Source organism: Paenibacillus sp. Soil787 (assembly GCF_001429545.1).
GTDB lineage: Bacteria > Bacillota > Bacilli > Paenibacillales > NBRC-103111 > Paenibacillus_E.
The window spans coordinates 1-105,627 of record NZ_LMSP01000010.1; the positions used below are offsets into that span (position 1 = coordinate 1).

Annotated in this window: 111 protein-coding genes, 3 pseudogenes, 2 riboswitches and 1 other annotated feature; of the genes and pseudogenes, 78 read left to right on the plus strand and 36 right to left on the minus strand. The window is 44.3% G+C overall.

The window, feature by feature from the left end; translation table 11 throughout:
* The first annotated feature begins 657 nt into the window (after positions 1–657).
* The 3 genes from ASG93_RS11355 to ASG93_RS11365 all read left to right on the plus strand — a co-directional run bounded on the left by ASG93_RS11355 (position 658) and on the right by ASG93_RS11365 (position 2,514).
* Complete coding sequence (locus ASG93_RS11355; RefSeq protein ID WP_056831943.1) at positions 658–1,503, plus strand: DUF2167 domain-containing protein; 846 nt, start codon at positions 658–660, stop codon at positions 1,501–1,503.
* Between the two features lie 154 nt (positions 1,504–1,657).
* The gene (locus ASG93_RS11360; protein WP_056831945.1) at positions 1,658–1,951 is read left to right on the plus strand and encodes a Dabb family protein; all 294 of its coding nucleotides are present in this window, start codon (positions 1,658–1,660) and stop codon (positions 1,949–1,951) included.
* A gap of 146 nt (positions 1,952–2,097) precedes the next feature.
* A complete protein-coding gene (locus tag ASG93_RS11365) occupies positions 2,098–2,514 on the plus strand; it encodes a hypothetical protein (RefSeq protein ID WP_056831947.1) in 417 nt (138 codons plus the stop codon).
* 52 nt (positions 2,515–2,566) lie between these two features.
* Here ASG93_RS11365 and ASG93_RS11370 read toward each other — a convergent pair whose 3' ends face one another.
* Positions 2,567–3,421: an AraC family transcriptional regulator gene (locus ASG93_RS11370; RefSeq protein ID WP_056831949.1), complete on the minus strand. Its 855-nt coding sequence runs from the start codon at positions 3,419–3,421 to the stop codon at positions 2,567–2,569.
* A gap of 147 nt (positions 3,422–3,568) precedes the next feature.
* Here ASG93_RS11370 and ASG93_RS11375 point away from each other — a divergent pair, with 147 nt between their 5' ends.
* Entirely contained in the window at positions 3,569–4,867 is a 1,299-nt protein-coding gene (locus tag ASG93_RS11375) for an alpha-glucosidase/alpha-galactosidase (RefSeq protein ID WP_056831951.1), read from the plus strand.
* 60 nt (positions 4,868–4,927) lie between these two features.
* On the opposite strand, the gene ASG93_RS11380 is transcribed toward ASG93_RS11375, so the two are convergent.
* From ASG93_RS11380 to ASG93_RS11400, 5 genes are all read right to left on the minus strand, one after another.
* Entirely contained in the window at positions 4,928–5,245 is a 318-nt protein-coding gene (locus ASG93_RS11380) for a hypothetical protein (protein WP_056831953.1), read from the minus strand.
* 132 nt (positions 5,246–5,377) lie between these two features.
* Positions 5,378–6,757, minus strand: coding sequence for a sensor histidine kinase (locus ASG93_RS11385; RefSeq protein ID WP_056831955.1), 1,380 nt, complete (start codon positions 6,755–6,757; stop codon positions 5,378–5,380).
* Positions 6,754–7,434, minus strand: coding sequence for a response regulator transcription factor (locus tag ASG93_RS11390; RefSeq protein ID WP_056831957.1), 681 nt, complete (start codon positions 7,432–7,434; stop codon positions 6,754–6,756). The genes ASG93_RS11385 and ASG93_RS11390 overlap by 4 nt, the downstream gene beginning before the upstream one ends.
* Before the next feature lie 143 nt (positions 7,435–7,577).
* Positions 7,578–8,024 (minus strand): cupredoxin domain-containing protein, encoded by a 447-nt coding sequence (locus ASG93_RS11395; RefSeq protein WP_056832133.1) that lies wholly within the window; start codon positions 8,022–8,024, stop codon positions 7,578–7,580.
* 81 nt (positions 8,025–8,105) lie between these two features.
* Complete coding sequence (locus tag ASG93_RS11400; RefSeq protein ID WP_056831959.1) at positions 8,106–8,582, minus strand: HPP family protein; 477 nt, start codon at positions 8,580–8,582, stop codon at positions 8,106–8,108.
* Between the two features lie 119 nt (positions 8,583–8,701).
* Between ASG93_RS11400 and ASG93_RS11405 the strand changes: the two genes are divergently transcribed.
* From ASG93_RS11405 to ASG93_RS11435, 7 genes are all read left to right on the plus strand, one after another.
* Positions 8,702–9,613, plus strand: a complete 912-nt coding sequence (locus ASG93_RS11405; protein WP_056831960.1) for a LysR family transcriptional regulator — start codon at positions 8,702–8,704, stop codon at positions 9,611–9,613.
* A gap of 70 nt (positions 9,614–9,683) precedes the next feature.
* A complete protein-coding gene (locus ASG93_RS11410; protein ID WP_056831963.1) occupies positions 9,684–10,283 on the plus strand; it encodes a DedA family protein in 600 nt (199 codons plus the stop codon).
* A 77-nt stretch (positions 10,284–10,360) separates the two neighbouring features.
* On the plus strand, positions 10,361–10,927 hold the full coding sequence (locus tag ASG93_RS11415) for a thioredoxin family protein (RefSeq protein ID WP_056831964.1): 567 nt from the start codon (positions 10,361–10,363) through the stop codon (positions 10,925–10,927).
* Positions 10,928–10,938: 11 nt separating this feature from the next.
* Positions 10,939–11,562, plus strand: a complete 624-nt coding sequence (locus ASG93_RS11420) for an MBL fold metallo-hydrolase (RefSeq protein ID WP_056831966.1) — start codon at positions 10,939–10,941, stop codon at positions 11,560–11,562.
* 385 nt (positions 11,563–11,947) lie between these two features.
* On the plus strand, positions 11,948–12,241 hold the full coding sequence (locus ASG93_RS11425; protein ID WP_056831968.1) for a hypothetical protein: 294 nt from the start codon (positions 11,948–11,950) through the stop codon (positions 12,239–12,241).
* A 604-nt stretch (positions 12,242–12,845) separates the two neighbouring features.
* A complete protein-coding gene (locus tag ASG93_RS11430; RefSeq protein ID WP_056831970.1) occupies positions 12,846–13,274 on the plus strand; it encodes a hypothetical protein in 429 nt (142 codons plus the stop codon).
* A gap of 5 nt (positions 13,275–13,279) precedes the next feature.
* On the plus strand, positions 13,280–13,558 hold the full coding sequence (locus tag ASG93_RS11435; RefSeq protein ID WP_056831973.1) for a DUF2653 family protein: 279 nt from the start codon (positions 13,280–13,282) through the stop codon (positions 13,556–13,558).
* Between the two features lie 111 nt (positions 13,559–13,669).
* Here the strand turns inward: ASG93_RS11435 and sigZ are convergent, their stop codons facing one another.
* From sigZ to ASG93_RS11480, 9 genes are all read right to left on the minus strand, one after another.
* Positions 13,670–14,239 carry an RNA polymerase sigma factor SigZ gene (gene sigZ, locus ASG93_RS11440; RefSeq protein WP_056831975.1) on the minus strand — a complete coding sequence of 190 codons (570 nt, stop codon included), beginning with the start codon at positions 14,237–14,239 and terminating at the stop codon, positions 13,670–13,672.
* 83 nt (positions 14,240–14,322) lie between these two features.
* Entirely contained in the window at positions 14,323–14,655 is a 333-nt protein-coding gene (locus ASG93_RS11445; protein WP_082614859.1) for a dual specificity protein phosphatase family protein, read from the minus strand.
* A 10-nt stretch (positions 14,656–14,665) separates the two neighbouring features.
* Positions 14,666–15,142 carry an ArsI/CadI family heavy metal resistance metalloenzyme gene (locus ASG93_RS11450; protein ID WP_056831977.1) on the minus strand — a complete coding sequence of 159 codons (477 nt, stop codon included), beginning with the start codon at positions 15,140–15,142 and terminating at the stop codon, positions 14,666–14,668.
* 1 nt (position 15,143) lies between these two features.
* Positions 15,144–15,566 (minus strand): arsenate reductase (thioredoxin), encoded by a 423-nt coding sequence (arsC, locus tag ASG93_RS11455; RefSeq protein ID WP_056831979.1) that lies wholly within the window; start codon positions 15,564–15,566, stop codon positions 15,144–15,146.
* Positions 15,567–15,580: 14 nt separating this feature from the next.
* Positions 15,581–16,222: an MIP/aquaporin family protein gene (locus ASG93_RS11460; protein ID WP_056831982.1), complete on the minus strand. Its 642-nt coding sequence runs from the start codon at positions 16,220–16,222 to the stop codon at positions 15,581–15,583.
* A gap of 12 nt (positions 16,223–16,234) precedes the next feature.
* On the minus strand, positions 16,235–16,558 hold the full coding sequence (locus tag ASG93_RS11465; protein ID WP_056831983.1) for an ArsR/SmtB family transcription factor: 324 nt from the start codon (positions 16,556–16,558) through the stop codon (positions 16,235–16,237).
* A gap of 155 nt (positions 16,559–16,713) precedes the next feature.
* Positions 16,714–17,082: a (2Fe-2S) ferredoxin domain-containing protein gene (locus tag ASG93_RS11470; protein WP_056831985.1), complete on the minus strand. Its 369-nt coding sequence runs from the start codon at positions 17,080–17,082 to the stop codon at positions 16,714–16,716.
* 17 nt (positions 17,083–17,099) lie between these two features.
* Positions 17,100–18,224, minus strand: a complete 1,125-nt coding sequence (locus ASG93_RS11475) for a hypothetical protein (RefSeq protein WP_056831988.1) — start codon at positions 18,222–18,224, stop codon at positions 17,100–17,102.
* A 67-nt stretch (positions 18,225–18,291) separates the two neighbouring features.
* Positions 18,292–18,489, minus strand: coding sequence for a CbtB-domain containing protein (locus ASG93_RS11480; protein ID WP_056831990.1), 198 nt, complete (start codon positions 18,487–18,489; stop codon positions 18,292–18,294).
* Between the two features lie 177 nt (positions 18,490–18,666).
* A riboswitch (cobalamin riboswitch) is annotated at positions 18,667–18,857 on the minus strand.
* A gap of 129 nt (positions 18,858–18,986) precedes the next feature.
* Between ASG93_RS11480 and ASG93_RS11485 the strand changes: the two genes are divergently transcribed.
* The 16 genes from ASG93_RS11485 (at position 18,987) to ASG93_RS11555 (ending at position 34,245) form a co-directional block, all read left to right on the plus strand.
* Positions 18,987–19,805, plus strand: coding sequence for a DUF4362 domain-containing protein (locus tag ASG93_RS11485; protein ID WP_056831992.1), 819 nt, complete (start codon positions 18,987–18,989; stop codon positions 19,803–19,805).
* A gap of 612 nt (positions 19,806–20,417) precedes the next feature.
* The gene (locus tag ASG93_RS11490) at positions 20,418–20,759 is read left to right on the plus strand and encodes an ArsR/SmtB family transcription factor (RefSeq protein ID WP_056831994.1); all 342 of its coding nucleotides are present in this window, start codon (positions 20,418–20,420) and stop codon (positions 20,757–20,759) included.
* A 185-nt stretch (positions 20,760–20,944) separates the two neighbouring features.
* Positions 20,945–22,333 (plus strand): NAD(P)-binding domain-containing protein, encoded by a 1,389-nt coding sequence (locus ASG93_RS11495; protein ID WP_063891856.1) that lies wholly within the window; start codon positions 20,945–20,947, stop codon positions 22,331–22,333.
* A gap of 392 nt (positions 22,334–22,725) precedes the next feature.
* Positions 22,726–23,889: a YhgE/Pip domain-containing protein gene (locus ASG93_RS11505; protein WP_056831999.1), complete on the plus strand. Its 1,164-nt coding sequence runs from the start codon at positions 22,726–22,728 to the stop codon at positions 23,887–23,889.
* 27 nt (positions 23,890–23,916) lie between these two features.
* Positions 23,917–24,513 (plus strand): TetR/AcrR family transcriptional regulator, encoded by a 597-nt coding sequence (locus tag ASG93_RS11510; RefSeq protein WP_056832002.1) that lies wholly within the window; start codon positions 23,917–23,919, stop codon positions 24,511–24,513.
* Between the two features lie 7 nt (positions 24,514–24,520).
* Positions 24,521–25,480, plus strand: coding sequence for a PfkB family carbohydrate kinase (locus ASG93_RS11515; RefSeq protein WP_056832004.1), 960 nt, complete (start codon positions 24,521–24,523; stop codon positions 25,478–25,480).
* Positions 25,481–26,167: 687 nt separating this feature from the next.
* Complete coding sequence (locus ASG93_RS11520) at positions 26,168–26,875, plus strand: flagellar biosynthesis protein FlgA (RefSeq protein WP_056832006.1); 708 nt, start codon at positions 26,168–26,170, stop codon at positions 26,873–26,875.
* Positions 26,876–27,068: 193 nt separating this feature from the next.
* Positions 27,069–28,304, plus strand: coding sequence for an AAA family ATPase (locus ASG93_RS11525; RefSeq protein ID WP_056832008.1), 1,236 nt, complete (start codon positions 27,069–27,071; stop codon positions 28,302–28,304).
* A 25-nt stretch (positions 28,305–28,329) separates the two neighbouring features.
* Positions 28,330–29,898: an ATPase, T2SS/T4P/T4SS family gene (locus tag ASG93_RS11530; protein WP_063891857.1), complete on the plus strand. Its 1,569-nt coding sequence runs from the start codon at positions 28,330–28,332 to the stop codon at positions 29,896–29,898.
* A 2-nt stretch (positions 29,899–29,900) separates the two neighbouring features.
* Positions 29,901–30,833 carry a hypothetical protein gene (locus tag ASG93_RS11535; protein ID WP_056832010.1) on the plus strand — a complete coding sequence of 311 codons (933 nt, stop codon included), beginning with the start codon at positions 29,901–29,903 and terminating at the stop codon, positions 30,831–30,833.
* 13 nt (positions 30,834–30,846) lie between these two features.
* Positions 30,847–31,746: a hypothetical protein gene (locus ASG93_RS11540; protein ID WP_056832012.1), complete on the plus strand. Its 900-nt coding sequence runs from the start codon at positions 30,847–30,849 to the stop codon at positions 31,744–31,746.
* A 15-nt stretch (positions 31,747–31,761) separates the two neighbouring features.
* On the plus strand, positions 31,762–31,911 hold the full coding sequence (locus tag ASG93_RS35890) for a hypothetical protein (protein WP_164484210.1): 150 nt from the start codon (positions 31,762–31,764) through the stop codon (positions 31,909–31,911).
* 16 nt (positions 31,912–31,927) lie between these two features.
* The gene (locus tag ASG93_RS35895; protein WP_164484208.1) at positions 31,928–32,074 is read left to right on the plus strand and encodes a hypothetical protein; all 147 of its coding nucleotides are present in this window, start codon (positions 31,928–31,930) and stop codon (positions 32,072–32,074) included.
* Positions 32,071–32,496, plus strand: coding sequence for a hypothetical protein (locus tag ASG93_RS11545; RefSeq protein WP_056832014.1), 426 nt, complete (start codon positions 32,071–32,073; stop codon positions 32,494–32,496). The genes ASG93_RS35895 and ASG93_RS11545 overlap by 4 nt, the downstream gene beginning before the upstream one ends.
* 16 nt (positions 32,497–32,512) lie before the next feature.
* Positions 32,513–32,995 (plus strand): hypothetical protein, encoded by a 483-nt coding sequence (locus ASG93_RS11550; protein WP_056832017.1) that lies wholly within the window; start codon positions 32,513–32,515, stop codon positions 32,993–32,995.
* 62 nt (positions 32,996–33,057) lie between these two features.
* Complete coding sequence (locus ASG93_RS11555; protein WP_056832019.1) at positions 33,058–34,245, plus strand: M24 family metallopeptidase; 1,188 nt, start codon at positions 33,058–33,060, stop codon at positions 34,243–34,245.
* Between the two features lie 389 nt (positions 34,246–34,634).
* Here ASG93_RS11555 and clpP read toward each other — a convergent pair whose 3' ends face one another.
* Genes clpP through ASG93_RS11570 form a run of 3 tightly spaced genes read right to left on the minus strand, consistent with a single transcriptional unit; the run spans position 34,635 to position 36,140 of the window.
* Entirely contained in the window at positions 34,635–35,216 is a 582-nt protein-coding gene (clpP, locus tag ASG93_RS11560; protein ID WP_029198080.1) for an ATP-dependent Clp endopeptidase proteolytic subunit ClpP, read from the minus strand.
* A gap of 32 nt (positions 35,217–35,248) precedes the next feature.
* Positions 35,249–35,542: a hypothetical protein gene (locus ASG93_RS11565; RefSeq protein ID WP_056832021.1), complete on the minus strand. Its 294-nt coding sequence runs from the start codon at positions 35,540–35,542 to the stop codon at positions 35,249–35,251.
* 13 nt (positions 35,543–35,555) lie between these two features.
* Positions 35,556–36,140, minus strand: coding sequence for an ArsR/SmtB family transcription factor (locus ASG93_RS11570; protein WP_056832022.1), 585 nt, complete (start codon positions 36,138–36,140; stop codon positions 35,556–35,558).
* Between the two features lie 382 nt (positions 36,141–36,522).
* Here ASG93_RS11570 and ASG93_RS11575 point away from each other — a divergent pair.
* From ASG93_RS11575 to ASG93_RS34105, 11 genes and pseudogenes are all read left to right on the plus strand, one after another.
* Positions 36,523–36,801: pseudogene (locus tag ASG93_RS11575) on the plus strand (DDE-type integrase/transposase/recombinase); the annotation flags it as partial.
* 104 nt (positions 36,802–36,905) lie between these two features.
* Positions 36,906–37,940: a LacI family DNA-binding transcriptional regulator gene (locus ASG93_RS11580; protein WP_056832026.1), complete on the plus strand. Its 1,035-nt coding sequence runs from the start codon at positions 36,906–36,908 to the stop codon at positions 37,938–37,940.
* Positions 37,941–38,111: 171 nt separating this feature from the next.
* Positions 38,112–39,419 (plus strand): ABC transporter substrate-binding protein, encoded by a 1,308-nt coding sequence (locus tag ASG93_RS11585; protein ID WP_082614861.1) that lies wholly within the window; start codon positions 38,112–38,114, stop codon positions 39,417–39,419.
* Positions 39,420–39,503: 84 nt separating this feature from the next.
* The gene (locus ASG93_RS11590) at positions 39,504–40,415 is read left to right on the plus strand and encodes a carbohydrate ABC transporter permease (protein ID WP_056832030.1); all 912 of its coding nucleotides are present in this window, start codon (positions 39,504–39,506) and stop codon (positions 40,413–40,415) included.
* A gap of 20 nt (positions 40,416–40,435) precedes the next feature.
* Positions 40,436–41,260, plus strand: a complete 825-nt coding sequence (locus ASG93_RS11595; RefSeq protein ID WP_056832033.1) for a carbohydrate ABC transporter permease — start codon at positions 40,436–40,438, stop codon at positions 41,258–41,260.
* A gap of 41 nt (positions 41,261–41,301) precedes the next feature.
* Positions 41,302–42,807 carry an alpha-N-arabinofuranosidase gene (locus ASG93_RS11600; RefSeq protein WP_056832036.1) on the plus strand — a complete coding sequence of 502 codons (1,506 nt, stop codon included), beginning with the start codon at positions 41,302–41,304 and terminating at the stop codon, positions 42,805–42,807.
* Positions 42,807–43,751, plus strand: coding sequence for a family 43 glycosylhydrolase (locus ASG93_RS11605; RefSeq protein WP_056832038.1), 945 nt, complete (start codon positions 42,807–42,809; stop codon positions 43,749–43,751). Before ASG93_RS11600 ends, ASG93_RS11605 begins: the two co-directional genes overlap by 1 nt.
* Before the next feature lie 56 nt (positions 43,752–43,807).
* Positions 43,808–43,909, plus strand: coding sequence for an RICIN domain-containing protein (locus ASG93_RS36300; protein ID WP_235550820.1), 102 nt, complete (start codon positions 43,808–43,810; stop codon positions 43,907–43,909).
* 1,000 nt (positions 43,910–44,909) lie between these two features.
* Positions 44,910–45,170 carry a glycoside hydrolase family 97 catalytic domain-containing protein gene (locus tag ASG93_RS11610; RefSeq protein WP_200984476.1) on the plus strand — a complete coding sequence of 87 codons (261 nt, stop codon included), beginning with the start codon at positions 44,910–44,912 and terminating at the stop codon, positions 45,168–45,170.
* A 330-nt stretch (positions 45,171–45,500) separates the two neighbouring features.
* A complete protein-coding gene (locus ASG93_RS11615) occupies positions 45,501–46,940 on the plus strand; it encodes a glycosyl hydrolase family 28 protein (RefSeq protein WP_056832042.1) in 1,440 nt (479 codons plus the stop codon).
* Between the two features lie 40 nt (positions 46,941–46,980).
* On the plus strand, positions 46,981–47,154 hold the full coding sequence (locus ASG93_RS34105) for a beta-galactosidase (protein WP_235550821.1): 174 nt from the start codon (positions 46,981–46,983) through the stop codon (positions 47,152–47,154).
* 395 nt (positions 47,155–47,549) lie between these two features.
* On the opposite strand, the gene ASG93_RS11620 is transcribed toward ASG93_RS34105, so the two are convergent.
* Positions 47,550–48,422: a LysR family transcriptional regulator gene (locus ASG93_RS11620; protein WP_056832044.1), complete on the minus strand. Its 873-nt coding sequence runs from the start codon at positions 48,420–48,422 to the stop codon at positions 47,550–47,552.
* Positions 48,423–48,535: 113 nt separating this feature from the next.
* On the opposite strand from ASG93_RS11620, the gene ASG93_RS36305 reads away from it, so the two are divergent.
* The 3 genes from ASG93_RS36305 (at position 48,536) to ASG93_RS11635 (ending at position 50,145) form a co-directional block, all read left to right on the plus strand.
* Positions 48,536–48,742: a hypothetical protein gene (locus ASG93_RS36305; protein WP_056832045.1), complete on the plus strand. Its 207-nt coding sequence runs from the start codon at positions 48,536–48,538 to the stop codon at positions 48,740–48,742.
* Positions 48,743–49,011: 269 nt separating this feature from the next.
* Positions 49,012–49,545 (plus strand): DUF1572 family protein, encoded by a 534-nt coding sequence (locus ASG93_RS11630; RefSeq protein WP_056832047.1) that lies wholly within the window; start codon positions 49,012–49,014, stop codon positions 49,543–49,545.
* A gap of 63 nt (positions 49,546–49,608) precedes the next feature.
* Positions 49,609–50,145, plus strand: a complete 537-nt coding sequence (locus tag ASG93_RS11635) for a GNAT family N-acetyltransferase (RefSeq protein ID WP_056832049.1) — start codon at positions 49,609–49,611, stop codon at positions 50,143–50,145.
* Between the two features lie 224 nt (positions 50,146–50,369).
* On the opposite strand, the pseudogene ASG93_RS36310 reads toward ASG93_RS11635, so the two are convergent.
* Positions 50,370–50,507: pseudogene (locus tag ASG93_RS36310) on the minus strand (hypothetical protein); the annotation flags it as partial.
* Between the two features lie 275 nt (positions 50,508–50,782).
* On the opposite strand from ASG93_RS36310, the gene ASG93_RS11640 reads away from it, so the two are divergent.
* The 9 genes from ASG93_RS11640 (at position 50,783) to ASG93_RS11675 (ending at position 58,743) form a co-directional block, all read left to right on the plus strand.
* On the plus strand, positions 50,783–52,471 hold the full coding sequence (locus ASG93_RS11640; protein ID WP_063891858.1) for a GMC oxidoreductase: 1,689 nt from the start codon (positions 50,783–50,785) through the stop codon (positions 52,469–52,471).
* A 359-nt stretch (positions 52,472–52,830) separates the two neighbouring features.
* Positions 52,831–54,018, plus strand: coding sequence for an ABC transporter substrate-binding protein (locus tag ASG93_RS11645; RefSeq protein WP_056832050.1), 1,188 nt, complete (start codon positions 52,831–52,833; stop codon positions 54,016–54,018).
* A gap of 67 nt (positions 54,019–54,085) precedes the next feature.
* Positions 54,086–54,961 carry a branched-chain amino acid ABC transporter permease gene (locus ASG93_RS11650; protein WP_056832052.1) on the plus strand — a complete coding sequence of 292 codons (876 nt, stop codon included), beginning with the start codon at positions 54,086–54,088 and terminating at the stop codon, positions 54,959–54,961.
* A 13-nt stretch (positions 54,962–54,974) separates the two neighbouring features.
* On the plus strand, positions 54,975–55,925 hold the full coding sequence (locus ASG93_RS11655) for a branched-chain amino acid ABC transporter permease (RefSeq protein WP_056832054.1): 951 nt from the start codon (positions 54,975–54,977) through the stop codon (positions 55,923–55,925).
* Entirely contained in the window at positions 55,915–56,703 is a 789-nt protein-coding gene (locus tag ASG93_RS11660; protein ID WP_056832056.1) for an ABC transporter ATP-binding protein, read from the plus strand. Before ASG93_RS11655 ends, ASG93_RS11660 begins: the two co-directional genes overlap by 11 nt.
* Positions 56,696–57,403, plus strand: a complete 708-nt coding sequence (locus ASG93_RS11665; RefSeq protein WP_056832059.1) for an ABC transporter ATP-binding protein — start codon at positions 56,696–56,698, stop codon at positions 57,401–57,403. Before ASG93_RS11660 ends, ASG93_RS11665 begins: the two co-directional genes overlap by 8 nt.
* Before the next feature lie 102 nt (positions 57,404–57,505).
* The gene (locus tag ASG93_RS11670) at positions 57,506–57,955 is read left to right on the plus strand and encodes a DUF1569 domain-containing protein (protein ID WP_056832061.1); all 450 of its coding nucleotides are present in this window, start codon (positions 57,506–57,508) and stop codon (positions 57,953–57,955) included.
* Positions 57,956–58,052: 97 nt separating this feature from the next.
* The gene (locus ASG93_RS34115) at positions 58,053–58,142 is read left to right on the plus strand and encodes a YjcZ family sporulation protein (protein ID WP_082614862.1); all 90 of its coding nucleotides are present in this window, start codon (positions 58,053–58,055) and stop codon (positions 58,140–58,142) included.
* A 94-nt stretch (positions 58,143–58,236) separates the two neighbouring features.
* Positions 58,237–58,743, plus strand: coding sequence for a hypothetical protein (locus tag ASG93_RS11675; RefSeq protein WP_056832063.1), 507 nt, complete (start codon positions 58,237–58,239; stop codon positions 58,741–58,743).
* A gap of 137 nt (positions 58,744–58,880) precedes the next feature.
* Here the strand turns inward: ASG93_RS11675 and ASG93_RS11680 are convergent, their stop codons facing one another.
* Positions 58,881–60,284: an MFS transporter gene (locus ASG93_RS11680; protein WP_056832065.1), complete on the minus strand. Its 1,404-nt coding sequence runs from the start codon at positions 60,282–60,284 to the stop codon at positions 58,881–58,883.
* 114 nt (positions 60,285–60,398) lie between these two features.
* Here ASG93_RS11680 and ASG93_RS11685 point away from each other — a divergent pair, with 114 nt between their 5' ends.
* A complete protein-coding gene (locus ASG93_RS11685; protein WP_056832068.1) occupies positions 60,399–61,268 on the plus strand; it encodes a LysR family transcriptional regulator in 870 nt (289 codons plus the stop codon).
* A gap of 85 nt (positions 61,269–61,353) precedes the next feature.
* Here ASG93_RS11685 and ASG93_RS11690 read toward each other — a convergent pair whose 3' ends face one another.
* From ASG93_RS11690 to ASG93_RS11700, 3 genes are read right to left on the minus strand one after another with little or no spacing between them, the layout of a single operon-like run.
* A complete protein-coding gene (locus tag ASG93_RS11690; RefSeq protein ID WP_056832070.1) occupies positions 61,354–61,683 on the minus strand; it encodes an ArsR/SmtB family transcription factor in 330 nt (109 codons plus the stop codon).
* A 57-nt stretch (positions 61,684–61,740) separates the two neighbouring features.
* Positions 61,741–62,139, minus strand: coding sequence for a DoxX family protein (locus ASG93_RS11695; protein ID WP_056832072.1), 399 nt, complete (start codon positions 62,137–62,139; stop codon positions 61,741–61,743).
* A 40-nt stretch (positions 62,140–62,179) separates the two neighbouring features.
* Complete coding sequence (locus ASG93_RS11700; RefSeq protein WP_056832074.1) at positions 62,180–62,665, minus strand: SRPBCC family protein; 486 nt, start codon at positions 62,663–62,665, stop codon at positions 62,180–62,182.
* A gap of 268 nt (positions 62,666–62,933) precedes the next feature.
* On the opposite strand from ASG93_RS11700, the gene ASG93_RS11705 reads away from it, so the two are divergent.
* Entirely contained in the window at positions 62,934–63,647 is a 714-nt protein-coding gene (locus ASG93_RS11705; protein ID WP_056832076.1) for a 2OG-Fe(II) oxygenase, read from the plus strand.
* Positions 63,648–63,808: 161 nt separating this feature from the next.
* On the opposite strand, the gene ASG93_RS11710 is transcribed toward ASG93_RS11705, so the two are convergent.
* From ASG93_RS11710 to ASG93_RS11730, 5 genes are all read right to left on the minus strand, one after another.
* Positions 63,809–65,362: a phospholipase D-like domain-containing protein gene (locus ASG93_RS11710; RefSeq protein WP_056832078.1), complete on the minus strand. Its 1,554-nt coding sequence runs from the start codon at positions 65,360–65,362 to the stop codon at positions 63,809–63,811.
* Between the two features lie 827 nt (positions 65,363–66,189).
* A complete protein-coding gene (locus ASG93_RS11715; RefSeq protein WP_056832079.1) occupies positions 66,190–66,795 on the minus strand; it encodes a peroxiredoxin family protein in 606 nt (201 codons plus the stop codon).
* Positions 66,796–66,853: 58 nt separating this feature from the next.
* A complete protein-coding gene (locus ASG93_RS11720) occupies positions 66,854–67,558 on the minus strand; it encodes a Crp/Fnr family transcriptional regulator (protein WP_056832081.1) in 705 nt (234 codons plus the stop codon).
* Positions 67,559–67,627: 69 nt separating this feature from the next.
* The gene (gene hflX / locus ASG93_RS11725) at positions 67,628–68,887 is read right to left on the minus strand and encodes a GTPase HflX (protein WP_056832082.1); all 1,260 of its coding nucleotides are present in this window, start codon (positions 68,885–68,887) and stop codon (positions 67,628–67,630) included.
* A 634-nt stretch (positions 68,888–69,521) separates the two neighbouring features.
* The gene (locus tag ASG93_RS11730) at positions 69,522–70,082 is read right to left on the minus strand and encodes a DJ-1/PfpI family protein (protein ID WP_056832084.1); all 561 of its coding nucleotides are present in this window, start codon (positions 70,080–70,082) and stop codon (positions 69,522–69,524) included.
* Positions 70,083–70,279: 197 nt separating this feature from the next.
* Here ASG93_RS11730 and ASG93_RS11735 point away from each other — a divergent pair, with 197 nt between their 5' ends.
* The 7 genes from ASG93_RS11735 (at position 70,280) to ASG93_RS11765 (ending at position 78,918) form a co-directional block, all read left to right on the plus strand.
* Positions 70,280–70,507 carry a YolD-like family protein gene (locus ASG93_RS11735; RefSeq protein ID WP_056832086.1) on the plus strand — a complete coding sequence of 76 codons (228 nt, stop codon included), beginning with the start codon at positions 70,280–70,282 and terminating at the stop codon, positions 70,505–70,507.
* 911 nt (positions 70,508–71,418) lie between these two features.
* On the plus strand, positions 71,419–72,276 hold the full coding sequence (locus ASG93_RS11740) for an alpha/beta fold hydrolase (RefSeq protein WP_056832088.1): 858 nt from the start codon (positions 71,419–71,421) through the stop codon (positions 72,274–72,276).
* 206 nt (positions 72,277–72,482) lie between these two features.
* Positions 72,483–73,433 (plus strand): ABC transporter ATP-binding protein, encoded by a 951-nt coding sequence (locus ASG93_RS11745; protein WP_235550822.1) that lies wholly within the window; start codon positions 72,483–72,485, stop codon positions 73,431–73,433.
* Positions 73,430–74,530 carry an ABC transporter permease gene (locus ASG93_RS11750; RefSeq protein WP_056832090.1) on the plus strand — a complete coding sequence of 367 codons (1,101 nt, stop codon included), beginning with the start codon at positions 73,430–73,432 and terminating at the stop codon, positions 74,528–74,530. The genes ASG93_RS11745 and ASG93_RS11750 overlap by 4 nt, the downstream gene beginning before the upstream one ends.
* A gap of 40 nt (positions 74,531–74,570) precedes the next feature.
* Positions 74,571–75,179, plus strand: coding sequence for a transglutaminase-like domain-containing protein (locus tag ASG93_RS11755; protein WP_056832092.1), 609 nt, complete (start codon positions 74,571–74,573; stop codon positions 75,177–75,179).
* 496 nt (positions 75,180–75,675) lie between these two features.
* Positions 75,676–75,942 (plus strand) — a binding site (T-box leader).
* Positions 75,943–76,090: 148 nt separating this feature from the next.
* Entirely contained in the window at positions 76,091–77,176 is a 1,086-nt protein-coding gene (gene asd, locus ASG93_RS11760) for an aspartate-semialdehyde dehydrogenase (protein ID WP_082614866.1), read from the plus strand.
* A gap of 239 nt (positions 77,177–77,415) precedes the next feature.
* Complete coding sequence (locus ASG93_RS11765) at positions 77,416–78,918, plus strand: MDR family MFS transporter (protein WP_056832095.1); 1,503 nt, start codon at positions 77,416–77,418, stop codon at positions 78,916–78,918.
* Positions 78,919–78,984: 66 nt separating this feature from the next.
* Here ASG93_RS11765 and ASG93_RS35900 read toward each other — a convergent pair whose 3' ends face one another.
* A complete protein-coding gene (locus ASG93_RS35900) occupies positions 78,985–79,146 on the minus strand; it encodes a hypothetical protein (protein ID WP_198146514.1) in 162 nt (53 codons plus the stop codon).
* Positions 79,147–79,329: 183 nt separating this feature from the next.
* On the opposite strand from ASG93_RS35900, the gene ASG93_RS11770 reads away from it, so the two are divergent.
* Both ASG93_RS11770 and ASG93_RS35010 read left to right on the plus strand, forming a co-directional pair.
* Positions 79,330–79,812, plus strand: a complete 483-nt coding sequence (locus ASG93_RS11770) for a CcdC protein domain-containing protein (RefSeq protein ID WP_056832097.1) — start codon at positions 79,330–79,332, stop codon at positions 79,810–79,812.
* Positions 79,785–79,973, plus strand: a riboswitch (Lysine riboswitch). It overlaps the preceding gene by 28 nt.
* A gap of 199 nt (positions 79,974–80,172) precedes the next feature.
* Positions 80,173–80,307 carry a DUF3231 family protein gene (locus ASG93_RS35010; protein WP_268796007.1) on the plus strand — a complete coding sequence of 45 codons (135 nt, stop codon included), beginning with the start codon at positions 80,173–80,175 and terminating at the stop codon, positions 80,305–80,307.
* A gap of 207 nt (positions 80,308–80,514) precedes the next feature.
* Here ASG93_RS35010 and ASG93_RS11775 read toward each other — a convergent pair whose 3' ends face one another.
* Both ASG93_RS11775 and ASG93_RS35015 read right to left on the minus strand, forming a co-directional pair.
* Complete coding sequence (locus tag ASG93_RS11775) at positions 80,515–80,919, minus strand: CBS domain-containing protein (protein ID WP_056832099.1); 405 nt, start codon at positions 80,917–80,919, stop codon at positions 80,515–80,517.
* 124 nt (positions 80,920–81,043) lie between these two features.
* A complete protein-coding gene (locus ASG93_RS35015) occupies positions 81,044–81,211 on the minus strand; it encodes a hypothetical protein (RefSeq protein ID WP_156410876.1) in 168 nt (55 codons plus the stop codon).
* A gap of 149 nt (positions 81,212–81,360) precedes the next feature.
* Between ASG93_RS35015 and ASG93_RS36315 the strand changes: the two genes are divergently transcribed.
* A complete protein-coding gene (locus tag ASG93_RS36315) occupies positions 81,361–81,498 on the plus strand; it encodes a hypothetical protein (protein WP_235550823.1) in 138 nt (45 codons plus the stop codon).
* Positions 81,449–81,703 carry an isocitrate lyase/phosphoenolpyruvate mutase family protein gene (locus ASG93_RS11780; RefSeq protein ID WP_235550824.1) on the plus strand — a complete coding sequence of 85 codons (255 nt, stop codon included), beginning with the start codon at positions 81,449–81,451 and terminating at the stop codon, positions 81,701–81,703. Before ASG93_RS36315 ends, ASG93_RS11780 begins: the two co-directional genes overlap by 50 nt.
* A 29-nt stretch (positions 81,704–81,732) precedes the next feature.
* Here ASG93_RS11780 and ASG93_RS11785 read toward each other — a convergent pair whose 3' ends face one another.
* Entirely contained in the window at positions 81,733–82,416 is a 684-nt protein-coding gene (locus ASG93_RS11785; protein WP_056832103.1) for a hypothetical protein, read from the minus strand.
* Positions 82,417–82,687: 271 nt separating this feature from the next.
* On the opposite strand from ASG93_RS11785, the gene ASG93_RS11790 reads away from it, so the two are divergent.
* From ASG93_RS11790 to ASG93_RS34120, 4 genes and pseudogenes are all read left to right on the plus strand, one after another.
* Positions 82,688–83,134 carry a hypothetical protein gene (locus tag ASG93_RS11790; RefSeq protein WP_056832105.1) on the plus strand — a complete coding sequence of 149 codons (447 nt, stop codon included), beginning with the start codon at positions 82,688–82,690 and terminating at the stop codon, positions 83,132–83,134.
* Between the two features lie 58 nt (positions 83,135–83,192).
* Positions 83,193–83,351, plus strand: coding sequence for a helix-turn-helix transcriptional regulator (locus ASG93_RS11795; RefSeq protein WP_414858857.1), 159 nt, complete (start codon positions 83,193–83,195; stop codon positions 83,349–83,351).
* A 12-nt stretch (positions 83,352–83,363) separates the two neighbouring features.
* Complete coding sequence (locus tag ASG93_RS11800; protein ID WP_056832109.1) at positions 83,364–84,083, plus strand: DUF4386 domain-containing protein; 720 nt, start codon at positions 83,364–83,366, stop codon at positions 84,081–84,083.
* Between the two features lie 460 nt (positions 84,084–84,543).
* Positions 84,544–84,663: pseudogene (locus tag ASG93_RS34120) on the plus strand (hypothetical protein); the annotation flags it as partial.
* A gap of 237 nt (positions 84,664–84,900) precedes the next feature.
* Here the strand turns inward: ASG93_RS34120 and ASG93_RS11805 are convergent.
* Positions 84,901–85,332 carry an EVE domain-containing protein gene (locus tag ASG93_RS11805; RefSeq protein WP_056832111.1) on the minus strand — a complete coding sequence of 144 codons (432 nt, stop codon included), beginning with the start codon at positions 85,330–85,332 and terminating at the stop codon, positions 84,901–84,903.
* A 160-nt stretch (positions 85,333–85,492) separates the two neighbouring features.
* On the opposite strand from ASG93_RS11805, the gene ASG93_RS11810 reads away from it, so the two are divergent.
* The 3 genes from ASG93_RS11810 to ASG93_RS11820 all read left to right on the plus strand — a co-directional run bounded on the left by ASG93_RS11810 (position 85,493) and on the right by ASG93_RS11820 (position 88,504).
* Positions 85,493–86,491: a helix-turn-helix transcriptional regulator gene (locus ASG93_RS11810; protein ID WP_056832113.1), complete on the plus strand. Its 999-nt coding sequence runs from the start codon at positions 85,493–85,495 to the stop codon at positions 86,489–86,491.
* A 64-nt stretch (positions 86,492–86,555) separates the two neighbouring features.
* Positions 86,556–87,269, plus strand: coding sequence for an ABC transporter ATP-binding protein (locus ASG93_RS11815; protein ID WP_056832115.1), 714 nt, complete (start codon positions 86,556–86,558; stop codon positions 87,267–87,269).
* 14 nt (positions 87,270–87,283) lie between these two features.
* Positions 87,284–88,504 carry an ABC transporter permease gene (locus ASG93_RS11820; RefSeq protein WP_056832117.1) on the plus strand — a complete coding sequence of 407 codons (1,221 nt, stop codon included), beginning with the start codon at positions 87,284–87,286 and terminating at the stop codon, positions 88,502–88,504.
* A 1,380-nt stretch (positions 88,505–89,884) separates the two neighbouring features.
* On the opposite strand, the gene ASG93_RS11825 is transcribed toward ASG93_RS11820, so the two are convergent.
* Complete coding sequence (locus ASG93_RS11825; RefSeq protein ID WP_056832119.1) at positions 89,885–91,363, minus strand: S8 family serine peptidase; 1,479 nt, start codon at positions 91,361–91,363, stop codon at positions 89,885–89,887.
* Between the two features lie 271 nt (positions 91,364–91,634).
* Between ASG93_RS11825 and ASG93_RS11830 the strand changes: the two genes are divergently transcribed.
* The 3 genes from ASG93_RS11830 (at position 91,635) to ASG93_RS11840 (ending at position 93,527) form a co-directional block, all read left to right on the plus strand.
* The gene (locus ASG93_RS11830) at positions 91,635–92,129 is read left to right on the plus strand and encodes a hypothetical protein (RefSeq protein ID WP_056832120.1); all 495 of its coding nucleotides are present in this window, start codon (positions 91,635–91,637) and stop codon (positions 92,127–92,129) included.
* A gap of 127 nt (positions 92,130–92,256) precedes the next feature.
* Positions 92,257–92,700 carry a MarR family winged helix-turn-helix transcriptional regulator gene (locus ASG93_RS11835; RefSeq protein ID WP_056832122.1) on the plus strand — a complete coding sequence of 148 codons (444 nt, stop codon included), beginning with the start codon at positions 92,257–92,259 and terminating at the stop codon, positions 92,698–92,700.
* A gap of 50 nt (positions 92,701–92,750) precedes the next feature.
* Positions 92,751–93,527: a pirin family protein gene (locus ASG93_RS11840; RefSeq protein ID WP_056832124.1), complete on the plus strand. Its 777-nt coding sequence runs from the start codon at positions 92,751–92,753 to the stop codon at positions 93,525–93,527.
* Positions 93,528–93,779: 252 nt separating this feature from the next.
* On the opposite strand, the gene ASG93_RS11845 is transcribed toward ASG93_RS11840, so the two are convergent.
* Positions 93,780–94,388, minus strand: coding sequence for a TetR/AcrR family transcriptional regulator (locus ASG93_RS11845; protein WP_082614868.1), 609 nt, complete (start codon positions 94,386–94,388; stop codon positions 93,780–93,782).
* Between the two features lie 164 nt (positions 94,389–94,552).
* On the opposite strand from ASG93_RS11845, the gene ASG93_RS11850 reads away from it, so the two are divergent.
* The 5 genes from ASG93_RS11850 to ASG93_RS11870 all read left to right on the plus strand — a co-directional run.
* Entirely contained in the window at positions 94,553–95,128 is a 576-nt protein-coding gene (locus ASG93_RS11850; RefSeq protein ID WP_056832126.1) for a cysteine hydrolase family protein, read from the plus strand.
* A 744-nt stretch (positions 95,129–95,872) separates the two neighbouring features.
* Positions 95,873–96,289, plus strand: a complete 417-nt coding sequence (locus tag ASG93_RS11855) for a hypothetical protein (protein WP_056832127.1) — start codon at positions 95,873–95,875, stop codon at positions 96,287–96,289.
* A gap of 84 nt (positions 96,290–96,373) precedes the next feature.
* Entirely contained in the window at positions 96,374–97,237 is an 864-nt protein-coding gene (locus tag ASG93_RS11860; RefSeq protein WP_056832129.1) for an MBL fold metallo-hydrolase, read from the plus strand.
* A 301-nt stretch (positions 97,238–97,538) separates the two neighbouring features.
* Positions 97,539–104,078: an S-layer homology domain-containing protein gene (locus ASG93_RS11865; protein WP_056832131.1), complete on the plus strand. Its 6,540-nt coding sequence runs from the start codon at positions 97,539–97,541 to the stop codon at positions 104,076–104,078.
* 326 nt (positions 104,079–104,404) lie between these two features.
* Positions 104,405–105,627 (plus strand): discoidin domain-containing protein (locus ASG93_RS11870; RefSeq protein WP_235550825.1); only part of this gene is annotated, 1,223 nt, incomplete at its 3' end.

A 105,627-nucleotide genomic window follows, 5' to 3' on the forward strand; every position in this document is an offset into this window, starting at 1 on the left:
AAGAAATTTTCGGGGGGTGGGTCTTTTTGTGCCAAAAACGTGCAAACCCATCATTAAACCACATTTTCGTATAAAAATTGTGCGCAAGGTCGTCGGATTGATCGCCACCGGGCGCTAGCGCACAAAAATTGTGCGCAAGGTCGTCGGATYGATCGCTACCGGGCGCTAGCGCACAAAAATTGTGCGCAAGGTCGTCGGATCGATCGCTACCGGGCGCTAGCGCACAAAAATTGTGCGCAAGGTCGTCGGATCGATCCCCACCGGGCGCTAGCGCACAAAAATTGTGCGCAAGGTGAAAGAGGGCGAGTTAGCGGGTTTTGCGTCCTGAGAAGGTATAAAGGGTCGTCTCGGGGGCCCGAATGGAGCGAAAGTTTCCTGAGACGTCTGAAAAGGACCCCTCAGCTGCGGTTTGCTTATATGCTGCTACATCCGTTTAAGAGTGATTCTAAGAAAATAAAGGAGAAGCATGAAGAATTATCCTCTAGCCCAGCGCAGAAAATAATATGAAAAAAACCTCCTCACGCTTGAGGAGGCTATTTTTTTGTCGAATTTAGTAAAATAATGGTTAAAAAATCAATCTGTTCATGCTATACTCTAAAAATGGTAGATTATTGTAATATAAGAACAACATTTGAGCGGGTATGGGAGGATTATCAGATGATAAAACGATTATGTTGGATGACACTGATTTTATGTTTGGTGGTGGGCAGCAGCGCAACAGCTGCGGAGAATAAATATGCGTGGATTGAAGGCGGCAAAACCGTTGATTTGGGGCAAATAGCTACAATTGATCTTGATTCGGATTTTGTTTTTCTTGACGCGGAGAATACGAAGAAAATGAGCAAAGATAACCATGACAATGTCACGGGGGATGAGATTGGCAGCATTTTTCCGAAGAGTCCGGATCAGACATGGACAGTCATTTTGGAATATAAGAAATCCGGTCATATCAAAGATGATGAAAAAACAAAAATAGATGCTAAAGAACTGCTTAACAGCTATAAAAAAGGAACAGAAGCGGCAAATAAAAAGCGTCAGGATGGAGAAAAGATTTATGTGAAGGGTTGGGATATTGAACCTTTTTATGATGAAAAGACACATGGACTCACTTGGTCCTTGTTGGCTGAGGATGACAAGAAAGAGACGTTTCTTAATTACAATACGCGCATCTTGACGCGAGAGGGCAATATATCTGTTATTTTAGTCTCTGATCCAACTCATAGAGAAGCTGATAAAAAGGTGATTACTGAGAAATTGTTGCCCAAGCTGAACATGAAAACGGGAGAAAAATACGAAGACTTCAACCCAGCTAAGGATAAGATGTCAGAGTATGGACTAAGCGCGCTCATTCTAGGCGGGGCAGGGTTAGCAGTCGTTAAGAAAGTAGGGATTTTGGCCGTCATCGCCCTTTTTCTTAAAAAGTTTGCGGTACTTATCGTTATTGCTTTGGGTGCGGTCTGGACTTTTATCAAAAAACGATTTCAGAGGAATATAAACGGTTAAGAAAATGCAATATTAGGACTTCAACGAATACAACTCCTCATCGACGTTGGCTCGCCTTCCTGATATGATTAAAGACGTTAATCTCGGTTTCCGAGCTTATTCGAGCGTTATCATAAACACACTAAGACATGTTGGGGAAAGTAGGTTTTATATCATGATCGATCATATTGTACTTGTAAAATTCGGTGAAACAACGACGCAGGAGCAGCTCCAAGAAGTTGTTGATAGATTCAAAGCGTTAAAAAAACATTTGACTGGTATCGTCGATATTCAGGCGGGCATTAACTTTTCAGAGAAGAACAAAGGTTATCAGGTTGTTTTATCTGTACGTTTTGAGGATAGAGCAGCTCTTGAAGCTTATGGTCCAAATCCGGAGCACCAAGCGGTTGCTGCATATATTAGAGAAGTAGGCAGAGAAGATAGTTTGATTGTTGATATTGAAATTTAATATACGAAAAACTGCTGATAAGGATCCGTCCTTTGTCAGCAGTTTTTTTATGCGGATAATTTCAATAAATGATTATTTTGTCCAATCTATTAATCTATCATCTTCATACAATATAGTATCTTACAAGAAAAGGAGATGAAAACATTATGGCAAATCAAATCGAAAGTTACTTTGGTCTTACGGTTACTCCTGTTACTGATGGTGTTCAAATCCCTGTCCCATTAACGCCGGCAGGAGTAGGACTTGCGGAAGTCAGAGTGGATGTTCCAGCCACATTTCCACAAGTAGTAGAATTGAAAGCAACCATTGGATTAAGAGGAGATGTAGGTCTAGGAAGTGTATTGTTCCGTATTTTCCGCGATGGTCAAGTCATTTACTATGCACGACTAGGTGTAGAATCTAGCTTTGAGAAATACTATGTTCCGACAATTCAAGCAATCGACGTAAACCCGCCAGCCGGATCTCATGGCTATACTTTATCTATCGAGTCTTTGACAGCAGGTTTAACAGCTGTTGTTATTGGTCCTATTACTTTGAGCGCTTTAGTTATTAACGCCCTTTAATAAAGAAGCCTCCAGCCCTAGAACATAAAGGGTTGGAGGCTTTTTTTTCCTATTAGGCTTTCTTTTCTTTGCGATAAACCGAAGGTGCGGATCCACTCCATTTGTGAAATTGTTTGGAGAAATAGAGGGCATCGTTAAATCCGACAGAAGACGCTACTTGGTCGATAGTCATGGATGTCTCCAACAGCTGCACGGCCCGTTCCATGCGAACTTTTAACAGATACTGCATAGGGGCTAAGCCTGTAGATTGTTTGAACATTTTACATAAATACGTACGGTGATAGCCTAGTGTGTGTGCGAGATCCTCGATAGATACCTGCTGTGTGTATTGCAGTTCTAAGTATCGGATGGCTTGTCCGACCTGACGCTCGATATCAGTTTCGATTGTTGGTTTAACGGCAATCTGGTGGCTGTTCCTGCGCCCGAGTTCCCGGATTAAGAGGCGAAGCCAACCAGCGGATTCCATATCCTCAAGCACAGGAGTGTTAGAATGCTGAAAGCTGGAGCGAATGTGTCGGTAATAATGACGTATAGAGCGGGGGTTGCTCCCCGAAATGACGGCCTGTTGGGGGGAAACGCCAATTTGCGAAAGCAAGGTTCCTGCAGCGCGGCCTGAAAAGGCAACCCATGTATAGTGCCAGGGATGATCGCTGTCTGCGATATAACTGAACAACTCTCCGGGATAAATAACGAAGGTGTCTCCGGCGGAGCAACGGTAAGTGCGGTCATGCATCTCGAACGTGCCTTCTCCCGCATGCACGGTATGGATAAGGTAATAATCATGCACGCCAGGTCCCATTTTATGCAGAGGAATAGGTTTGCCTTCTCCACTGAAAAGTACGGATAATTCATTGGTGCTATGGAGCGGATTGATATGAAGGGTGAAATAGGAATGATCCTGATTCATAGAAGCCTCTTTTTAGTTTTTGTTTCTAGGGTACATCAATAAACTACAAATGTCCATATAGGAGTTCATTCAATCCATGTCTTTGGGAGTCGTCCTGCGCTATAGTGAGGATAAGAAAAAAGAACTCTCTATGGAGGAGATTCATACATGTCCAAAATTACTTTTCTAGGTGCTGGAAGTACGGTTTTTGCAAAAAATGTGCTTGGTGATTGTTTGCACACACCTGCGCTGCAAGGCTTTGAAATCGCTCTCTTTGATATCGATCACGAACGTCTGCAGGATTCAGCCAACATGCTGAATAACATCAAAAAAACTAGCGGAAGTACATCGGTTATAAAAGTATATACAGACCGTAAGGAAGCTCTGAGCGGAGCTAAATATGTGGTGAATGCTATCCAAGTAGGTGGCTATGATCCATGTACAATAACCGATTTTGAAATCCCTAAAAAGTACGGCTTGCGTCAAACGATTGCCGACACGGTCGGTATCGGCGGTATTTTCCGAAATCTGCGTACGATCCCTGTGATGCTGGATTTCGCAGCGGATATTCGCGAGGTATGTCCAGATGCCCTGTTCCTCAACTATACGAATCCGATGGCGGTATTAACTAATGTCATGAACACGTATGGCGGTGTTCGTACAGTTGGCTTATGTCACAGCGTACAAGCGTGTATTCCGGAGCTTTTCAAAAGTCTAGGCTTGGAAAAGGAAGGCGTTAAAGCCAAAATCGCCGGTATCAACCATATGGCGTGGCTGCTGGAAGTAACCAAGGATGGCGTTGACCTTTATCCAGAGATTAAGAAGCGGGCTGCGGAAAAGCAAAAAGAGAAGCATTGGGACATGGTTCGTTATGAAATGATGCTGAAATTCGGTCATTATATTACTGAGTCTTCCGAGCATAATGCTGAGTACCATCCGTATTTCATCAAACGCAATTATCCAGAGCTGGTTGACCGCTTTAATATTCCGCTCGACGAGTATCCACGCCGCTGTATCGAGCAGATCAGCAGGTGGAAACAAATGCGCGAGGATCTCGTGAATGATACGAATTTGACGCATGTGCGTTCACACGAATATGCTTCGTACATTTTCGAAGCGATCGAGACCGATGTTCCGTTCAAAATCGGCGGTAACGTGATGAATACCGGTTTAATTACGAACTTGCCACGCGAGGCTTGCGTTGAAGTTCCTTGTTTAGTAGATCGTAACGGCGTTACGCCTACCTACGTTGGCGATCTGCCTCCGCAGCTAGCGGCGCTCAACCGCACGAATATCAATACACAGCTGCTGACGATTGAAGCTGCAATCACACGTAAGCGCGAGCATATTTATCACGCCGCTATGTTGGATCCACATACATCAGCAGAGCTGTCGATGGACGATATCGTTGCGATGTGTGATGAGTTAATTGAAGCACACGGCAAATGGCTGCCTGAGTATCACTAAGCGCTCATATGAAAAAGAAGGTCGTGGCGTATGTCGAACATACCCATGGCCTTCTTTGCTTTAACCACCGAATGCGTCACGAAACGCATGGTTGAGTACTTCAAGCTCCACATTCCAAAGCGGGGCAATTTCTGGCCCTACGTTTTCGTCAAACCAGTCGGAAAGCGCTTTGCGGTTGCTACCGTTCTCCATGATGAATGGAAGATTCAGCATCACCTTTTTCACATAGAGCTCCTCAGCAGCCCTAATCTGATCGGGAGAAATCCATAGTTTCAAGCGCTTAACTGTTCGGTATAATTCCTTGCTGCAAGCTCTCCGAATTCCGCGAGCACTGGGGAACTGCTGCTTATGTTTTTCACTCGGCTTGTTATTGATCATGACTGTATCCACACTCCCTCTATGCTATTTGTATGCATGGAGAAGGCGCAGAGCCACTGGGGACAGGAACCTAAGCCGCCCATTTGGGTAGAGGATTATCGTTTAAATGATGAACAGACGTTGAATGTTCGATTACAATCTCGGCAGGCGCACTGTGAATGTAGTGCCTTTATCGACTTTGCTCTGAACATCAATGCGTCCATGATGAAGTCGGGTAATTTTCTGTGCAATCGATAATCCCAAGCCGCTGCCGGAACGAGCGCGGTTTCTCGCCTTATCTGCTTTATAGAAGCGATCAAAGATATGCGGGAGCTCAGCTTCCGGTATCCCAATCCCCGTATCGCTGAACTGAATGAGGATTTCTGTCTCCAACTTCTGAATCTCGATCCGTAACGTATCTCCTGGCCTCGAAAACTTGATGCTGTTCGTGATGAAGTTCAGCCATACTTGATGGAGCAGTTGGGCGTCAGCTAAGATGTCTGTTTCCGGCAGTTCAAGCTCGATTTCTATTTCTTTCTCGTTCCATTGCCACTCAGTGACAATCAGGATCTGGCGAATTTGCTCGTCTAGTCGATAGACGCTGCGCTTAATGACATGGCTTTCTTTGTCTAAAGAGGCTAGCGTTAGCAGCTGCTTACTAAGCGAGGACAATCGTTTACTTTCTTCTAAAATAACATGAAGATACCGTTCTTTCTCTTCCTCGGAGGTTTCCTTGTCCAAAATCGACTGAGCGAAGCCCTGTATGGATGTTAAGGGAGACTGAATTTCATGGGAAACGTTGCCCACGAACTCCTGACGCATGTTATCCAGCTGTTGGAGGGATTGGGTCATGTAGGTGAAGTCTCTTGCCAGCTCTCCAATTTCATCTTGCCTAGAAACGTCCATGGTAATCTCAAAGTTACCTCCGACGATCCGTTTCGTAGCTTCGGTTAGCTTTTTGATAGGCTTAACAATATATTGTGAGAAAATAATGATTAAGATAATACTAAAAAGAAACGTAAGCCCTAACAGAAAGGCCATGAGGATACGTACGCCGCCAATTTGCTGCTCCAAATTAGGCCTCACAAATAGCGCATAAGGTTTACCCTTTACTTGAATAGGAACCCCGATGCTATTTCGAAGGCTATCTTCAAAAAAACCGGTTACCATAAGAAAATGATGCTCTTGCAATACGCCCCGATACGTTTCTCCGGATAAGACAAGCCGAATCTGCTCAGGATCGATCTGGGTATGTTTAAACGGAGTCCCGTAATAGGTTCCTTCCATCCGATCGTTAACGGCATAAAGTTGAAAACCCAAGTTGGCGATATGTGTAAAGTAGGTAGCTGGCTCGAGATCAGGCACTTGCTCATACAACGTACGAATCTCATTCGTGATCTTCCAAATTTGTTCTTCATTTTTGTCTCTTAATTTGGCTAAGTAATAGCTATTGGAGAGGAGCAGGGCGAGTATACTGCTGACCATCGCAATGACAATGAAGGTAACAACGATACGTGTATATAGTGTCTTCACCGTTCGGTCACCTCGAGCTTATACCCAAGTCCACGTACAGTTGTAATGACGAAATCATCGGTCATCTCAATAAATCGCTCACGCAAACGTTTAATATGTACATCAATTGTTCGGCTGTCGCCTTCATAATCCGTTCCCCAGAGCATTTGAATCAGCTGCTCCCGCGTAAATATGCGTCCTGGATGACTGGCTAATTGGGCCAACAGTTGAAATTCTTTGAGGGGAAGCAGAAGTGTTTGGCCCCTGGCGGTTACTTCATAGCTTTTCCGATTGATGATCGTTTGGTTCAAGGTAATCACCTCGGAGGAGACAAGCTGGTAACGGCGCAATAAAGCTCTCGCTCGGAACAACAATTCCTTGGGCTCAAAGGGTTTAACCATATAGTCATCGGTCCCAGATAGAAAGCCCTTCTCTTTATCTTCGATTTCTCCTTTGGCTGTTAAAAGAAGGACAGGAATATCATAATGCTCGCGGATTTCCGAACATAGCTCAAGGCCATCGCGCAGCGGCATCATGACATCAACAACCGCCAAATGAATTTGCTCGGTTTCCATCACCTTGGACGCTTGTTCTCCGTCACTTGCTTCAAACACCGCATAGCCTTCCTTTGAAAATAAGAAACGGAGCAATTCCCGAATGTGAGCATCGTCATCGACCACTAGAATATGAGTTTTCAAGACTGGGGCACCTTCTTCATTAAAATCATTGAACTTTGCAACAGTTTAAACGAAAAAGAACCTTATTGCCACTCCCGATATCAAAACGCCGCGAGAGGAGTTAAGAGACCAGAGAGCAGATAAGGTTATCGCCAGAAACGGGGCTAATCCACTACGATATAGCCGATCATCGGACCGCTATGGGCAATATCTGTGTGCGTCAAGCAAATAATGCGGTAAGTCCCTTCCTGATTGGCTGTAAAATGTACAACGGTTTCTTTCCCTTTTTTGACTTCACCGCTAATATTTAGCCCTTCGATGAGAAAAGGGTGGCTCTGACCGTTAACGCCATAGATGCTAAGCTTGATTCTCTCACCCTTTTGGACAACGAGGGTGCCAGGATCCCAGCGGTAGGCTTCGATTGTTTTACCGTCTGCCGTCGTTGATTTGAACTCTCCGGTAACCATGTGAATGGTTCGTTCTGCAGTCGGCTCGGCAGCCGTTGGAACGATGCTCCCACGGTTCATATACAGCAAGCTGGAGAGGATCAGCAGCAGAGCAGCGGCTGTTAAATAGAAATGCTTACGCTTAATAATCCATACTCGGGACATCATTGGGTCCGCCTCCTGTACAAGATACTTGTACATCTTATGCGGAAGCTTGTCAGTGCATGATTATGACTTAGTGAACCATTACCACCATGCTGTGGGGTAATGGGTTCGAGTTGCCCGGTGATAAACAAGGGCAACCAGCACGAGCACCGCGGCGCCGAGCAGCACCGGCGTGAGCAGGAAGCCCCAGCCCGCGCCCGTGAGCATCACGAGCAGCGGGTCGGCGCCGGCCGGCGGATGCAGCGTGCGCGTCAGCTGCATGAGCATGATGGCGGCACCAACGCCAAGGGCGAGGCTCCACGCGTGGACGCCGAAGGCGGAGAGCGTGCAGAGCCCGACGAGCGTGCTCAGCACGTGGCCGCCGACGAGGCAGCGGGGCTGCGCGAGCGGGCTCTGCGGGAGCGCGAAGGCGATGACGCAGGAAGCGCCGAAGGGTGCCATTAGCAGCGCTGCTCGTGTGAAATCGCCGAGTAAGCTGCATATCAGAATGGCGAGAAACCCGCCGATTCCGGGGATGAGCAGAGCGAATGCTTTTGGGAATGATGCAGGGCTATTCATTGCTTGTGGGCACCTCTTTCTCTTTATTTATTCACATGGTATCATGAGTGGAGTCATTTGAATAACGAATGATCACGATAGTATATATTTGATAATTCGATAGGTAGGGGTGGCGTACAATGCTGGAACATATGGACGGGCGCAGTATGAAAACCTTCATCACGGTGATGGAGGAAAAAAGCTTCAGCAAGGCAGCCCTCAAGCTCGGATATGTGCAATCAACGGTTACGATGCATATTCATCAGCTTGAGCAAACCTTGGGTCAAGCACTGTTTAAGCGTTTGCCCCGCGGTGTAGAATTAACGGACGCGGGCAGAGAAGTTGCCCCCTATGCGTATCGTTACCTACAGCTTGGCGAATCCCTTCAAGATAAATTAACCGGCCTGCATGAACCCAAAGGCGTGGTGCGGCTCCGAGCTCTTGAATCATTCTGCGTACCGCATCTCCCGCAGCTGCTGCCTACTATATTTGAACAATATCCTCAGATTCAATTACAGCTGGAAACCGGCTTTCAGCGTGATATTATCCAAGAAGTGTCTGCGTACCGCGTTGATCTTGGTATTGTTCCTCGCGACCCGAAGGTTAACAATCTTACTTTTATTCCTCTTATCCAAGATGAATTGGTATGGGCAGGCGCTCCTGCATTGGTAAGTCGTATGGAGAACGATGGCTGGGAAGCGATAGCGGATACCAAAGTAATCGGATTTGGAAGCCGCTGCATTTACCAAACGATGGCCTCCCAGGTCTTAGCAGACAAAGGGCTATCTACTTTTACAGCAATGGAGTTCGACAGCACGGAAATGATTAAACAGACTATGATGTTTGGAATGGGTCTGTCCTTAATGCCATTAACATCCGTCCAGGAAGAGCTTCAATCGGGCAAACTGTTGAGACTGCAACAGGAGAAAACAATTCTGCTAGAGCATGGGCTCATTCATCGCTCAGGCAAAGATTTAAGTGCACCCGTACAAGCTTGCAAGGAGCATATTATATCCTACTTTTTAGCGCAAAAAGAGCGTGGAACTGGTTGATAGGAGCTCGTCTGTGATAGAATGTTCATAGACTAGAAACGGATATTCTAAGTGGAGAGAGGTTTCATAGATGAGTGAGTTGATTCACAATGTATTACTTTATTTGGAAGGGCTTGGCTACTGGGGGATTTTCCTCGGATTAATGCTGGAAGTTATCCCTAACGAACTGCTTTTGGCTTACGCAGGCTATCTGGTGTCTAAAGGTGAAATTAATTTTGTTGGTGCTATTATTTGCGCAGTCATCGGCGGTACCTTAGCACAAGTGGTGCTCTATTGGATCGGACGCTATGGAGGCAGACCCTTCCTTGAGAAGTACGGTAAATTTTTGCTTATCAGCAAGCATCATATTGATGTAGCTGAGTCTTGGTTTAACCGCTATGGGACAGGTATGATCTTCACAGCCAGATTCATTCCCATTGTTCGTCATGCGATATCGCTTCCCGGTGGTATGGCCAAAATGCCGATAGGCAAGTTCACACTCTACACAGGTCTAGCCTTAATTCCATATTCCATTCTTTATGTCTACTTGGGCATGAAGCTCAAAGATAACTGGCAAACGATTGACGAAATTGCAGGACCTTATATTAAACCATTAATTATCGCGGCTGTTATCTTAACTCTTTTATATGTGGGTTATCAATTATATTTGAAAAGAAAAGCGAAGATATAGACTGCAAAGATTTGGAGCTTTCGCTTGCATTTGCTACAATAAAAGAAATGAATGACAATAAGAGAGGATGATCAGCGATGAGTACGAATCTTGCAAACAAGCTGCGCACTGGCTTAAAGCCACAGCAGTTCATTGACAGCATGGAGAAAAATCAAGAGCAATTTGTAGCTTATTACAATGGATTTGAATGGGATAATGAAGAGGATAAGGAATATTTTGATTCTCTAAACAACCGGGATGATCTGCGCTGTTTGATCGTTGCTGCGGATTGGTGCGGTGACGTTGTTCGCAACGTACCTGTTGTATTCAAAGCGCTAGAGAACAGCGGTATTCCTACGGAAGTACTTATTATTGAACAAAATTACGACGTTATTGACCAGTTCCTGACGGGTGGCGGTCGTGCGATTCCAATTGTTATTTTTACAGATACAGGCGGTTTTGTTTTGGGACAATGGGGTCCGCGTCCGAAACACGTGCAAGCTGTCATGAATCAATTCAAAAAAGAAAATCTTGATCGTGAAGCGGCCGATTATAACGAGAAAATTCAAGTAGCCAGAGCCGAAATGGGCCGTCAATATGGTGAAGGTAACGGATATCATGCTGTTATTGTGAAGGAACTTCGTGAATTAATCGAGTCGTTCTAAGGTGAATACATATGATTAAAATAGAATCATTTGTGCTAGGCCCGGTAAGTACGAACGCGTATTTGTTATCTGATCCAGAAACGAAAAAGGGCATTATTATAGATCCTGGCATGAATCCTAAATCCCTTATCAAAAAGATTGCCGATTTGGATATTGAAGCGATTCTCCTCACGCATGCTCATTTTGACCATATCGGTGGTGTCGATGAGATCCGTAAGCTCAAACGCTGCCCCGTGTATATTCACGATCTTGAAGCTGATTGGCTGACGAATCCGAAGAAAAACGGCTCAGCGCGCTGGCCTGATCTAGGAGCTGCGATTGAAACAGAACCAGCTGAATATGCGCTAGACGAAGGTCAAACGCTTGAATTTCTTGGTATTAAGCTCAAGGTATTCCATACCCCAGGTCATTCTCCTGGCAGTGTGAGCTTCTTATACGACAATCATCTGTTTAGTGGAGATGTCCTATTCAAGCTATCGGTAGGTCGAACGGACCTTCTAGGTGGGGATAACAATGTGCTGCTGGATTCCATTCAAGATAAGCTGTTTCTACTCGATGATGACGTCATTGTGTATCCCGGACATGGTGCCAAAACAACAATTGGCTTTGAAAGAGACAATAATCCCTATGTGTAAATATGAGAGGACTGCTCCCGCCCGAGGAGCAGTCCTTTTTTATTGAAAAATGAGCGAAGAGGAACTACGATGCGCTATTCATCGGAATACCTATCTTTTTGAGAGTTGGGGGAAAATGGGTGCGCTATTTAGACATAATAACGAATCGTTGTTCCCTTTCGCGTGGTTTTGGATCGTTTGTCCCCCTTGCCCGTATGCTCGTTCGCCCATGACACCTAACCATTTTATTCGGATCTGGGTGTTTACCGTGTTCAAGGTAGGTGCTCCCCCATAGACTGATGTTGTAAGCTATTCACCCAACCTAAACGAAAACAAAGCAGTTTAAGACCATTTAATTTTATGATGAAAGTTTTCCTTAAGGAAAACTTTGAGGAGGTGCTCTTTCATGGAATATGTAAAAGCTCCAACGTACCCGATGGCCCCAATGCCGATGCCAACGCCAATGCCAGCTCCAATGCCAATGCCGTTACCGGTACAGCAAGCTCCAATGATGCAAAGCCCGGTCCACAATGATATCCATTTACACGCATCCTATCAACAAGCATCGTATGTTTTCCCAAAACCGGTTGCTGTGCAGCCTGTTGCCAAAGTTTGCTCTTATAACTATAACTCTGTAGGAAGTATTCTTGTTCTGTTCATTTTACTTGTCATTATTACACGTGGGATTTGTAAATATTAATTTGTTGATCGTCATCAAAAAAGTAATCCGCCTCGGGGATTTTCGACCGGAGTGGATTACTTTTTTTTTTCGAACTATGTCAGGCTGTTTTGATCGTCGGTATACTTATAGAATTGCTTTCAGCTAAAAGTTCCCTCTGGGCTCTTCACGCATATAGTAAAATGATTGATCAATCTAGGGGGCATCAGATAAAGATGGAGATCACATCATATCATGGGGCGAATCGATTTCGTTGGGTTTTGCTTTGTCAGTCAACTGTGTATGGCGAGCGGTTTGGCTGCTGGCGCCAGTGGGGTTTCTCCGTTGTTTTCGGCCTTTTCGGTCGGAATACTTTCATTTTAAACAGTAGACATAGGCGTTCGGTTGAGCAGTAAAATTTCGAAATCGTGGTTGGGGAAATATTCAGAACTGTTGGGATGTCTTCTTTTGATTGTCATCGGATGTTATGAAGTTATCGTTTAACGCTTATGTCAAAGAGTTAGTTTATGAGAATGACTCCTGGTAGTGTCACTTTTGAAACAAAATCTCAAGTGAAACGTATAGAATGGGACGAAAGTGATAAAACTTTCATATTAACTATACACACCTGGAGGGTCATGACACGATGTTCAAGAAATTAGTAATGCTGATTATGGTAAGTATGTTGGTTTTCTCCTTTACCGTGCCAACGTTGGTAGAAGCGAAATCTTCTTATAAAGCGCCGCGCAAAAGCTACACACCGACAGATCAACAAAAAGCGCCTTCAAGTAACGTTTCTAAAAACGAGCCTAGTAATTCGACGTCAAAAACGCCCGGCGCTACAACGCCAGCAACAAAGCCTGGATTTTTCAGCGGCGGTTTAATGAAAGGGCTGTTAATCGGGGGAATGGCTGGTCTGTTGTTCGGAGGCTTATTTGGAGGCATGGGAGCACTCGGTCATATACTTGGGTTATTAGTGAACGTGCTTGTCATTGTTGCCTTGATAGTTGTTATTATGAAGATCGTATCTTTCTTTAGACAAAGAAGGAAGTTGAATCAGGATCAGGAGAGGTAATAAGCATGCGGTTAACGGAACAAGAAATCGTTAATGCGATTTGCTTGTATATGGCGGAACGCAAACGTCTCAAGCCAAATGATGTTGATGTTGAGCTGATGTGGGACGAGGATCTGGGCTTCTCAGCCGAAATATTCGCCGAAGGTCGTAGTCAAATCCTCACGCAAGGGAATCTGCTTGAAGCCATTGTGCAATTTTTGTTCAATCAGTATCAGATGCGAGTTTTTTGGGATCAAATCCGATTATCTTTGGATGAAGAGATTATTGCTGAAATAGAGGTCTAATCCTGTCCAGCGGCCTTCGCATTTGCATCCTCTAAACAACACGCGTATATCTCAGTTGGTGCAGGTCCACCACAACAGCTTTCACTTTTAAAAAATTCGTTTTTCATCTATTTAACAACAATCTGATGTGCTACATTTGGTTTTGTTGTTATTTCGAGAAGTGTAATCAATGATATTACCTAGCCGATCAAACTCGTAATTACAGCAATTAAGCAAGAGCTCTTTTAGCTTCTCCCTGCCACGCTGCACTCTAGATTTTGCTCCAGAAAAAGAAATACCTAGTTGCTCACTTAGTTGTTTTTGAGTGTAGTCACCTAACTCAGTGAGTTCTAGAGCATGCTTATAATTATTGGAGAGCTGCCCAACCATTGGTCTAATACAAGATGCTATTTCCTTAGTAGCCTCATTTAGATCCTCAGTTTCCTCAGAAGGCAAATCTATTGGTAATTCAGCCTTCAGTTGGAATTGTTCTTTTCTGTAGTAATCAATAATGCTATTTCGAGTAATTTGATATATCCAAGATTGCAGTTTCTGATCATCTTTTAATGTATCTAAGTTAGCGTGTATTTTTATAAAGACATTCTGTAGAATATCGTCAGCATCATGCTCACTTTTTACCCGTTTAATAATGAAATTCCGCAAAGGACTATAAAATGATCTCCATACTTCCTCGGTGTTCATACTCTTCCCTCCAGAATTGTTTTATTACAGAGACGTACGAATTTGCAAATGGATGCAAGCAAAAGTATTGCCAGGGGGCCGAATCAATCTAGGTTACATGACAATGTGCCAATGGCCACAGCGCCAGTGCGACCTTTTCCACCACCGCAATGGAACCCAACCTTTTTACCACCGTTGTAAGACTCTACAACGTGATTAATGGCTTGTTGGAATAGTTGGTCCTGTGGTCCCTCGGCATTATCTCCAAGGGGGCCTTGAAGCCATTCTACGTTACCTGCAGGATAGGCACACTCCGTAGCGTCTCCACGCAAATCCACAATTACTTGAACGCCTTCATTTTTAACCATATCCTCGACGTCAGAAGCTCCGCCAAAATAAATTTTATCTTCAACTAAAGCTTGATAGTTTTTCTGCATGATGAACCCCTTATTTTTTCTTAAAAGATGTGAATTCAATCGTTACAGGTGCTGATGGCGTGGAAGGTGGAGCGCAACATAAAGACATATCCTGCAAATCCCCAGCAGATTCAAATTCAGAATCTTCTTTTGTGTAGAATATTTCCCATGCGTTTCCATCTGGGTCATAAACCCATACTTTATCTTGAACTGCATAACAGCAAGTCGTATTCATTTCATCGATGAGAAGAAGCCCGCTTTGTCTTAAACGCTCCCCCATAGCTAGAACCTCTTCGGTGTTATCCACCTGAAATCCCAAATGATTAAGGACGCCTTTCTTCTCAAAAGGACGTACATTTAAGGAGAAGTGAAGGGATGGATCGTCTAACTCGAATTTAGCGTAATTGTCCTTTACTTTAGAAGGTTCCGCACCAAAGAAAGCACGATAAAAATCAAGCGACTTTCGAAGGTCTGTACAGTTAACCGCAACGTGCATTCTTTTGATCATATTACTTGCCTTCCTTCAAAAATTGCTCGATCCGGCTCTTAATGGAATCTCGCACTTCACTGAATTTAGCTGTAATTTCTTCTTCTGTTCCGGTTGCTTTTGCAGGGTCATCAAAGCCCCAATGCCATCTTTCAGCCTTATCGTTACGTAAAACAGGGCAGTGTTCGTCAGCATGACCGCACAACGTAATTATGTAATCAGCGCGGCCTAAAATCTCAGTGTCAATCACGTCGGATGTATGGTTCGAGATATCGATTCCTGCTTCTTTCATTGTTGCAACAGCACGTGGATTCAAACCGTGTGCTTCTAGTCCTGCACTTTTAACTTCATAGTTGTCACTACCTAGTGCTTTTAAATATCCGTCTGCGATTTGGCTTCGGCAAGAGTTACCTGTGCATAGAAAATATACTAATTTTTTGTCCATATTCGAACATCTCCTTATTCCTGTATTGTTTTATAAACTAGTGAAGCAAAGACAGCTCCAAGAACTGTTGCAACTAGGTATAACCATAAATGTTGTGTTGCTCCTGATACGATAGCGGGTCCAAGGGAACGTGCTGGGTTCATGGAAGCTCCACAAATCGGACCTGCAAACATAGCCATTAGACCAACGGTACCTCCAATAGCAACACCAGCAAATTCTTTAATTGCTTTACCATGTACAGCAGAACCCAAAATAACCATCATTAATACAAAGGTTAAAATGAATTCCAGAATGAAGGATTGCCCTTCCGAAAATCTAGGAAGAGTTGCCCCTAAGTTGGCGACATTGCCAAAAAGAAGCAAAGTTGTAAAACTCGCAAAAAGCGCCCCTGCAAATTGTATGACAATATAAAAGATGCTGTCTCGCAAGGAGATATCTCCTCTAACCAAAAAGCCAATAGTGACAGCAGGATTAAAATGAGCGCCTGAAATATGTCCAAACGTATAAATCAGAGCCATAACGACAAGTCCAAAGGTAATTGCGACACCAACATGGGAGATGCTTTTCGTGATATCGTCAATAACCATTGCTCCTGGACCCGCAAAAACTAAAAAATAAGTACCGATAAATTCAGCAATCAACTTCTTTTTTAACATCCAATTATCCCCTTAATCACAGCAGTTTGAATCTTCACAGGTTAGCTTCTCCACTTTATCTTTTTGGGATGGGAGGTACTTGAATAAGTCAGTTAGGAAAGGCTTATCCTGGGTAGCAAGTGAATAGTAAACCCACTGACCCTTTTTTGTTTCTTTAACGAGACCGCCATCCTTTAATTTGCGCATATGCTGGCTAATATTTGGCTGGCTGGTCTGCAAAATTTCTACAAATTCGCATACACATAGGTCTCTTTCTTGAAGCAATAGAAGGATAGATAATCTACATTTATCAGCAACTAACTTTAAAGTATCGACCATATTTTCAATTTCTAACATCATTAACCCCCTTCCATTTGTAAATCATTATATAATTACTTGATTATATTAATAAAGTTAAGAATTTGTAAAGATAGTGGAACGAAGTAGGACAATGAAAAATAGGGGAAACATGTAAAAAGCTTATGTATCCTGGCACATAAGCTTTTACTTGTTTATTGGTTGATAAAACGCTCAAACATTCGTGATTGTAGAACTTCTGGGAGTGGGAGGAAGAAACCTGATTCAGCGGAGGACTTACACCAGTCAAACAAAGTCTCGTAATGACTTTGTTCGGTCATACCTCCAAACCAATGTTGTTTAGTTGGGGTTAGGATACAAACCACATTCGTTACATCACAAGGCCCCAAACAACCCGTAAATGAGAGCTGCAATTTTTTTGAAAGCTTACCATTTTTCCAATTGGTTTTTAACCATTCAACGGGTACTTCCGCAGCTCCTAAGTTCGTTTGACCGCAACAACATCCATTAGCACAAATTAAAACTTGCCCTAAAACTTGAAATTTTGTATCCAGATTCTGCAATTATTTTCCGTCCCTTCTTAAGCAAAGGATGGTTTTCTTTTTGTGCCATAGAACCCCAAAACAAAACCTAAAATCAAAACAATTAGCATTAATGTCCCAGCTCTTAATTGTGCCGATAAGTTTGGTTGTACTGGGGGAACGTCAAATGCAAATACGCCATCAAAAGGTGCTGTCAGAGTTGATTCTTGTGAATTTGGTGAAGAATGAAAGATAAGATGGTAAGTAGCTGTATCTGGAAAAGCATAGTCGAAATCTAACTTACCGTCTTGAATCTGCGTCCGATTTGAAAACATATTTATGTTATCGTCTTCATGATAAAGCGATAGGGAAGTATCCATTCCTTGTATGTACTGACCTGTCTTTGAATCTTGAAAAGTAACAGTGAAATGAGCAGGAACTCCTTTTTGAACAGGCTCCATTGGATTTAATTTTAATTCAGCTTTGACCCCATTTTTTTCAACTACCATAATATGATTGTCAGAAGTTGCTTCGTGTGCCAATGCTGTTGAGGAAAGAGAACCACCAACGAATAAACTTGCAATTAAAAGTAAGGATGCAACTGACGTTGGATAACGATTTTTATATTGTGATTGTTTTTTAAATGGATTTTCCAGTCGTTTAGCAAAAATTCCGCTGACCATTGCTAACAAAAAGATTGCCATGAACAAAACGATTGTTCGTATGATTTGACCAAGAGGTACTTTGACTTTGATGGGTAAGTTAATTTCAATTGGTTTTTCTATTTCATTTGAAGTCGCTTTTATTATGGCTTCGTATGAACCAGCGTCCCATAGAATAGATTCCATCTCAATTTTTCCGTCATACAAGACCGAATCCATTTTATAAACAAGCCCAGTGCCTTCATTGTCATCACGTAGGTACCCAACATTGAGCCAAGGATTTGTTGCCTTAGTTTTAATAATTTCTAACTGAACACTAGCGTTCTTTAACGGTTCTTTTGTTGCGGGATTGATCAGTTGGTAAGAGAACTTGGCTGGTTCATGAGCAACTGGATTTTGTGGTATTAAATAGTCCCCTTTATCTTCATAACTTTCGTAAATTGCTACTCCAAATATAAAAGTGCCTATAATCATTACAGGCAAAATGAGCAGCAAAAGAAAACGTAAAAGATTGAACTTCATTATTGTCCTCCTAGAAATAACAATATCTGTGAAAAATTTAGCCACACGGGGGAGAGGTGATTTTACGTTAGTGACAAGGAACTATGGTGACGCTATGGCGAGCTGGATGAACTGCATCATGTAACGACATAATCGGTGTAAAGAATAATCCATACAAAGTCAAAGGTATCCAAGAAAGAAGCAAAATCCACTGCAAAACAAACATTATCTTGGCAGCATTTTGACCAATTGAAATAGAAGTAAGTCTTTGAATAGCTATACTCATTTTTTCACCTCCTCTAAGTGATTTTTAAAAACATATCCCCCGTATGGCTAAATTATTCATAGAAAAATGAAAACCCCAACCAAATAGGGTTGGGGTAAGAAATTACGAGAAATTAAGCCTGTTGAAATTAACAGGGGTCTCTTCTTACACCGAACCTTATTCCACGAAGGCTATGTACGATGGTGTTCAAAACTAGGTAGGTCTCCTGACTTACAGATTAACGCTTTCGTTCGCCTTCCCCAAACGTATTATTTGAGTGGCACTATGAAAGAAAACTCTGTTTTACAGTGGCGGGTCCGCTCGGGATTTTCACCCGATTCCCTGTTACCCCTTGTTCTCACAAAGGCACCTAGAATGTTTATGATATGTTGTACTAACTATGAGAATTAAAGCTTATTTATGCGATTAAGTCAATAGTCCAAACAATGCTTTATATTACATGGAACAAAATGTAAGTTCGACTCGTCAATAATATATAAGTTTAAGGAGGTTTTAAAATGCTCAAAAAGTTAATGATATTTGCCTTTGCAATGAGCCTTATGTCAGGCTGTCAAAATATAAAAGCTATTGACGAACCCCCAGGAACAGTAATAAAAAGTAATGCTGATGTGGTTGATATCCACGGAAATGTTTCCAACCTCTACAAATTGGATGACTTTGTGAAGAAGGTGAAAGCGATGGAAAAAGGCTCTATTCGTATTTCTCATTACACGATTGAAGGCGACCCCATTTATCATAATATCAAGTACCAAGGCGGGAAATTCGAGGTTCAATACGATACTACACAAGATAAATTTGGGGCGGGCAAAGTAACTACATATTCCTGTGAAAACTTTGATAAAAGTGAAACCAATACAGAAATGAAATATACCTTAAATGGTTGTTCGGGTGAAGCAAAAAGCATTGATGTATTATACATTTCTTATGACGTATCCAAACAAGATTTATTTCAATTTCAATTAAAATATGGTGTTAATCATGCTAATGAAATTAATACCATAGATATGAAATTGGTGAAAGACCTGAAAAATGGTCAAATGCTAAATATAAGTGATTTTCAACTTAATAAAGAAGAAGAACAACAAGTATATAAAAAAATGGTGTTATCCAACTTTTTAAGTGAAAAGAAATTTGCAACATGTTCAGAGAAGCCAAGTTACTACTTAAAAGTCAAAATTAATGGTGCGGTTCGTGAATACAACTGGTCTGATTGTTCGGAAAATGAAGGTAATAAAATAATGACTGATTTAGCGAAAACAATTATTGAGATTGTCAATACGAATCAATTTTATGGAACGCAAAGTGCAAAATGCTGACCAAAGAACAAGCGTTAGAGTTGGCTAAATAAATCCCCCACCTATTGGTGAGGGATTTTCTTTTGAAAGGAGTTTTATCATGCTGCCATTGCAAAGGAGCGGCATTCTCTTGCACAGGCCAAGCACATTTGACCGCACATCTGTGATTCGTGATCATGGTGCCTCAAGCATTCATGGCCACATACCTCACAAACATAAGCACAAAATTCACACATTGCTTTCATAACTGGGCTATGACTAGATATTGACCTTGCACACAAATGACAGATTGAAGCACAGTCAGTTAAAAGTCTAATTTGATGTCTTCGTAAATGAGCATCTGGTTTTTGAAGTAAGGAATGAACAGTATGTTCACACATAGAAGCACAGTCATGAAGCATCTTTAACATTCCAGGCATCATTGATTGAATTGGCATCTAAAGCACTCCTCTAAGAATTAATATCTTAATAACGTATTCAATGTGCTAATGTCCCGATACAATCGTTTAAGCCTTTTGGGGGATAATTTGTATGTTTTTACACTTAAATTGATTATGTGATTGCAATCTAATTTGCATTGGTATATATTGTTATTAAATCAAAAATAATTGATTAATGAATCGGGTGATAATAATGAAAACTATAATCCCAATACATGAAGTAAAGACAAATTCTGCACCGAACGACTCGTTTTTTGAAACGTATGAGGCAAAGTTCAAAGCTTTGGCGGATCGCAAGAGACTGCAGATCATGTATGAGTTAACACAGCGGGGAAAAACGTGCGTTTGCGACCTATGCGAAATTATAGATATGGCTCAATCCAAGTTGTCTTATCACTTGAAGATCCTGTTAGATGCCAATCTAATTACGAAAGAAATCATAGGCACATGGAGCTATTACGAGATCAATAATGCTGCAGTGAATGGATTGCTTTCAGAAGAGCTTTGCTGCATTTTTAGATCGAGTCGATCCTAAGTTTTTTTTAGAATATACATCAATTTTTTTTGATGTATATATCAATATAATTTGATGAAGGAACAAAAATCAAAGTGATTGCTGTGCATGTGCTTGCTCTTAAAAGTGAGTAAGTTTGCGTCTTTCGAAAATAGCTAACGTCTTAAATGGATGATAAAGAAAACGATTATATGGAGGTATCATCAATGAGTGGAAATACAGTTCAATCTAAAGCGAAATTACCTGTAGCGATCATAGGTGCTGGGCCTGTTGGCCTTGCTGCAGCGGCACATTTAGTGACACGAGGAGAATCTTTTGTATTGTTTGATGCAGGGAATTCGGTTGGGGCCAGTGTCCTTCAATGGGCTCATGTACGTCTCTTTTCTCAATGGGAATACAATATAGATAAAGCAGCGCGGCAGCTGCTTGCTTCACATGGTTGGATAGCTCCGAATCATTCGGAAATCCCTACTGGATTAGAGATGGTTGAGAACTACTTTAAGCCTTTCGCCGAGTTACCTGAAATCAAACCGTTCATAAACTTGAACACGAAAGTGACCGCTGTGAGCCGCAAAGGCTTGAACAAGGTAAAAACACATGGACGCGATGACCTTCCATTTGTCTTGCATGCCCAGAAAAATGGCGAACGCTACTTGATTGAGGCCAAAGCTGTCATCGATGCTTCGGGTACCTGGACCAGTCCGAATCCAATCCTTTCTGAAGGGGTCTGGACGTCTGAGGAGCTGTCTTTAAGCAAACAAGTATTTTATGGTATACCTGATGTTCTAGGTTCGCATAAAGAGCGCTATAGTGGAAAGAAAGTTCTTGTTGTTGGTAGCGGTCATTCGGCGATCAATACACTTTTGGAACTTGGAGAGCTTAAGGGGCAAGTACAGGAGACTGAAATTGTCTGGGTACTAAGAAAATCTAGGCTAGAGGATGTTTACGGGGGACGGGAGCAAGATCAGCTTGCTGCGAGAGGAGAACTCGGAACTCGTATTCAGAAGCTAGTTGAATCAGGTAATGTTAAAGTGATGACGCCATTTCATATTCAAGAATTAAAAAAGGATGGGGAAAAAATTCAGGTTGTTGGTTCTTTAAACAGCGAATTGACTCAAATTGATGCGATTGATGAGATCGTTTCGAATACAAGTTCCCGTCCTGATTTTTCCTTCTTAAGAGAAGTTAGGGTGATTGCAGATCCAGCTCTGGAAAGTACGCCCCAGTTAGCGCCTCTAATCGATCCAAATGTTCATAGTTGCGGAACTGTGAGACCACACGGGGAGTATGAACTAAGACAACCAGAGAAGAACTTTTATATTGTTGGATCGAAGAGCTACGGTAGAGCACCGACCTTCTTGATGGCGACAGGGTATGAACAAGTGAGATCTATTGTTGCAGCTTTAGTTGGCGATCGTGAAGCAGCTGAGAGGGTTGAACTTGAACTGCCTGAAACTGGGGTATGTAGTATCAAAAGTAGCTCATGCTGTGAACCTGAAAAAAGTAACCCAGTAGATGTGAAATCTGATGAAGAAAGTTCTTGTTGTTCACCAATTACCAAACCGGTGGCATCGAAATCTTCATGCTGCAGCTAGATCATATCGGCGTTGTCTTAAAGGCAATGCCGTTTTTTATTTTGAAAGGAGAAGTTCTGATCAGAGAGCAAATTAAAGAAAATGCACATCTCAAACCTATTATTATTTTGGCACTCATCACGGCGGTCTCACTATTTGGTGATTCGATGCTCTACGTTCCTATTTTCCGACATTGTAACAGCATTTGTAGATATTTTCTTTTCGCAAGAAAGATGACTTTGGGGATCAAATTGGAACTTTCTTGTCGTTAGACTACTATGATGATGAAGGAGTAGTGAAGTGAGAATCAGATATAATATATATAGTAGTATCTTGACAGCTTTTCAGCTTCACTCTATAATTCAAACAAACGTTTAATTTAAACGATTGTTTAATGTCGAGGAGTGGTTAAAATGAAACACGCACTAGGTGCATTTCTAAAACAAGCAACGACGAAGGTCGGGATTATCACAGCAATAACGTTTCAGTTGTTATTTAGTTTGATTTGGATGACGGGTTATAAGGGAGTATCCGATAACACGAGCCAATTAAAGATCGCGATCGTCAATGAAGATCAAGGTTTGGGGAGCAAAATTGTTCAGAACCTGCAAGATAACCTTCCGTTTCAAACAGAGCTAGTGGCTTCTAATGAGCAAGCACAGAATCTGTTAAATGATCGTCAGGTCCAGATGGTTATGCACATCTCGGCGGATTTCTCAAAACAGCTTCAAACACCAGGACAGACTGTTCCCATTTCGTATACGATTAATGAGTCTAATCCTTCTATGACGAAGTCCGTGATGCAAGCTGTAGCCGGGAACGTCACGGCGTCTGTGAACAAAGAGGCTGTAGCAGCCGGGGCATCAGCTGTTTTAACTCAGATGAATCCTAAATTACCAGCCGAGCAAGCAGGGCAAATCGCACAAGGACTCGCAACTAAGGTGACCTCTGACATTCAAAGCACCAATAAAGTAAAGGATATGCCGAATCAAATGCTTCCTATGATGCTGGTGCTTGCTTCTATTGTGGGTACAATGATCATGGGAATGAACTTTAATGTATCTACGAATATTCTCGGTGCATCTGTTAATAAAATGGGCAAAATGACTGCACGTATCGTTGTAACTGTCGTAGCTGTCGTTGTTGTTGGGCTGATCAGTGCGACGATGGTCGTTTCCTTGGGCGGGCATGTAGAGAAAGGCTTTGCATCTCTTTGGGCTTTCGAAACCCTATTCTTACTCACCTTTGCGCTCGTCGCTCAAATGTTTTTGACATTGTTCGGGAACGCAGGTATGCTATTTAACATCGCGATGTTGTCCTTACAATTAGTGTCTTCTGGCGCTATTGTGCCAAGGGAGCTTTTGTCGCATTTTTATCATACAATCAGTAATGCTTTCCCAGCTACCTATGCAGTGAATGGGTTAATGAATATCTTGTTTGGTGGGCCAGGTGTAGCAGAGGAAGTCGGTTTCTTGTTTCTTATTGCTGCAGTTGCACTAGTCATCGATATCTTGGTTGTGTCTGTGAAAAGGGCAAAGGCTGTGCCTGCCATGGAACAACGTCCACAAACCGCTTAGCTTAATTACGAGGAGGGCGTTGATAGAATGGCTGAACCCGAATTAGATATGAAAATGAAAATTCTTTTGGCAGCAAAGAAGCTGTTTGCAAAGAATGGTTATGATGCGACAAGTGTTCGTCAAATTTGTGAGGAGGCTGGGGCCAATGTGGCTCTGGTTTCTTATTATTTTGGCGGCAAAGAGAGCGTTTTTTACGAGATATTTAAACAGTTTTTCCCCACGAACAGGATAGATGATTATATTGCCATTGAGGATCCCATTGTAGGTATCCGGACAATTATTCAGAGTATCGTAGAGCTTAGAAATGCTGATCCTCAAATGATTAGCCTTATTCAAATGGAGATTATTACAATTACCCCACGTTTGGAAAAAATGAGAGAGCTCTTGTATCCATTATGGAAAAAGGTAAGGGAATTTCTAGAGCAAGGCAGACAGGATGGGATTTTTCATTTTGAATCTCTGGATAGCACGCTTATGTTTGTTCTGGGATCGATATTTTTTTATAAGCAGAGGGAGTTTTTTGAGCTTTTGTTTACGGAGGAACGGCCTGATACCCCGACTTTAATTGAGCAAACGACAACTTATGTGCTAAATGCATTAAGATACCAATGCAAAGGGGATTGATGGAAATATGGATAAAACGTGTATCGTGTGTTTGGGCGAGCTATTGATTGATTTCGTACCTGAGGTGAACGGTCAAGCGTTGGCTGACGTTACTAGCTTCCAGCGGGCGGCGGGCGGAGCGCCGGCCAATGTTGCTGCGGCGGTCGCCAAGCTGGGCGGCGACGCAAGGTTTATCGGTAAAATCGGCCGTGACCCATTCGGCGATTTTTTGGTGCGCACGCTTGACGAAGTCGGCGTGCATACGGCCGTTGTACAGACCGATGAGGCGAAGACCGGTCTGGCGTTTGTTTCACTGCGCGCGGATGGCGAGCGCGATTTCTTGTTTTTCCGCGACCCGGCGGCGGACATGCTGCTGCGCGCAGACGAAGTCCAGGCGCAGTGGCTGGAAGACGCCGCGGTTTATCATTTCGGCTCGGTATCCCTGATCGCCGAGCCTTGCCGCACCGCGACGCTGGACGCAGCGCGCCGAGCGAGAGAATTTGGCGCATTGGTGTCGTACGACCCCAATGTGCGCCTGGCGCTGTGGCCGAGCGCTGACGCAGCTCGGGCAGAAATTCTTGCGCAGCTTCCGCTTGCGGATGTGGTCAAAGTCAGCGAGGAGGAAATCGAGTTCCTCCTCGGCGTTGACGTGACCACAGGTGCGCAGCAGCTGCTGCAGAGCGGACCTAAAGTGATTATCATCACTTTAGGCCCTGAGGGCTGCCGTGTCGTGACCGCGCGGCAAGATATCGTTATCCCCGGCACGCCTGTGGCAGCCGTGGACACGACTGGCGCCGGCGATAGTTTTGTCGGCGGCATGCTCTATCAGCTGGTGTCGCTTGGCGCTACGCCAGCTACCATCGTGGACGTGCTCGCTGAAGCAGGAGCCGCTGAACAGGTATTCGCCTTCGCCAACCGCGTAGGCGCTATTACGACGACGCGCAGGGGGGCGATTCCTGCGCTTCCTACGCTCGCCGAAGTTCAATAAGCGACTAGTAAATAGAGAATATTGATAATTAATTTGAACGCGCAGGGTTTACTCATATTTGGTGGTTCAGATGTTAGAGCTTATAACCGACTGGGTAATATGTTTGATTGAGGCTTTTTCTGTGGTATCTACAAATTCGACTGATAAATAGTGGAATATGAAGAGCCACAAAATGAAGTTCCTGAGTATCGGTGAAAGTGACTACATTTGGATGACCAAGATAGGGTCTCTTCGGTTGAGTGCTAAAATAGTATGGGTCGACACCATTGAGTTTCTGAACTTAAGGGATAGTGGTTATTAGGGTTGATGCGGATTTATTCTTCCTTGGATCACGAACAAATTGGCTATAAATGTAACATTCCTGAGTCTAAGGGATAGTGTCAATAGAGTGATAGTCAAGATAAAGATGCCAGGACATGGTGGTATTTGGAAATATGAGGTTACTGTGCTGAAAATTTCTGAATCTAAGGGATAATGCCCATATATCGGCCTGTGAAATGGATGTATTCCCCTAGTCACGATGACTTGCAAATATATGTTGAAAAATGGAAGTTAATGTGATACTTTTAAATTATAGCTTATGAACTTTATATCAAGATTGTTTTGATTTGCGAAGAACGCAGATTTCGGATGAATGTCCGGGGTTTGCGTTCTTTTTTGTTTTGGCGAGAAAAAGGGGGTGAGGTTTTGAAGCGCAGGAGGAGCCTGCTTATTAGTTTGGTTGCTGCGGTTATGGCGGGGTTGCTTGTGTATGGGGTGTATGTCATGCAGGTGAATCAGGTCGAGCTGCAGCAGACTGTTCAGGTTGCGGTTCCGAAGGATTTTATTCGGGCCGGTGTCTTGATTCGCGAGGATATGGTGGAATTTAGAGCTGTTCAAAAGGGCAGTTACACAGAAGGCATGATGACGAAGCTGACGGAAGTCGTTGGGCAGGAAACCTTGATACCGCTTGGTAAGCAGGAGCCTATTTTGAAATGGAAGGTGAATCGTTATCATCTGCTCCCCAATGAGCAGCAGGCAACTTTTCAAATCCCTAAGGAATATTTGTTGTCGGTTTCAAATGGTATCCGTGCCGGGGATCGGGTGCGTGTTTATGTATCTGGTACTGATGGCAGCTCGCGCAGGCTTTTTGATGAGAAGGAAATTACGGTCGCTTCCGTGAAGTCCTCGGCGAATGTGGAGGTGGACAATCCGAAGAGTTCTAATCTGCTATCCAAGGTGGAAGGAGATAAGGAAAAGATGTATGCTTCCCGATTGGAAGCGAACGGCGCTATCGACCAGATTAACCTTAATTTAACTGAGAGTGAGTGGCTTCAGATTGATCAATTATGCAGCTCGAAGAAAGCAAAGTTGGTGATCGCGTTTAGTTCCTCTTCTATTTTGGAAGGGGAATGAAGGGGGGAAAGTGGAATGCAGGAGAATGAGGAGGGGAAGGTAGAACGCAGGGGAATAAGGAGGGGAAGGTAGAATGCAGGGGAATGAAGGTGGGTAAGTGGAAGGAAGGCAGAGAATCAAAGGAAGAAAGATGGACTGGCAGGAGAATTAGATCGGGTATGTGGTCGGCGAGAAATGAAAGGAGGTATGACATTTGCATATAGGACTGCTATCAACGGATCAACGATTAATTGATGAGATTACGAATGTGGTATATACGAAGCCATTAAACTGGATGATCTGTTCGGCTCCGGATGATTTACGTCGTAAATTAACGGAGATGCCTTACTCGCATACGATCATTTCGGATCGGGAGATGGATTTTGGGGATTTTGAAGAGTTCCTTGAGGGATTACAACATCAGTACGCGGAATTAAAAATTATTGTTCTGCTCTCGAATTATCACGACGCTTCCATTAATGAAAAATATTTAAAGATGTGCAAGCTGATGAAGCTTGATTATGTTCAGCCAGGGCGCAGCACCGCTGTTATTGCAGACGATATTCGGGCTTGGGTTGATGGTACTGGGGTAGAGAATGCGAATCAACAATCGTCAGGAAAGCTAATTACTTTCATCGGCTCTACGCCGAATATAGGTACAACATTAGCTTCATTTGGTGTAGCACACGCACTAGCCCAAGAGACATCTATGAAAGTCGGATATTTGTGTCTCAATCTAAAAAGCTCAAAACTTCATCGATATTTAGGTCGAGATGAGCATGTATTTACGCTGGATGGTCTCAGAGCGGAGTTGAAGGCGCGAAGTCTCACACCGGAAAGGCTGCAGCAGGTATGCGATAAGCCCAAAGAGGCACAAGGACTGAATATCCTCTATGGGAATATGCTTCGAGAGCAGGCGGAGTTTTTTACGCCTTCCGAGATTATTCATTTGTTGCGTGTGGCACGAGCCACTTTTGATGTATGCATCATTGAAGTGAGCGCTTATTGGGACAATGCGGCGACGGTTTGCGGGCTATTGGAAGCGGATAGCAAAATTGTCGTAACGACAGCGGATATCGCTCATTTTCAAGAGGATTTTTCGAGGTGGATCAGGCAGGTTGGCGCTGTTTTTGGTCTTCAGCCAGATGGCTTTGAGCTAATGGCCGTTCAAACGGATCGACATGCCAAGCATAGCGAGTTCACGATTAAAGATATTCGCAAGGAAACACAGCTGCATCTGATTGGTCAAGTATCCCGACATGCTGACGCGCTTTCACGTTGTAATCAAGGCAAACTGTTGGACATGTTCGTGCCGACCCACGCTATGTATGAGGAGGTTAGGGCGGTTTCTCGAAAATTCATCGATTACTATAAGCTGACAAGGAAGGTGAGTTTACGACAAGTAACATGGCTGCAGAAGTTCATAACACGCAGACGAGCTGCAACTTAAATCCAGCAGGGAAGAGGTGAAGGGAGTGAGTGAGGAAAGGTTTTCAATTATTACCTACATGCATGAACGCAAAACCGAGAGCGCAGCGGTTGATTTGTCTTCAGGTACGGAGCTGGAAAAGAGAAGAGGATCCGAATATGGCTCGATGAGATCTGGTTTTGGGGCAGAGCAGGGTGTGCGGACACGGGGCTCTTCGGGAAAAGATGAAGATGGCGAGGGAAGTCCAAAAACAAGTGTGGGTATTGGGGCTGTCGGTGGAGAAAGATCTGAACTGCTGATGCAAGGGGATGCTATTTTTAACCAGTGGGTGCAGGATATTCGAAGTGAACTTGTCTCTATGAAGGGGAGAACTGAGGCCGAAAAGCAGCTGTATAATGAGACGTTGAATCGTGCGATTCTTGGTTATGAGGAGGATCGAGGCAAGCTTCTTGCGATTATCCATGATCTGGTTTCGAAAAGAAGGCTTTCGGATGTGCCTCCTAGGACGATTGGTTACACGACTTTGCCTGAAGCTATTTTTGCGGAGATTATTGGGCTTAACGTTCTTGAACTAGTACTAAAGCATAAAGAGGGACTTGAAGAAATTCAGGTTGTGGGGAGACAGATTTTTGAAGTGCGTGGCGGGATGGCCATGCCGTCTGCTTTTACCTTGCCTTCTGTGCGTGAATTAGAGAGGATTCAGCAGAATTTGGTGCTTTTTAACAATGACACGTTGAATCCAAGAAAGCGATGGGCAGAGGTTGTTCTTCGGGACGGATCCCGCGTTACAATGACTGGGTTCGGATTCACGGCTGAACCGACCTTAACGATTCGTTTTTACACGATTAAACGGTTTGATTTGGCGTCCCTTGCCACTGCAGAACTAGCCACGATGGATAAAAGGATGGAGACGCTGATTCTATGCTTGATCCGATCCTATTTCAATATGGTGGTTATTGGCCCGACAAACTCGGGAAAGACGAATTTAATCAAAGCGATCATTGCTGAAATGGACGATAATGAACGAATTATTACGATTGAATCGAGATTCGAGTTAAATTTAAAGCGCGATTTTCCGCATAAAAATATCGTCGAATACGAAATTGACGAGGACGATCCTCGGCATTCTGGGCAGCAAGCTTTTAAATTAGCATTGAGGCAATCGCCAAAACGCATTTGTCACGCTGAAATTCGGGATGATGACGCCAACCTTTATGTTAGAGCTTGTACGCGGGGTCACGAGGGCAGCATTACTTCGGTTCATGTAAGTGAACTTGAGGATGTGCCAGATGCAATTACAGATATGTGCATGCTCGATGGCAGGGGGATGAATCCGCTTCGGCTAACGAAACGGATTACAGAGTTTGTGACACAAATCGGTATGGAGATGGCTGTCGTTGATGGAAAAAGAAAGATTGTGCGAATCGTCGAATATCGTTATGAACATGAGGAGGTTTGCGTCACGGATCTCGCAGTTTATGACAAGTCGACAGAGGAATGGACATTTCCCGGGAAATTGTCGCATCATGCATCGCGGAAAATAGCTAAGAACGACAAAGAGGGCTTCGCTTTGTTGAGGGAACTTGGTTTTATTGAGAAAGAAGGCGAGTCTTAGCCATGATTTTCGCCAAATATGTCTTTCTCTTGTTGTTATTCGTTCTAGTATTTGTACTTATTCAATCGCTTTTACACGTACTTATCCGACAACGTAAAGCCAGATATAGGCTGCATTATGTCAAAACCTCCACGTTGGTCGCTAGATTCAGCGAATATTTGGGAAATAAGAGCACTTTATTTAAGCATATAAAGGAAATGATGGAATCCGTCGAATCCAAAATGAGCATGCGAGGCATTATGACAGTCAGTTTTGTTTTGTTTTTAGTTGGATTGTTGGCGGGGACGTTGTTTTTTCAGACGTTAAAAGGGGTCGTTATCGTCACTTCGATCTGTGTTTCACTTCCTTATATGCTGCTTCGGTTAAAGCTGGTCAGTGTCAGATTGCAAACGCGACTGGAGTTTCTTCCTGCCGTTGAAGTGTTCTATCAGTACTATATGGTGGATCCAAATAAGAATATGAAAATGGCACTTAAGTATTGTTTAGAAGAGAATCGCATTCTTTATCCGATCAAGCCCGTATTCGAGCAATTATATCGTAATCTCATGACGCAAAGGGATACGGAGGAGAGCTTGCACATTTTCTCACTCACTTTGGGTCATACATGGGCCGATTATTTTGTCGGTGTCATACGTGTTGCTTTGACGGAAGGGAGCTTTGTCGGAGAAAGCTTAAAAGAGTTGATTGTCGATATGCGGAAAGCGCAGCGTTTCGATCAGTTGGAAAGAAATCGACTTTTGGAGATACGTATTGCTAATTTTACGCCGATATTGTTTCTTGCCTTATTCTTATTTATTAATTTCAAGGTAAATACGGAGAACGCTTATTTGTATTATATTGTTGACCCTGGCGGGCGAAACATGATTCTGGATGCGCTTCTGCTCATTTTCGTCTCCTTTTTAATGGGCATGTACTTATCTATGCGAAGAATGTGAGGGATTTGCTTCTGTGATTATTGAAAGCACGCAACTAGCTATATTGCAGATGGTTTCTAATTTGCTGCTCTTTCTTCTTTTCATGACGGTTTTTTATCACTTTTTCATGCATATGCCAGCACGTAAGAAGAGATGGAGATCACTGCATGTCAAAAGAGCGCTGCAAGAAACAAAACTCCCTTCATGGGTGTTCTCATGCTTAGGTATGAGTACGAAAATCGTGGAGGAAAAGCGTCAACTGCTGCTGGGGTGCGGGATTTGGCTGAACGCTAACCTTTATGAAGGTGTGAGACGGATAGGAATGGGGGGCGCCCTTATGCTCGGTGCTGTTGGGTATTTGGCTCTGGAGTATCCGATGCTAACTTTGAATGTGCAGCCGATTTATGTCATGGCGGGGACTGCTTGTTTACTTATTTTTTTGTTTTTTGACAAAAAGGTACTGGCTCAATTAAAAGTAAAACGAGCCCATCGAATCGTCCGAGAGATTTACGTGATTAGTCATCATCTTCTCTATTACAACGATTCTAAGCTGAATTTACATGCCAAGCTATCCCTATGTGTTTCACAAACGCGCTTCATTCGGCCGCACTTTCAATTGATGTTGAATGAATGGTATCAAGGCTCGGAAGAGGCTGTTAACCATTTTAAAATCAGACTAGGGACAGACGAGGCGCACAGCTTTGGGGAAACGCTGAATGCTTTGAGGCTGAATGAGCATGGCAGCTATTACGAGTTGTTGAAGCAAAGAATTCAGGATTACAAAGAAAAAATGGAACTCGTTCGTGATAGTAAAAAAGAAACTGTGTCTTATCTTTTGTTTGTATTAGCGGGATTACCGATTTTGAACACATTTCGGGTATTCATGTACCCATGGATTGCTGAAGGCCAGCGATTATTTAATGCGATTAACTAAAGGGAGAGGGAAGTTATGAGGAATATATTAATCACAGTTATGATGCTAATTGTTGTGGCATTACTTTTTACATCGATTATTAACGATGGATCTACAGGGATGAGGCGTAATATTTCGACGCATGGAACGCAGGCAAATACGGATATTACGGCTTTAAGGCCGTAATGATGGAAGACTTGTCGTGAGATCGATCCTCGTTACGGTGATGTTGATTATGGTGGTGATTGTCATATATAACAGTGTGGTTGGTGGCAGCACAGGGACTCGGAAGCAAGTAAGCAACAGCGGAGCAAGGATCAATGGGACGATAGAACGGATTAATCCATGAAGCAGATATTGGTGTTTATCCTATTTGCGACAATGCTTTGTTGGTTTATGTTTGCTCCGGTTTATAAGCATGTCATTATTGTTCGGCAGGCTGTTTTGCAAAAAGAAGTCGATTATTTGCTTGAAATCGGTGCTAATGGCAGGCACGGGTATATTAATAGCACGATGATTCAGGAATCAAAGGATCGGATGGCGGAAAGAGGCTTCATTCCGGGAGATCTCGTTTATACGGTAAATACGACAACGGGGGTCAGGGGAATGGATCCAGGAATGCCCGTTTGGCGAGGAACGGGATTGAGTTTGAAGATGACGTATCCGTATCATCGACTTTTTGTCATTGATCAGCTTGTCGGAATTACGGTCCCTTCCGGATCGGATCGTATGGGGGCAGCAGGCATGAAGATGAGTGAATATGTGCCTTGAGATTTGAGGGGATGTCTTGTATAAACTGCTCTTGTTAGTCTTAATGAGCGTCGTTTTTTTGTCGCTATATGGGCTGCAAACGGATGAAGAATTAGCGATGCATACGCTTTTTCACGGGAAGCATGCATTGAATAATTCGGTGCATGCGGCGGCCCAGCAAAGTGATCAAGTAAAGCTGGCAAGCGGTATTCACAGTATTGATGAGACAAAGGCAAGAACTGTGGCTATGCAATATTTGCAAGCGAATTTAAGATTAAATATAGCGAACGATCCGCTGCCGAATACGTTCTTGCGCAGCAGGGTTGTCGTGGAATTATTTAAGATTATTAATGATAATGAGGTATTTCCTTATACGTATGTGAATGCGGGAAATGGTTATTCAGTAACGTTGGACCGGCCTGGTGTGATTATGTTTATTCGCTTGGAGTTTCCGCGGACTTATACGGTTTTGCAGCCGATTACGTGGACGATTAAGTCTTCGGCGGAGATGGTATTTTGACCACATATGTAAGTATAATGAGAGGGTGAGGTGTGAATTCAGGGTTACAAGGAGAGATACATATGACAATTTTCCAGCAACGGCAGCAGGCGCTGCAGCGTGAGATGATCGAGCGGGGTTGGTCGGGCTTCTTGGTCACGAACAACGTCGATATATATTACTACTGCGGATCGATGCAGACGGGGTATTTGTTTATTCCGGCGGAGGGAGACGCGCTTTACCTCGTACGCCGAAGTTTGGTCCGAGCGGAGCAGGAAGCGTCAGCGGCCGTGGAAGCGCTGGGGTCTTTGAAGACGCTGGGCGAGCGTCTTCGCGCGCGCTGCGCGGGTGGATGTGGATCCGCGGCTTTGCCGCTGCGGATCGGGACTGAGCTGGACGTGTTACCCGTCCAGCTGTATTTGCGGCTGCAGGCCGCGCTGCCCGGCGCGGCCTGGGAGGACGGCTCGCTGCTCGTGCGCGAGCAGCGGATGATCAAATCGCCGGACGAAGTTACGGCGATTCGAGCGGCTGCGCGCGTCGTCGACGCAGCGCTGGAAGCGGTCATCCCCCACATTCGTGAGGGGATGGCGGAGTTTGAGCTGATGGCGCTCATCGAGCATCAGCTCCGGCTGCGCGGGCACCAAGGGCTGATGCGCATGCGCGCGTACAATTCCGAGTTGATAACCGGAATGGTAGCGGCAGGCGCGGCGGCAGCGGTGCCCACCTATTTTGACGGGCCGGCCGGGGGCACGGGGTTACACCCGTCCAGCCCGCAAAGCTCGGGCCGCACGCTGATTGGGCGCGGCGAACCGATTCTCGTCGATATCGGCTGCACGATCGACGGCTATTTGATCGATCAGACGCGCACGCTCGTGATCGGCGATCTAGACCCTGATCTGCAGCGGGCCTATGACGTGGCGGAGCAGGTGCTCCGCGCCACGGAAGCCAGGCTGCAGCCTGGCGTTATCGCCGAGCATCTGTATCTGCTCGCGCTGGATCAAGTGCAGGAAGCGGGGCTAAGCGCCCACTTCATGGGGTACGGCGCTGACCAAGTGAAATTCCTTGGTCATGGCATCGGGCTCGAAATCGACGAACTGCCCGTTCTCGCCAAAGGTTTCAAATATCCGCTGGCGCCTGGCATGGTCATCGCAATCGAACCCAAATTCACCTTCCCCGGCCGCGGGGTGGTGGGCATAGAGGATACGTATCTGATTACGGATACGGGGTACGAGAAGCTGACGATTTCCCGTGATGGAATACTTCGGATATAAGGGACAGAAATATATTTTACAAGAAATTACTGGTTTATCGGTAAAGTGCTAAGGATGTTTGAGGCGTATGCAGGTAGGTGCGGTATGTGGTGTATACTCAATGGTTGATAGCAAGGGTACCTTTTACAGCCGAAGGGAACGAGGATTCGCTATTTTATGAATATGCGCTAAAAATGGCTTTGGGCGGAACGAGAGTGCGCTATGTGTTAGGAAATGATGTGAATCATGTCCGAAACTGTTAAATAGCGGATCGACGTTCCTCCAAAGCTGGGATTCTGCCGGATTTCGACTAATTAACGCCTCTACGTTCCCTCGAAAGGTTCGTTTAAGATTGAAAAACCCTAGCCAGTGGCTAGGGTTTATTCAATCTTAATTTATAGAATGAACGATTAGATTTTCTCAATTACCTTATCAATCAATCCATACGTTTTCGCATCTTCAGCGGTTAAGAAGTAATCACGGTCTGTATCTAATTCAATCTTCTCGATCGGCTGCTTAGTTGTATCAGCAAGTATACGATTGAGTGTTCGCCGTGTTTTGAGAATGTGCTGGGCACGAATATGAATATCGCTGGCTTGGCCTTGGGCGCCTCCCCATGGTTGGTGAATCATGACCTCGGCATTAGGGAGAGCGAACCTTTTGCCAGGTGCGCCTGCCGTTAAGAGAATAGCCCCCATGGATGCGGCCATACCTACGCAGATGGTGGAAACGTCGGGCTTAATAAAATGCATCGTATCGTAGATCGCGAGTCCTGCAGAAGTAGAACCGCCGGGTGAGTTGATGTACAGAGAAATATCTTTCTCAGGATCTTCAGCGGAAAGGAACAATAACTGGGCAACAATCGCATTTGCTACTTGATCGTTAACCTCCGTGCCAAGGAACACAATGCGATCTTTGAGCAGTCGGGAATAAATGTCGTAAGAGCGCTCACCGCGCGAAGATTGTTCTACTACCATAGGTATGAAACTCATTGGAATCATCCTTTCATTTTTAAGTACTATATTTAAGAAGCTTTGCTTTGGATGGTATGACTGTGCACAGTACGTGTTTGACCAAAACCTGAGGACACCATGATTAAACGGATCGGTTCTTCGCCATGAGTGGTTTGCAATTCACGAACGGTGAAGGTAGCTTCCGATTCATTGGTCGAGGAGCCTTGACGACGATAAGAGTCGATCGAGATCACGTTGCCTCCTGAGGTTTCATGAGTACGTGGGGCGGTTTGCTCCCAAGCAATAACAGGTGTTGCAGGTACTGCGTCATTCTGCGGTTTACTTGTTTGTTGTTCATGGTTCATGGCGGTTACCTCCTCATTCTTTCGGTTTGGGATATACGGCTAACAAGACTTGATAGGCATCATTTCCGTCTTTGCAGCCAGAGTATCGATCCACCAATTGCTGCACCATGGCAGCGTATTCCTCAACGAATGTTTGCCTTTGCTGTTCATCAGACAGATGGACCTGCAGCTGAAGCGTTGCACTAGGAATCACTTCGCCTACATCGGATTGTTCCATAAGCAGCATTGCATCTCTTCGAATCCGCTCGGATGCGGTCACAAGGTGAGCCAAAGAGCTCTGGTCCTTCAATCTCTGCAAGGTTTCGGGTTTCATACTTAGCGATTCGGCCAGCACGAATGTTTTGGCTATCGCTCTGTACAAGACTTCGACCAGATTGCGCACCTGACGAGTACCCACGCGTTCAACCAAGCCTGCTTTTTCCAAAGCTTTGAGGTGATAGTTAATGCGTTGAGCTGTTTCCCCGAGCGTTCGAGCCACTTCAGCAGCAGAACCAGGTTCCAGTAACTGAGCAATGATCTCCCCGCGGATAGGGTTCAACAAGACGGTAGCTTGCTCTGGAGACTCGATGTAATAGCTGTCTTGAATATCTTTTAGCATGGAGTGGATAGCCTCCGGTACAAAGTGTGTGTTACGTAAAAATATTTTATTACGTGGTGGGTGAAATGTCAATGGGCGGGGTTAAGAAGATGATGCCATGTTGGTTGACAAATAAGTTTTGAAGTAACAAATAAAGTTCTGAAGTATTGAAAATGATCTTTCTGGCGACGAGATTGTATAGTACTTGATACCTTATTAGGGAATTTAAAATGTGTAATGGATGTACGATGGCAATTTTTAGGAAGTAGTCAACGACTAGACGTAGAAGTGATCGATTACATCTCAGTGGCATTCTTTCATTTGTTTACAAAAATAATGGTCAAAAAGCGGTTGTGGTGCAACGATGTCTTGGTATGGGGGGCTCATACAACCATTATGGGATCTTTACAGAGCAATGGATTCAACAGTAAATACGATTGATTTCATGCTTTCTGAAAATCGAGATGCTCCCGCCGCCAAGCGATTAACTTCACCACACCATCAATCGCCGCGCGTGATTAAGGTCGATAAAAACCCAGCATATCCTACCGAGGTTCAGCAATTGAAGGACGAGAAGACTATAAAACAAGAAACAATACTACGACAACAGAAATATCTTAACCATATAATTGAACAAGATCATCGATCCATAAAGAAAGTCATTAAAAAATTAAAACGATTTAATTAATTTCCATAAAATAAATGAAAGCGATTGACAACTTTATGAAAGCGTATTATCATGAAATTGTTAGATAATTTAAAACGATTTAAAAGAAGGATGAACAGATGAAAAGTGCTAATATAACTTTGAAGGATATCGCCAGGGTCGCAGGTGTTTCCACTGCAACTGCATCCTTAGCTCTTGCTGGTGATTCGCGGGTTAACATCAAGACCAAGCAGCTTGTTGAAGATGTCGCTCAGCGGCTGAAATACGTTCCTAATGAAATCGGGCGAAGCTTACGTGCGAAGAAAGCGGAGACAATTGCGCTTATTTTTCCGAATACACCCCATAATGCCTTTACACATCCATACTTTGTCAGCTTATTGGAAGGTATCTCTGAGGTGCTTGTGCAGCACAATTTTCATCTACTGGTGTCAACGTCTCGTTCGGAGATTGATGAATCCGCAGCCTATGACAAAATCCTTCGTAACCGCCGTGCAGATGGGATTATTTTGTGGCCTGCTTCGATTAAAGATCGAAACATTGTGAAGATCATTGAATCTGATTTTCCCGTTGTTTACTTAGGGAAATGGCACCATGATGAAATTATTACGGTAGAGAGAGATGAATTTGGCGGTGCTTACATGGCAACGGAGCATTTGTTAAAGCTTGGTCACAAACGTATCGTTCATATTACTGGACCGTTGGAATATCAAGTGAGTGTCGACCGTTTGGATGGCTATAAGCAGGCATTGCAGGATCATAGAGTGCTATACGATCCATCTCTTGTGATCGAGAAGGATTACACCATGGAATCCGGTCGAAGTGCAATCGTAAAGCTTCGTGAAGATAAGGTTTCATATGATGCTGTTTTTGCAGGTAATGATATGATGGCGATTGGCGCGATTAAGCAGCTTCAAAAATGCGGCATTTCCGTCCCGGGTGACATAGCTGTGGTCGGCTGCGACAACATTGATATGGCTGCAATTCTGGATCCAGCGTTAACAACCATCTATCAACCCATGCAACAAATAGGTGTGATTGCAGCGGAAAAACTGATCGCATTATTGACGAATCAGGAAGTAGGCGAAGTGCAAACCGTAGTACCAACACGGTTAATCGTTAGGGACTCCTGCGGTGCCAATAAGGAGATTTCCTAATTTTTTTAATCATAATTTAAATCGATTTAAATTTGAGAGGCGGTGATGTTTATTCATACAACTCAAAGGAATTGATTATTTTCAAAAGGGGACTTTACACATATCGGATCATTAGGGAAATCGTTGGTGAGGCAGCTGTACTTATAATATGTAGAACATTGGAGGAGAAAAATGATGAGAAAAATGCGTGTACTTACTCGAATCATGGCTGGCACATTGGCTGTATCAACGGTTTTTGCATTGTCGGCTTGCGGAAACAGCGGATCAGATAAAGAAACTAAAACAACACCTGCTTCCAACACTAAAAAGACAACGCTTACATTTTGGAATACCTTCACGGGGCCGGATGGAGAGACATTGAAATCCATCGTCGATAAGTATAACAAAGATCACGCCAATCAAGTTGAAATCAAAATGGATGTGCTTCCAGCGGACCAGTTTGCTCAGAAACTTCCGCCTTCCATTGCAACTAAGACGGCACCCTCACTACTGTTAATGTCTCCAAGCGCTGCTATTCCTTTTATTCAAAATGGTTCCTTCCAGAAGCTTGATGATTTCTTTACGGCTTCAGGCGCAGATAAAGGTGATTTCTCGGACGCCTCCTTACAAATGGGTCAAGTGAATGGCGCACAGTATATGCTTCCGATGCAAACGATCGGTGTGTTCTTATTCTGGAATAAAAAGCTATTTAAAGAAGCGGGTCTCGATCCGGAAAAACCGCCTCAAACGTTCGACCAATTAGCGGAGTATGCGGTGAAATTGACGGATCCCGGAAAAAATCAATTCGGCTTAAGCATGCCGGTGAAAGGTGCTCCTCAGTACTACACCTCCTTCATCTGGGGGAACGGCGGAGATTTCGTTGATTTGAAGAACAAGAAGTCGGTATTAAATTCACCGGAAAATGTGAAGACGATGGAATGGTTCCAAGATTTGGTTGTCAATAAAAAGGTGTCTCCAAAAGGAGCACAAGGTAGTGAGTTCGACAAGCTCATGATCAATGGAAAACTTGGTATGTTCTTAACAGGACCTTGGCTTGCAGGCGGTTTAAAACAAAATAATATCGACTTCGGTGTGAGTCTTCCTCCAAAAGGTTCAGTGAAGCAAGCGACACTATCCGATGGCAGCGTGTTTACGATTCCATCGAGCACTTCACCTGAAGAGAAAAAGGCAGCTTATGATTTCATTAAATACTGGAATTCAACAGCTATCGGCAAAGAGTGGTCACTCAAAATTGGTTTCCCTCCTTATTTGAAGTCTGTAGCGAATGACCCGCAAGTCAAGGCGGATCCTCTTGTATCGCAGCTATCTAATTTCGGAACGGCAGCCCAATCTTTCTTGAGTGGCTTAAGTACGGGAGACCGGATTAACTCTGACATCCTGTTCCCGATGTTGGAGGCGATTGAAGCAGGGCAACCACCGGCAATCGTCTTGAAGAAAGCTTCCGAAGACATCGATAAAGCACTTCAAACCGAGAAATAAATCATGCATGACTTTTCCCGCCAAACCGGATTTTGGAAAGTAGGGCTGGCGGGAAAATAAACCTTCGCCAAGTAGGTGTTCATAATGGCAAGCAACAAGCAGGTCATCCAAAAGCTCAATCGTCCGCAGCGTGCCGCTTATCTCTTCATTGCACCTGCACTAATTCTTTTATTCGTATTTACAATTGTGCCTTTGTTATCAACATTAGTCATCAGCGTGTTAAACATGGACGTATTTCTGAAAGTATCGGGATTCGCAGGCTTCGAACATTTCAAGCGCATATGGGAAGATGATCGATTCTGGAATGCCCTTCGCAATACGTTTTATTTTGCTGCCGTCGAAGTTCCTATTCAGGTGATCTTAGCCCTGCTCGTTGCCGTATTTGTTTCGAAAAACACGGCGTTTCGCAAATTTTTGAGATCCGCCTTTTTCCTTCCTTCGATCTGTTCGTTCACAGCCATCGGTATTGTCTGGTCCTTCTTACTGGATCCTCAGACGGGTATGTATCCTTATTATTTAAGCGTTCTAGGACTTCCACGACTGGAGTTTTTACGCGATCCTGTTCTGGCCATGCCTTCCGTCATTGTGATGACCGTATGGAAAAGCTTTGGTTACACCATGGTTATCCTGGTTGCAGGTCTGCAGAGTATTCCACAATCCTATTACGAGGCTGCTGAGTTGGATGGTGCAGGCAAAGCCCGGCAATTTTTCAGTATCACAGTGCCAAATCTCATTCCTTCTTTAAGCTTCTGCATCATTACGACGACGATTGCCGCACTGCAGGTGTTTGATCAAATTTTCGTCACAACGCAAGGTGGCCCGTTATTCAAAACGGAAACGCTCGTTGCTTATATTTATAATGTCGGTTTCAAAATGGCACCTTACGACTTGGGATATGCGTCCGCAATCTCGGTTACTTTGTTCACGATGATTATGGTTATTGCTCTTGTAATGAATCAGTATTTTATGAAAAAAGAAACATCGGATGCCCAGTAAGAGGAGAGAGGAGAATCTCTATGAAAAAATTAACGTGGAGCCATGCCGCTTCCTACGGATTGATTCTGATTTTGCTCGTACTCGTGTTACATCCTTTCTTATGGCTGCTTATATCCACCTTTAAAACCGAGCAAGAGCTTCTCAAATATCCGCCTACGTTTCTATCGGACACTTATATTTTAAGCCAATATGCGAATGTCTGGGATCGGTTGCCGTTGGTGCAGTTTTTCAAAAATACGGTAATCTTCTCCGGCGGTGTGATGATTTTCTCGGTATTTTTAGATTCTATGGCGGGGTATGCCTTTGCAAGAATTCAATTTAAAGGGCGAAAGGTTCTCTTCACCTTAGTTCTAATTACGATGATGATTCCGTTCCAAGTTCTCATGATTCCCTTATTTGTTGAAGTGTATAAATTCGGTCTGCTGGACACTTACACAGGTCTGATATTACCTCGGGCGAGTAGCGCCTTCGGCATTTTCATGATGAGATCTTTTTTTATCTCGCTGCCCAAAGATTTGGAGGAATCAGGTCGGGTAGACGGCCTGAATGAATTCCGAATTTATTGGAACATCATGTTGCCCTTGTGCAAATCTTCCATGATAACACTTGGGATTTTCCATCTAATGAATAACTGGAATGATCTCCTATATCCGCTCATGATGACGAGCTCTACGGACATGAGAACTCTATCTGCCGGGCTTGCGATGTTTGTCGGACAAAGAACGGTTGAATATGGACCGACCCTGGCGGCTTCGATGCTAGCATTGCTGCCACTCATTGTGGTGTATACCTTTGCACAGAAATATTTTGTTCAAGGTGCGGCGACATCCGGTCTAAAGGGTTAATCACACAATTGCATGTACTCAATGAATGAGGTGGCTGAAAGATGAAAAAAGCAACAATGATTTTAAGTAAAGACTTTTCCATTGGGCAAACCGATGAACGGTTATTTGGTTCCTTCGTAGAACATATGGGCAGTGTTGTGTATAACGGTATTTATGAACCGGGCCATGTTACGGCTGACGAAGAAGGCTTCCGCGGTGACGTACTGGAGCTTGTGAAGGAACTAAACCTATCGATGGTTCGGTATCCGGGCGGCAATTTTACGTCGGGCTATAACTGGGAGGATGGCATTGGCCCGAGAGAGAATCGACCGGTCAAGCTGGACTTGGCTTGGAGACAAATTGAGCCGAACTCCTTTGGCTTGGATGAATTTATGAAGTGGCTGGGTAAAGTAGGCGCCGATCCGATCATGACCGTCAATCTCGGAACTCGGGGTATTGATGAAGCCCGCAATATGATTGAATACTGCAATTTCAGCGGGGGCAGCCAGTGGAGCGATTTGCGCAAATCGCATGGAGTGGAGAAGCCGTATGGGATTAAGACTTGGTGCTTAGGCAACGAGTTGGACGGAGAGTGGCAAATTGCCAGGAAAACGGCAGATGCTTATGGACTTCTTGCTTGTGAAACAGCCAAAGCGATGAGATGGGTAGATCCTAGCATCGAGTTAGTCGCTGTAGGCAGCTCAGCCAGACATATGCCGACGTTTCCTGAGTGGGACAAAACCGTTCTTATGCATACGTATGAGCATGCGGATTATTTATCTCTCCATAATTATATTAGCAAAAAGGAAGCCGATACCGCGACTTACTTGGCCATGCCGCTTGATATGGAAAGACAAATCCGGGAAGTCATTGCGACTTGTGATTATGTACAATCTCGTAAGCGCAGCAACAAAACGATGTTTCTCTCCTTCGATGAGTGGAATGTTTGGCGTGCACCGGATGTGGCATACACACCTTGGCAAACGGGATGCCCTTATGACTGGGTGAAGTTCCATATGGAGGATGCCCTTGTGTTCGGATCGGCCATGTTGACAATTCTTCGAAATGCAGATCGCATCAAGATTGCTTGTCAGTCCTTGCTTGTAAATACCATTCCGATGATTCTTACGGAAAAAGGCGGCCAGGCTTGGCGGAATCCGACTTTTTACCCATTTGCTCATGTTTCTCAATTCGGTAGAGGCACAATTCTGCGTAATATGCTGAATACGCCGAAATACGATACATCCGTGTACACGGATGTGCCTGTTATTGATTCTCTTTCTGTCTATAACGAGGAAAAAGCGGAGCTTACTGTATTCGCTCTGAATCGAAGCAGCGAGGATGTACAGCTGGAAACCGACATTCGTGACTTCAACGACTTCACTCTTCATCAGCATATTGTCATGAAGAACAATAATCTGAGCGCCGTTAATACGGCAGAGGCTCCCCTAACCGTAGTACCTCGGGTCTGCGATGACAGCTCCATGGATAACGGCTTGTTATCCAGCAGGATTGCTCCCTATTCTTGGAACGTCATACGTCTAAAAGTGAAAGGAGATCAACGATAATGGAAAAAATCGCTTTGCGAAATCCGCTCGTTCTTAAGCGGGCGGACCCCTTCATCTGGAAGCATACCGATGGCTATTATTATTTTACAGCTACGGTTCCGGATTACAGCTATATTGAGCTCCGAAGATCGGAAACGCTCGAAGAGCTTTCTGAAGCAGCCTCCAAAGCAGTTTGGCATAAGCATGAATCGGGTCCGCTGAGCTCACACATCTGGGCACCGGAGATCCATTATGTGGATGGCAAATGGTACATCTACTTTGCCGCTGCTTGGACATCAGACACGGTGGAAGGTTTGTTCGACCATCGGATGTACGTGCTGGAGAACGAATCATCCAATCCGTTAGATGGAACATGGATAGAAAAGGGTCAGATTCAAACAGACTGGGAATCGTTTTCGCTGGATGCTACAACCTTCGAACATCAAGGCTTGCGTTATCTGGTTTGGGCGCAGAAGGACCCGCGTATTCAAGGGAACTCCAATTTGTACATCGCGAAAATGAGTAATCCCTGGACCTTAGAGGGCAAGCAAGTGTGTCTCACGATCCCTGAGTATGATTGGGAAGTTATCGGTTATATGGTAAATGAAGGCCCAGCGGTCCTCAAGCGCAACGGCAGAATCTTCATCACTTATTCGGCTAGCGCTACGGATTTTAATTATTGCATGGGTATGTTGACGGCTAAAGAAACAGATGATCTGCTAGATCCTGCTTCTTGGGTAAAGGAACCAGTTCCCGTTTTCCAGACTAATAGCGAGGCATTGCGGTTCGGGCCCGGACATAACAGTTTTACAACAACATCTCAGGGAGAAGATGTGCTTGTTTACCATGCCCGTACGTATAAAGAGATTGATGGTGATCCTCTCAATGATCCCAATCGGCATACGTGTGCTCAATTTTTTGGCTGGCACATCGATGGGACGCCTGATTTCGGCAAACCATCATGAGGTGAGACGAACCAAGCTTGAAAGAGTGGAAAGTGAAAACTTAGAAGCTGCTTGAGGTGAAGTCGAATTTGACGACCGATGGCGCGGTCATTGATCAATGGGGAGATACCGGCTTTAATTGTCAGCAGTGGACGCTTGTGAAAGAGGGAAGAAAGTAAATGAAGGACGAACTGTCCAAAAGGTTATTTTTGGAAACTTCGGCCCTACTTTGTAAGTAGTATGGGAGCTGTATTTTTATGTCCGAGAAATAGTATTCTCAGAGTCATTAAGCCGCTATTATAGGGAAATAGACAAGTGAACTATTGAACGGTTTGTAAGAAGTACTTCAAAACTTATTTGTAAATCAGCTTTTTTAACTTGAAACGCCACTTCAAAACTTAATTTGTAAATAACTTTTATAAGAAAAACCAGCAAACCCTTGAGTTTGCTGGTTTCTTGCACTTCAAAACTTATTTGTCACCCAACAAGAATGGTGTTGGATGACAAATTGGTTTTGAAATAGACAATAAAGTGTTGAAGTGACAAATTAAGTTTTGAAGTTATTGGTAATAAGACGTGCACTCTATTGGGTGAACGCAATCCAACGGTTGCATCAACGTAAGGTTGAGAAAATTACCGATCACGAATCAATTTATGTAAATGGAGAGGTATTAAGAAACCTACTAAAATCGGGTAATAATTTGATGCGATTCATACTTTGTATGTTTACATTAGCGATGACGCTAGTTTAACAAAGAAGAAACCTCACGGGGCAACTGCATCAGATAAACGATAGCCATCTTGGAGATCGCTGGGGTGTCTTTACAGGGTCTAACGGAGGAGTTACAAGCGCTGTGTGGTGTCCTCTGACGTTTGACGCCAATGGTGTTCCAACCATTTCCTGGTACAACAGTATCAATATCAATACAACTACTGGTGTGGTATCCACATAATCAAGTGTAAGAACCCACGCCTCGTTGGCCGGGTTCCTTTTTTTGTGCAGCTGGAATAACCCTTGTAGGGTAAAGGATTTGAACTGTTGCTAGAGCGGTTGAAAGGTTTGTGGCTAGCAGGAAATGGAAGTAGGATAGAGAATAAGAGAAGCAAGAAATCTATTTGAGGAAAAGGGAGAAAAGGAAATGGATTTTCAAAGTATTGATCGGAAAAAAGATGTTCTTGATGCAAAAATTGGATTTTGTGAAAGTAGGGCCTCAAGAGTGGACGCGTTGGCTTGTAGCGGTGGTTAAAAAGTGCCATGATTATGGTTTGATGGTCAATATTCATGATGCCTACCGCCCTATAGGCCTTTCACTTAGCTTTCCCAAAGTGCTTACACAGGAGGGGATTCGGGGAAACGAACATTTTCCCACAGCCGAGGAAATTGAATTCTGGGAGAAAATACCGGTAACTTGGGATGAGTCAAATTGGAATATCGGGTGAGATCGGAGAGTTATAGTGCACAGATTTATGAAGATGTATCGGAACTTGATACTCGTACAAAGGTGGGTATTAAATCTGTCGAGGCTAAAGCATTTTCTCTTGGAAGGCGTGGAAACGACGCTTCGTGTCAAAGACGGAGCAGTGTATTTGTTTGTGCTTAACTAATGCGCGGAGGCGGCAACGGTCGATCGGGGCGAATGGTCCGAAACCGAACTGATCAAGTGGATCGTGAAGCTGAATTAAACCGTACTCTCCGGGCGGTGAACATACCGCGCCCGGCTTTGGGAATTGTCGCCATACATCAAAATGAACTCAGTTGGAGGTACTAACATGTCAAAGGAAACAAAGCTAATTACGTATCCGGGCCCCTCGGGGTTAGCGGAAAATCACGATTTCACGGTCAGGGCAAGACCGGCGGGCGGCGAATGGGAGCAACTCTTCGTCTATGATGTCAAAGTCGACATGCATCAGGTCCGGCATGCCTCCATGGCGATGTTCGATTGCTCGGGCACGACTGAGATTGAGGTTACGAAGAACGAGGGGACAGTAAACGACTGCGTGATTCGCCCGTTGTCGCGCGGTGTTTCCTACGCGCTTAACGGCAACACGATCAATTTTACCATTGACGGCCCGCAAAAGCTGTCAGTGGAAGTGAACGGTGACAGATTCCATAATTTGCATCTGTTTGCCAATCCGCTCGAGCAGGATGCGCCGTCCCCTGACGAGCCGGGCGTCGCTTTCGTCAAGCCGGGCATCCACCGGACCGAGGACCTTCTTGCGCTGCTGACGGCTGCGGGAACAGACGGCTGCGAGACGCATACGCTCTATTTCGGGCCGGGCATGCATCATTTGGAGGAAGTGATTTTGCGCATCCCGTCGGGGAAGACGGTTTACATAGCCGGCGGAGCGGCGGTCGCGGGCTCTATGGTCTGCGACTCCGTCAGCGATGTCACTGTCCGCGGTAGAGGCGTTCTTTACTTGACTGAATTCGGGCGTTTTTCCGCTTTCCGCGGGGTGCGTATCATCTTCTCCAAGCGGATTCGCGTCGAGGGAATTGCACTTATCGATCCTCCGCATTACAGCATCTATATCGGCAAGTCCGAGCAGATCCGGATTTCGAACTTCAAAGCGTTCAGCACGAAAGGCTGGTCAGATGGGATCGATATGATGGCCAGCTCGGATATCGAGATCGAGGACGTGTTTATGCGCAATTCCGATGATTGCATCGCGGTTTACGCCAGCCGGTGGGATTATCAAGGGGACACACGGAATGTTACCGTTCGCAATTCCGTCTTATGGGCGGATGTGGCCCATCCGATGAATCTCGGCGGGCATGGCAATCACCATATAGGAGACGTCATCGAGAACGTCCTGTTCGAAAATATCGATGTGCTCGAGCATCATGAGCCGCAGCCCGACTATCAGGGCTGTATGTCGATTAATGCCGGCGATAACAATACGGTCAGAAATGTCACCTACAGGAACATCCGGGTTGAACCGTTCGAACTCGGACGGCTGTTCGATATCCGCGTGCTCTTCAACCCGAAGTACAATCCGGTGCCGGGCAAACGGATCGAACAGATTCGCTACGAGAATATTTCCTGTGTCGGGGACTGCGGCAATCCGTCGCAGATCGGCGGATACGATGCGGACAGGACAGTCGATCATATCGAATTCAAGAATGTCACAATTAACGGGAAGCCGGTGACGGACGCCGAATCGGGCAACATCCGGGTGCTTCCGTTTGCTGGCAACATCCGTTTTGAATAATTCAAATATCATACCAAACGATAAGGTGACGAAGTGAACCGTGGACAAAACCATTCCGGGAGAGAAATTTGATCTGGGTATGTGCTACTACCCCAAGCATTGGCCGGAGCAGATGTGGGCCGATGATTACAAGCGGATGCGGGAAATCGGCTTTACCATTGTGCGTATGGGGGAGTTTGCATGGAATTCGCGGATGCTAAAATCTTCTGTATAAGCTCTTTTAAAAGACTTCTCCCCGAGGGGAGGAAAAATTTTCAACGTAGATGTTGGCCGATACGAGTCTTATGAGCTTTGTTTTTTTAAATCTCGATGGAGTAGATATTAGGAGATCTGCAAACATGTTATTACTCTAACAGGACACATTAGTTGAATGAGACCTATAGAAGCATGCATGTAAAAAGTACTTCAAAACTTATTTGTAAATCAGCTTTTTTAACTTGAAACACCACTTCAAAACTTAATTTGTAAATAACTTTTATAAATAGGCGTGCACTCTATTGGGTGAACGCTTATTATATTTTCTTTTATTTAGGAGTCCTTAGTCGTATGGAAGCAAATTGGGAGGAATTTGGGTCAAAAAACACTCCTCTTTATTTCCATACGCTCATATTATATAGATTCCGCCAGCCGAATTTGCGCCTCTTTGATAAAGGCTGCTACGACTGGGGAGACAATTTGCTGTGAGAGTACAGCTAATCCTATTTTACGAATAATAGGAGGATTCAACGGTTTAACCTCAACATTTGCTGGCATAGCCGGAAGTATCATTGAAGGTACGATTGACACTCCAATGCCTGCCTCAACCATGGAGAGAATGGTGGAATTCTCTGCAACCTCGAACTGCTTATTTAGGCTAAGTCCCTTCTCTTGAAATGCACTCATCACAAGACGTTCACATCCGGATTTAAGCGAAAGAAACGGTTCATGTGTAAGCTGCTCGATGGAGATAATGTCATGCACCCCCAATGGATGATTTGCTGGGAGGACTACAACATATGGATCGCTAAGAAGCTGAACGATGTCTAATCCATCACTTGGATCGGCCAGAAACCCGAGGTCAACAGCACCTGCCTTGATCCATGCCTCAACCTCTGCATAACTTCCTTCAAAGAGAAGCAGTTCTACACCCGGATAATGGCTGCGAAACGCTTGGAAAATACCTGGAATTACATTTGCTGAGAAACTGGGAAACGCGCCGATCCGTATTGTCCCGTTCTTCACATCTCTTGACGCAGCAGCAACTTGATTTATCTGTTCCGTATGATTAACGATCTCACGAACATGTGCTAAGATTTGTTCTCCCGCATCAGTTAGCATAACGCCATTGCGATTACGCGTAAAAAGAATAATTCCTAATTCTTTTTCCAAATCTCCAATACTGTGGCTAACGCCCGATTGGCTTGCATGCAAAAGCTTCCCAGCTCTAGTGAAACTGCCAGTCTGCACGACAGCAAGGAATATTTTTAATTGAAACAGTGTCATTTTCGACCCTCACTTCCATGAATATTTCTTCATGTATTGTATGGTAAATTTTCATTTTACATTGGATTGGAACTTCACTAACATGAATAGTTAAAAGGGAGTAAGTCACTACGATGAAGCAGATGTGTATCATGTTGATGCTTTTACCCAAAATCCGTTCGAAGGCAACCCCGCTGTGCGGTCATGCTACTGTTGCTTCCGTCTGGTTGCTTGCAAATGAGTACGTTAGGTATGATTCCTGTGCATTGGATGTGAAAAAAGGTCAGCAAGGTGACCATGACACAGATTTCATTACAAGTAAAGGAAGCCCCATTCCATGATAAGTTAGAAATTGCTAACTTGATAGGCATTGATGTGGATCAATTGGATGAGCGTTTTCCCATCAAACTTGCCTATTGTTTATATTCGACACAAAACAAGGGTTTGACCTCTATACACGAGATTTTGTACCTGCAATTGGACGTCCTGGAACACTTTATGTAACCATCATATCGAAGGAAATTTGGAGGATTCGCACATATGTAACACTCGAAGGTATGCTGCGATTACCGGAAAATTGAAGCAAAAATCAATTTTGGAGGGAATTCTCATGGTAGAACTGATTAAGGACGTATTGGAAGACATGAATAAGCAACTTGATCGAATCGAACGAAGCCTAAACCTACTAAACGATGAACTAGTTTGGAAGCGATTGAAAGATTCCATGAATAGCATCGGTAATATCTGCTTGCATTTGGCGGGAAACGAATATCAGAATTTTGTGAGCGCAATCGGAAACAAAACGTTTATCCGGGAGCGCTCCCGCGAATTTACTACGGATGGGGGAATATCAAAGGATGAGCTGATTGGCCTTCTACGTAAAACTCGATCCGAGTCGGAAAGTGTATTATTTGCCTTATTTAATGACGATCTATCACGGGAAGTCACAATCCGCTATGAACTAGAGGATTGGAAGCGTATGCACCGAAGTGATTCTCCTGTCCATGAAGCCTGCGATACAAGATTAATTGGGCAACTTCTTGTTCAGGTTTCCGCTCACTACGGGTACCATGCGGGGCAGATCGTAGTGCTCACCAAAATGTTACGAGATACGAACGAGCATCTAACGGATCAATACCATTAAACTCAAGTTAAATAAAACATCGATCGCTATTGTAGGTTACCAAATATGGAAGGAATGATTATAATGATCAAACTTGAACATTTCGAACGTACCGACTTTGCGCAACTTATTGAATGGATTGATTCACCAAAATTTTTATTTCAATGGGGAGGTCAAACTTTTAGCTTTCCTTTAAATGAGCAACAATTGGATAATTACATCAAAACCTCTAATACAAATGCTGCTCAAGCCCTAATATATAGGGTGGTACATGAAGAAAATAATGAGGTAATTGGGCATATAAATTTACAAATTGACTGGATAAATAAATCTGCAAGGATAGGTAAGGTTTTGGTAGGAAAAAGAAGCTTAAGAGGACAAGGCATAGGACAATTGATGATAAAAAAGGCTTTAAATATTACTTTTGAAGGATTAAAATTACACAGAGTTAGTCTGGGTGTCTTAGATTTTAATCTTTCTGCTATTTCTTGTTACGAAAAGGTAGGGTTTGTAAAAGAAGGACTAATCCGAGATAAACGAAAAATTGACAACGAATTCTGGAGTGTGTGGGAAATGAGTATTTTAGAAAATGAATGGTTAGAAAAAAAGAATAAGAATTAATTAACATGACCTATGCAGTTGAAGTGAATTTCTGGAAATACCCTTGATCCATTGGAATTTATCCACTGTTTTACTCATTTGCGCATAGAGATGACACGAGATTTTTTCCAATGAAAGTACGATATCTCATGTCTGAACAAGTAATCTATTGGATTTTCTCCAATGATATTGATCGTATTTTAGCCTATATCCAATTAAATCCAGATACTACATAACTCATGTAATTAATTAACTCGTGGTAGCAGTTCCCAAGGCTGACTTGTTGGTCCAATTGTAAACTCATTAACGTTCGTATCTTCTGGCTGATCAATCGCGAATGCAACAACATTGGCAACTCGATCAGGTGAAATACCATACTGTTCCACTCGTCAGTATTTAATTGGAATTAGGCATTATTCCAGCGTTTAAGAAGATTACAACACCACCAAAAGTGTCTTTAGTACTGTGTGACACACTCTTTAGTAAAAACAAAATCACGCTTAGTTTTTTTGTTAGTGGTAAATTGTTACAAAATCTTCTTTGTTTTTATTGTTATTAGAATACATAAAGGCTCCAGCCCATCATTATAGTATAAGTAGTGTGGATATAACTTTAAAACGTTATGTGCGATCACAGATCGGATGGAGAGTGAAAGCCGTTGAAAATATGGGTTTCAAACAAGCATGAAACACTAAGAGTTATCGCGATTAAAAACCGGTTATCCATTGAAGAACTCGTTTTGCTAAATCCGCAGATTGAAAATCCCGATCTAGATATCACGGGAAAATCGGTCTATCTACCTTCCGCAACTGAAGCTAACAATGAAATCCAATCGAGGGCTTCTTCGATTGGCTCAATTCCAACTTGCCCGGTCGCACCGACAGAAATGCTGAATAACTGGATTCCCCTCACGCCTATCTCCCAGATGGCTCAGCAGGAATATGATGTTCTGATCATCGGCACCGGAGCGGGCGGAGGATCTGTCCTATGGAGATTGTGCGAACAATGGAAAAGGCAAGGGAAGCGGATTGGCATCATTGAACGGGGAAACCAAGTGATCCCTACGCATGCCCGAAATCTGACGACGATGAACCAAGAGCGCCTCACAGCTTATTTTAGTTACTTATCCAAGCCGCTGCCGGGTGCTATGCCAGAATATCCGGGAGCCAGGCAGCTTTTTGCGCTGGGAGGCAGAACGTTATTCTGGTATGCATTTACTCCCAGGATGCATTCGTGGGATCTGGCGAAATGGCCTATACCTGTTCATGAGATGGAAAGCTATTACGGCATTGCCGAACAAGTCATGAATGTTACCGGAGTATTCGCGGAAGGGGCTTCGTTCACGGAGATTTTACTGGAGCGGTTGTGGCTGCGCGGTCATTCCAAAGCGGCGCCTCTTCCGATTGCGGCTGATATCGTACCCCAATCTGCCGGACAGATTCATACCGACATGTTTACGAGTTCCATTTCCCTGCTTGCCCGAGCGCTGAATCAGAGGCCTTTCGATTTGGCGATCAACGCACGTGCCACGCAGATTCTTCATAACAACGGAAAAGTCACAGGTGTCAAGGTCGTTTCCCCGGATAAAACCGCCTATACTTTAAAAGCTAAAACAGTTGTTTTGAGCGCGAGTACTTTTGAGACACCACGCTTGCTGTTACATTCGGGGTTTCAACACCGAGCGCTGGGGCACTTCCTGACGAATCAAAGCTTTGTTCAAGCAACAGGAACGATATCTACAGCTGATTTCCCTATCCCTTGGGGCCCCTTGAATATTATGATACCGCAAAAACCAGATACTCCTTACTCCGTGCTAATGACTGGGCCGGAAGCTTTCTACTGGTATCCAGTTACCATTGAAAGACCGTTAACAGGTGAAACTACGGTCAACTTCTATGGTTATGGTAAAGTCGAACCGAGATACGAAAATCGGATTACCCTGAATCCGGACAAAATTGACGAGTACGGTGTCCCTGAAATTAAGGTTCATTTCTCCTTGAGCGAGGCGGATTGGAACGTCGTTGGCCATATGACGGAAGGGATAAAACGCATTGCCAAGGATGCAGGCGTACGTCTGGTTTCCAAGAGCGGCAAACCGTCCATTTGCTTGACCCCGCTAGGCGATTTGCATCATGACTCAGGCACTTGCCGAATCGGAGACGATCCCAATACTTCCGTCGCCAACCCATACGGGCAAATCCATGGAGTCTCCGGCCTCTATGTGGCCGACAACAGTGCTTTACCTTACATCGGAGCCGAAAATCATACTTTGACTACGATTGCGCTCGCCATTCGTACAGCTGATCATATTATTCGGCAGGAGGGTATGCAGCCAAAAACGAAATGAAAAAGCTTCCTGGGTAAACAAAGAGAATACGGCCTAGCATGTTATGCTGAGCCGTCGGGTCGGTTACTGGCTGGAATCTCCCATTATATATGCAAAACACCCCTTAACTTATCAAATAAGTTAAGGGGTGTTTTACATTGCTGACGTTTTACAAGTTACAACATCTTATATATGTATAAATATGAGAGAACAACAAAGCACTAGACATTCTGTCTAAAATTTTGACGAAATTATAGACAACTTGTGAACTTTGTTATAGTATAATTGACAGTCGGTTAATTGATTTGCGAGTTGAACTTGCTGGGTAAGTCAACTTGTTTATTTATTTATCCTTAAAAAATCTACAATGGGGGAATATCATGAAGAAGAATATTTTGGGGAAAGTTTCGTATTCGGTCATAAGTGCATCGTTGTTGGCGGGACTGCTGACTGGTTGCGGTGCAGCGGGAAGTGGGTCCGGCAGCTCAGGTGATGTTATTAAAATTGGAGCTAACTTGGAGCTTTCAGGGGCTGTTGCTTCTTACGGACAATCCATTGCACAAGGTATCGAGCTCGGGGCAGAAGAAATTAATAAAAATGGCGGAATCAATGGCAAGAAAATCGAAATTATTAAAGCTGACAACAAGTCAGAGGCAGCCGAAGCAACTAATGCAGCTATTAAATTAACCAGCCAAGATAAAGTGGCCGCGATTATTGGCGCAGCAACAAGCGGAGACACGGTAGCACAGGTTCAAATCGCTACTGATAACAAAACGGTATTGCTGACACCTTCTGGCACAAGCCCGAACGTAACTGTAGGAACGAGCGGCAAAGTCAATGATTATATCTTCCGTACTTGCTTTATTGACCCTTTCCAAGGTAACGTTGCTGCGAACTTTGCAGCTAAAAACTTGAACGTGAAGAAGGCGGCAATCTTTGCAGACAACGCGAGTGATTACGCGAAAGGACTTGCATCTTCCTTTAAAGATACTTTCTCAAAAACTGGAGGTACTGTAGTCGCTCAAGAATCTTATGTAGCGAAAGATACAGACTTCCGCGCGACATTGACTCGTATCAAAGCAGCGAATCCAGAGTTTGTCTTTATTCCAGGCTACTACGAAGAAGTTGGTTTGATCATCAAGCAAGCACGGGAGATGGGGATCACGGTTCCATTCATGGGCGGAGACGGTTGGGATTCTCCGAAGCTGGTTGAACTGGCAGGCGCTGCGGCTCTGAATAATACATTTATTACGAATCACTACTCTTCCGAAGATCCGGACAAAACGATTCAAAACTTTGTTACAGCATTTAAAGGCAAATACGAGAACAAATCCCCGGACGCTTTTAACGCACTTGGCTATGACTCAGTTTACCTGATCGCAGACGGTATCAAACGTGCCGGCTCGACTGATGGAGCGAAAATTAAGGATGCTATGGCGCAAACAAAAGATTTGGCTTTAGTTTCCGGGAAAATTACATTTGACAACCAGCATAACCCGATTAAAACTGCAACAGTATTAAAGTATAAAGATGGTAAGCAACAGTTCGAAACAAAAGTTAATCCTTAATACGTGTTTAGCATGGGTGGGGGAATCTCCCTCACCCGTTTTCATTTTCAGAAGGGGATTGAAGAATATGGATTGGATACAGCAGATTATTAACGGAATCTCACTTGGCAGTATCTACGCGCTTATCGCATTAGGCTATACGATGGTCTACGGTATTATTCGCCTCATTAACTTTGCGCATGGTGATGTGTTCATGGTCGGTGCGTTTATCGGCTTCTATGCTATTAAGTACGCTGGTTTAGGCTTCTTCCCGGCTCTGATCATCGCTATGATTATCTGCGCGCTTCTTGGTGTCGTTATTGAGAGAATTGCATACAAGCGCTTGCGCAACGCGAGCCGAATAGCAGCGCTGATTACAGCGATCGGGGTTTCCCTTCTAATTGAATACGGAACTATCTATTTGCGTGGTGCTCAGCCAGAAGCGTTTCCGCAAGTATTGCCGAATCAAAGCTATAAATTTCTGGGAGCAACGATCAGCAGCGCTTCAATCTTCATTCTCTGCGTATCAGTGTTCTTAATGATTATTCTGCAATTCATTGTTCGCCGTACGAAAATCGGAAAAGCGATGAGGGCCGTATCCCACGATGCGGAAGCCGCTCGCTTGATGGGCATTAATGTGGATCGGACGATCTCGGCTACCTTTGCCATTGGTTCTGCTCTAGCAGGTGCGGCAGGGGTTATTTTCGGGATCTACTATACGAAGATCGAGCCGCTCATGGGCGTGATTCCAGGCTTGAAAGCATTCGTTGCGGCTGTGTTAGGCGGTATTGGTATTATCCCGGGAGCTGCGATCGGTGGACTTGTCCTTGGCTTGGTTGAAACGTTGGTTAGTGCACTGGGCTACTCCAACTGGCGGGATGCTGCTGCATTCATTATTTTGATTTTAATTCTCATCTTCAAGCCGTCAGGCATTTTGGGTAAAAATACTCGAGAGAAAGTGTAGGTGACGGACGAGTATGAAAAAAACTAACGGATTATTTTGGTTATTCCTTATTGTTTCCATTATTGTATATGGCCTTGTTCAGTTCCTCATAAGCACAGGCATATTGAATGCTTTTTATTCGAATACGTTAATCTTTATTGTGATTAATATTATTCTCGCCGTCAGCTTGCATCTGGTCATCGGGATTACAGGTCAATTCTCTATTGGTCATGCAGGTTTTTTGGCCGTAGGTGCTTATGTGGCCGCAATTTGTACGAAGCTGCAGCTTCCTTTTCCGCTTGCTTTAGTTATTGGAGGCGTAATTGCAGCAGCATCGGGCTTGCTGATTGGCATTCCGAGCTTGCGGCTAAAAGGTGACTACCTAGCAATTGCTACACTCGGTTTTGGGGAGATCATCCGCATTGTGTTCGTAAACATTGATTATGTGGGCGGGGCAGCTGGGATGCAGGTTGCACATTTGACCAATTGGACATATGCCTTCCTTTGTCTGTTCATTACCTTACTTGTCATTATGAACTTTACGAATTCCACGCATGGCCGAGCTTGTATTTCGATCCGGGAAAATGAAATCGCCGCGGATGCGATGGGGATTAACACGACGTATTATAAAGTTGTCGCTTTTGCAATTGGGGCGTTTTTTGCAGGTATTGCCGGCGGTTTATATTCGCACAATTTCTATATCATTCAGCCGACGAACTTTGGCTTTTTGAAGTCCTTCGATATTTTGATTTTCGTTGTGCTTGGCGGATTGGGAAGCTTATCCGGCGCGGTGCTTGCCGCGATATTGATGACGATCGTTTCCACCTTTCTGCAGAGCTATCCGGAAACTCGGATGGTCATTTACAGCGTCATACTGATTGTTGTCATGCTGTATCGACCAACAGGTTTGATGGGAACTAAAGAAATCACTTCTTACTTAGGCAAATGGTCGTTTGGCAAAGGAGGACGTTTGCATGGCAAATAAACCTTTGCTGCGGGTAAAAGATGCCGGCATTCAGTTCGGTGGATTAAAAGCGGTATCTGGATTTAATATGGAAATTCATCAAGGAGAACTCATTGGTCTGATTGGCCCCAATGGAGCGGGAAAAACGACTAGTTTTAACCTTCTGACGGGTGTATATGTGCCAACGGAAGGCGATATTCTGTTCGATGGCAAGAGGTTGAATGGACTTGCACCTTATCAAATTACACGAAGCGGGATTAGTCGGACCTTCCAGAATATTCGTCTCTTTAATGAATTGTCCGTACTCGATAACGTCAAAGTCGCTTATCACTCTTTGTCTAAGCATTCGATGATGAGCTCTATTTTGCGCCTTCCTTCACATTTTGCCGGAGAGAAAGAAATCGAAGAGAAAGCATTGCAATTTCTCCGGGTCTTTCAGTTAGAGTCCTATAAAGATGAAATCGCCAAAAATTTGCCCTATGGCCAGCAAAGACGATTGGAAATAGCTCGCGCATTAGCCGCAGGTCCGAAGCTGCTCCTTCTGGATGAACCGGCAGCCGGGATGAACCCGCAAGAGACACATCAACTGATGGAGCTTATTGCGTTTATCCGCAAGGAATTTCAGTTAACAGTCCTGTTAATTGAACACGATATGAAATTAGTAATGGGTATCTGTGAACGGATTTATGTGCTCGATCATGGACAGCTCATAGCACAAGGAACGCCTGATGAAATCCGCAATCATCCCAAGGTCATTGAGGCATACCTAGGTGAGGAGGTGAAGAGCGGCGATGCTTAAAGTTGATGAACTGGGTGTATATTACGGCAACATTCAAGCCCTGAAGGGGGTCTCTTTGGAAGTGAATCAAGGCGAGATTGTCACCTTAATTGGTGCCAATGGTGCAGGCAAAAGCACACTTCTGAAGTCATTGTCCGGTCTCCTTAAACCTAAGCAAGGTGATATCCAGTACATGGGCAGATCTATTGCGGGCAAGCCTGCACAAGAGATAGTAAAAGCGGGAATCTCTCATGTACCGGAAGGCCGCCGCGTATTTGCTAACATGTCCGTTGAAGAAAACCTGGAGCTCGGGGCTTATTTGCGAACAGATAAACGCGGCATTCGCGAAGATATGGAGAACGTGTATCGGTTGTTCCCTAGACTTCTGGAGCGTCGTAAACAGTTATCAGGTACGCTATCCGGCGGCGAGCAGCAAATGCTTGCTATGGGTCGGGCGCTAATGGCACGCCCTAAGCTGCTTTTGCTGGATGAACCATCCATGGGCCTTGCGCCATTGTTGGTTAAAACCATTTTTGAAATTATTGTAGAAATCAACCGCACCGGTACGACAGTATTGCTGGTCGAACAAAATGCGAATATGGCGCTATCCATTGCTCATCGCGCTTATGTGATTGAAACCGGAAAAGTCGTGATCTCGGGAACGGCTGCTGAGTTGCAGTCCAGTGACCAGGTGAAACAGGCTTATCTTGGCGGTCATTAAAGAGCGGCAGCTCTGGACGGGGCCTGCCAACGTTTTAAAGAAAATATACGCCAAGCCTTCGAACGTGATCGGCTTGGCGTTTTTCTTAAGACGGTATTACTAATGAAAAATATATACAACCATATGCATACAGTGGAAATACTGAACCGTATCGAGAATTTAAGTCCAAATTTAAAACCACAATGGGGTACAATGAATGTTGCTCAAATGTTGGCTCACTGCTCATCGTTTCAAGATATCGCAATGGGAAATTCCTTTCCCCCTAGAGATTGGCTAGGAAGGTTAATAGGAAGGTTTTTGAAACCTATGTTATATAATGACAAGCCAACACCACACAATATGTCAACAATTTCGACCATACGTATTTTAGATGACAAAGATTTTGAGACAGAAAAAGAAAAACTGAAACAAAAGATGTTAACTTACCAAAGTAACGGTCCAGATAAATGTTCACCCCATCCACATCCTTTTTTTGGAAAATTCACTAATGAGCAATGGGGTAAAGGAATTTATAAACATCTAGACCATCATTTAAGACAATTTGGTGTTTAATCCGGCGATTGCCTCCATGGCATATATACAAGCAAGCGATATGTACCGTACATATAATTATACCGTAGTGAAAAATTACTGAAGGGAATGAGTCAACATGAGCGAAGTAGGTTATGGACGTTCAAGCGCATTTATCTTAGTTCTTTTTATTCTTTTGGTAATCATCACATCATCTTTTGTAATTTAATATTTCCTTAATCCAATAAGAAAAGACGGAAGCCAACAATGGCCGCCGTCTTTCTTGTTATATGATTTCATTTAAAAGGATGAGTGAGCTGGGAATGAAAACTTTACAGCAGCGCAAAAGAAAGTACAGAAGTGTGAAAGTCGGGCAAAAAGCCATTCCTGCATCATCGCCCTCTATCTCTTCGCAAGTTAAAGAGAACTTAGGAACACCAGTATGTGTAGTGCTCAAGAACGGTTCTCTATATTACGGAGTTCTAAACGAATTACAAGGTGACCAAGTCATTCTTCAAGGGTTCAAGGGAAATCGGAAGCTCCCCCGAAATAAAGTCAAAGCTAAAGCACAAATATCCAGCTTAGGAGGTTTGGGAGGCTTACTTGGCGGAGGCGGATTAGGAAGCATGCTTGGCCTTCTTGGTGGCGGGGGTTCTGGGGGATTATTTGGAGGCGGCTCTAACGGATTGCTGGGTGGACTTGGTAAAGGTGGTCCTGCAGCAGGTACTGCCGGGGGTGGAGGGTTCTTTGGTAACATAGGCAGCTTTTTTAAGCTGGGGATGGGAGTCATTTCTTTTATCATGCCATTGATGAAAAATTTTTCGATTTGAGAAAGTAGACTTCTGTACGCAAGATATTGCCGGGAGAAAATAAAAAAGACAAGAACCGCAAAGCCTTGATGCTGTGCGGTTTTTGTCTTTTATGGCGGCGCGGCCATATTAGAACGGAGACAGGATTTGACTTTTATCTAATTTGAACCTGGTGAAACTACGGACTCTTCCAATTGCCTTGACTCCCGTCGCCGGCTCATGAATACCAAGGACAATGCAACTACTGTGAGGATAATCCCTAGCAATCTAAATCCTTCGAAGCTGAAGTTACCTCCCATTACGATGCCTATCAACAATGAAGAGAGAATGGTTCCCAGGTATCTTGATGTATTAAATAATCCGGATGCTACACCGATTAGTTCTTTTGGAGAGCTTTTGAACAAGGCCGCTTGCATACCGACATTGTTTAGCCCATTGCTAATACCGAATGCAGCTAAAGCCAAACAGCTACTAATAACCGGTGAAGTTTGATTCAATGTCACGATCCACACGGACCCGAGTGTCATCAGTATTGCGGACACAAGCAGTGCCGGCCTGGGTCCTGATTTATCGATCCATCGGCCTGCTATTGGAGAAGTAACGAGCGAGCACAAGCCTAAGCTAAGCATTAGAATCCCTGTATGGAACTCGTTGACATGACGTACCATTTGCAAGTAGGACGGAAGCCCGAAAAAGAGCGAGTAAAAAAGGACGTTAACGAGCATGAATTCGACATTGACCCAAGTCATCGCAGGATATTCGGCGAATGTGCGCAAAGGAATAAAGGGTGACTTCGCTTTTAATTCATGTCGTACGAAAGCGACAAGCAGCACGAAGCCTATCAGCCCGAGCATAATATTGCTTAATGAGATTTGCCCAGATGATTTTGCTGAAAGTAAGGAGGTGAGCAGAGCAACCAGACCCACTGTGAATAGCAGGATCCCTGACGCGTCAATCAAATCAAACCATTTACGACAGGACATGCCCCGCGCAACGGATGTTAACGGTTCGTCCTTAGGAATATGCCGCCAAGATAATAGAAAGCTCATCACCACGAACGGAATATTGACGAAAAAGATAGCAGGCCAGCCCCACCAGTGAATGATGACCCCGCCAATAAAAGGTCCAATGGCTGCTGCTCCGGATAGGAATATGGACAAAACAGACAGCGCAGTCGCTTGTTTCTCCGTAATATGAATTCGCACAATGGCCATTCCAACCGCAACCATCATGCTTGTTCCGATAGATTGCACAATGCGGAATACGATCAGCCACCCAAAGATTGGTGATAGTGGAGCTAATAAGGATGCAACGAAGGCTACAATAAGTCCGGTAAGAAATATCTTCCTGCGACCGAATAAATCGCTGGCCTTTCCCATGACAGGTTGAGCGATAGCACTCGCAATATAGAAAGAAAAAATAATCCAGGAAATAACTGTAAAGTCAAGTAAGAACACATTTTGCAGCCTTGGAATAGCAACTGAAACCATGGAAGAATTTAATGGGTTCAATAGTATCCCAAGGCCAACGGAAATCATCAACCACCTGCTGCGAGCATTCATTTTTGGTCACCTCTCTAAGTGTATTGATGTCATCCTACCTGAAATCGATAATTTATTCCAACGCATTTTATGTTATGATTTCATTGACTTGAAGGAATGAATGGAGGGGACGAAATGGAACTTCTTCAGCTGCAATATTTTCTCGCAGTAGCTCGATTGGAACATGTGACCGAAGCAGCACGAAGTCTGCATATTACTCAATCGTCACTAAGCAAAACGATTGGGCGCCTGGAGGAGGATCTAGGGGTTCCTCTATTCGATCGAACGGGGAGGAAGCTGCGATTAAATGAGTTCGGAAGCAGATTCCTTCGCAGTGCGGAAAGGGCTTTGTTTGAATTGGAACAGGGGAAGCAAGAGATTAGCGATTTATCCAGCCCGGAACATGGTACAATCGAATTGGCGGTGACGAACGCAAGCACGTTGCCAAATATCCTTCGAGAGTTTCGGAAAAAGCATCCCCATATTCAATTTCATGTGCAAATGCTGACCACGCAGGAAATGGTTACGCTTCTTCATAGAGGAGAGGTCGATTTCTGCTTGTCCTCACCTCCCATACAAGGGGATGACATTGAATGTCAAATCGTGTTTGTCGACCCCATCCTTGTAGCTGTTCCAAAGGGGCATCGGCTGGCAGACCGAAGCAGCGTAACTTTGGCAGAACTTAAGGATGAATGGTTTGTCGGTGTAAAGAGAGGCTACAGTACTCGCGATTTAACAGATTCCGTATGTAAATCGGCTGGATTTGCACCTAACTATGTGTTTGAGGGAAATGAGCCTGCCAGGCTAAGTGCTCTTGTGGAAGCCGGAATTGGCATTGCCTTCATACCAAGCACGGCAATGAATTCAAGGGAACATATCCACTATCTTCACGTAGAGGAACACGAATTGGTACGGGAGATTGCTTTATTACGGCACAGAAATCGGTACATCTCGCGGGCTGCTCTGGAATTCCGTGAGGTCGTTGTAGAATATTTTGGTCGATAACCAAACAGGCAATTTAATCATGCTTCACCACTAAAAAAGACACCCGAGAAGGTGTCTTTTTTGTGTGGAAGCGGGGAGAGACTCCCTACTGCTTTCCCTTTCCCTGCAATTCGTTCAAATATTCATCCAAACGATCGAAGCGCTCCTCCCACATGCAGCGGTAAGATTCCAGCCAGGTGTTCATTTCTACGAAGGGCTGGGCCCGGAGCTTATAAATGCGCCGATTGGCACTGGGCTGTACTTCAACAAACCCCGCGTCGCTTAGGACGCGGAGATGTTTGGAAACTTGTGGCTGCTGGAGGCTGAGGCGCTCGGCGATTTCCCCTACGGTGAGGGGACCGCTCCGCAGGAGTTCGACGATGTGCAATCGGTTGGGCTCTGCTAGTGCGCTCCAGGTTGTTGTGTTCAAGCCCATGTTCATGCGCTCCTTCCTTCAACATATACGGGCAAGGAAGTTCTTGTATAGTTCGGTTTATGCCGCTAAGCGGGGTGGCTGGCTAACTGATGCAGCTCTTTGTTTCCTATGATAACACACATAAGACCCGCCGATGATAACAAATCCGATGATGAAAAACGCCGCGCCGCCGACAGGATCGCCCACCGCGATATTTGAATACATGGCACCGACAAGGTCAAATGTAAGCCCGGCATAAGCCCATTCCTTTATTCTCGGAAAGCCAGGAATCAGAATCGCTACAAGACCTAATAATTTGGCTACGCCCAGAAAGGGCAGGAGGTAAGAGGGATAGCCTAAATGAGCAAATAAGGCAACAGCATCTGCTGCATAGAGGATATCTGGGATAGCACCAAAGCCCATTAAGACGACCAACAAACCTGTAAAAATCCAATACATAACTTTTGTTTTTTTCATAAAATATTACTCCCTTCGATTTATAATTTGATATTGGTTCTTACATAGCGGACAGTTGCTCCTCGAGACGATCCATTGTTGATTTGGCGCCCTCGACGGCTCCATATTCCTTGACCGCTTTCTCTAGATCAGCGGCAGATTTGAAGCGCGCCGTCATCGTGAGCTCTGTCGTTGTATTAGCCTGCTCCGCAAACGTGACCGTCACATGAAATGGTTCGTCTTCATCACCCCCGCCATGGGCGTATACGAGTCGTTCGGGGCTCACGATCTCGTGGTAGACAATTTTATTATCATAATCGACGCCATCCGGACCATGCATAATGTAACGCCATACCCCGCCTGTTCTAACATCAATTTCTTGAACCGTAGTCGTAAAGCCCTTGGGTCCCCACCATTTCGGCAAATGCTCCGGATCCGTCCAAGCCTTGAAAACCGATTCCCTCGGAGCATGAAAGATACGGGTGACACGGAGTTCTTGACCTACAATGGATGTGAGCGTGTTATTCGATTCCTGAGCGTTATTCATATAACCATCCTCCAAATTTTGTTTGTTCTTGCTTTCTGTATTGAATATACCACAATAGGAATATTCCTGTAAAGGAATATTTATGAGTTATTTTCAGATATAGAATTCGTATCAAACTAGGCGACCATAAATTTTATTCCGTCTAACATAGAACGATAGTTAACAATTTCGTTATCTTGCTGTTTCATTCGAGAATGCGTACAAAAGCTGACTTTCGGGGTTATACTGTACGCAGAGTAACGATACGAGCAAAGAGGGGGCTTACAGCATGCCTGAGAATCTATCGCAAAGATCGGCTGATCTGGACTGGAATTTCATCCAACAATCGCTGGACGAGCACGGTTATGCCAAATTACCTGGCTTGTTAAACCATACGGAATGTAAGGAAATTATTAGCACTTACGAGGAAGAAGGCCGCTTTCGATCGACCATTGACATGGCCCGTTACCGCTTCGGGGTCGGGGAGTACAAATATTACAACGCGCCTCTTCCTTTTTTGCTTCAACAGCTGCGCGAAGGTTTGTATCCGGAACTTGCCATAACAGCTAATCGCTGGCTAGAACAATTGGGGCATAAGGCTTCCTTTCCGGCAACATTAACGGAATTCCTTGATCAATGCCATCAAGAGGGGCAGAACCGTCCAACCCCATTGATCCTGAAATATGAGGCCGGGGGATACAATTGTCTGCATCAAGATTTGTATGGGAAAGTATTTTTTCCTTTTCAGGTCGTATTCGCTCTTAATCAAAGAGAAGTAGATTTCACAGGCGGGGAGTTACTATTGGTGGAGCAGCGTCCGAGGGCGCAAAGTAGAGGCCATGTCATCACACTGAAACAAGGGGAAGGTCTGATTTTTCCAACCAATCATCGTCCCGTTTTGGGAACGCGCGGCTATTATAAAACAACTCTTCGACACGGTGTAAGCACTGTTACAACGGGTACAAGATATAGTTTGGGTATTATATTTCACGATGCGAAGTAATGAGCATAGTCCACTTTAGCGCCTTCTCGTTCCGCAGAGAACAACTCTGTCCCAAAAGGACAGCCCCCGATTGGCGGAGGTCCTCATGGATTCGTGTAATCATCTTCAAGATAGATACCCTCAAGGTCTATAACCCTATTGGGACAGCCCCCGTTTGAATTTTATTGAACAACCAAAGTAGCTGCTTGAAAATTTACTGGTAAATAATCATTAGGATCTGTTGCGCTGCTTGTTACTGTTTCAACATACCAGGTGTAATCCCCAACAATGGTGGGTGCCATCCAGTTAGTAAATGTAAAAGTCACACTCTGATTCCCGCTAAGTCCAGCATTATTTAAATACAGATAATTACCGGAAAAAGACAAATTGCCGCTCAGTATGGTTCCATCGCTTTTTACAGCCGTGACGTTAGCTGCAGTTGGGTCTGGCCATTTCGGAGGCGCCATAACTTTAACTTTGGTAATAGGATAAGTAGAGGGAGCGCGCAGCGTTACTTTGACTGTTTGTGCAGATGCTGCTGGAACGGTAACTTTATCGATTGATGCTGTACCCCTGCCATAAGAACCGCGAATACGCAAGAATTCTGCATAATATTTGTCCGCCGTTGCTTTGTCATGAATAATCATCAAGTTTTCACTGTTCGTGTCGTTGGCATTCGCACTTGCATTAAAAGAACCCGTTACGACAACACCTGTCATATAACCTTTATCTGCTATCAGTACCTTGTCATGCAGCTTTCCGCCATATGGGTTGTCAGCAATACTTACTGGAATATCAGCATCTGCTAGATAAGCTAGTTCTCCGTAAGGTCCGTTAGAACCATATTGGCTCAAATCGAAAATACCCTCGACATTAACACCACGAGTTTTAGCATTAATGATGGCCGTTCTTAGGTTATCATCTGTAAAGGAAAAATAATCGAAGTATAAGTTGTATTTGGCATTGATCACAACATCAATGAGAGGTTGAATAGGATTATCTTCCGGTGCAAAATAAACTTCAACTGGAAAGCTGCCGGTTGATGTGTTAATCGTTACTTTTTGCTGAGCCGGCGTAGATGGGGATGCGGTTTTGGTGAATTGACCATATACATACATCTCTTCAAAATCCGTTTTATACACATTCGCAAGACTTGAGGAATTCCAAAGAATCGTGTTATTAAAATTGTTGGCATTACAAGTATCGGTCACATTTGTGCTGCCCATCCAGACCTTTTGCCCATCAATGATCGCATATTTATTATGCATTAGCGCGCTGCGGTTATCGCCTTTTACACTAATACCTGCATTTATCAGCTGTTGAGTAAATGTGTTTGTGATGTAGTCGGAATCTGTGACGATACGAATATTCACACCTCGGTTTTTGGCACGAATAACAGCATCTACAAATGGTTGATAGCGAATTTCATAAAATGCACCGTCAAAGCTAGTTGTAGCCCCATCAATAACCGGGATAAAAGCGTCAACAAGATTGGTACCTGTCCCGGGACCGAAAGAAACGGTCTCAGTGTCATAGGTAACAGCTTGAACCACAGTCTGATTTAATGGCAGCATGATTCCGAGGGTAAGGAGTACTGCTTGCAAAGGAACTAGCATTTTTTTAGTAGATAAGAAAGTATAAGTTTTATACTTTTGCTTCGCATCTACCTTGACAAACGCGCTCGTCCCTGAAGGACGACAGAGTCGTTTATCCTTGAATGGTTTTACAATAAACAAGAAATTCACCTTCTTCTATATTGTTGTCTTCCTACGAGAAAGACTCAATTTATAGAATATGATGAATTTGTTATGGGAGTAGCCGAAAAATGTTAAATAAATATATAGAAATTTACTCCCAATCAAATGTTTGAAACGTTCTGGTTTCCGCAGATTCCCTAGTTTTGAGACATTGGAGTGCACAGCTAGAAGTGTTTATTCACCCGAAGGGAGATTCTGTTCTTTCCAGAAACAGCTTGGAGGCCTCGCGTTTGCTTGAACCATTGGATTTTATCCACTGATTTTCCCATTCAGGCCTAACAATGACATCTAACATTGGATTATTTCCAATCGAATTGCCTCAAAACGCTAATATTCATAGTAAATGTTAGTTTCTATTGGATTTTCTCCAATCAAAGTCGGATATCCAAAGCCCGAATTGATATTTTATTGGATTTTCTCCAATGTAATGCAGAGACCACATAGCTTATGAGATCCAGTTTGAAAAATGTCATTATAAATCGGATTTGATGATGTTAAAAATGATGTATGAATGGACACGGGACTTTGAGCAAAATAGAGCCAACTTTGAAACCAAGTTAAAACTATATAATAAGAAACTGATTAGATTACATGATAATAACAATCTGAATTTGTTAGGTAAACAATAATGAAGTTTTCGCAGAAATCGCAAAAAGAAAAGACCTTAACACCGGGTGTGTACCGACGTTAAAGTCTTATTCGTGTTTTGACAACAATTCGCCTTTGTCGTGTATTGAAAGTGCCAACCTTTTGTCGCATATGTGAGCATGCCACAATCTGAATGAAACCTAAGTAAATCACCTGTTCTATCCCGGCTTCACTTTAGATTCAACAGACACTCCTGAATCGACTGCGCCGTAATTACCAGCAGCAAAACGGTCAATAACGTCGAGCGGTAAGTGATCTATTACAAGTTGGCCGTAATGCGCATCCTGTATGATGCCGTTGTCGTCGATCAAGAATTCGGCCGGGATGCGGTAGAAGTTGGATCCTTCCTCCCGAATCAAAGCAAAACCTTCAGCCGCCGCCTCAGCTACGAACTTCTCTGTATTCGTATCAGCCATTGTCGCTTGCACCTTCTCCTCGGACACTTCGACGCCATATAGGTCATAGAGAGTGGCTTGAGGATCAGCAATTAACGGGAATGGCGCTTCCTGCAGGTTGACATACGGGGACATGTTAGTTTCCGGAGACTCGAACACCGCTACTATCTCTAGTCCTTGCAGGCTCCACTGGTTGTAGCGCCGGATGAAATGCCGCACCCGCAAGTTGCACATCGCGCAGCCGGCATTGCGAAAGAACGCGAGCAGTACCTTACGTCCTCGAAGATCGGACAACTGGAGAGGAACTCCGTCGACACCTGTGAACGTGAAATCAGGGGCGAGATCCCCCTTAGATAATGGAATTCTCATTGATAAGCCTCCTAGCCATGTAATGGGTAAACCTTAGTCTGGCCCGACTGACTTTACTTTACCATGAGATGCTCTTGCCTTCTGTGACTTGGTCACCAACGAGCTCCATCAATTCTCCCCGCTGCCGAACCGATACCCAACCCCGTCCCATAGCGATCCAATTCTTCTTCTGCATTCGGCTCAAAACGCGGCTGACTACTTCACGGGCGGAACCTAGTTCGACAGCTAACTGCTGATGTGTAATCTGGACGGTCGGCTGTTGCTCCAACGTCAGCCTCAACAACGTTCCGGCGAGCCGAGAGTCCAGCGGCTGCTCCATTTTACTTGAAAGGATGCTGCCCATACGGATAAACCCATCCAAAATGTTGCCAAATACCGCATTCCGAATAGGCGCATACACCTGAATCCATCGTATAAACGAGCTCTTCGCCACGAATAGGGCCGTCACCTCGGTCTCCGCCGTAATGGTGCCGGGGTATTCGCGCTCGCTTAAACCGCTTAGCACCATAATGGCGCATATATCACCGGCCGACAGCCGGTTGGAAAGTGCTTCACGTCCCCCTTCGGTCACACTCGAGATTTGTACTGTTCCTGCAATGAGGAACAAGGCATACTCAGCGGCATCCTCATTACGAAATAAGGTCGATTTAGCAGAAAATGTTCTAACCCGAGGCTCCGCAGCGGCCCATTCATTAGCTGGGATAGCTTCGAAACAGGGGAAAATGTCGGACAGGGTATGCAACTCAGGGAAGACCTTTGTCATGAGGGATTCTCCGATCGGATAGATTGATATCTTTATTTTACAGGATCGATGCGTGCTGTGACTAGTCACTCAAAGGAAGTCATCTCGATACTGTTCAAAATCGGATACTCGGCACTCTAACTTAAGACGGGTACCATTCGGCTCATAGTTCGTTGAATGAACATGGGCATGTTCATTGAAATAGGCCACTAATCGGCCTTGTTCATAAGGAATCACGATTTCACATTCCATGTAATTCTGAAAAATGTGTTCGCGAATCAGTTGAGTGAGCTCCTCGATTCCGCGCTTCTGCTGGGCGGAGAGGTAGACGAAATCATCTTTTAACAGCGGGTAGGCATGCTCAGTTAAGTCGGATTTGTTATAAGCAAAAATCATGGGAATTCGATCCGCTCTTAGTACCTTCAACGTTTCATTTGTAACGTCAATGTGCTGTTCGTATTCCGGGTTGGCAATGTCTACGACGTGAATCAGCAGATCGGCTTCTGCGACTTCTTCCAACGTAGATCGGAAAGCTTTAACCAAATGGTGGGGAAGCTGGCTTACGAATCCTACGGTATCAGTTAACAAGAATGATTTACTGTCTGGCAAGTTAACGTTTCGAACGGATGTTTCCAATGTGGCGAACAACATGTCTTTGACAAAGACTTGCTTATGCGCCTGCGGATTGTACAACTCGATCATGGCGTTCATTAAGCTTGATTTGCCCGCGTTGGTATAGCCGACAAGACAAATAACAGGGACCTCATTTTTACGGCGCTGCTTTCGTTGAGTTTGACGACGGGCTACGAGTTTCTCCAGTTCGGATTGCAAAGCGGTGATGCGGTCTTCGATTTTACGGCGGTCGAGTTCAAGCTTAGTCTCACCAGATCCCCGGTTTTTAAGGCCAGCCCCACCTCCTTGACGACCTAACGATTCACGAAGTCCTACGAGTCTTGGAAGCATGTATTGAAGTCGAGCAACCTCAACTTGGAGCTGGGCTTCCCTAGTTTGAGCGCGTTCCGCAAAAATGTCTAAAATGAGGATCGTCCTGTCAATGATTTTGCATGCAAGAGACGATTCCAGATTTCGAATCTGGGAAGGGGACAGCTCATCGTTACAAATGACGACGGATGCGTTCCGCTCAGTAATTAGCTGCGATAATTCTTGGATTTTACCCGTTCCGATGTAATGGGAGGGAACCACACGGGTGACTTTCTGGTTTAGCTGACCAACTACCTCTATGTGGCATGCTGCGGCCAGGTTCTTCAGTTCTTCCATGGAGTATGCAAAATTAGGGTGGTTCAAAATATGGACCCCGACGATAATCGCTTTCTCTTTCAGTTGTTCCATCGTTCATCATCCTTTCAAATTAAGGAGTAAAAAAGAAACAACACAAGCAAGGTGCTTGTGTTGTCTGTGGTTGAGGACAATGACTATCGTATCGGACAAAAGAAAACAATCCACGGTTTGGTTGATAAGGATGTTTCACCTTATTTTAAGCCGCGTTGTTTGATCACGATAGAAAGTATCAATTCAGGGTTATAAATGGACAAACTTATCCTGAGTCCTCTGTACACAGACAGAATCTTAAGCGCTATTTAATTAGCCGCGTAAAGATCTAACTCGGATAAAATCTACCATTCGTAACCCCTCCGTTTCCTTAAAGTACTTTAAGGGTATCACAAGGAAGAGCTTCCTTGCCTCTCTAAGAATAATTATAATCATTTTTTACCTAGTTGAGGTTTCGGGCAGAATAACGAAATAAAACAATAGATTTGGAATCCTATTATTATGGGATCTCTGCTTTCTGTCAGTTTGGCCTTATGGTCGCACTAGATTAGCTGAACGACAAATTTTTGTCATACGACTGAAAGCAATAGTTCAAAATCAAAAGGGCTGCAGGGGGCAGCCCTCCGTATTCTCTTACTTCTGGAGGCCAAGCGGTACTGCAAAAAATCGGAGGTTATTATAAAATCAACGTAAGTTACTTGGAGAGCAGTTTCAAAAACTCCCGCATGAAGCCTGGTAAATCCGGCCAAGCGTGACCAGTGACTAATTTCCCATCCACATGAAGTGAATCTGTCGTATACAATGCTCCGAGCTGCTCCACATCTAAACGACAAGCGTTATAGGCAGTCATGGTGCGGCCTTCAAAAAAACGATTGTCTTTTAAAGCGGAGAATACCTGTGCAGCATGGCAAATAGCGCCGATTGGTTTATCAGCTTCAAGGAAGTGACGAATAATACGTGGAACATGTTCGTTCGAACGAATGTATTCTGGGGCTCTGCCTCCAGGAATAATTAAACCAACATATTGACTAGGATCCACATCAACGAAAGCGATGTGTGACGGCAGCAGATGCCCCGGCTTCTCTGTATAGGTCTCCCAATCGTCGATAAAATCGTGAACGACTGTACGAAGTACTTTCTTCGTCGGTGAAGCAATTACGGCCTCGTACCCTTCCTCTAATACACGAAAATAAGGGTAATAAACTTCCAGAACTTCTGCAGCATCACCAGTTAGAATTAAGATCCTCTTTGACATGGAATCACTCCTTGGAAATTGATGGTAACCCACCTATAATTATGAATAAACCTCGTTTCATTGTAAACGGGTGGAATTTGATACGATTTGTCGAATCGAACGAATCAAGCTCTATATCCCAAAGACTCTTTACCACTTAGCCTACTAAAAGTATAATAGGTTTAGAACAAATGTTCTGGGATTGGAGTGGGGTCATAATGAGTAGTAGTAATCGTGAGAATAAAAAGATAGCCAACGTAATGGCTAATGCCTTACTTAACCAGCAATTTATTCGTGTAAAGATTTATAATGAGGCTGGGGATGGGCAAATTACAGGTCTAATAACTAAAATTGATCAAGAGATAAGAAGAGTAAAGCTATCTCACGAAAATGGTACGGATTGGGTAGCATTTGACGATATCTTGAATGTAGAATTGGTGGAATAATACTTTTGCATAGGACTGTGCTAAAGGGAGGCATGCTGGGGGCTCAGCATGCCTTTTTTTTCCAAAATTTATATGTTAAGGGGTAAGCGAAGCTTACCCCTTATTTAACGTGCTGAGAGTGTATCTATATCCGAAAAGTCTGCGATAGGGGAGCCTTCCACGTGGTTCGATTAGGAAAATAGGGAAGTTGAGGTTGCTTATTTTCCTAATCGAACCTGATTTGAAGGTATAAGCAAGGTACGGTTGCTTAATGCTAATTAATTCGTGCTGAAAGTAAGGAAATACAGGAGATAAACACGCTCTGTGGTCTTATCTCACGATATGCATTGAAGTTCGAACAGGCAGCAATATTGCTAAATAGCGAATTGTAGTTCCCTCTCGCTTTTCGTCGAGGATATGCAAGTCATCGATCTTACTGAAAGGGAACGTCAGTGCGCTATTTATGCTAAATTTGCCTGTTTAGCTACCTAGACGGAACTACAATCACTTATTTCCCCTCCAAAAGCAGCATTTTCAGCCAAAGAGGCATATTAGCGAATCGACGTTCCCTCTACATAGCAAAAGGCAGTTATATTGCAAAATAGCGAATCGTAGTTCCTTTTCGCTTTTCGTCGAGGATTGCAAGTCATCGATCCTGCTGAAAGGGAACGTCAGTGCGCTATTTATGCTAAATTAGCCTGTTTAGCTGCCTAGAAGTTCGCGGGAATAAGCACAATTAGCTGGCCTATTCACCCCCGACTATACAATTATTGAGAACCTAGCCGCAGGCTAGGTTTATCTTGATTGGGTTCGGTCTCAAGACGGAGTGTGATTTCATTCCCGGGCTTGAATAAAAAACAATGTCGTCATTATATAATGAAAACACGAATATTATTCACCTGGAGACTGGGTTGTAGGGGAGGGAAATGGATATGGTAAGTGCAAAAACAAATACGAACTTCTTGGATTCGTTTACCCATTCAAGCGTAGTTTCGAAGGACGGAACCACCATTGGATACCAGAGTGTAGGTAAGGGTCCGAGTCTCATTGTCATCCATGGGGCGCTTAGTACTTCGAATGATTTTACTAAGTTTGCCCAAGAATTGTCGGATTCCTTTACAGTCCATGTTATGGATCGACGCGGGCGTGGATGGAGTGGACCGCAAGGGAGTAACTACTCCATCAGTAAGGAATGTGAAGATGTCAAAAGCGTACAAGAAGCAACGGGAGCAGCCTATGTATTCGGTCATAGCTACGGTGGGCTTGTAGCATTGGAAACTGCGCGAACTAGTACTTTTAAGAAAATGGCCGTCTATGAACCAGGCGTTACAATGAAGTCGATACCAACAGATTGGGATTGGCTGCTAGAATATGAAAATGACATGAATAAGAAAGATTTTAGAGGGGCATTTGCCAGCTTTGTAAGGGGTTCAGGTCACACTCCCTTAAAACGGTTACCGAAATGGTATGCAAAATTTATTTTACGTTTGGTGATACGCGGAAATCATTGGAATCAAATAGAAAAACTATTGCCAGAAAATTTAAAAGAGCACAGAGAAGTGAAGCGCCTGGCATCCTCTTTCAGTAATTACCAAATGATTGATGCGAATGTCCTATTAGTTGCTGGGGGGAAGAGTCCGGATTCTGTGCATCAAATGATTCGAGTATTGGGTGAAACCATTTCACGAACACAAACGTCGATTTTACCAAATCTAGATCATCTCGCACCAGATAATAAATATGCACCTGTCGAAGTGGCACAGCATGTAAAGCGGTATTTTCTAAGTTGAACTTTGGTGCCTAAATCAACCATATTATGCAGCTTCGTTCCGTTAACAGGCATTTTGGAGAAATAGGAAATAAAAGGAACGCTCGCGCTGCTTATCGAATTATAATAAGAACTAGAAATCTTACTCCACATTCTCAAATACATAACAGCAGTTTATATCGTGGCACAAGAAATAATAGCAGGAATATTGAAAGGGAGGAACCAACCTTGGCAAACGCCATCATAGAAGTGGACGGACTCGTCAAACGGTATGGGAAATTCACCGCGGTGAGTGGAATCAATTTCCAAGTGCGTGAAGGAGAAGTATTCGGACTGCTCGGGCCAAATGGGGCGGGCAAAACGACAACGATGGAAATGATCGAAGGTCTGAGGAGACCAGACGAAGGAAGGGCACTTGTCGCAGGCTTCGATACGAAAAAAGATTTGAAAAAGGTCAAGGAAATCATCGGCGTCCAGCTCCAATCGACGTCGCTGTTCGACCTGCTCCACGTTCACGAGATCATCCGCATGTACGCAAGCTTTTATCCAAGCTCAGTGCCGATCGAGCCGCTGCTCGACGACATGTTATTACGCGAAAAAAAGAATGACCGCGTCAAAAACTTATCCGGCGGCCAGAAGCAGCGACTCGCTATTGCATTGGCGCTCGTGAATGATCCAAAGGTGGTTTTTCTTGACGAACCGACAACCGGACTCGATCCTCAAGCCCGGCGTACGTTGTGGGATATCGTGCTTCGCCTGAAGGAGCGCGGTAAGACGGTAGTGATCTCAACGCACTACATGGAAGAGGCTCATGTGCTTTGCGACCGCATCTGCCTTATGGATAAGGGACAAATCGTTGCTCTGGATACGCCGGAGCAGCTCGTCCACAGCCTGCAGTCAGACAGCGCCATCGAGTTTCGCTTGCCTGAGCAGATTCGAGAAAATGAGGCACGAAAGCAGGAAGTGTTGACGCTTGTCCAGTCATTGCCTGATGTGAAGCAAGTTGACCAGCGCAAAGACACGTTTGTGCTGTACACGGATCATTTGCAAAATGCGCTGACCGCATTCGTACAGCAAACTGCTGAGCAGAACATCCGGGTTTCCGATCTGCAAACGCGCACGGCAACGCTCGAGGACGTGTTCATCCACATGACGGGAAGGAGCCTGAGGGAAGAATGAAAGCGTATCGTCAATTAACCTTATCCCAGTTACGACTATTTGGGCGAAATCGGCAAGTATTGTTTTGGACGCTGGCTTTTCCGATCTTTTTCATGGTGATGCTAGGTTCATTCTTAGGAAAAGGGGACAGCACATCGCTCTCCGTCACCGTTATCGACCAAGACCAGACGACGGCATCGAAGGCGCTTCTATCCTCAATGAAGCAGCTATCTATATTAAAATTAACTGAAAACGCAGATCTCGACGCGGCGATGAAAGATCTTAAGCATGGCGATCGGCAGCTTGTCGTCGCTGTTCCAAAAGGGTATGAAGCTGCTGTGAGTGCTAAATCCGCCTCTATGGAAGGTTCCAAACTCACCGTCTACTACGATGAAACGAGCCAAACAACCAATCAGATCGGGCTCCCCATCATGTCTCAGATCGCCGATGGCATTAGCAAGCAGATCCTGGGTTACACCCCAGTCATCACGATTCAATCACAGGCGGTCCAATCCCTTAACCTGAAGTATATCGATTTCCTCGTCCCAGGCATCGTTGCTATGATGATTATGAATAACAATCTGAACGGCGTCGCCGGCCAAATCGCATCTTGGCGCGAACGGGGTATCCTTCGGCGTCTTCAGAGTACGCCGCTCCAACCTAGGAGCTTCATTGCTGCGCAAATCACGGCTCGACTGCTGTTGAATGCCGCGCAGGCGATCATCGTGCTGCTGATCGGCAGCCTGATTTTTGGAACGCAGGTGAACGGTTCGTGGATGCTTCTGCTATTGTTCGTCGTACTCGGGACACTGACGTTCATGTCGATCGGCTTTGTCATCGCCGCGCTCGCCAAAACGCCGGAAAGCGCTGGCCCGATTGCCGGCTTCGTCTCCTTCCCGCTTCTATTTCTAGGCGGCGTCTTCTTTCCGATCAAGAACATGCCTGACTGGCTGCAGCCCGTAGTTAAGCTGCTGCCGATCTCGCATCTGTCCACAGCGCTGCGCCAAATCATGAATGTCGGAGCCTCGCTTGCCGACGTGTGGCGTGAAGCCGCGCTGCTTGGCGGCTGGATGCTTGTAGCCTTCATTATCGCTAGCCTAACATTCAAGTGGGAGTAGCGAAAAATTATGTTTTTCCTAAGATTGAGGGTGAAATAGAATGATCTTGTCTAGCGAATCAAATTTTATAGAAGATTATCTAGTCGAAACAGAGGAGGTTGATTATAGTCACCTTTCGATTAAAGAAAAAGCAACAGAATTATATAACGAATCAAATAACGAAGATGATTTTGTGAAAAAAGCTTTTGAATTTGTTCGTGATGAAATATCTCATTCTTGGGATATTCAAAGTTCAAGAATCACATGTAAAGCCTCGGAAGCACTATTCTTTAAGGAAGGTATTTGTTACGCAAAGTCTAATCTGTTATGTGCCATATTAAGAAGCAAAGGGATTCCAACTGGTTTTTGTTATCAACGACTTACAATAGGCGACACATCAGAAACAGGGTACTGTATCCATGCTTTAAATGCAGTTTACCTTAAATCCATAGGAGGATGGGTTCGCCTAGATGCACGTGGAAATAAAGTTAATGTTCATGCGGAATTCTCCACAGATGAAGAAAAACTGGCTTTTTTGGTAAGAGAAGAATACAACGAAGTGGATCATCCAGAGATATATAAACATCCAAACTCAAAAACAATTCATGCATTAAAGCAAAATACAGATTGTATAAAGATGTATCTACATGGTCTACCGTCTAGTTTATAATCATTTAGCGAAAAAAAACGTATCCATGTATATTTTACTTTTTCTTGGGCATAATATTAACTATTGCGTTAAAAACGGAAAAGAAAGAAAACCTGTTTACCGGATAATGTTCGTATTAAAAAATGTATCCATCTTGGAATTGAAAATTGAATGAAGTATCGCCTGCAATATGGTTAATTTCTCCTTTCAGGTAGACGCAAGAATGAAGAAGCTGAGATCGATGATCCAGCTTCTTTTTTATTTAGAAAAGTATAAGTTTCGAGGTAGAGCTACTTTTGGTTAGAATTGCTGCATTTTTTGTAGAATCCACCTCATATCCCTTCGATGTTGCATAATGGGGGTGATCTACCCTGACGGTTTTTCTTATGTTCGATGAAGAAGAAGTCTTCATTCGACGGTGCTGAACGAATGGAGATATGCCAAACTTGTATAGTTTTCGAATTTCTAAAAATTATATTTACCTTACAATGGTTTTTTGATAATATAATCGCAATAATCAAATGCGATGAAGAGAAGAGTAAATAAATGAATTCTTTCACAGAGAGCTCCGGTTTGCTGAAAAGGAGTGAAGAGTACTTTATTGAAAAAAGCCTCAGAGCAGCTCATCGGATCCTTTTGAAAAGAGTGATGGTGTGTCAGGAGCTCCTGTTACAGAGCTAAAGTATACGCATTACATGGTAATGCCGTACTTGAAGAGGCTGATATGGCGACATATTAGCGAATTTGGGGTGGTACCACGAGTATATACAATCTCGTCCCTAAGACTGACTATAGTCTTGGGGGTGGGATTTTTTTATTGGTGCATAAGAAATATAGCTCACGTGAAACATGCGTTACACCGAATCAGACAGTTTGAATATATATTTAGGGTTCCCCTTAATCATGCTATTTTGAAAGGATTTGAATATCTTATGTCAGAAAAACTGAAGGTTGGTATTGTCGGAGGAACAGGTATGGTTGGTCAGCGGTTTGTTCAGTTGCTGGATCAACATCCTTGGTTTAAAGTAACGGCCATCGCAGCTAGTAGTAGTTCGGCAGGTAAAACATATGAAGAATCTGTGCAAGGAAGATGGAAGTTGTCCGGCCCAATCCCTGAAGAAGTTAAAAATATCGTTGTCCAAGATGCTTCCAAAGTTGAGGAGGTTGCCGCCCAGGTCGATTTTATTTTTTGTGCTGTGGATATGAAAAAGAATGAAATTCAAGCGTTGGAAGAGGCATACGCAAAAACGGGCACACCCGTTATTTCCAATAACTCGGCTCACCGCTGGACGCCTGACATCCCGATGGTCATTCCGGAAGTTAATCCAGGGCATATTGAAGTAATTGCTGCACAGAGAAAACGACTCGGAACCTCGACCGGATTTATTGCCGTTAAGCCGAACTGTTCAATCCAGAGCTATGTGCCGGCCCTTCATGCACTGCTAGATTACAAACCAACCAAAGTGGTTGCATCGACGTATCAGGCGATTTCCGGAGCAGGTAAAAACTTTACCGATTGGCCGGACATGTTAGATAATGTCATTCCTTATATTGGCGGCGAGGAAGAAAAAAGCGAGCAGGAACCACTGCGCATATGGGGCAGCATTGTAAATGATGAAATTATTAAAGCAAGTGTACCTTTAATTACAACGCAATGTATTCGCGTTCCAGTAACGGATGGGCATTTGGCTACCGTATTTGTATCGTTCGAGAAGAAACCTTCGAAGGAAGAAATTCTTGATCGGTGGCTGCAATTCAAAGGACGGCCACAGGAGCTTGGTCTGCCAAGCGCGCCAAAACAGTTCATTACTTATTTTGAAGAAGAGAACAGGCCACAGACTAAACTTGATCGTGAAATTGAGCGCGGTATGGGTGTTTCGGCGGGAAGATTGCGCGAGGATTCCATTTACGATTTTAAATTTGTAGGACTATCACATAATACATTACGCGGAGCAGCGGGCGGTGCTGTTCTGATCGCCGAACTGCTTAAAGCTGAAGGGTACATTCAGGCAAAGTAGAAGGATTGCAGAAAGAGATCTTCTTATCGCATTAATGTAGACTCCATTAGGGCTGCCATTTGGCGGTCCTTTCCTCTTTCAACAGGAAACGATATCACTTGATTCGAGAACATTTCCCAGCCTATTGACAAATAAACTGTATTTCGTTAGCATCATGGAGAAACGGACAATTGTCCGTAATAATATATATTAGACAAGAGAGAATCAGCAGAAGATGCTGAATCGGATGGAGGGAATACATGTCTTCAGGTAAAAACAATGCAGCAACAGAAGCCCCGTTTTCAATGCGAAGCATATTAGGGCCGTTGGTGGCAATTGTGGTTGGTATTTTCATGGTCATTTTGGATGGAACGGCGGTAAATGTTGCTCTTCCCAAGCTGCAGGAAGAATTTAAACTATTGAACTTGTCCTTAGTACAGTGGACCGTGATCGGATATGCGCTGGCACAAGCAGCGGTCATTCCGTTAGCGGGCTGGCTATCCGACAGATTTGGCGCCAAAAAAATATTCTTGATCTCGGTAGGTCTTTTCACTATTGGTTCTGGTCTATGTGCGCTGGCTAATTCGGTTGAAATGCTGATTACTTTCCGTATCATCCAAGGCTTGGGTGGCGGTGTTGTTGTACCGATTGCCATGGCGTTTATCTATCGTCTGTCGCCGCCGGGAAAAGTAGGGGCCGTCATGGGCATGATGGGTATTCCGATCTTGCTCGGTCCGGCGCTTGGCCCCGTTATTGCAGGCTGGTTAGTCGAGTATCACAGCTGGCAGTGGATATTCATGATTAACCTGCCTATCGGCGTCATCGGAATTATTCTCGGAATCCGTACATTACCGAATATTGGGCGACAGTCGGTTGCATCCTTGGATTTACTTGGCATGCTATTAGGGCCAATTGCCTTTGCAGCGCTAGTATATGGCGTTTCTAATGGTGGGATTGACCCGATCACCGGGAAATCCACATGGATGGATGCAGATACGCTGATCGGCTCAGGAATCGGTATTGTGGCGCTTATTTTATTCGTTATCGTGGAATTAAGACGTGAGAATCCGCTTCTCGAGCTTCGCGTATTCCGCTCAGGTAATTTTACGAAAGGGATCATCGTGCAATGGATTTCACAGATTGCTATGTTCGGAACCATGTTCCTTGTCCCCCTATATTTACAACAGGCCCATGGATATAGTCCTCTGAAGACAGGGCTCATCATGCTTCCGCAAGCCCTAGCTTCCGGTCTATTTATGCCAATTGGCGGTAAACTGTCAGATCGTTTCGGAGCGCGTCCTCTCGTCTTGGCAGGTATGGCTCTTACGACGATTTCAGCCTTGTTACTGTCCAATATTTCTGGTGATTCAGGTATAGGTACAGTGATCCTGCCGCTTGCACTGCTAGGCGCGGGAATGGGGCTGTTCATGATGCCTCTCAATAATCATTTAATCCAATCCGCACCTCAGAATTTGGTTGGACGTGTAACGTCGCTCACGAACGCCGCACAGCAAGTTATGATGTCCTTCGCTATCGCCATTTTGATGACGATCTTTACAACGAAGATGAAAAATTTAATGGTTGAATCAGGTAAGCAGAAGCCGGATTTAGACTTGTATGCTTCTTCCTTTGGGCACACATTCTTAATTCTGCTCGGTATCGCGGTTGTCGGCGGATTGCTTGGTCTTATGCTGCAAAAGCCCAAGAAGGTGGAAGGCGAGTCTACGGACGGTGCTGAAATTCCAATGATAGTTAGTCATTAATCTTATAGAAATCGAAAAACCCGGTCCAAGGCGGAACCGGGCTTTTTTTACATTACAATATGTTGATCATTGATTTTGTGATCTGCTGCTGGAGGATTGATTTTCTTTAAATGCCTCTGCCGCTTCCTCTGCGGAAAATTCCGTATCATCTTTACCTGGGACAGGCATTTTGTTTAACTCCGTAGACTGTACTTCTGCCTTTGTTGCCTGATTATCTTGATTGGGCATTGTGACACCTCCTTTATTAAAATAACAACAAGGAATAGTTTTCCACCAATGAAATTTTTTATTCGGATCCGTTATACGAATATGACGATTGTCACCTCGATCCGGTGACTTGACTCACTTTTGAAATACTCTCTGACAGGTGATAATTAGACTATAAAATCCTTTAAGGGAGTGTTCATTACTATGAATTCAACAGTATCGTTGATCATTTCGGCTTTGATTTTCTTTTTCATTCTGCGAGGACAATTAAGCGGCATGCGTAAGCCGCTAAGGAAATCGGGAGTAACGTTGCTGCTGCCTATCCTATACATTTCTACTTCACTTATGCAATTGTTTGATCCAACGCTGCATATTAGCGGAGAGCAAGTAATCATTGCTTTGTTGATCGGTATGATTGTTTCGATTCCGCTTATTGTGACGACCAACTTTGAAGTTCGAGATAATGGGAACACGTTTATTAAGCGTAGTAAAACGGTCTTTGTGCTGCTGATCGTGATCTTTGCACTTCGTTTCCTTGCAATTGCGACTATAAAATCAATCGATCCAAGCACACTTAGCTTTATGTGCAACCTGATGACCTTTGGCTACATCGCGACTTGGCGGATCATTAGTTTTATTAAATTCCGAGGTGTCAGCTCTTCGAAGCAAGCTGTAGTGAATATTTAACTCCAACTGGAGGAAGTCCAGTAGAGACTGTTGATTCCGATGAAAAGGCAACATTGCCGAAGCAGCACGGTATACTGACCGTGCCCGGCTGGGGCCGTTTCCGAAAGGAGCGGAACTGTCATACTGCCCAATCCAAAACAGTATGTTGTGCTATCTTGATACAGGATAAATGAGGGAGTAGAAGCTGCCTGACTTATTTATGAAGAGAGGCGGCTTTTTTGCGGTTTTCCACGAACCAGTATAAGCATTTTTGCTAACCATCTTCCTAATCCTTTTTCTTTAGGAGATTATGATGACTTTGAGGGCTTTGAGGGCTTTGCATTTATTGAAAATGGGATTAAGTTAATTCCTGTATGTGATTTGCCGCTGACGATGGTTCGACTTGCTAAGGAAATTATACCTTTTATCAAAAACGGTGGAGAAATAATGATCAAACACGGTTGGTTGGAGGAACCGCCACAAGTAGAAGATAGAAGACAATTAACGAAATCGTGATGGAAATGAATAACACGAGTAAGCTGCCGCAACTTAATTGGGCAGCTTATTCCGTCTTAAAGAGCATAGATTAAACGTTGGGATTGATCGTGAATTCGGCCATTATGGAGGCAATAGTGTCTTGAAATGAGGTTTCGAGTAGAAAACAGGGGAAAGAGTATTGCCTTGCCAAGTCAATCCTCACTTGAATCAGGGGCATTAGGTTTATTAATCGGTAATGTTTCTCATATAATACTCAATAATATCTTTCCGGCGAATAATGCCTATGAAGATATTGTCGTCATCAACAACCGGAACAAAATTTTGATCGGCTGCTAACGCCAGCATATCCTCCATATATGCATTAATTGAAACGGACTCATTGTGAATATGTTTCTCGATTTCGCTCACTTGTACTTGATCTAAATTATCAAAATGAATCCCAGGTGTATTCTTTAACGTCCATAACAGATCACCTTCCGACAATGTACCTACATATTTCCCGTCACTATCCACGAGGGGAAGTGCTGTGTAATAGTGATTTTCCAATTCTTCTAACGCTTCCTTCATGGAAGCTGACGATGTGATAAAGGCAACCTTGTCTTTGGGCAATAGAAAAGAGGCTATTTTCATGGTTATAAACTCCTTTTCTCTGAAATTTCAAATCATGATATGTTAATTAAAACATAAATAGCTTACAAAGGCATTGGGAGATGTTTCCATTTTGGCAGGAGTCGCCAGAATATGCACCGGTAGCTTAATACATGAGTTCATCCAAAACTTGCGATAGCCTAACCAGATCCTCCCTAATATCCCGACAAGACATACCGATCATACTCAACTCTCTCCAGCCTTCCTCAATCTCGGCAATCATCAGGTCAATATCTCCATTTGTGATCTTTCTTTCCTCAATATTGGTCAGCATTCTAAGCTCCTTTAATCATAATAATTGTTTCAATAGTATAAGTTTCGTTATGTAGTTCGCGTATGAGGGTGTAGAAGACAGTCGAATAATGAAGGGCAGGTACAACGAGTTGGGGAGTAGCGAAAAGCTTAGGATATTCGGACGGAGAAATGATTGAATTTGCCATACAGCTTAATGTTGTAAAAATGATCGTAGATCATGTGAAAATACCTGTTACTGCAGATATTGAGTCTGGTTATGGAGAAGATGATCAAACGATATTTTGTTCCCGGATTGAAAGAAGATGACGAAATCAGAGCAATCGTATCGCAAATAAATGCCCCGCTAAATATTATGTCTTTGCCGGGACTTACTAACTGCAACAAGCTCAAGGAGCTTGGAGTCAAGCGGTTAAGCATTCGAGGAGCGTTATATCGGAAGGTTAACAACTTATTGGATCATTGTGCGGCTCAGATTTATGAGTCTCAGGATACATCGATATTATTTAATTAACCAATAATTCACCAGATTAACGCGTAAGATCAGGCTTCGAACTGAAACAGTTTAGCGAAATATTTCATGGAATCGGGACTACAACTGCTTTTTAATCGAGCGTGCAATTTTTCTTTGGCAATCTTGGGGTCAATATTGAATTCGTGTAATCCAACGCTCTCCATCCAATGATCCGCTGTTTCGAATGAAGTGCTTTGCCATGCGCTGTTCTCATCTAACGATATTCTGCTTTCTTTGACACCGGAAATAACGATATCCAACGTGCCTTGTAAATCCAATATACCTTGTCCAAAGGTTTTTTTCATTTCTTTGGCGTTCATGCCCGTTTTAAATCTTAACGACCTTGTTTCAATTCCTTCGTCTTCTTTGACTTGATGGAAGAGCTCTACAGAAGCTTTTGAAACAAGGCCGTGCTTATACCGATCTTCAATAGGTTGAGGGCTTCCTAATATGGCTTTGATCCATGGGAACAGTTTGCGTGAAATGAAAACTGATTTTTTCTTTAGGAATTTGCCATAGGCAGCCGTACCGTCGCTCGGAAACCGTGCTCGCCACACCCAAGGATCTAAATCTGTGCCAGTTAACCACGGCTCACCGTGAGTGACCTGATAGAGTGATGGGTGATCTGGGATTAATGGAGCTAAAGGTAGAATACCGACTTCATGGATAAGTTGAACGGCCTCTTCATACGTATGTATTTTTTGTTCTTTCATAGCAGTTCACCTCAACCAGTCGATTTAATTTGAAAATAAGGGCTTGTCCATTTAAATATGGAGTACGTGATAGTAAAACACAATATAAATCGTATAAATCGTATAACCTGAAGAGCAGAGGCCACCGCCTTTGCTCTTTTTGCATAAACTTCTGATCTTAATCTTAAAATCTGGGATGTAAAATAAACTTGACATCATGTATAGTAAACGGTATGTTATGTATATAATACTTTACTTATTTATAAATATTGACAAAAAAGGAGAGGTGAATATGTCCTTTCAAGAAAAGAGAAATATCGTATCTTTATTTGCCACCTTACTGATTTTTTCTATCTATAGTGTGTATGTGTTTCAAAAGTACCAAGAAGGGAGCTTTCACACTTCGAATGAATTCAGCTTCTGGGGGGCCTTCATCTTAATCTTAATCCCGGTGTCGATTGTAGCAAAAGTCATCATTCATATCGTTTTCAGTATAATCAATACCCTAGCAACGAAGGAGAAAGAACCATTCATTACAGATGAGTTGGACAAATTAATTGCATTGAAATCCACCAGAAATTCTCATTATGTCTTTATCATTGGTTTTCTTCTATCCATGATACCGCTGGTCATGGATCAACCACCCTATGTCATGTTCATCATACTTATTGGTTCTGGGTTATTGTCAGAGGTGGTTGGGATCAGCACACAGCTATATCTCTATCGGAGAGGAGTTTAAGGTGGGCAAGGGGCACATTAGCAACAACATTCGGACCTTACGTTTTAATCATGATGAAATGACCCAACAACAATTAGCGGATAAAGTAGGGGTGACACGACAGACCATTGTTGCCATCGAGAAAGGGAATTACTCTCCTTCTCTGGAATTGGCTTTTCGTATTGCTAACGTCTTCGGTCGAAAGTTGGAAGAAGTGTTCTCTTTTGAGGAAAATTAGGAGGGGTTAAAAATGATAAACCTTAATACCGAAGATTCACCGCTTTTTTATTCTAGAGTCGCTGGGTTCGGGCTTCTACTTATGGCCATACTTGCTATGTTTTCTAATTTTACTGTTCTTGAGGGTCTAATTGTTTCGGGTGATGAAGCAGCTACTGCTAATAACATCATAGCCAATGATATGTTATTTCGGAGTGGATTTATCAGCTTTGTCATCGTACTTATTCTTGATGTGCTGGTAGCTTGGGCACTGTATGTTCTGCTCAAACCCGTTAATGAGAATCTTGCCATGCTCGCGGCGTGGTTTAGGTTGGTGTACACCGCTATTTTTGGAATCGCTTTGTCTAACCTTTTGAATGTTTTACCACTTCTAAGTGGTGCTGAATACTTGAAGGTATTCACAACAGATCAATTACAGGCTCAGGTGATGTTACTGATCGATGCATTTAGAAATGGATGGCTGATTGGGTTAGTATTTTTTGGATTTCATTTACTGGTCGTTGGTTATTTAATCATCAAGTCAGGAGGCTATATACCAAGAATAATTGGGATCTTCTTGATCCTTGCATCTGCGGGATATGTTATAGATAGTCTTGCACATTTTCTTCTACCCAACTACGCCGACTACAAAACGATATTCCAACTGATTGTAGCCGTACCTGGTGTGATTGGGGAGTTATCCTTAGCTTTCTGGCTTCTAATTAAGGGTGTAAAGGTTCAACAGCGGCAATAGCTATGCATTCTTAAATTGTTATATTCACAAAACCAACTCCCGCGATGGGAGTTTTTTCTCTTTATGGGAAATTGTGCCCATCACACCCGCACGGAAGCCACCAAGTAAGCGAGAGAAGGCGTGTCTGTGGTTATGGGAGAAACCATGCAAATGTACATGCTTTTTTCTTTAAATAGCACATATCTCGTAAATTTCTGCAATTCTGCAGGCTTTTTCAGTCTTTTTTATATTTCAGAATGGAAAAGCTAAAAATTCCTGTATATTAGCAGGCTTTTCCAATCTGAAATTGATTTCATTAAAAATACCTGCACTTTCGCAGTTATTGTGGCTTTGAATCATAGTTCCTCCTTTATACCCAACGTCCATTTCTCCTTATGCACAAAAAAAGGGGTTTATACGAAAGACCAAAGGCACGGCCTGAGGTTTTTCTTACTTTGCTGGAAATTATCAATACGGACGACGCTATACAGAAGCTGACTTAGAAGCAGCTAAACATGCGAGTGATCTTGTTCCACGGGATTTCATTACACTCAACTTGGATTACAGGCAGAATGGTCTGGGCAGCAACAGCTGTGGACCGGCCTAACCCCCGGAGAATACAGTCACTTCGGAAGCTTTATTTCGAATGAGGCCTATACACAGCCGGAAATTGTGCGGTAGCTCCGCATAACAGTACTGCTCATCGGAATGATGAGTCGTCGTTTGGGGGCCTTTTCTGTTTGCCAGTATGAGGGACAAACTCTAAAAACAAAAAGTGGAATCCTTTATTTTAAAAGGGATTCCACTTTATCCATTTGTGCAATCAATTGTAGAAAACTCATGGCTTTCTCATAGCCTCTGATATAACTGTGAAATCCATTTGATCAATTTCAAAGTGTCCCATGCGAAATCGATATCCCCAATTTCGGTTTCCCTTGGTGAAACTTATTCTGTCCAAGAGGGAATGGGCGGGAGCCTCCGTACACTCATAATAATCTATGTTGCGTCGATATGGAATGAAGGATTCACTCATAGGATACTCGTACACTTCGTCATCTCTCACTTGTCCAATTGCTGTAAATGCCTGTAAAGGTTCACCGCCATTTAAATCCGTTTTTGGGGAGTAATAGATTAGCCAATCTCCCTGTCTCATTCGCTTTAATGGAGCGGCTTTTCCGTGACACAATTGTGCAAAGCCGCCTTCTACTCCTCTCATGACGTGTGATTTTGAAACGACTCCAATCCAATAACGAACATGATTATTTTCCATATCAATCACACAGCCTCGAGTTCAATTTTTCTGGCCAAGCCAATTTTAATTGTAATGAGAAATTCTGATGTAGGATTCTCCTGCTTGATGTGAGAATATGTTCATTATAACAACCTGCTCTTGACAACGTATTGTCAGGAGCAAGACGGAGGCTTTTTTCATGAAACGTTCTGATCGTATGCTTGCAATTCTTCTGGAACTACAGAGAAAAGGGGTAGTGCGAGCCGAAGATTTGGCAAGCCGCTTCGAAATGAGCGTCCGTACGGTGTACCGAGATATGGAGGCCCTCTCAATATCAGGCATACCACTGCGCTCTACACCAGGTATTGGATATGAGCTCATGGAAGGGTTCTTTCTACCTCCGATTCAATTTACAGCTCTAGAGGCATCCATGCTGTTACTTGGGAGCGACTATGTAGCTAATACTTTTGATAGCACATATGGTGAAGCAGCGCATGCCGCACAGGAGAAAATAGAGACAATCATGCCTGAACAGCAGCGGAAACAGGTTCAACAGCTTCGGGACAGTATTCATCTCCTGAACTTGGACGAAGCTTTTCATGCCCCAAACGTAACAGAATCCGCCCAAGAAATATTGGGGCTTGTACGAAGAGCCGTTTTGGAACAACGTGATCTTTCCTTTACGTATAGAAGCCGTAAATCTTCCCCTTATGCATCCGAAGAACCCTCAGGTGAACCCTCAGGCATTCGTAACGTTCATCCCTACGGACTCATTCATCTCAGAGGAATTTGGTACTTCGTGGGTCATTGCACCATGCGCAATGAACTGCGTCAATTTCGTTTAGAGCGTATGGAGTCTGTTAATCTGTTGTCAGACACTTTTGAGCGTCCCTCTGAATTTCGGATGCACGAGTATGAGCCGGAACAAAACTTTCATCAAGAAGTGACCGTATCGTTTGCGAAAGAGGCACTTCCTTGGGTTCGAGAAAATCCCTCATTCTATTTAACAAATTTGGAAGAACGAGAGGACGATGTCCTTGCGACGCTGCATTGCCGAAATGAACAAGATATTCTCCAATGGGTGCTCAGTTGGGGGCGATACGCTCGTGTGTTAGAGCCACAATCGTTGCGCGAGAGCATCAAAGTTCACGCAGCGTTTCTTGTCGAAGCTTATCGGGAACAGGAATCTTCTAAATAGAGCAAATATTGGACCCGCGAAGATGTGTGATATATGATGAGGGTAGAAGGGATCGTGACCGAGAATGTCAAAAGAACGATTAGCGGTATTAGAAGTACAAATTGATCAGGCTGGTTATGATGAGGTGCCAGATATTGTTAAAAATATCCACTTTGATGTTCGACAAGGTGAACTGGTGGGTCTATTAGGTCCAAATGGAGCTGGGAAGAGTACGACGATTAAGAGCATCCTTGGTTTATTGAAGGATTTCAAGGGTAAAATCTCCTTTATGGGTGAACGAAAAAGCTATGGTTACATTCCGGAGCATCCAATCCTGTATGATGAGTTGACGTTATGGGAGCATATGGAATTTGCTGCTTCCGTCTACGATCTGGATCGAACGGTTTTCCTAGAACGTGCGGATGATCTCTTGCATCGGTTCAGACTGTTGGATGAAAAGCATCAACTGCCCGGAAAGTTTTCCAAAGGGATGCAGCAGAAAATTATGCTCATCCTCGGCTTTTTGAATAAACCAGATGTCTATATTGTAGACGAGCCTTTCATTGGATTGGATCCGAAAGCGATTAAAGATTTCTTAGGGATGTTGGATGAGGAACGCAAGCGCGGTGCAGGCATTCTAATGAGTACCCATGTGTTAGATACAGCAGAACGGATTTGCAGCTCGTTTGTACTTCTATCAGGTGGCAGATTGGTAGCGAATGGAACACTGCAGGATATTAGGCAGCAATGCGGCATGCCCGACGCGCCTTTGTTCGACTGCTTCCATTCGTTACTATGAAGGGGGACAATGGGTTGAAGAGCAGTTTTCAAGTTTTCACACGAAGAGTGCGTTCGGATTGGCATTTCCAGTATCGGGCTTTACGAATGGCTGTGGATTGGGTCATTGCGATTTATTTTGTTATTCCTTTGATGATAGTGGCTGGCTATCAGTATTACTCTTGGTGGGCGACTCAGCCTTCTTGGTTTAGTTGGATATCGATGTTTATGATTACAGCGGTCTTCTATATATTCACTTGGCTAGGAACTATTCGATACTTTGTTGAAGAGGGGGACCAGCTTTTTCTAAGGCAGAATCAGAAATGGTTTCGGCATCTCATGCTGCTTGGCTATAGATACTCTCTAGTGCTGCAGGGGATCACTACGTTAATATTGATGCTCGTATTTCTTCCTTTATTAGTTCAAACGTATGCCTATAGCGTGTTACAAGTTATTTGTTTATGGTTGCTTACGTATCTGCTGAAAATAAATTTAGGCTTGCTTCGCCAATTGCTTACACTTCGTTTAAATGGCATTGTGCTTTGGTTGTTGCGGATTGTGATTTTTGCAGGTCTATTCTTCTTGTATCAAGTGTTAGTTACGGAGGTTAGTCATAACATTTATTATAGTTGGGCGGCTATTCTTCTTTTTCTAGTGCTGGCTGTTTTCTTAAGCAAAATGCGGCTGCAAGAGAAAGGGGCCTTCTTCGCTGATATCGCCAGAGAAAGAGATTCACGGATGCGAATTGTCTCTCTGATGTTAATTCGTGTTGTTGAGCGGAAAAGAAAACCGACACGGAAGTATCCCCTTTTATTCGGGAAATCGCAGCGTTTGTTCAAAGGGAAAGGGGCTAGCAACGGAATCGCTGATTTATTAACGAAATCCTTTTTTAGAAATGGTACACAATGGAAACAAACGATACAGTTCGTCGCTGTCATCAGTGCAGCTATGTTTATTTTGCCGGGAGCCCTTAAAATGACGATCTGGATCCTTGCTGCATGCCTTTTGGTATTTTGGAGAAAATCATTCTGTAAGGATGAATTAACAGCTCCGTTTCTGACTCTTTTTCCTATCCAGGACACAACGAAACATCAAGCTCTACAATCTACAATTCCTATTCTTGTACTGCCGGCACTGATCTTAATCAGCCTATGTATGGGGATCTCTTTCTTCACCTGGTGGGGGCCTCTACTGATGGTCGGAGCCGCAATCCCGTTAGCTTATGGGACTTCTTCTGTATTTACAAGTTGGTATTAAGTTGTGCTAGTGGTCAGCAGATTACGACGGAAAACTATAATTGAATACACATTGAAGAGCAGGTAGTCGCCTGCTTTTTTTGGTATAGGAAATTATGATATTAGCTTGTTATGGATAAATTATGCATAAAGTTGGGGATAAGTGGTTTATCACCCGCAAGGGCTATGAGGAGTGTCCAAGTGAGTCAACTACTATGAATATGTGGGCTCTTTCCAAAGTCCCGGATTTGGTTTGAGCACTGTTTCTGTTTCGATGCTTGATAGAAAATTCCCTGGGCTGGCTAAAGTGAAAAATTTTGCCATGAATACCGCAAATTATGTTCGAAAAATCGTATATATCAATGATAAAGTCGATTAGGGGATCAAATAAAGACTGCTTTGAGCAGCGTGTAGGAGAGGGGGAAACCGTTCGTCTCGTCTCGACAGGGTCCGCCGCCTATACAGAATCGCTCGTCCGCTGCGGCCAAATGATGTGGTGACTCATTTAGGCATCAATCACTGAACTGCCGTTCGAACGCGGCAGTCGCTCTGCACGAAAGGATGGTTTTCCGCTGTCACAGGGGCAGCAGGGAAAAACGACGTGCGATACGAACTTCAACGAAGCGCAGATATGGCTGCATATATACATCCTTTTTATCTCTTATTTAGCTCGGTAAATAGAATGCCTGCAAAAATACACTTTTTCGCAGCTACTTCTCAGGTACAAGCAGAAATGCTGAAATAATACTGTATATTTGCAGGGATTCCTCCCTAATCGTCGGACTCGATTAAAAAGACTGCACTTATGCAGGCTATTTCAGTAGAACCGGCATCAACGGATTTAGCGGAACGTAGAAGCTCTATTTTTCTCAAAATCGCGTAATTCACGTTTTCGCGGAACGAGGAGCCTCTATTTCCCGCTTTCGGGGTGGAAAAACCGGTAAAACGCCAAAATAAGGCCCCTACGTTCCGCGTGCGGGTCCTTCATAGACATAATTACCGAGATAACGTCTCCTCGTTCCCCGCGATCCTAAGATTTACAGCTTAAATGTTCGAATCACTCCACAGAGTTTCGCTTTCAAGCCGACCTATAATCCAGTGGATGTGACAACTTTTTTGTTTGTCATAAGGATAGCTAATCTAATGTCAGTTTTAGAGATACAGCAATTAAGGTAAACGCTGCGGATCCGGGTTTTACGGCAACGGGTCTCAACAGTTTTCTGGGCACACGGACCGTTGAACAAGTCGCAACCGTATTATCTCGCCGCGTGGAGCTCCCTGAGGATAGGCCTAGCTGCGGTTTTTTTGACGAGAACGGTGTTATCCCTTGGTAGAGAAAGGTATGTAAGAAATCAAACAAGCCCAGCGCCGTATTTGGCACTGGGCTTGTTCGATCATGAACTTATTTGACTAGGGCATTGTAGACATTCGCTTCACCTGCGCCATAAATTGCATCATTACCGGTTGGGCCGTAATCGATCGCCGTTTTTTCGATTAACGCGGCTACTTGAGCAGGGTTCAACTCCGGATGAGCTGCTTTAATGACGCCTGCAATACCAGCCACTTTCGGAGCTGCCATGGATGTACCGTGGAGCAGCGCGTAGCTATGCAGGTTAGAAGTGAAATACGAAGGCAAATAAGTAGGCCATGTGCTTAGGGCGCGATAGTGGAAATCCCGTTGGTTCAAATCCAGAGTTGCAGCATATACGGGGCCATTGTCGCCGCCTGGTGCGGCTACATCAATTTGATTTATTCCATAATTGGAGTAAAATGCGATACTGTTCGTCGACCACTTATTAGAGGACGAAACGTTGATGACACCATTGATTTGGCCAGGTGTTTCTGTTGTTTTTCCTTTAAATACTACGCCAGGGGAACCGTATGTAGCGTTTAGATAATCGGTCACCGCTTTGTTGTCGCGTAGGTTGAGACCTTCATTACCAGCTGCCGTTACCACCGTTACATTATGGTTCACAGCATATTGAATGGCACGTTTCCAAAGCAAAAGGTCAGCAACATCCGAATATTTGGTTCCATCTATATAATACTTTTGGGAGTCAAATCCGCCGATTGACATGTTAATGACGTCAACCTTATCGTTCGCCGCCTGAATGATAGCAGCTACAATCCAGGCCGTAGGCGCACCTTGGCCGCCTGGAAATACGCGGTAGGAGCGGATGCCAAGATTCGGGCCGACCCCTCTGACTTTACCGTTCCCAGCAATCGAACCTGCCACATGCGTTCCGTGTCCTTCGCGGTCCAGTAGATCGTTAGGATCACCGGTTTCACTGGCATCTGTTCCTGCGGGTACAAAGTTCATGCCACCGAGGAAGTTAGCTTTTAAGTCGGGATGATTGGCATCGATACCGCTGTCGATAATGCCTACAACGGCCTTATGCTTGCCGCCTGTGCCGCCGGTTTCAATCGCAAACGAAGCTCCGTCATTCGTCACTTTCTTAATGTCCCACTGATAATCCCAGTAGCTGCTTGTTGCTTCCGGCTGGGGAATATCTGTAACTGGCTGACCGTCAGCTGTAGAGGGATCTACTGTACCATCGCTCAGCTTATGTACCATCTGAACGTTGGCAGCAGAAATATCTTTGAATGACTGCAGTTTGGTCATAAATTCGGTGCTGGACGAACGCACCTCCAATCCTCCAATCTCAGGAATGGCCCGAACAACTTGCCCGCCTGCCGCTTGAATCATGGCTGCATAACCAGTCGGAAGCTGGTTCGAGAATGCGATTACATAGGTTTTGGCTGGAACAGTAGTTCCACCTGTGTTGCTCTTCGATGCAGCCATTGCAGATATGCCGCCACCCATTACGGTTGAGACAGCCAAGATGCTGGATACGACCAGGGTTGTCCATTTACGCTTCATAAATAGCCCTCCTTCAATTTAAGAAAATTGCATTCTAATAAATTGTAAATGACAGGATGCATAAATAACATGGGTTGGTCGAACCAAATGTGATGTCGATTCCATTCTTTTTTTGACGAATGGTCAATTTAATCGTAAAAATCGAAGAAACTGCAGAGCCAATAGCTCCAGCTCATTTTGCCTTTGAGGTTAATCATTCAGAGTTTGAAAATGTAGTAAGTGGTTCGAAAAGGAACGTATTTCACTTCTAAAGTGGATAGATGGCAGGATTGTGGACGTTTTTGAGACAGGGAAAAATGTGTATTTTCGAGATGGAGACGGGAATTTACTAGAAATCATTACTCATAATTATGTAAAGGAAGGCATTTTACCATCCAACGGTCCGTTAAAAATACTTTATCTGAGAGAAATTGGATTTCCAGTAGATAGTGTCATTCATTTCAGAGAATTGTTAGTTAGAGTTCTCAAGCTCAGACTTGATAAGGTATCTGATAACTTTACTTTCGCAATTGGGGGAACAGCACATGCCGTTATTCCTTCAAAGACAAGAAAATGGATTCCTATTTCCATGTTTGCTTTACCGCCAACGATAAATGTAAGTTTCGGAGTAACAAATTCCATTTTCATTGATGAAGTCAAAACTTGCTTACAGAATGAAGGTATTATTTACGAAAGTAAAGGTGACGGCGAACTTTATTTTAAAATACATGATTATAGTTTTGGGTTATGCATGACAAACTTTCCGAAGAGGTACCCAGTCTATTAAATTTGCCATTATCGAGATTGTAACCTAAAATATTTTCCTATAAATCTTGACTTTAATTAGTTCAAGGTGTACATTTATCTTGAATTAAAGATATTTGAATCAAAGATAAAAGCTGGAGGTGAGTTTAATGCCTATTCAACTAGATAATGCTCACGAGACTTCCCTCAAGTTGTTTGTTGTTCTTTCCAAGGCTTACAAAGCGATCACGGAACAAGCTGTACAGGATGCGAAACAATACGGGTTGTCACCTTCAGAATTTATGATTCTTGAAGTGTTATATGCGAAGGGGAAAATTCCTTTGCAGCAAATTGGAGAGAAAATATTAATAACAAGCGGCAGTATAACGTACAATATCGACAAGCTGGAGAAGAAAGATCTTTTGAGACGCGTGCCTTCAAATGAAGACCGTCGGGTGATCTATGCTGAAATTACGGACGCTGGAAATGAATTGTTTAATCGGATCTTTCCCGAACATGCCGCTAAAATCCATTCTTTAATGAAGACTGTTACGCAGGAGGAGCAGCAAGTGGCGATTGAACTGCTCAAGAAATTGGGGAAAGGAGTGCTGTAGGGGTAGGCTGGCCGCATGAGATGAAATCTAAATTTAGGGGGCTGTTCAATATGCAAGCACGAGTGTACACACCTGCGATGCAGGGAATTGGTGAATTTGACGGCGGGAAAATCAAAGAGCAAAAACCGATTGGCTTTTCAGGCGAAGGATCGGTTATTAAGCGAGTGGGTCCCTTATTTTATTGGGCATGGGCCACTTCAAGCAGCGAAGCCATGATCGGCCTGCATCCTCATCAAGGCTTTGAGATTATGACTTATGTGGTAGAAGGCAGTGCCTTTCACGGGGATACTCTGGGTACTGACAGCACAGTCGGAGCCGGCGGGGCGCAGGTCATGCAAACAGGCTCTGGCGTTAGTCATCAAGAGAAACTAAGTGCCAATGCGGAGCTTTTTCAAATATGGTTCGAGCCTGAGTTGACGGAAGCGATGCGGAGAGAGCCAACCTATCGACAGTATGAGCATGAAGAATTTCCACAAGAAAGCCACGAAGCAGGGTATAAAGTGAAAAGGGTAATTGGTACAGATGCTCCCATACAGTTGGTTGCTGATATTAAAATGTGGGATGTTGAGGTAAATAGCGGTGCCCATTATCAACATAAGATTGATGCCGGCTATACATTAACGGCTTTAGCCATACGCGGGCAGGGAACATGGGGAGAGTCAGGGACATCGAAGCAACCTGTACAGTTTCATCACAAAGATTTTATTCTTGCAGCTGCTGAGTCAGAGACAGAGGTAGCAATTACGAACACGGATGAAGAGCCAATGCGGCTGATCCTCATCCAGGTTCCAACAACGGTGCGTTATCCGCTCTATCGTAAAAGATAATTGTGGCTTTCACTTCCAAATATCTTTAATTAAAGAATATTGAATTAAAACTAATAAAGTTTAAGACATGACGTCTTTTTTGGAAAAAAGTTGTGCTCATTAGACTGCCGATAGCAAATTGACCGGCATTCTCCTCAGCTAACAGGGAAGATAGTTAAAAATTAATTGCGGGGAACCGTATCACAAACAAGTAGGGCGAAATATGGGTCTTAACCGCTTGCGCTCTCGGGAGTCGCAAGCGGTTATTTTTGATTACCCGCGAAGACCGTCGCATAGGATCGACACGACGCGGTCCGGAAAAGTCCCGCCGACCCCGGTTGCCAGCAAGATGCCGATAAGCAGGACTTTGATATCCTCAAAGCGAGCATCAGCCCGAACGGAGCCGCTTTGTTGGGCACGGATGAGAAGATTATCAATCCCTCGCCAAAAATCCCTCGCAACCTCCGAACGTCCAGCGTCTTTATTCAGACTGCCAACAAGGGCATCGGTGATCGCCTTGTTGGCAATCCCCTCGCGTATGATTCTTGCAAAATAATGAAAGAACGCTTCGCCCGGATCATCGTGGTAAAGCAATTGATTTGCTTCTTCGATAAGACGCGTCTTGTGGCTGACAATGACGGCCCAGAACAAATCTTCCTTGGTCGGGAAATGCCGATAGACGGTGCCCACGCCCAGACCGGCACGTCGGGCGATTTCATCCATCGAGACGGAGATGCCTTCGGTCGTAAAAACCCTATGGGCCACTTTAAGCAGCTTATCCCGATTTCTTTTGGCATCTTCACGCAATGCCTTCTCGGGAGGCGTGAAAACGACGGAATCTGTAGTATCACCGTCTCCAGCTGAAATATTCTTTTTAGACATTTTGGAATAACACCTCTTTATAAATATTACATCACTGGTGATTTATTGACAAACGGAGAGTGTTCTCCGTATAATCATAAACGGAGTGAGTTCTCCGTTTATGACGGGGAGGTGATTCGCGATCGATTCAAGTTGCAACTCGATGAAAAGGAGAATAACAACACATGCAAAATTCAACGAGCAAATGCGCGCTGTTGGTCATGGATATGCAAAACAGCGTCGTGTCGCGATTCGTAGGCAGCGAGAAGGCACTGCTTCCGTTTCAAAAGGCTATTGAAGCCGCACGCAGTCACACTATTCCCGTTATTTACGTACGTATCGCATTTCGAGCAGGTTATCCCGAGATTAGTTCTAGGAACAAAATGTTCGCGGGGATTGCCAATCGGGCCGGAATAGCGGCAGCTCCCGAAGCGACGATGCAAATTCATGAATCCGTGCAGCCTCGGCTGGACGAGCCGATTGTGACCAAGCTTCGAGTGAGCGCGTTCGCAGGAAGTGACCTTGAGGTGATCCTTCGGTCCCGCCAGATCGACACGCTCATTCTCAGCGGTATCGCCACAAGCGGGGTCGTTCTGTCGACTTTGCGGGAAGCAGCAGATAGAGACTTTGCCCTTACGGTGCTTTCCGACGCCTGTATCGACGCCGACCCCGAGGTTCATCGCATTCTAATCGAGAAGGTGTTCCCCCATCAGGCCGAGGTGGTACATGTCGACGCGTGGGTGGCTTCTTTATCCATCTAACTCACGATCGTGTTGCGCTCCAACTCACCACGGTTCCCAGCATCTCCGGCTCAAACAGAATGCAGATTTCGTTACTAAACAACTAAGTGAAGATGGCATTTACTTTGCTTTGACGAAATATGGAGTCATTTGATTATTGAAATATGTGCTGAATTAACGGAAAACTATAGTTCAGGAGCTGCATAGAAGCAGCTCCTTTTTTTGATTTCATTGAACTAAACGGGCAGATTAGTGGAATACCGTGTTTAATAAATTTTGTAAAAAATTCCAATTATAATGGAAACTTATTGCTTGTTCGCTTCGTCTAATTCTTTAGAATTAAACGTTGGGAGTGATGAGTTTTGAAAAAGTTTGTATTAGGTCTAATTTGCGGAATTGATTTAACCGCGACAACCGCTGTTATGCGTCGGACACAATTCAAGCATACTTGTTACCTGCCAAATTTGTATTTAATGGTGTGACCAAAGAAGTGGACAATAAGGAATATGTAGTGTTGAATCACCAAGATCATGCATATGTACCTATTCGTTTTGTAGCTGAAAATATTTGGTCAAAAGAAAAATGGAATATGGAGGGACAGACCCTTGAAGAGATATTGGGAAACCACGTGTAGGTGCGTTCATAGATGATAAACTCTTGTTCAAGTGCATCAGCAAAAAGGGAACTAAGTCTTTTGTTTGTTACGCTAAGCCGAGAGATGGTGAACGAGAACGGAAAAGAACGGTTAATAGAAAGGAGAAGTTTATGAGAAAAAGATCAATGAACGTTATAGTAATAAGTCTCACTGGTTTATTTTTATTTAGTTTGATTGGTTGCAGTATTACTGAAGAAAAAGTTTCATCGGATATAACCTTTGAGCAAACAATCGATGGAAAACTTAACAGTATTACTAATCCAAAAGATTATACAGTAGCACTATCCTCTAATCCGTATGACTATATTAAAGGTGTAGATAGTAATAAGGATTACAAATACATTGTTTTGCAAGGAGAAAAGTCTTTAAATTATATGCTCACCAAATTTGCTAATCGTGATAAAAATGGATTAGAAGAATATATTATGGCAATCGCCTGTTCTGAAATACTAAAAGAGAATCCAGCTTCTAAAAAGTGGGCTACTGGTAGGGAATGGTATGATAACCATATTAGTGCGAGTAAGTAATGTAACTCGTATTCTTTTTAAAATTATGACACAACTGTTAAGGGAAAAGGGAAGTTATTTTAACCCTAAATGGAGGCTGATCGCATGAGCTCACATCGCCGATTGGATACGAATGTGCCCGGTCCGCTGTTCGTCACGTCCGCCTGTATTGATTGCGATACGTGCCGCCAGCTCGCGCCGAGGATATTCACCGAAGCTAAAGGATTCTCCACCGTTGCCCAACAGCCTGAAACGGGACTCGAGCAGAAGCAGGCACTGCAAGCCATGCTCTCTTGTCCGACAGCGGCTATAGTAAGCGAGGAGAAGAGAGACATCGCCGAGGCGATGGCCGACTTTCCGTTGCTGCTGGAGGATGGTGTCCATTATTGTGGATATACGTCGCCCAAATCGTTCGGCGGCAGCTCTTATTTTATCTTACGGCCGAAAGGCAATTGGCTTATCGATGCGCCGCGCTTCGTGCCGTCCTTGGCTCGAAGGTTCGAGGAAATGGGCGGCATCGATACAATCTTCCTCACGCACCGGGACGATGTGGCGGATGCGAAGTTGTATGCAGAGCGGTTCGGCGCCAAGCGCATCATCCATGCGATCGAGAGGGAGGCGCAACCCGACGCGGAACATGTGATTGAGGGCTTCGAGGATGTACAGTGGGATAACGAGATGAAAATCGTCGTTGTTCCGGGCCACACACGTGGCTCGATGGTGCTGCTGTATCAGGAACGGTTTTTGTTCACGGGTGACCACTTAGCATGGGACCGGCACCGAGGGGCGCTGGAGGCGTTCGAGGATTATTGCTGGTATTCCTGGGAAGAGCAGGGGCTTTCTATGGAACGGCTTGCTGCTGAAACTTTCGAATGGGTGCTTCCCGGCCACGGGGAACGGGTGAAGCAGCCGCCGGAGGACATGAAAAAGGCGATGCAACGGCTGGTCAACGAGATGCGGGGGCGATGAGCGGCATGAAGACGTTAGTTCATTCCAAGTATACTCTGTTGAGAGTTACAGAAATAAATGGATGAACGATGGAGCGACGTCCAAATAGAGTTTTGATTAATATTGCTTTTGCTTCAGCAATTGAAATAGGAAGATTACTTATGCATCCGCTCTCATTAAATATTGATGAGAAACGGATGCTTTTTTGTAGGTAAGTAAATTTGGACATGATTACCATAATATTACACATTGCTCGTATGAAAGCGCATTCATATACTTGGAAGAGGAAGCTATTTCTATTTCAATTGGAGGAATGTCAAGGGTGATACGTTTATTTAGACGAAATTTGATGATTCTGCTGGCCATTCTGTTAGTACTGCCGTTTCAAACGACGGCCTATGCGAATGTTCCGTCAAGCGGACCGAGTGTTACAGACTCGTCAAACACTGCTAGCGGTTCGGTCGTTCGGATCAAAAACAAGTGGAAGGGCAATTATCTATACGAAGATTCGTCTGGTGTTGTCCGCTACGGTTATACGAGCGCAGCGGATCAATCAGCGAAATGGCTGCTGGAAGATGCACCAGATGGCACTGGTTTTAAACGAATCAAGAACATGCAGACGGGTCATTACATCACCGTTAACCATGTGACCAAGCGATCTGATGCTTTGACTGGCGATGCAATAGGCAGCAGTTCAGCTAATGGCCAATGGCTTATTCAGGATGCTAGCCGGGCTGGCTATGTGACGATTCGCAGCGTGAAGGATCTAACACAAAACCTGTTCATCCACGAGGAAGACCAGCTTGGCTACGGTCAAGTGAGCTCCGATATCGGGGCTACCTGGGAAAGTCCACAGTGGCAATTAGAGACTGCCAGCGATGAGAGTCCTGTTCGAATCGTCAATCAGTATCGCGCAGGACAATACTTGTACGAGGATAAAGACGGTCTTATCGAATTCGGCAAAGTGCCCATGGACGATACGAACTCACACTGGTTCATTGAACAGGTGGCAGCTAACGGCGACGGGTCAACAACAGTGCGTTTAAAGAACCGGGCCACAGGTCACTACATTACACAAGGTACATTTTGGGATAAGATCAAAAGTCTTCCGTTTACCGGTACAACTAAAAATGAATGGACCATGGCAGTAGGCATAGCCGATGGATGGGTAACCTTTACAAACGTATTCGCAAAAGGAACCGATCGGCTTCCAGGAGATACTGATGATATTGAAGCCGGAAGCAAGACCTATGTGCTGAACAGCCAATTCGATGATACGTTCGCCCGTTCCAACAATTGGTCGATACCCACGCGAGATAATGCTCAGTGGAAAATCGAGATGGCGGCAGATGTAAAGCCTGTCCTTATCGCCAATTTCACTTCACAGCAGGTGAGTGACAAATATTTGTATGAGGATCAAGACACGGTGAAATATGGGCCGATTCCATCTGGAACCGTGACAGGGAATGTGTATCAGTGGATTGTTGAAGATTATAACGGCAAGAAACGAATTCGCAATCTCGGCACCGGCAACTATATCAGTATGGAAAATATTTCACAACCCGGTGATCCGCTGCAAAGCCTGCACCAGCCGAATAGCTCTGGAGACGATCAGTGGCAGATCAGCAATTCATTGATGTACGACGATTATGTAACGGTGCAAAGCGCTGTATATGCGGGGACTTATATCCATGTAACGAATGGTCTTGGTTTTGCCCAATCCAGCGTGGCAAATCCGAATACGGACGAGGTTCAATGGCTTTTTGAAGATCCATCGGTGGTAGCCGGCGTGAATCAGTACGTGCAAATCGTGAATACATGGACCTCTTTGGCCTTGTATGAAGATACCGACAGCAATGTGAAATATGGCAATGTGAAATCGGACAATCAACGCGGGCAATGGCTAATTGAGAAGTTCGCTGGTCGCAAACGGATCAAAAACCGTGCCACAGGCCATTACATCAATATTCAAAATCCTGTGGACGGACACTTGAAGGTGACAACTGTCGAAGATTCGTGGACCAGCGCGATTTGGGTTATTGAAACTACCGGAGATACGAAGCAAATCCATAGTGTAAATGATCCGAATCAGCAACCTAATCAACAGAAGTTCATCAATGTGCAAAATCTGAATAAATACGCGGAATATATTGAAATTCCTGCTGCATGGGGAAGCAAAAACTGGAGGTTTGTTCCGGTTTCGGACAGCACACTGCCGATGACGGCGCGTTTTAAGAACAAACAGACAGGCCAATACCTTTACGAAGACGCCGATCATAACATGAAATACGGAGATCTCCCGTCATCCGATCTTTCTTCTGTTTGGGTCGTCAGTGTCTCCCAAAATAACTCGATGCAAGTTTATCTCAAGAATGCGAAGAGCGGTTACGGCCTTGCTTTGGAAAATGTCGTACCTGACATTGAAAAGGACAATCCGCCAGAGAACCTGCTTTTGTACGAAACGATTTATGCTGCTTGGGCCAGCGCGAACTGGGTGCTTCTAGACTCCAATACACCTGGATATGTGATGTTGAAAAGCGGATGGAGCAACGCGCATTACATTTATGATGAAGCTGGAACCAATGGCGTCAAAGTCAGTAAAGTCAAAGCAAACGATGACAGTGCGTTATTCGCTGTAGAACCTGTACAAGTATCAGCAGCGCTGCCGACTGCGCCAGTTCGTATCAAAAATGCGGATAACAGCCAGTATCTGTTCGAAAATAGCAGTGGCGCTATCCTTTATGGATCGCCAGATGCAGACAACGCCTATGCGTATTGGACCATCGAATCCGCGGGCGGCATTCAGCGCCTCAAAAATGCAGCTACCGGCGGTTATATGACAATGAACGATACGTATGCTTACATGCAGGACACGGCTGCATCCAGCGATAACCAAGCGTCGCAGTGGGTAATCGAGGACGTTACTGGAACAGGTAAATTCCGTATACGCAGCAATAATGGTTCTTTTAACGATGAATACCTGAATACGGTGAATGGAGCTGGTTATCCAGAACGAGGTCTTTATTTCCTGCAAGGAGATTCGGAAAAGAAGCTGGAATGGACCTTTGAGTCTGCAACGGGTACGCTTAAGACTCCAAATAACTCCGAAACTAGAAATGTAAAAACGACAACGCCGGTTATTGACGATACCAACTATGTTCGTATTGGTAATAAACAATCGGGTCAATATGTATATGAACAATCGGGATTAGTTTTACTTGGCAGTCAAAATGAATTGGAGGCAAGCAGCGAATGGCTGGTCCAGCAAGTGAATGGACATCAAGCACTGAAAAATCGCGCGACTGGGCACCTGCTTGAGTCTCTTGTAGACAATCAAGTGGCCAGCTCCAATAGTGATAGCGGTATGCGATCAGCGCAGTGGAATATCAATGACATGCTGGGCTATCAACAAATTGTCAATTCCATCACTGGACAGCGTCTATTTGCTCAAGATGGGGCCGTTAAGCAAGGAACAACTGCTCAATCGAAAGATTCAGCGCTTTGGTCTTTAGAACCTGTTCTTGGAGATGCCGTGTACGAACTGGAAAACGCATTCCTTAGCGGCGGCGTTCAGTCTGGCTCAAATCTAGCGGGTTATTCCGGCAGCAGGTACGCAGATCATTTCGTGGCTGCAGGTGCAAGAGCGATTGTCGCTGTGAACGCGCAAGAAGCTAAAACGTATGCAGCGACAATTCAGTACGCGAATACATCGGCTGCCGATCAAACGTTAAGCTTACTTGTGAATGGCATCCAAACGCAGCAACTGACTTTTGCCAAAGGAAACGGCTGGCAAGCCGTTCAAGTGAATCTTCCGCTTCGCGCAGGATTCAACTCTGTATCCTTCGAATTCGCAACTGGGGATAGCGGCCATGTTGCAATTGATTCTTTGATCGTTCATCAAGCAGTAAACAAAGCTTACAGAGGCGCTATTGAAAGCTATACAACTTATGAAGCCGAACAGGGAGAAACGAACGGCACGATCGTTGGTCCATCGCGCACGTACCATGAGTTGGCTAATGAAGCATCAGGTAAGCAAGCAGTGAAGATGGATCAAGTCGGTCAGTTTGTGCAATTCCAGGCCGCACATAAAGCCAACTCACTCGTACTGCGTTACTCCATTCCTGACAATGCGGACGGAACCGGCATGAACGCGAAGATAGGACTTTATGTGAACGGTACGAAAGTTAAAGATCTGGATTTGACTTCTAAATATGCTTGGGAATATGGCAACTATCCTTGGTCGAATGATCCAAAGCAGGGCAGCGCACACCGCTTCTTTGACGAGATTCATACACGGATCAGCAATGTGGATGCGGGAGCAACGATCAAGTTGCAAGTGGATGCAAATAGCACCGCGTCTTCGTATTTCATTGATTTTGCAGAAATGGAGCAAGCTCCTGACACTACTTATACAATGCCAGCCGGATTCGTTTCAGTCACGGATTTTGGAGCGGTTCCGAACGATGGTCAGGACGATTCACAAGCATTCAAGGATGCTTTGGCAGCAGCTAGCTCGCAGCATAAGGGAGTTTGGTTCCCTGCGGGAGATTTTGAATTATCCAATGGCAGCGGATCGGATCTTGGGGTGAATGTCAGTCAGGAAACGATGCAGCATGTGTTTCTTCTTAACGATGTAACCATTCGCGGCGCTGGCATGTGGTACACGAATCTGAAAGGAGCTAAATTTTTCGGAAACGGAAATAACATTCGCGTGTATGACTTGGCTATTGACGGCGAGTTGAACATCCGTAATGACGACGCACATACGAATGGGTTTGAAGGCGCATTTGGAACAGGCTCCACGATCCAGAGCGTTTGGATTGAGCATACGAAAACGGGAATGTGGATTGCGCGTCCGAGAGGTGATTTTGGCGTCAGCAAGGATCAATACACAGATGGTTTCTACGTCGGCGGTCTGCGAATCCGCAACTTGATGGCGGACGGTATGAACTTCAGCACGAACACGAAAAACAGTATGGTCGAAGAGACGAACGTCCGCTACGCCGGGGACGACGGTCTAGCCATGTGGTCGACTTTGAACGAAGGTTATCCAGGCGATAACACGGACAGAAATACGTTCCGCTTCGACACTGTCCAACTGCCATGGCTGTCCAACAATATGGTTGTTTTCGGCGGTAAGGATAACAAGATGACAGATAACGTGCTCAAAGATACAATCGGTCTCGGCGGGGGAATCACTGTCTCCACAAGGTTCAGTCCGGTTACGCCTCTTGATGGGACGACGCTTGTTCAGCGCAACACACTGGTTAGAACAGGAAGCCGGGATGCTGGCCTCAATCTGAATTTTGGCGCAATCTGGGTTTATGCCGATGCGAAACCGATTGCCAGCCCTGTCCTAATTAGCGATAACATTGCGCTCGACAGTATGTACCAAGGCATTTCCATCCAAGGAACATCACCTGTAAACCAAGTTACATTTAAGAATAATGTGATCGATGGTGCAGGTACAACAGGTTTGGAAGTCGCAAATACCGTTGCAGGTTCTGCAAGCTTTGATAATGTAATTATCCGCAACGCCAAAATCCAAGATGTAGCTAATAATGCCGGTGCGGGTTTTGTCGTTAACGAAACAGGCAAAGGTTTTGCGAGCACGAAAGTCGAACCAAGCATACCCAGAGAAAATCCTACAAGTGGACCATCTGGCACGACAAGCAATAGCTCGGATGTGCCAATCGTTCAGATCACTGATCAGCAGATTGCGGATTTTATCAAAAACAATCAACCCGTGATCCGCATTCAAAGCGAATTAACAGGCAACGCAGCTGAGTTCCAACTGCCAGCATCGTCATTGGTGAAAGTCGTGACTGCGATGCCAGATGCGCAACTTATCATTCAACATTTGAATGCAAGCTTTGTACTTCCTGCCGATATTGGGAAATTGCTTACTGCGCAAGGCATAAGCGGTGTAGATCTTTCAAAAGCTACGCTGAAAGTGAGCATCGTGAAGCAGGATGGCGATCAAAGGAACAAGGTCGAAACGCAGGCTGCCCAGCTCGGCGGGAAACTGCTGGATTCACCAGTTAGCTTTGAGGTTACATTGATTGCTGGTGACCAGACCCTAGTACTTAATCATTTTGGTCACATCTATGTTACCAGAACGTTGACCGTTGACGGTGCCGTAGACGCCTCCTCGGCAACAGCTCTTGTCTATCATCCGGAAACTGGCGAGTTCCAATATGTTCCTGCTTTGTTCTCCATCGTGGATGGTAAAACTGTTGTAACGATCAAAAGCACGACGAATAGTATCTATACCGTCGTACTCCTTAACAAAACGTTTGCTGATCTTACCGGGCACTGGGCGAAATCGGAGGTCGAATTGCTGGCCTCAAAGCTGATCGTAAACGGAAAATCGGACTCCTCCTTTGCACCAGACGATCAGGTGACTAGAGCAGAGTTCACGGCTATGCTGGTACGTGCGCTGGGGCTTGCTGCAAGCGTATCACAGCCGAAGCCATCTGCTTTCCACGACATCAACGCTCACGATTGGTTCGCTTATGCCACTTCTACAGCAGCTGAGTATGGACTTATCGAAGTCGATGATACTGGCAATTTCCATCCTGATCGGGCCATTACGCGTGAAGAAATTGCCGTTATGATCGAGCGGGCACTGAAGCTTGCGGATACGAATCCAGTTGTATCACATGCAGATGTGTTGCGTGTATTCGCAGATCGTGTATGGATAAGCGAATGGGCCAAAGACGCTATGCAAGATATCGTCGCTCGTGGCTTGATGCAAGGCCAAAGTGATTCGTCACTCGCGCCACAGGCGCTGGCAACGCGTGCGGAAGCGGCGGTTCTGCTGCATCGACTGCTGCAAGACGCGAATTTAATGAATAAATAAGCAGGCTCAGACGAAAGAAAAGAAGACCTCTCACTTGCTGAGAGGTCTTCTCGTTATGCCATTTGAAATAATTATTGTAATGAAATAATTCTTCCTGAAATTTGTAAGATTTCGTAATTTTGCACACGAACTAAGTAAAGATGCACATCGTACGCTCATTCACTTGTTTGTTATGATTAAGATAGCGGCCGTCGCTAGGATAGGAGGTGGAGGTTAGTAATTAAGCGGCGTCACTTTAATCGCTGAAGGAGTGGGAAGCGCTTTCATTTTTTTGTAACAGGTACCTGCAAATTTTACATGTTTACTAATTAGGAGGTTTAATTCTAATGAAGTTGMAGTTCAATCGAGTTCATAATTCAAGAATTATGCTTGTCGYTCTTATTTTGGCGGTATTGTTCGCTCAGTTAGGAATAGCAGTGCCAGCTGCTCTTGCAGCCACGAATCTATCGGCAGGCAAACCAGTCACCGCAACCGGCTATAACGATGTCTATGTGGCGACTAACGTCATAATCAAACAGCCCTCTCTTATTTTGGCGGTATTGTTCGCTCAGTTAGGAATAGCAGTGCCAGCTGCTCTTGCAGCCACGAATCTATCGGCAGGCAAACCAGTCACCGCAACCGGCTATAACGATGTCTATGTGGCGACTAACGTCAACGACGGCAATCAAGCCACATATTGGGAAAGCACGAATAATGCATTTCCCCAATCGATTCGCGTAGACTTGGGAAGCACGTATTCCGTCAATCAGGTCGTRCTGAAGCTTCCTGKCGGYTGGGGAACGCGGACCCAAACGCTTTCCGTACTCGGTAGCTTGAATGATTCTACATATACCAATCTCACAGACTCAGCTAGCTATACATTTAATCCTACAAGCAACAACATTGTGACCATTAATTTCACGGCAGCTTCTGCCCGATATGTCAAATTGACAGTCACCGCCAATACAGGCTGGCCTGCTGCGCAGCTTTCCGAATTTGAAGTATACGGAGCCGCGACTGGGGATACACAGGCGCCGACTGCACCAGCAAATTTGGCGTACACAACGCCARCTTCTGGTCAAGTCAAACTGACATGGAGCGCTTCAACGGATGATGTAGGCGTAACCGGCTACGACATCTACGCGAATGGCAGTCTGCGCGGAAGTGTAGCTGGCAATGTRCTTACTTACACCGATAGCCAGCCGGATACGGCCACGGTCAGTTACTACGTTACAGCGAAGGATGCAGCAGGCAACGTTTCTGCCGCAAGCAATACGGTAACGCGTAACGGCAGTGTCGCAAGCGGTACCAACCTCGCTGTGGGCAAAACGATCACAGCATCGTCAAGCACGCAAACATATGTCGCAACAAATGCGAATGACGGCAGTGCCACTACATACTGGGAGAGTGGTTCCGGTGCTTATCCGGCTACGCTTGCCGTAAGCTTGGGCGCAAATGCTTCCATCTCGTCTGTTGCTGTCAAGCTGAACCCAGACTCAGTRTGGGCAACGCGTACGCARACGATCGAGGTGTTACTCATCTTCATCCCAACCTTTTTCCAAACGCCAAT

Coding starts and splice junctions, on each gene's coding strand:
- ASG93_RS11355 (WP_056831943.1), top strand. CDS start 658: ATGATAAAACGATTATGTTGGATGACACTGATTTTATGTTTGGTGGTG.
- ASG93_RS11360 (WP_056831945.1), top strand. CDS start 1,658: ATGATCGATCATATTGTACTTGTAAAATTCGGTGAAACAACGACGCAG.
- ASG93_RS11365 (WP_056831947.1), top strand. CDS start 2,098: ATGGCAAATCAAATCGAAAGTTACTTTGGTCTTACGGTTACTCCTGTT.
- ASG93_RS11370 (WP_056831949.1), bottom strand. CDS start 3,421: ATGAATCAGGATCATTCCTATTTCACCCTTCATATCAATCCGCTCCAT.
- ASG93_RS11375 (WP_056831951.1), top strand. CDS start 3,569: ATGTCCAAAATTACTTTTCTAGGTGCTGGAAGTACGGTTTTTGCAAAA.
- ASG93_RS11380 (WP_056831953.1), bottom strand. CDS start 5,245: ATGATCAATAACAAGCCGAGTGAAAAACATAAGCAGCAGTTCCCCAGT.
- ASG93_RS11395 (WP_056832133.1), bottom strand. CDS start 8,024: ATGTCCCGAGTATGGATTATTAAGCGTAAGCATTTCTATTTAACAGCC.
- ASG93_RS11400 (WP_056831959.1), bottom strand. CDS start 8,582: ATGAATAGCCCTGCATCATTCCCAAAAGCATTCGCTCTGCTCATCCCC.
- ASG93_RS11405 (WP_056831960.1), top strand. CDS start 8,702: ATGCTGGAACATATGGACGGGCGCAGTATGAAAACCTTCATCACGGTG.
- ASG93_RS11410 (WP_056831963.1), top strand. CDS start 9,684: ATGAGTGAGTTGATTCACAATGTATTACTTTATTTGGAAGGGCTTGGC.
- ASG93_RS11415 (WP_056831964.1), top strand. CDS start 10,361: ATGAGTACGAATCTTGCAAACAAGCTGCGCACTGGCTTAAAGCCACAG.
- ASG93_RS11420 (WP_056831966.1), top strand. CDS start 10,939: ATGATTAAAATAGAATCATTTGTGCTAGGCCCGGTAAGTACGAACGCG.
- ASG93_RS11425 (WP_056831968.1), top strand. CDS start 11,948: ATGGAATATGTAAAAGCTCCAACGTACCCGATGGCCCCAATGCCGATG.
- ASG93_RS11430 (WP_056831970.1), top strand. CDS start 12,846: ATGTTCAAGAAATTAGTAATGCTGATTATGGTAAGTATGTTGGTTTTC.
- ASG93_RS11435 (WP_056831973.1), top strand. CDS start 13,280: ATGCGGTTAACGGAACAAGAAATCGTTAATGCGATTTGCTTGTATATG.
- sigZ (WP_056831975.1), bottom strand. CDS start 14,239: ATGAACACCGAGGAAGTATGGAGATCATTTTATAGTCCTTTGCGGAAT.
- ASG93_RS11445 (WP_082614859.1), bottom strand. CDS start 14,655: ATGCAGAAAAACTATCAAGCTTTAGTTGAAGATAAAATTTATTTTGGC.
- ASG93_RS11450 (WP_056831977.1), bottom strand. CDS start 15,142: ATGATCAAAAGAATGCACGTTGCGGTTAACTGTACAGACCTTCGAAAG.
- arsC (WP_056831979.1), bottom strand. CDS start 15,566: ATGGACAAAAAATTAGTATATTTTCTATGCACAGGTAACTCTTGCCGA.
- ASG93_RS11460 (WP_056831982.1), bottom strand. CDS start 16,222: ATGTTAAAAAAGAAGTTGATTGCTGAATTTATCGGTACTTATTTTTTA.
- ASG93_RS11465 (WP_056831983.1), bottom strand. CDS start 16,558: ATGTTAGAAATTGAAAATATGGTCGATACTTTAAAGTTAGTTGCTGAT.
- ASG93_RS11475 (WP_056831988.1), bottom strand. CDS start 18,224: ATGAAGTTCAATCTTTTACGTTTTCTTTTGCTGCTCATTTTGCCTGTA.
- ASG93_RS11480 (WP_056831990.1), bottom strand. CDS start 18,489: ATGAGTATAGCTATTCAAAGACTTACTTCTATTTCAATTGGTCAAAAT.
- ASG93_RS11485 (WP_056831992.1), top strand. CDS start 18,987: ATGCTCAAAAAGTTAATGATATTTGCCTTTGCAATGAGCCTTATGTCA.
- ASG93_RS11490 (WP_056831994.1), top strand. CDS start 20,418: ATGAAAACTATAATCCCAATACATGAAGTAAAGACAAATTCTGCACCG.
- ASG93_RS11495 (WP_063891856.1), top strand. CDS start 20,945: ATGAGTGGAAATACAGTTCAATCTAAAGCGAAATTACCTGTAGCGATC.
- ASG93_RS11505 (WP_056831999.1), top strand. CDS start 22,726: ATGAAACACGCACTAGGTGCATTTCTAAAACAAGCAACGACGAAGGTC.
- ASG93_RS11510 (WP_056832002.1), top strand. CDS start 23,917: ATGGCTGAACCCGAATTAGATATGAAAATGAAAATTCTTTTGGCAGCA.
- ASG93_RS11515 (WP_056832004.1), top strand. CDS start 24,521: ATGGATAAAACGTGTATCGTGTGTTTGGGCGAGCTATTGATTGATTTC.
- ASG93_RS11535 (WP_056832010.1), top strand. CDS start 29,901: ATGATTTTCGCCAAATATGTCTTTCTCTTGTTGTTATTCGTTCTAGTA.
- ASG93_RS35890 (WP_164484210.1), top strand. CDS start 31,762: ATGAGGAATATATTAATCACAGTTATGATGCTAATTGTTGTGGCATTA.
- ASG93_RS11545 (WP_056832014.1), top strand. CDS start 32,071: ATGAAGCAGATATTGGTGTTTATCCTATTTGCGACAATGCTTTGTTGG.
- ASG93_RS11555 (WP_056832019.1), top strand. CDS start 33,058: ATGACAATTTTCCAGCAACGGCAGCAGGCGCTGCAGCGTGAGATGATC.
- clpP (WP_029198080.1), bottom strand. CDS start 35,216: ATGAGTTTCATACCTATGGTAGTAGAACAATCTTCGCGCGGTGAGCGC.
- ASG93_RS11565 (WP_056832021.1), bottom strand. CDS start 35,542: ATGAACCATGAACAACAAACAAGTAAACCGCAGAATGACGCAGTACCT.
- ASG93_RS11570 (WP_056832022.1), bottom strand. CDS start 36,140: ATGCTAAAAGATATTCAAGACAGCTATTACATCGAGTCTCCAGAGCAA.
- ASG93_RS11580 (WP_056832026.1), top strand. CDS start 36,906: ATGAAAAGTGCTAATATAACTTTGAAGGATATCGCCAGGGTCGCAGGT.
- ASG93_RS11585 (WP_082614861.1), top strand. CDS start 38,112: ATGATGAGAAAAATGCGTGTACTTACTCGAATCATGGCTGGCACATTG.
- ASG93_RS11590 (WP_056832030.1), top strand. CDS start 39,504: ATGGCAAGCAACAAGCAGGTCATCCAAAAGCTCAATCGTCCGCAGCGT.
- ASG93_RS11595 (WP_056832033.1), top strand. CDS start 40,436: ATGAAAAAATTAACGTGGAGCCATGCCGCTTCCTACGGATTGATTCTG.
- ASG93_RS11600 (WP_056832036.1), top strand. CDS start 41,302: ATGAAAAAAGCAACAATGATTTTAAGTAAAGACTTTTCCATTGGGCAA.
- ASG93_RS11605 (WP_056832038.1), top strand. CDS start 42,807: ATGGAAAAAATCGCTTTGCGAAATCCGCTCGTTCTTAAGCGGGCGGAC.
- ASG93_RS11610 (WP_200984476.1), top strand. CDS start 44,910: ATGCAAAAATTGGATTTTGTGAAAGTAGGGCCTCAAGAGTGGACGCGT.
- ASG93_RS11615 (WP_056832042.1), top strand. CDS start 45,501: ATGTCAAAGGAAACAAAGCTAATTACGTATCCGGGCCCCTCGGGGTTA.
- ASG93_RS11620 (WP_056832044.1), bottom strand. CDS start 48,422: ATGACACTGTTTCAATTAAAAATATTCCTTGCTGTCGTGCAGACTGGC.
- ASG93_RS36305 (WP_056832045.1), top strand. CDS start 48,536: ATGAAGCAGATGTGTATCATGTTGATGCTTTTACCCAAAATCCGTTCG.
- ASG93_RS11630 (WP_056832047.1), top strand. CDS start 49,012: ATGGTAGAACTGATTAAGGACGTATTGGAAGACATGAATAAGCAACTT.
- ASG93_RS11635 (WP_056832049.1), top strand. CDS start 49,609: ATGATCAAACTTGAACATTTCGAACGTACCGACTTTGCGCAACTTATT.
- ASG93_RS11645 (WP_056832050.1), top strand. CDS start 52,831: ATGAAGAAGAATATTTTGGGGAAAGTTTCGTATTCGGTCATAAGTGCA.
- ASG93_RS11650 (WP_056832052.1), top strand. CDS start 54,086: ATGGATTGGATACAGCAGATTATTAACGGAATCTCACTTGGCAGTATC.
- ASG93_RS11655 (WP_056832054.1), top strand. CDS start 54,975: ATGAAAAAAACTAACGGATTATTTTGGTTATTCCTTATTGTTTCCATT.
- ASG93_RS11660 (WP_056832056.1), top strand. CDS start 55,915: ATGGCAAATAAACCTTTGCTGCGGGTAAAAGATGCCGGCATTCAGTTC.
- ASG93_RS11665 (WP_056832059.1), top strand. CDS start 56,696: ATGCTTAAAGTTGATGAACTGGGTGTATATTACGGCAACATTCAAGCC.
- ASG93_RS11670 (WP_056832061.1), top strand. CDS start 57,506: ATGAAAAATATATACAACCATATGCATACAGTGGAAATACTGAACCGT.
- ASG93_RS34115 (WP_082614862.1), top strand. CDS start 58,053: ATGAGCGAAGTAGGTTATGGACGTTCAAGCGCATTTATCTTAGTTCTT.
- ASG93_RS11675 (WP_056832063.1), top strand. CDS start 58,237: ATGAAAACTTTACAGCAGCGCAAAAGAAAGTACAGAAGTGTGAAAGTC.
- ASG93_RS11680 (WP_056832065.1), bottom strand. CDS start 60,284: ATGAATGCTCGCAGCAGGTGGTTGATGATTTCCGTTGGCCTTGGGATA.
- ASG93_RS11685 (WP_056832068.1), top strand. CDS start 60,399: ATGGAACTTCTTCAGCTGCAATATTTTCTCGCAGTAGCTCGATTGGAA.
- ASG93_RS11690 (WP_056832070.1), bottom strand. CDS start 61,683: ATGGGCTTGAACACAACAACCTGGAGCGCACTAGCAGAGCCCAACCGA.
- ASG93_RS11695 (WP_056832072.1), bottom strand. CDS start 62,139: ATGAAAAAAACAAAAGTTATGTATTGGATTTTTACAGGTTTGTTGGTC.
- ASG93_RS11700 (WP_056832074.1), bottom strand. CDS start 62,665: ATGAATAACGCTCAGGAATCGAATAACACGCTCACATCCATTGTAGGT.
- ASG93_RS11705 (WP_056832076.1), top strand. CDS start 62,934: ATGCCTGAGAATCTATCGCAAAGATCGGCTGATCTGGACTGGAATTTC.
- ASG93_RS11715 (WP_056832079.1), bottom strand. CDS start 66,795: ATGAGAATTCCATTATCTAAGGGGGATCTCGCCCCTGATTTCACGTTC.
- ASG93_RS11720 (WP_056832081.1), bottom strand. CDS start 67,558: ATGACAAAGGTCTTCCCTGAGTTGCATACCCTGTCCGACATTTTCCCC.
- hflX (WP_056832082.1), bottom strand. CDS start 68,887: ATGGAACAACTGAAAGAGAAAGCGATTATCGTCGGGGTCCATATTTTG.
- ASG93_RS11730 (WP_056832084.1), bottom strand. CDS start 70,082: ATGTCAAAGAGGATCTTAATTCTAACTGGTGATGCTGCAGAAGTTCTG.
- ASG93_RS11735 (WP_056832086.1), top strand. CDS start 70,280: ATGAGTAGTAGTAATCGTGAGAATAAAAAGATAGCCAACGTAATGGCT.
- ASG93_RS11740 (WP_056832088.1), top strand. CDS start 71,419: ATGGTAAGTGCAAAAACAAATACGAACTTCTTGGATTCGTTTACCCAT.
- ASG93_RS11750 (WP_056832090.1), top strand. CDS start 73,430: ATGAAAGCGTATCGTCAATTAACCTTATCCCAGTTACGACTATTTGGG.
- ASG93_RS11755 (WP_056832092.1), top strand. CDS start 74,571: ATGATCTTGTCTAGCGAATCAAATTTTATAGAAGATTATCTAGTCGAA.
- asd (WP_082614866.1), top strand. CDS start 76,091: ATGTCAGAAAAACTGAAGGTTGGTATTGTCGGAGGAACAGGTATGGTT.
- ASG93_RS11765 (WP_056832095.1), top strand. CDS start 77,416: ATGTCTTCAGGTAAAAACAATGCAGCAACAGAAGCCCCGTTTTCAATG.
- ASG93_RS35900 (WP_198146514.1), bottom strand. CDS start 79,146: ATGCCCAATCAAGATAATCAGGCAACAAAGGCAGAAGTACAGTCTACG.
- ASG93_RS11770 (WP_056832097.1), top strand. CDS start 79,330: ATGAATTCAACAGTATCGTTGATCATTTCGGCTTTGATTTTCTTTTTC.
- ASG93_RS11775 (WP_056832099.1), bottom strand. CDS start 80,919: ATGAAAATAGCCTCTTTTCTATTGCCCAAAGACAAGGTTGCCTTTATC.
- ASG93_RS35015 (WP_156410876.1), bottom strand. CDS start 81,211: ATGCTGACCAATATTGAGGAAAGAAAGATCACAAATGGAGATATTGAC.
- ASG93_RS36315 (WP_235550823.1), top strand. CDS start 81,361: ATGATTGAATTTGCCATACAGCTTAATGTTGTAAAAATGATCGTAGAT.
- ASG93_RS11780 (WP_235550824.1), top strand. CDS start 81,449: ATGGAGAAGATGATCAAACGATATTTTGTTCCCGGATTGAAAGAAGAT.
- ASG93_RS11785 (WP_056832103.1), bottom strand. CDS start 82,416: ATGAAAGAACAAAAAATACATACGTATGAAGAGGCCGTTCAACTTATC.
- ASG93_RS11790 (WP_056832105.1), top strand. CDS start 82,688: ATGTCCTTTCAAGAAAAGAGAAATATCGTATCTTTATTTGCCACCTTA.
- ASG93_RS11795 (WP_414858857.1), top strand. CDS start 83,193: ATGACCCAACAACAATTAGCGGATAAAGTAGGGGTGACACGACAGACC.
- ASG93_RS11800 (WP_056832109.1), top strand. CDS start 83,364: ATGATAAACCTTAATACCGAAGATTCACCGCTTTTTTATTCTAGAGTC.
- ASG93_RS11805 (WP_056832111.1), bottom strand. CDS start 85,332: ATGGAAAATAATCATGTTCGTTATTGGATTGGAGTCGTTTCAAAATCA.
- ASG93_RS11810 (WP_056832113.1), top strand. CDS start 85,493: ATGAAACGTTCTGATCGTATGCTTGCAATTCTTCTGGAACTACAGAGA.
- ASG93_RS11815 (WP_056832115.1), top strand. CDS start 86,556: ATGTCAAAAGAACGATTAGCGGTATTAGAAGTACAAATTGATCAGGCT.
- ASG93_RS11825 (WP_056832119.1), bottom strand. CDS start 91,363: ATGAAGCGTAAATGGACAACCCTGGTCGTATCCAGCATCTTGGCTGTC.
- ASG93_RS11835 (WP_056832122.1), top strand. CDS start 92,257: ATGCCTATTCAACTAGATAATGCTCACGAGACTTCCCTCAAGTTGTTT.
- ASG93_RS11840 (WP_056832124.1), top strand. CDS start 92,751: ATGCAAGCACGAGTGTACACACCTGCGATGCAGGGAATTGGTGAATTT.
- ASG93_RS11845 (WP_082614868.1), bottom strand. CDS start 94,388: ATGTCTAAAAAGAATATTTCAGCTGGAGACGGTGATACTACAGATTCC.
- ASG93_RS11850 (WP_056832126.1), top strand. CDS start 94,553: ATGCAAAATTCAACGAGCAAATGCGCGCTGTTGGTCATGGATATGCAA.
- ASG93_RS11855 (WP_056832127.1), top strand. CDS start 95,873: ATGAGAAAAAGATCAATGAACGTTATAGTAATAAGTCTCACTGGTTTA.
- ASG93_RS11860 (WP_056832129.1), top strand. CDS start 96,374: ATGAGCTCACATCGCCGATTGGATACGAATGTGCCCGGTCCGCTGTTC.